The 115,016-nt window shown below is 71.0% G+C and carries 107 protein-coding genes (1 of these 107 running past the window's edge); 39 read left to right on the top strand and 68 right to left on the bottom strand.

The window, feature by feature from the left end; all coding sequences use genetic code 11:
- Window positions 1–462, bottom strand: partial view of a mandelate racemase/muconate lactonizing enzyme family protein gene (locus MMF94_RS16980; protein WP_241037728.1) — the beginning only. The gene continues 696 nt to the left of window position 1, outside the view; the window shows 462 of its 1,158 coding nt (coding positions 1–462); the start codon lies at window positions 460–462; the stop codon falls past the left edge of the window.
- A 232-nt stretch (window positions 463–694) separates the two neighbouring features.
- On the opposite strand from MMF94_RS16980, the gene MMF94_RS16975 reads away from it, so the two are divergent.
- The 8 genes from MMF94_RS16975 to MMF94_RS16940 all read left to right on the top strand — a co-directional run bounded on the left by MMF94_RS16975 (window position 695) and on the right by MMF94_RS16940 (window position 10,218).
- Window positions 695–1,438, top strand: a complete 744-nt coding sequence (locus MMF94_RS16975) for a FadR/GntR family transcriptional regulator (RefSeq protein WP_241037726.1) — start codon at window positions 695–697, stop codon at window positions 1,436–1,438.
- A gap of 78 nt (window positions 1,439–1,516) precedes the next feature.
- The gene (locus MMF94_RS16970) at window positions 1,517–2,701 is read left to right on the top strand and encodes a Gfo/Idh/MocA family protein (RefSeq protein ID WP_241037723.1); all 1,185 of its coding nucleotides are present in this window, start codon (window positions 1,517–1,519) and stop codon (window positions 2,699–2,701) included.
- Between the two features lie 273 nt (window positions 2,702–2,974).
- On the top strand, window positions 2,975–4,396 hold the full coding sequence (locus MMF94_RS16965) for an extracellular solute-binding protein (protein ID WP_241037721.1): 1,422 nt from the start codon (window positions 2,975–2,977) through the stop codon (window positions 4,394–4,396).
- A complete protein-coding gene (locus tag MMF94_RS16960; RefSeq protein WP_241037720.1) occupies window positions 4,393–6,402 on the top strand; it encodes an ABC transporter permease in 2,010 nt (669 codons plus the stop codon). Before MMF94_RS16965 ends, MMF94_RS16960 begins: the two co-directional genes overlap by 4 nt.
- Entirely contained in the window at window positions 6,399–7,187 is a 789-nt protein-coding gene (locus MMF94_RS16955) for an IclR family transcriptional regulator (RefSeq protein ID WP_241037719.1), read from the top strand. The genes MMF94_RS16960 and MMF94_RS16955 overlap by 4 nt, the downstream gene beginning before the upstream one ends.
- A gap of 36 nt (window positions 7,188–7,223) precedes the next feature.
- Complete coding sequence (locus MMF94_RS16950; RefSeq protein ID WP_241037718.1) at window positions 7,224–8,057, top strand: RraA family protein; 834 nt, start codon at window positions 7,224–7,226, stop codon at window positions 8,055–8,057.
- Window position 8,058: 1 nt separating this feature from the next.
- Window positions 8,059–9,348: a mandelate racemase/muconate lactonizing enzyme family protein gene (locus MMF94_RS16945; RefSeq protein WP_241037716.1), complete on the top strand. Its 1,290-nt coding sequence runs from the start codon at window positions 8,059–8,061 to the stop codon at window positions 9,346–9,348.
- 3 nt (window positions 9,349–9,351) lie between these two features.
- Window positions 9,352–10,218: an NAD-dependent epimerase/dehydratase family protein gene (locus MMF94_RS16940; protein ID WP_241037714.1), complete on the top strand. Its 867-nt coding sequence runs from the start codon at window positions 9,352–9,354 to the stop codon at window positions 10,216–10,218.
- 8 nt (window positions 10,219–10,226) lie between these two features.
- On the opposite strand, the gene MMF94_RS16935 is transcribed toward MMF94_RS16940, so the two are convergent.
- From MMF94_RS16935 to MMF94_RS16915, 5 genes are read right to left on the bottom strand one after another with little or no spacing between them, the layout of a single operon-like run.
- Complete coding sequence (locus MMF94_RS16935; RefSeq protein ID WP_241037713.1) at window positions 10,227–11,093, bottom strand: sugar phosphate isomerase/epimerase family protein; 867 nt, start codon at window positions 11,091–11,093, stop codon at window positions 10,227–10,229.
- A gap of 23 nt (window positions 11,094–11,116) precedes the next feature.
- On the bottom strand, window positions 11,117–12,187 hold the full coding sequence (locus tag MMF94_RS16930) for an ABC transporter permease (RefSeq protein ID WP_241037712.1): 1,071 nt from the start codon (window positions 12,185–12,187) through the stop codon (window positions 11,117–11,119).
- Window positions 12,184–13,182, bottom strand: coding sequence for an ABC transporter permease (locus MMF94_RS16925; RefSeq protein WP_241037711.1), 999 nt, complete (start codon window positions 13,180–13,182; stop codon window positions 12,184–12,186). The genes MMF94_RS16930 and MMF94_RS16925 overlap by 4 nt, the downstream gene beginning before the upstream one ends.
- Complete coding sequence (locus MMF94_RS16920; protein ID WP_241037710.1) at window positions 13,179–14,732, bottom strand: sugar ABC transporter ATP-binding protein; 1,554 nt, start codon at window positions 14,730–14,732, stop codon at window positions 13,179–13,181. The genes MMF94_RS16925 and MMF94_RS16920 overlap by 4 nt, the downstream gene beginning before the upstream one ends.
- 4 nt (window positions 14,733–14,736) lie before the next feature.
- Complete coding sequence (locus tag MMF94_RS16915; RefSeq protein WP_241037708.1) at window positions 14,737–15,780, bottom strand: autoinducer 2 ABC transporter substrate-binding protein; 1,044 nt, start codon at window positions 15,778–15,780, stop codon at window positions 14,737–14,739.
- A 336-nt stretch (window positions 15,781–16,116) separates the two neighbouring features.
- On the opposite strand from MMF94_RS16915, the gene MMF94_RS16910 reads away from it, so the two are divergent.
- The 5 genes from MMF94_RS16910 (at window position 16,117) to dhaK (ending at window position 21,380) form a co-directional block, all read left to right on the top strand.
- A complete protein-coding gene (locus tag MMF94_RS16910) occupies window positions 16,117–17,934 on the top strand; it encodes a hybrid sensor histidine kinase/response regulator (RefSeq protein ID WP_241037707.1) in 1,818 nt (605 codons plus the stop codon).
- Between the two features lie 71 nt (window positions 17,935–18,005).
- Window positions 18,006–18,866: a class II fructose-bisphosphate aldolase gene (locus MMF94_RS16905; RefSeq protein ID WP_241037705.1), complete on the top strand. Its 861-nt coding sequence runs from the start codon at window positions 18,006–18,008 to the stop codon at window positions 18,864–18,866.
- A gap of 3 nt (window positions 18,867–18,869) precedes the next feature.
- Window positions 18,870–19,673, top strand: coding sequence for an HAD-IA family hydrolase (locus tag MMF94_RS16900; RefSeq protein WP_241037703.1), 804 nt, complete (start codon window positions 18,870–18,872; stop codon window positions 19,671–19,673).
- 5 nt (window positions 19,674–19,678) lie between these two features.
- Window positions 19,679–20,329: a dihydroxyacetone kinase subunit DhaL gene (gene dhaL, locus MMF94_RS16895; protein ID WP_241037701.1), complete on the top strand. Its 651-nt coding sequence runs from the start codon at window positions 19,679–19,681 to the stop codon at window positions 20,327–20,329.
- A gap of 55 nt (window positions 20,330–20,384) precedes the next feature.
- On the top strand, window positions 20,385–21,380 hold the full coding sequence (gene dhaK, locus MMF94_RS16890; RefSeq protein WP_241037700.1) for a dihydroxyacetone kinase subunit DhaK: 996 nt from the start codon (window positions 20,385–20,387) through the stop codon (window positions 21,378–21,380).
- A gap of 160 nt (window positions 21,381–21,540) precedes the next feature.
- On the opposite strand, the gene MMF94_RS16885 is transcribed toward dhaK, so the two are convergent.
- The 6 genes from MMF94_RS16885 to MMF94_RS16860 form a co-directional block, all read right to left on the bottom strand.
- A complete protein-coding gene (locus tag MMF94_RS16885; protein ID WP_241037699.1) occupies window positions 21,541–22,116 on the bottom strand; it encodes a hypothetical protein in 576 nt (191 codons plus the stop codon).
- A 40-nt stretch (window positions 22,117–22,156) separates the two neighbouring features.
- Window positions 22,157–22,606, bottom strand: a complete 450-nt coding sequence (locus MMF94_RS16880) for a hypothetical protein (RefSeq protein ID WP_241037698.1) — start codon at window positions 22,604–22,606, stop codon at window positions 22,157–22,159.
- A 128-nt stretch (window positions 22,607–22,734) separates the two neighbouring features.
- Complete coding sequence (locus tag MMF94_RS16875; protein WP_241037697.1) at window positions 22,735–23,397, bottom strand: hypothetical protein; 663 nt, start codon at window positions 23,395–23,397, stop codon at window positions 22,735–22,737.
- A 212-nt stretch (window positions 23,398–23,609) separates the two neighbouring features.
- Entirely contained in the window at window positions 23,610–24,458 is an 849-nt protein-coding gene (locus MMF94_RS16870) for an aminoglycoside phosphotransferase family protein (protein WP_241037696.1), read from the bottom strand.
- 27 nt (window positions 24,459–24,485) lie between these two features.
- Entirely contained in the window at window positions 24,486–25,079 is a 594-nt protein-coding gene (nadD, locus tag MMF94_RS16865; protein WP_241037695.1) for a nicotinate-nucleotide adenylyltransferase, read from the bottom strand.
- A gap of 102 nt (window positions 25,080–25,181) precedes the next feature.
- Complete coding sequence (locus MMF94_RS16860; protein ID WP_241037694.1) at window positions 25,182–25,793, bottom strand: TetR/AcrR family transcriptional regulator; 612 nt, start codon at window positions 25,791–25,793, stop codon at window positions 25,182–25,184.
- A 113-nt stretch (window positions 25,794–25,906) separates the two neighbouring features.
- On the opposite strand from MMF94_RS16860, the gene MMF94_RS16855 reads away from it, so the two are divergent.
- The 5 genes from MMF94_RS16855 to add are packed head-to-tail and all read left to right on the top strand — an operon-like array spanning window position 25,907 to window position 30,405.
- Window positions 25,907–26,734, top strand: coding sequence for an ABC transporter ATP-binding protein (locus MMF94_RS16855; RefSeq protein WP_241037693.1), 828 nt, complete (start codon window positions 25,907–25,909; stop codon window positions 26,732–26,734).
- A complete protein-coding gene (locus MMF94_RS16850; RefSeq protein ID WP_241037691.1) occupies window positions 26,731–27,513 on the top strand; it encodes an ABC transporter permease in 783 nt (260 codons plus the stop codon). Before MMF94_RS16855 ends, MMF94_RS16850 begins: the two co-directional genes overlap by 4 nt.
- 7 nt (window positions 27,514–27,520) lie before the next feature.
- Window positions 27,521–28,312 carry an ABC transporter permease gene (locus MMF94_RS16845; RefSeq protein ID WP_241037689.1) on the top strand — a complete coding sequence of 264 codons (792 nt, stop codon included), beginning with the start codon at window positions 27,521–27,523 and terminating at the stop codon, window positions 28,310–28,312.
- 39 nt (window positions 28,313–28,351) lie between these two features.
- Entirely contained in the window at window positions 28,352–29,419 is a 1,068-nt protein-coding gene (locus MMF94_RS16840) for an ABC transporter substrate-binding protein (protein WP_241037687.1), read from the top strand.
- 2 nt (window positions 29,420–29,421) lie between these two features.
- Entirely contained in the window at window positions 29,422–30,405 is a 984-nt protein-coding gene (gene add, locus MMF94_RS16835; RefSeq protein WP_241037686.1) for an adenosine deaminase, read from the top strand.
- Between the two features lie 78 nt (window positions 30,406–30,483).
- Here add and MMF94_RS16830 read toward each other — a convergent pair whose 3' ends face one another.
- The 4 genes from MMF94_RS16830 to MMF94_RS16815 form a co-directional block, all read right to left on the bottom strand.
- Window positions 30,484–31,341, bottom strand: a complete 858-nt coding sequence (locus MMF94_RS16830; protein ID WP_241037685.1) for a phytanoyl-CoA dioxygenase family protein — start codon at window positions 31,339–31,341, stop codon at window positions 30,484–30,486.
- 83 nt (window positions 31,342–31,424) lie between these two features.
- Window positions 31,425–32,003 (bottom strand): TetR/AcrR family transcriptional regulator, encoded by a 579-nt coding sequence (locus tag MMF94_RS16825; RefSeq protein WP_241037684.1) that lies wholly within the window; start codon window positions 32,001–32,003, stop codon window positions 31,425–31,427.
- Window positions 32,004–32,129: 126 nt separating this feature from the next.
- The gene (locus MMF94_RS16820) at window positions 32,130–32,492 is read right to left on the bottom strand and encodes an SPW repeat protein (RefSeq protein ID WP_241037683.1); all 363 of its coding nucleotides are present in this window, start codon (window positions 32,490–32,492) and stop codon (window positions 32,130–32,132) included.
- 112 nt (window positions 32,493–32,604) lie between these two features.
- On the bottom strand, window positions 32,605–33,228 hold the full coding sequence (locus MMF94_RS16815) for an alpha-ketoglutarate-dependent dioxygenase AlkB (RefSeq protein ID WP_379660471.1): 624 nt from the start codon (window positions 33,226–33,228) through the stop codon (window positions 32,605–32,607).
- 134 nt (window positions 33,229–33,362) lie between these two features.
- On the opposite strand from MMF94_RS16815, the gene MMF94_RS16810 reads away from it, so the two are divergent.
- Entirely contained in the window at window positions 33,363–33,749 is a 387-nt protein-coding gene (locus MMF94_RS16810; protein ID WP_241037681.1) for a VOC family protein, read from the top strand.
- A gap of 340 nt (window positions 33,750–34,089) precedes the next feature.
- Here MMF94_RS16810 and MMF94_RS16805 read toward each other — a convergent pair whose 3' ends face one another.
- Genes MMF94_RS16805 through MMF94_RS16790 form a run of 4 tightly spaced genes read right to left on the bottom strand, consistent with a single transcriptional unit; the run spans window position 34,090 to window position 38,530 of the window.
- Window positions 34,090–35,856, bottom strand: coding sequence for an aminotransferase class V-fold PLP-dependent enzyme (locus MMF94_RS16805; protein ID WP_241037680.1), 1,767 nt, complete (start codon window positions 35,854–35,856; stop codon window positions 34,090–34,092).
- Window positions 35,853–36,635, bottom strand: a complete 783-nt coding sequence (locus MMF94_RS16800) for an amino acid ABC transporter ATP-binding protein (RefSeq protein ID WP_241037679.1) — start codon at window positions 36,633–36,635, stop codon at window positions 35,853–35,855. Before MMF94_RS16800 ends, MMF94_RS16805 begins: the two co-directional genes overlap by 4 nt.
- Window positions 36,628–37,569 carry an amino acid ABC transporter permease gene (locus MMF94_RS16795; RefSeq protein WP_241037678.1) on the bottom strand — a complete coding sequence of 314 codons (942 nt, stop codon included), beginning with the start codon at window positions 37,567–37,569 and terminating at the stop codon, window positions 36,628–36,630. Before MMF94_RS16795 ends, MMF94_RS16800 begins: the two co-directional genes overlap by 8 nt.
- The gene (locus MMF94_RS16790; RefSeq protein WP_241037878.1) at window positions 37,556–38,530 is read right to left on the bottom strand and encodes an ABC transporter substrate-binding protein; all 975 of its coding nucleotides are present in this window, start codon (window positions 38,528–38,530) and stop codon (window positions 37,556–37,558) included. Before MMF94_RS16790 ends, MMF94_RS16795 begins: the two co-directional genes overlap by 14 nt.
- 142 nt (window positions 38,531–38,672) lie before the next feature.
- Here MMF94_RS16790 and MMF94_RS16785 point away from each other — a divergent pair, with 142 nt between their 5' ends.
- The gene (locus MMF94_RS16785; RefSeq protein WP_241037677.1) at window positions 38,673–39,440 is read left to right on the top strand and encodes a maleylpyruvate isomerase family mycothiol-dependent enzyme; all 768 of its coding nucleotides are present in this window, start codon (window positions 38,673–38,675) and stop codon (window positions 39,438–39,440) included.
- A gap of 9 nt (window positions 39,441–39,449) precedes the next feature.
- Here the strand turns inward: MMF94_RS16785 and MMF94_RS16780 are convergent, their stop codons facing one another.
- The 3 genes from MMF94_RS16780 to MMF94_RS16770 all read right to left on the bottom strand — a co-directional run bounded on the left by MMF94_RS16780 (window position 39,450) and on the right by MMF94_RS16770 (window position 43,521).
- Entirely contained in the window at window positions 39,450–41,006 is a 1,557-nt protein-coding gene (locus tag MMF94_RS16780) for a M28 family metallopeptidase (protein WP_241037676.1), read from the bottom strand.
- 127 nt (window positions 41,007–41,133) lie between these two features.
- Entirely contained in the window at window positions 41,134–42,558 is a 1,425-nt protein-coding gene (locus MMF94_RS16775; RefSeq protein WP_379660470.1) for a vWA domain-containing protein, read from the bottom strand.
- A gap of 78 nt (window positions 42,559–42,636) precedes the next feature.
- Window positions 42,637–43,521, bottom strand: coding sequence for an AAA family ATPase (locus MMF94_RS16770; protein ID WP_379660462.1), 885 nt, complete (start codon window positions 43,519–43,521; stop codon window positions 42,637–42,639).
- 152 nt (window positions 43,522–43,673) lie between these two features.
- Between MMF94_RS16770 and MMF94_RS16765 the strand changes: the two genes are divergently transcribed.
- Window positions 43,674–44,681, top strand: a complete 1,008-nt coding sequence (locus MMF94_RS16765; protein ID WP_241037673.1) for an RNA polymerase subunit sigma-70 — start codon at window positions 43,674–43,676, stop codon at window positions 44,679–44,681.
- A 235-nt stretch (window positions 44,682–44,916) separates the two neighbouring features.
- Here MMF94_RS16765 and MMF94_RS16760 read toward each other — a convergent pair whose 3' ends face one another.
- Entirely contained in the window at window positions 44,917–45,483 is a 567-nt protein-coding gene (locus MMF94_RS16760; protein ID WP_241037672.1) for a dihydrofolate reductase family protein, read from the bottom strand.
- A gap of 334 nt (window positions 45,484–45,817) precedes the next feature.
- Between MMF94_RS16760 and MMF94_RS16755 the strand changes: the two genes are divergently transcribed.
- The gene (locus tag MMF94_RS16755; RefSeq protein ID WP_241037877.1) at window positions 45,818–47,896 is read left to right on the top strand and encodes a RecQ family ATP-dependent DNA helicase; all 2,079 of its coding nucleotides are present in this window, start codon (window positions 45,818–45,820) and stop codon (window positions 47,894–47,896) included.
- Between the two features lie 44 nt (window positions 47,897–47,940).
- On the opposite strand, the gene MMF94_RS16750 is transcribed toward MMF94_RS16755, so the two are convergent.
- From MMF94_RS16750 to MMF94_RS16705, 10 genes are all read right to left on the bottom strand, one after another.
- The gene (locus tag MMF94_RS16750) at window positions 47,941–49,188 is read right to left on the bottom strand and encodes a methyltransferase domain-containing protein (protein ID WP_241037670.1); all 1,248 of its coding nucleotides are present in this window, start codon (window positions 49,186–49,188) and stop codon (window positions 47,941–47,943) included.
- A 927-nt stretch (window positions 49,189–50,115) separates the two neighbouring features.
- Entirely contained in the window at window positions 50,116–51,240 is a 1,125-nt protein-coding gene (proB, locus tag MMF94_RS16745) for a glutamate 5-kinase (RefSeq protein ID WP_241037669.1), read from the bottom strand.
- Window positions 51,237–52,799 carry a GTPase ObgE gene (gene obgE, locus MMF94_RS16740; protein ID WP_241037668.1) on the bottom strand — a complete coding sequence of 521 codons (1,563 nt, stop codon included), beginning with the start codon at window positions 52,797–52,799 and terminating at the stop codon, window positions 51,237–51,239. The genes proB and obgE overlap by 4 nt, the downstream gene beginning before the upstream one ends.
- Before the next feature lie 83 nt (window positions 52,800–52,882).
- Complete coding sequence (rpmA, locus tag MMF94_RS16735; protein ID WP_241037667.1) at window positions 52,883–53,140, bottom strand: 50S ribosomal protein L27; 258 nt, start codon at window positions 53,138–53,140, stop codon at window positions 52,883–52,885.
- Window positions 53,141–53,152: 12 nt separating this feature from the next.
- Entirely contained in the window at window positions 53,153–53,461 is a 309-nt protein-coding gene (rplU, locus tag MMF94_RS16730) for a 50S ribosomal protein L21 (protein WP_241037666.1), read from the bottom strand.
- 129 nt (window positions 53,462–53,590) lie between these two features.
- Window positions 53,591–56,776: a translation initiation factor IF-2 N-terminal domain-containing protein gene (locus tag MMF94_RS16725; protein WP_241037665.1), complete on the bottom strand. Its 3,186-nt coding sequence runs from the start codon at window positions 56,774–56,776 to the stop codon at window positions 53,591–53,593.
- A gap of 166 nt (window positions 56,777–56,942) precedes the next feature.
- Entirely contained in the window at window positions 56,943–57,740 is a 798-nt protein-coding gene (locus MMF94_RS16720; RefSeq protein WP_241037664.1) for a TIGR03936 family radical SAM-associated protein, read from the bottom strand.
- A gap of 83 nt (window positions 57,741–57,823) precedes the next feature.
- Window positions 57,824–58,705, bottom strand: coding sequence for an AraC family transcriptional regulator (locus MMF94_RS16715; RefSeq protein WP_241037663.1), 882 nt, complete (start codon window positions 58,703–58,705; stop codon window positions 57,824–57,826).
- Between the two features lie 39 nt (window positions 58,706–58,744).
- Window positions 58,745–59,263 (bottom strand): GNAT family N-acetyltransferase, encoded by a 519-nt coding sequence (locus MMF94_RS16710; RefSeq protein ID WP_241037662.1) that lies wholly within the window; start codon window positions 59,261–59,263, stop codon window positions 58,745–58,747.
- On the bottom strand, window positions 59,256–61,208 hold the full coding sequence (locus MMF94_RS16705; protein WP_379660459.1) for a TIGR03960 family B12-binding radical SAM protein: 1,953 nt from the start codon (window positions 61,206–61,208) through the stop codon (window positions 59,256–59,258). Before MMF94_RS16705 ends, MMF94_RS16710 begins: the two co-directional genes overlap by 8 nt.
- A gap of 141 nt (window positions 61,209–61,349) precedes the next feature.
- Between MMF94_RS16705 and MMF94_RS16700 the strand changes: the two genes are divergently transcribed.
- Complete coding sequence (locus MMF94_RS16700) at window positions 61,350–63,620, top strand: hypothetical protein (protein ID WP_241037660.1); 2,271 nt, start codon at window positions 61,350–61,352, stop codon at window positions 63,618–63,620.
- Between the two features lie 18 nt (window positions 63,621–63,638).
- Here the strand turns inward: MMF94_RS16700 and MMF94_RS16695 are convergent, their stop codons facing one another.
- From MMF94_RS16695 to MMF94_RS16680, 4 genes are all read right to left on the bottom strand, one after another.
- Complete coding sequence (locus MMF94_RS16695) at window positions 63,639–64,430, bottom strand: hypothetical protein (protein ID WP_241037659.1); 792 nt, start codon at window positions 64,428–64,430, stop codon at window positions 63,639–63,641.
- Between the two features lie 81 nt (window positions 64,431–64,511).
- Entirely contained in the window at window positions 64,512–65,342 is an 831-nt protein-coding gene (locus tag MMF94_RS16690) for an ABC transporter permease (RefSeq protein ID WP_241037658.1), read from the bottom strand.
- Complete coding sequence (locus tag MMF94_RS16685) at window positions 65,339–66,184, bottom strand: ABC transporter permease (protein ID WP_241037657.1); 846 nt, start codon at window positions 66,182–66,184, stop codon at window positions 65,339–65,341. The genes MMF94_RS16690 and MMF94_RS16685 overlap by 4 nt, the downstream gene beginning before the upstream one ends.
- Entirely contained in the window at window positions 66,184–67,107 is a 924-nt protein-coding gene (locus MMF94_RS16680; RefSeq protein ID WP_241037656.1) for an ABC transporter ATP-binding protein, read from the bottom strand. Before MMF94_RS16680 ends, MMF94_RS16685 begins: the two co-directional genes overlap by 1 nt.
- Window positions 67,108–67,196: 89 nt before the next feature.
- Between MMF94_RS16680 and MMF94_RS16675 the strand changes: the two genes are divergently transcribed.
- Window positions 67,197–67,775, top strand: a complete 579-nt coding sequence (locus tag MMF94_RS16675) for a TetR/AcrR family transcriptional regulator (protein WP_241037655.1) — start codon at window positions 67,197–67,199, stop codon at window positions 67,773–67,775.
- Window positions 67,772–68,614: an MBL fold metallo-hydrolase gene (locus MMF94_RS16670; RefSeq protein ID WP_241037653.1), complete on the top strand. Its 843-nt coding sequence runs from the start codon at window positions 67,772–67,774 to the stop codon at window positions 68,612–68,614. Before MMF94_RS16675 ends, MMF94_RS16670 begins: the two co-directional genes overlap by 4 nt.
- Window positions 68,615–68,626: 12 nt before the next feature.
- Here the strand turns inward: MMF94_RS16670 and ndk are convergent, their stop codons facing one another.
- The 9 genes from ndk to MMF94_RS16625 all read right to left on the bottom strand — a co-directional run bounded on the left by ndk (window position 68,627) and on the right by MMF94_RS16625 (window position 79,605).
- Window positions 68,627–69,037, bottom strand: coding sequence for a nucleoside-diphosphate kinase (gene ndk / locus MMF94_RS16665; protein ID WP_241037651.1), 411 nt, complete (start codon window positions 69,035–69,037; stop codon window positions 68,627–68,629).
- Window positions 69,038–69,074: 37 nt separating this feature from the next.
- Window positions 69,075–69,506, bottom strand: coding sequence for a DUF4233 domain-containing protein (locus tag MMF94_RS16660; RefSeq protein WP_241037650.1), 432 nt, complete (start codon window positions 69,504–69,506; stop codon window positions 69,075–69,077).
- Window positions 69,503–70,990, bottom strand: a complete 1,488-nt coding sequence (locus MMF94_RS16655) for a bifunctional folylpolyglutamate synthase/dihydrofolate synthase (RefSeq protein ID WP_241037649.1) — start codon at window positions 70,988–70,990, stop codon at window positions 69,503–69,505. The genes MMF94_RS16660 and MMF94_RS16655 overlap by 4 nt, the downstream gene beginning before the upstream one ends.
- Entirely contained in the window at window positions 70,987–73,623 is a 2,637-nt protein-coding gene (locus tag MMF94_RS16650) for a valine--tRNA ligase (protein ID WP_241037648.1), read from the bottom strand. Before MMF94_RS16650 ends, MMF94_RS16655 begins: the two co-directional genes overlap by 4 nt.
- Window positions 73,620–74,399: a hypothetical protein gene (locus MMF94_RS16645; RefSeq protein WP_241037647.1), complete on the bottom strand. Its 780-nt coding sequence runs from the start codon at window positions 74,397–74,399 to the stop codon at window positions 73,620–73,622. The genes MMF94_RS16650 and MMF94_RS16645 overlap by 4 nt, the downstream gene beginning before the upstream one ends.
- Before the next feature lie 74 nt (window positions 74,400–74,473).
- Entirely contained in the window at window positions 74,474–76,021 is a 1,548-nt protein-coding gene (locus tag MMF94_RS16640) for an alkaline phosphatase D family protein (protein WP_241037645.1), read from the bottom strand.
- An 86-nt stretch (window positions 76,022–76,107) separates the two neighbouring features.
- Complete coding sequence (locus MMF94_RS16635; protein WP_241037644.1) at window positions 76,108–77,307, bottom strand: Cmx/CmrA family chloramphenicol efflux MFS transporter; 1,200 nt, start codon at window positions 77,305–77,307, stop codon at window positions 76,108–76,110.
- A 98-nt stretch (window positions 77,308–77,405) separates the two neighbouring features.
- A complete protein-coding gene (locus tag MMF94_RS16630) occupies window positions 77,406–78,860 on the bottom strand; it encodes an aldehyde dehydrogenase family protein (protein WP_241037643.1) in 1,455 nt (484 codons plus the stop codon).
- Complete coding sequence (locus tag MMF94_RS16625; protein WP_241037641.1) at window positions 78,850–79,605, bottom strand: SDR family NAD(P)-dependent oxidoreductase; 756 nt, start codon at window positions 79,603–79,605, stop codon at window positions 78,850–78,852. Before MMF94_RS16625 ends, MMF94_RS16630 begins: the two co-directional genes overlap by 11 nt.
- Before the next feature lie 236 nt (window positions 79,606–79,841).
- Between MMF94_RS16625 and MMF94_RS16620 the strand changes: the two genes are divergently transcribed.
- Window positions 79,842–80,408 (top strand): Lrp/AsnC family transcriptional regulator, encoded by a 567-nt coding sequence (locus MMF94_RS16620; RefSeq protein ID WP_241037640.1) that lies wholly within the window; start codon window positions 79,842–79,844, stop codon window positions 80,406–80,408.
- Between the two features lie 71 nt (window positions 80,409–80,479).
- The gene (locus MMF94_RS16615; RefSeq protein ID WP_241037638.1) at window positions 80,480–80,914 is read left to right on the top strand and encodes a PPOX class F420-dependent oxidoreductase; all 435 of its coding nucleotides are present in this window, start codon (window positions 80,480–80,482) and stop codon (window positions 80,912–80,914) included.
- Window positions 80,915–80,939: 25 nt separating this feature from the next.
- Here MMF94_RS16615 and MMF94_RS16610 read toward each other — a convergent pair whose 3' ends face one another.
- The 8 genes from MMF94_RS16610 to MMF94_RS16575 form a co-directional block, all read right to left on the bottom strand.
- Complete coding sequence (locus MMF94_RS16610) at window positions 80,940–81,233, bottom strand: DUF6457 domain-containing protein (RefSeq protein WP_241037637.1); 294 nt, start codon at window positions 81,231–81,233, stop codon at window positions 80,940–80,942.
- Window positions 81,234–81,279: 46 nt separating this feature from the next.
- Entirely contained in the window at window positions 81,280–81,450 is a 171-nt protein-coding gene (locus MMF94_RS16605; RefSeq protein ID WP_241037887.1) for an MFS transporter small subunit, read from the bottom strand.
- A complete protein-coding gene (locus MMF94_RS16600; protein ID WP_241037635.1) occupies window positions 81,447–82,826 on the bottom strand; it encodes an OFA family MFS transporter in 1,380 nt (459 codons plus the stop codon). The genes MMF94_RS16605 and MMF94_RS16600 overlap by 4 nt, the downstream gene beginning before the upstream one ends.
- Before the next feature lie 198 nt (window positions 82,827–83,024).
- Window positions 83,025–84,305 carry an ATP-dependent Clp protease ATP-binding subunit ClpX gene (gene clpX / locus MMF94_RS16595; protein WP_241037876.1) on the bottom strand — a complete coding sequence of 427 codons (1,281 nt, stop codon included), beginning with the start codon at window positions 84,303–84,305 and terminating at the stop codon, window positions 83,025–83,027.
- Window positions 84,306–84,499: 194 nt separating this feature from the next.
- Window positions 84,500–85,150, bottom strand: a complete 651-nt coding sequence (locus tag MMF94_RS16590) for an ATP-dependent Clp protease proteolytic subunit (RefSeq protein WP_379659380.1) — start codon at window positions 85,148–85,150, stop codon at window positions 84,500–84,502.
- Complete coding sequence (locus MMF94_RS16585) at window positions 85,147–85,755, bottom strand: ATP-dependent Clp protease proteolytic subunit (protein WP_241037873.1); 609 nt, start codon at window positions 85,753–85,755, stop codon at window positions 85,147–85,149. The genes MMF94_RS16590 and MMF94_RS16585 overlap by 4 nt, the downstream gene beginning before the upstream one ends.
- Before the next feature lie 176 nt (window positions 85,756–85,931).
- A complete protein-coding gene (gene tig / locus MMF94_RS16580; protein ID WP_241037632.1) occupies window positions 85,932–87,422 on the bottom strand; it encodes a trigger factor in 1,491 nt (496 codons plus the stop codon).
- A gap of 190 nt (window positions 87,423–87,612) precedes the next feature.
- Window positions 87,613–87,930, bottom strand: a complete 318-nt coding sequence (locus tag MMF94_RS16575; protein WP_241037630.1) for a hypothetical protein — start codon at window positions 87,928–87,930, stop codon at window positions 87,613–87,615.
- Between the two features lie 29 nt (window positions 87,931–87,959).
- On the opposite strand from MMF94_RS16575, the gene MMF94_RS16570 reads away from it, so the two are divergent.
- Genes MMF94_RS16570 through MMF94_RS16560 form a run of 3 tightly spaced genes read left to right on the top strand, consistent with a single transcriptional unit; the run spans window position 87,960 to window position 89,520 of the window.
- Window positions 87,960–88,568, top strand: a complete 609-nt coding sequence (locus tag MMF94_RS16570; RefSeq protein WP_241037629.1) for an RNA polymerase sigma factor — start codon at window positions 87,960–87,962, stop codon at window positions 88,566–88,568.
- Window positions 88,565–89,161 carry an Asp23/Gls24 family envelope stress response protein gene (locus MMF94_RS16565; protein WP_241037872.1) on the top strand — a complete coding sequence of 199 codons (597 nt, stop codon included), beginning with the start codon at window positions 88,565–88,567 and terminating at the stop codon, window positions 89,159–89,161. Before MMF94_RS16570 ends, MMF94_RS16565 begins: the two co-directional genes overlap by 4 nt.
- Window positions 89,158–89,520, top strand: coding sequence for an Asp23/Gls24 family envelope stress response protein (locus MMF94_RS16560; protein WP_241037627.1), 363 nt, complete (start codon window positions 89,158–89,160; stop codon window positions 89,518–89,520). The genes MMF94_RS16565 and MMF94_RS16560 overlap by 4 nt, the downstream gene beginning before the upstream one ends.
- Before the next feature lie 13 nt (window positions 89,521–89,533).
- Here the strand turns inward: MMF94_RS16560 and MMF94_RS16555 are convergent, their stop codons facing one another.
- Window positions 89,534–90,280, bottom strand: a complete 747-nt coding sequence (locus MMF94_RS16555; protein ID WP_241037626.1) for a (2Fe-2S)-binding protein — start codon at window positions 90,278–90,280, stop codon at window positions 89,534–89,536.
- A gap of 417 nt (window positions 90,281–90,697) precedes the next feature.
- On the opposite strand from MMF94_RS16555, the gene gltB reads away from it, so the two are divergent.
- Together gltB and MMF94_RS16545 are read left to right on the top strand one after the other, a co-directional pair.
- Window positions 90,698–95,263 carry a glutamate synthase large subunit gene (gene gltB / locus MMF94_RS16550; protein WP_241037625.1) on the top strand — a complete coding sequence of 1,522 codons (4,566 nt, stop codon included), beginning with the start codon at window positions 90,698–90,700 and terminating at the stop codon, window positions 95,261–95,263.
- Entirely contained in the window at window positions 95,256–96,710 is a 1,455-nt protein-coding gene (locus MMF94_RS16545; RefSeq protein WP_241037623.1) for a glutamate synthase subunit beta, read from the top strand. The genes gltB and MMF94_RS16545 overlap by 8 nt, the downstream gene beginning before the upstream one ends.
- Before the next feature lie 83 nt (window positions 96,711–96,793).
- Here MMF94_RS16545 and MMF94_RS16540 read toward each other — a convergent pair whose 3' ends face one another.
- Window positions 96,794–97,246: a hypothetical protein gene (locus MMF94_RS16540; protein WP_241037621.1), complete on the bottom strand. Its 453-nt coding sequence runs from the start codon at window positions 97,244–97,246 to the stop codon at window positions 96,794–96,796.
- 227 nt (window positions 97,247–97,473) lie between these two features.
- Window positions 97,474–98,520: a cation diffusion facilitator family transporter gene (locus MMF94_RS16535; protein ID WP_241037619.1), complete on the bottom strand. Its 1,047-nt coding sequence runs from the start codon at window positions 98,518–98,520 to the stop codon at window positions 97,474–97,476.
- 247 nt (window positions 98,521–98,767) lie between these two features.
- On the opposite strand from MMF94_RS16535, the gene MMF94_RS16530 reads away from it, so the two are divergent.
- Window positions 98,768–99,334, top strand: coding sequence for a peroxiredoxin (locus MMF94_RS16530; RefSeq protein WP_241037617.1), 567 nt, complete (start codon window positions 98,768–98,770; stop codon window positions 99,332–99,334).
- Window positions 99,335–99,344: 10 nt separating this feature from the next.
- Here MMF94_RS16530 and MMF94_RS16525 read toward each other — a convergent pair whose 3' ends face one another.
- Complete coding sequence (locus tag MMF94_RS16525; protein ID WP_241037615.1) at window positions 99,345–100,172, bottom strand: LLM class flavin-dependent oxidoreductase; 828 nt, start codon at window positions 100,170–100,172, stop codon at window positions 99,345–99,347.
- Window positions 100,173–100,251: 79 nt separating this feature from the next.
- Between MMF94_RS16525 and MMF94_RS16520 the strand changes: the two genes are divergently transcribed.
- From MMF94_RS16520 to MMF94_RS16500, 5 genes are all read left to right on the top strand, one after another.
- Window positions 100,252–100,728 carry a MarR family winged helix-turn-helix transcriptional regulator gene (locus MMF94_RS16520; RefSeq protein ID WP_241037613.1) on the top strand — a complete coding sequence of 159 codons (477 nt, stop codon included), beginning with the start codon at window positions 100,252–100,254 and terminating at the stop codon, window positions 100,726–100,728.
- 115 nt (window positions 100,729–100,843) lie between these two features.
- Window positions 100,844–101,605, top strand: a complete 762-nt coding sequence (locus tag MMF94_RS16515; RefSeq protein ID WP_241037611.1) for a 3-hydroxybutyrate dehydrogenase — start codon at window positions 100,844–100,846, stop codon at window positions 101,603–101,605.
- A 64-nt stretch (window positions 101,606–101,669) separates the two neighbouring features.
- Entirely contained in the window at window positions 101,670–102,968 is a 1,299-nt protein-coding gene (locus MMF94_RS16510; RefSeq protein ID WP_338104229.1) for an MFS transporter, read from the top strand.
- A gap of 32 nt (window positions 102,969–103,000) precedes the next feature.
- The gene (locus tag MMF94_RS16505) at window positions 103,001–104,836 is read left to right on the top strand and encodes a helix-turn-helix domain-containing protein (RefSeq protein WP_241037609.1); all 1,836 of its coding nucleotides are present in this window, start codon (window positions 103,001–103,003) and stop codon (window positions 104,834–104,836) included.
- A 56-nt stretch (window positions 104,837–104,892) separates the two neighbouring features.
- Window positions 104,893–106,050, top strand: coding sequence for an MFS transporter (locus tag MMF94_RS16500; protein ID WP_241037607.1), 1,158 nt, complete (start codon window positions 104,893–104,895; stop codon window positions 106,048–106,050).
- A 49-nt stretch (window positions 106,051–106,099) separates the two neighbouring features.
- On the opposite strand, the gene MMF94_RS16495 is transcribed toward MMF94_RS16500, so the two are convergent.
- The 8 genes from MMF94_RS16495 to MMF94_RS16460 form a co-directional block, all read right to left on the bottom strand.
- Window positions 106,100–107,194 (bottom strand): branched-chain amino acid ABC transporter permease, encoded by a 1,095-nt coding sequence (locus MMF94_RS16495; protein WP_241037605.1) that lies wholly within the window; start codon window positions 107,192–107,194, stop codon window positions 106,100–106,102.
- Window positions 107,191–108,081, bottom strand: coding sequence for a branched-chain amino acid ABC transporter permease (locus tag MMF94_RS16490; RefSeq protein WP_241037603.1), 891 nt, complete (start codon window positions 108,079–108,081; stop codon window positions 107,191–107,193). Before MMF94_RS16490 ends, MMF94_RS16495 begins: the two co-directional genes overlap by 4 nt.
- A gap of 70 nt (window positions 108,082–108,151) precedes the next feature.
- Window positions 108,152–108,907 (bottom strand): ABC transporter ATP-binding protein, encoded by a 756-nt coding sequence (locus tag MMF94_RS16485; protein WP_241037601.1) that lies wholly within the window; start codon window positions 108,905–108,907, stop codon window positions 108,152–108,154.
- Window positions 108,904–109,668 carry an ABC transporter ATP-binding protein gene (locus tag MMF94_RS16480; RefSeq protein WP_241037599.1) on the bottom strand — a complete coding sequence of 255 codons (765 nt, stop codon included), beginning with the start codon at window positions 109,666–109,668 and terminating at the stop codon, window positions 108,904–108,906. Before MMF94_RS16480 ends, MMF94_RS16485 begins: the two co-directional genes overlap by 4 nt.
- Before the next feature lie 5 nt (window positions 109,669–109,673).
- Window positions 109,674–110,885 (bottom strand): substrate-binding domain-containing protein, encoded by a 1,212-nt coding sequence (locus MMF94_RS16475; protein WP_241037598.1) that lies wholly within the window; start codon window positions 110,883–110,885, stop codon window positions 109,674–109,676.
- A 324-nt stretch (window positions 110,886–111,209) separates the two neighbouring features.
- Window positions 111,210–111,650, bottom strand: a complete 441-nt coding sequence (locus MMF94_RS16470) for a nitroreductase family deazaflavin-dependent oxidoreductase (RefSeq protein ID WP_241037595.1) — start codon at window positions 111,648–111,650, stop codon at window positions 111,210–111,212.
- Window positions 111,651–111,756: 106 nt separating this feature from the next.
- Complete coding sequence (locus MMF94_RS16465; protein WP_241037594.1) at window positions 111,757–112,014, bottom strand: hypothetical protein; 258 nt, start codon at window positions 112,012–112,014, stop codon at window positions 111,757–111,759.
- 20 nt (window positions 112,015–112,034) lie between these two features.
- Complete coding sequence (locus MMF94_RS16460; protein WP_241037592.1) at window positions 112,035–112,682, bottom strand: DedA family protein; 648 nt, start codon at window positions 112,680–112,682, stop codon at window positions 112,035–112,037.
- 252 nt (window positions 112,683–112,934) lie between these two features.
- Between MMF94_RS16460 and MMF94_RS16455 the strand changes: the two genes are divergently transcribed.
- A complete protein-coding gene (locus tag MMF94_RS16455; protein ID WP_241037590.1) occupies window positions 112,935–113,825 on the top strand; it encodes a chymotrypsin family serine protease in 891 nt (296 codons plus the stop codon).
- 19 nt (window positions 113,826–113,844) lie between these two features.
- Here the strand turns inward: MMF94_RS16455 and MMF94_RS16450 are convergent, their stop codons facing one another.
- A complete protein-coding gene (locus MMF94_RS16450; RefSeq protein WP_241037589.1) occupies window positions 113,845–114,648 on the bottom strand; it encodes an NAD(P)H-binding protein in 804 nt (267 codons plus the stop codon).
- Window positions 114,649–115,016 lie beyond the last annotated feature (368 nt).

The raw sequence follows: 115,016 nt of genomic DNA, 5'->3' as shown, positions 1-115,016 counted from the left end.
GAACTTGATCGCGGTGAAGCCTTCCTCGACCATCCGCTGGGCCCGGTCGACGCAGCCGGACACCGAACCGTCGGGGTCGTCGCCGTCGCCGCAGTCGGCGTAGAGCCGGATCCGGTCACGGAACTTGCCGCCCAACAGCCGGTACACGGGCTGGCCCGCGGCCTTGCCCGCGATGTCCCAGAGCGCCAGCTCGATGCCGCTCAGGGCGATCACGAACACGCCTGCCTGCGGACCGGCGAAGACCTTCCTGCGCCGGAGCTTCTCCCAGCACCGCTCGACGTTGCGCGGGTCCTCTCCGATCAGCAGGCCCTTCAGAAAGTTGATCATTCCGACGACGCCTCCGGCACCGGCGTCGGGATTGGCCTCGCCGAAACCGCTGATGCCCTCGTCGGTGTCGATCCGCACCAGCGTCGCCTCGCCGTGATAGCGGACGACGGCCGTCGTGACGTTGACGATCCTCATGTGTCTCCTTCCGGCCCACTGGCCCGGTGACGGGATTCCTGCAGGTCAGGCGATCAGCTGGCCGTCGGACACGGTGATCTCGATGCCGACGGCGCGCTGCGCGCGATCGGATGCCAGGAAGCCCACACCGTGGCGACGTCGAAACGTTCGCTCTCGGACCGCTTTGCGCAGCGACCAGTCGTGGTCTTCGAATTCGGACGGAGGATCGGAACTTGTCCTATAAGCTGCTGACATGGCTAGGAGACAAGAGCTCGCGGACGTTGTCAAGGTCCGCACGCTCCCGGTGCAGGTGGCCGCCCACCTGACGCGCCGGATCGTCAACGGGGAGTTCGAGGAGGAGCGCGCCCCGTCGGAGCTCGACATCTCGCAGGAGTTCGGGGTCTCCCGCGTGGTCGCGCGCGAGACGCTCAAGATCCTCGCGTCGCTCGACATCGTGGAGATCGCGCAGGGCCGTCGCGTCGTCGTCCGGCCGCAAGCCGAGTGGGATTACCTGAATCCGCTCCTGGCCGAGTGGCTGCCGGAGGAGCACGTCGTCGAGCTGCTGCAGGAGCTGCATCAGATGCGCCTGCTGCTCGAACCCGAGCTTGCCGCGATGGCTGCGGTGAACATCAGCGAGGAGGCACTCGCCGGGCTCCGGGAGGAGCTCGACCGGATGGCGAGCCTCGAAGACGAGCCGGACGACTACCTCGAGGTCGACCACGAGTTCCACATGGCGATCTGTCGCGCGGCCGACAACCGGATCCTCGACCGGATCATGTACTCGGCCCGCTGGCTCGGCACCGCGAGCCGCCGGGTGACGAACGAGGTGCCCGGCGGCCTGCACCGCGCCACCGATGCCCACAGCCGGATCTTCGCGGCGCTCATGGCGAGGGATCCGGACGCCGCACGCGAGGCGATGCGATCACACCTGCAACGGAACATCCCGATCCTCGCGGAGAAGGAGCAGAAGACGAAGGCCCGGACGGCGAAGCGGTAGGAGACGACGACTCGACCGCAAGGCCGCGGCGAGTCCCCTTTCGATGCCCCGGCGTCGGGGCGGAGGGACGGGTGCGAGTTGGGAGCGAGCGAGGCAGGGCCGATCCGGCTCGGGCTGATCGGCACCGGGCTGGCCGTCGAGAAGCTGCACTGGCCGGCGCTGCGCCGGCTCCCCGACCGATTCGTCGTCACGGCGTTCGCGGACCGGTCGGCCGCTCAGGGCGAGCGCTTCTCGTCCTACAGCGGCGTCGACATGGCCGGCTTCACTCCCGATCACCACCGGCTGCTCGCCCGTGACGACGTGGACGCGGTGCTGATCTCGGTGCCGATCCCCTCCCTGTACGAGGTGGCGGAACACTCGCTCGCCGCCGGCAAGGACGTTCTCTGCGAGAAGCCGACCGGCACCGACGAGGAGCAGGCGCAGGCGTTCCTGGCACTGGAGGACCGGCATCCGGACCGCACGATCCTGATCGGGGAGAACTACTTCTACCGCGACGACATCCGCCACGCGCGTGCCCTGCTGGACGACGGCGCGATCGGCAAGCTACACCTGATGGCCTGGCGCCGCGCCGGGCATCTCGTGCCCCGGGAAGGCTCGTTCACCAGCACGCCCTGGCGGCACCGGCCGCAGTATCGGGGCGGTGTGTACCTGGATGCGGGTGTGCACGACATCGCCCAGATCCGGATGCTCTGCGGTGAGATCACCCGGGTCCACGCCGCCGTCCAGTGGGTCAACAGCACGATCGACTCGCCATCGGACCTGACGTTGAACCTGGCCTTCGCGGGCGGCGCCATCGGCAACTACACGTCGACGTACTCGGAGATCGCCGTTCCCGAGGAGCCGAACGACATGCGGCTCTACGGGACGGAGGGCGTGCTCGTTTTGTCCGGCCCGGAGGCGGAGCGGCGGGTGACGCTGAGCCGTCCGGACGGGACGTCGCAGACCGACGTGTTCCGCGGGATCGACAACGGCTACTACGCGGAGCTCTGCAATTTCTCCGATGCCGTGCGGCACGGCGAGCCGGTGGTGGGCACCGTCGGGCAGAGCGTCGCGAACATGCTGGTGGTCCTGCGGGCGCTGGATTCGGCCGAGCAGCACGCGGTCATGCCGCTCGACGAGCTGCGCGGGACCGGAGGGGTCCCGCTGTGGCGTCCGCGCAGCGCATCGGGGCTGTTCGACGGCCTGCCCGGTGATCGCTCACGAAACACGGACATTTCGGCCGGTATCGATCACCCGCTGATCTCCACCGTTGACAGTCCCTGATCACCCTCCTACTGTGATCCGCGTCGCATTACGCGATACGTCGTTCCGCTACATGAAACCCAATATGGCACAGCGCTCTCTCCGGCAAGGGGGCCGGAGATCGCTGCGCTCCGCGCCGGCCCGGTGTCCGTTTCTCGGGGAAAGCGCGGTGGGCCCTGCATGCGGGCCCGTTCCTGGCACGCCCGGGGAGGTGCAGCGCCTCCCGGCCCCCGTCGGTTGCACCGTCGCCCCGTCGGCACGCGTCCCCTTCGGCAGGACGCGGGAGGAGTGGTCATGGCCCAGCGTTCGGAATGGTCCCGGAGGAAGTTCCTCGGAACGAGCGCACTGGGAATCCTGAGTCTCACCGCATGCGGCGGCCAGCCCGCTGCCCCGCAGGTGCAGGTCCAGGTCCCGCAGGAGGTGATCGACGCGGCGGCCCAGTTCCGCGGCGGCTCGATGGGATCGCTCTCCCAGAAGCTCTACTCCGAGGCCGCCAACGCGGCCTTCGACCGGTCGCTCCAGGCGTTCGCGCAGGCCACCGGCACCACGATCCAGAACGACCTGGTGCAGGGCGACTCCGGCGACATGGTCGCCAAGATGGACGCCGAGGTGAAGGCGGGCAACGCCCGTGACCTGGCGTTCATGAGCGACTCCCGGTTCGTCGGCCAGCTCCAGAACCTCGGCGACCTCACCGACCTCACCGACGTGGTGGAGGAGATGCGCGGGCTCTACGGCGAGCCGGCCACCGAGGCGACGAACTACTGCGTTTTCGACGGGCGCTGGTACGCAATCCCGTACCACTTCATCGCGTCCGGGATGTACCTGCGCAAGGACTGGTACCAGGAGAAGGGAATCGAGCTCAAGCCCACGTACTCGTGGGAGGAGCTGCGGGACAACGCGCTGGAGGTGTCCGATCCGGCGAAGCGGCGCTTCGGGTGGGGCCTCACGGTGAACCGCTCCGGCGACGCCAACGGGTTCATCGAGAACGTCATCAACACCTACGGCGGGGCGATCGCGGACAACACCGGGCAGAAGGTGGTGTTCAACTCGCCGGAGACCGTCGAGGCCGTCTCGTTCATGGGCGACATCTACACGAACCCGAAGTACGAACCGATGCGCCCGCCCGGGATCGAGAGCTGGACCGATTCCAGCAACAACGAGAACTGGCTCGCCGGCATCCTCGGGCTGACCCTCAACCAGTACAGCGTCTACGCCGACTCGAAGACCAAGGGCAACCCGGTCTACGCGAACACCCATCCGTTCAACGGCGCCTTCGGCCCGGCGATCGACAAGCCGCTCGCGTACGGCCAGTCGAACTCCTTCGTCGTGTTCAAGGGGGCGAAGAACCCCGACCTCGCCAAGCAGGTGGCGAAGTACATGGTCAGCGGTTCCGCCCTGCTCGGCGTCGCGAAGGAGGCGCCCTGCCTGGTGAACCCGTCATGGGACAAGGTGTGGGACTCCGACCCGTACTACACCAGCGGTGACCCGGCTTTCGGCGCGATCCGCGAGCAGACCCGGGCGCCGCTCCCGCTGACCACATCGACCGGCTACTCGTTCCCGCAGCCCCCGAGCCCCGGTCAGCAGGCAGTGGTCGCGGCCTACCTGCTGACCGACATGATGCAGGCGGTCATCCAGGGCACCCGCCCGGCCGACGCGGTGGCGACGGCCCACGAGCGCATGGTCCAGATCTTCGAGCAGCAGGGCTATCGGCAGTGACCGTCCTGCGCCCGCGGCCCGCACCCGTCCGCCCGGCGTCTCGTACGTCGTCCTCGCTCACCAGCACGCAGCGGGTGCTCGGGCGCGACTGGCGGCTGGCCGCAGTGTTCATCGGACCAACCCTGATCCTCATCGCCGGGCTGATCCTGTTCCCGATCGTCAGCTCGATCTTCACCAGCACCACCGAGCGGCACGGCGCCGAGTCCGTCTTCGTCGGCCTGGACAACTACACCGCCCTGGTCGACGACCCGGTGTTCCACAAGGGCGTGCTCAACTCGTTCGTGTTCACGGCGTACGCCGAGATCTTCAAGGTCACCCTCGGCCTCATCGCGGCGCTGATGCTGCACCACATGCGCCGCGGCAAGGCCATCGTCGCCGGGGTGATCCTGCTGCCGTGGGTGGTCCCGACGGTCGTCACGGCCTTCACGTGGCGGTCGCTGTTCGACCCGATCTTCGGCAGCGTCAACGTCCTGCTCACCGACTCCGGCATCGGCCCGGTGCTCGCGGCGATCGGGCTCGTCGACAGCTGGCCCGCGGGGTGGCTGTCCGATCCGGAGCTCGCGATGCCCGCGGTGATCCTGGTGAACGTCTGGAAGGGCATCCCGTTCTTCGCGGTGACCTTCCTCGCCGGGCTCAAGGCGATCGACAGCGGCCTCCACGAGGCGGCGATGGTGGACGGGGCGACGCCGTGGCAGCGGTTCGTGCACGTGACGTTGCCGGGACTGCGCCACGTCATGATCGTGACGGTCTTGCTGTCGTCCATCTGGACGTTCAACAACTTCGATCTCATCTGGCTCATGACCCAGGGCGGACCCGGCGATGCCACCGCCCCGTACGTGATGGTGGCCTACTCCAAGGCCATCCAGCAGTTGCAGCTGGGCGCCGGTGCCGCCGTGACCCTGGTGATGGTGCCGATCGTCGGCATCCTGGTGCTGATCCTCGTGCGGATGATGCGCCGCAGTGACCTGCCCGGCACCGGTGACCTCGGGCGCAGCCGGCTCAGCCCGGCCCAGCGCAGGGCGATGCCGTGGGTGATCGTCGCCGTCGCCACCGTGGTGCTCGCCTGGGTCTCCCCGCACATCATCTGGAAGGCCGCGCTCGTGCTCGGCGTGTGCGTGCTGCTCGCCGCCGCCGTCGGACGGATCGTCTCCACGCTCGCCGCCCGCGGTAACCGGGCAGCATCCCGGCTGGTCAACGGCGTCGGCTCGGGTGTCGCGCTCGTCGCACTGCTGGCGTTCGTGCTCGCCCCGCTCTACTGGATGACGGTCACGGCGTTCAAGTCCGACGACCAGATCGTCATGCGCACCAACGATCTGTGGCCCACTCCGTGGAGCACCGAGCAGTTCACCAACCTGTTCACGGGCCGGGAGTTCGGCACCTGGTACATCAACACGATCCTGGTGTCGGTGGCCTCCACAGTGATCGCGCTGGTCTGCGCCGCGCTCGCGGGCTACGCGCTGGCGCGGCTGAAGTTCCGGGGGTCAGAGAGCTTCACGGTGACGATCCTGCTCACCTACGTGATGCCGGGCGCGCTGCTGTTCATCCCCCTCTACCAGCTGATGAGCGGCATCCAGCTGAACGACTCGCTCTGGGCGCTGGTGATCACGTATCCGACGTTCACGCTGCCGTTCGCGACGTGGCTGCTCGTCGGCTACTTCAAGTCGATCCCGGCCGATCTGGAGGAGGCTGCGCTCGTCGACGGCTGCACGCGATTCGGGGCGTTCGTGCGGATCGTGCTGCCGCTGGCGAAGCCCGGGCTGCTGGCCGTCGCGCTGTTCACGCTCACCAACGCGTGGAACGAGTTCCTCTTCGCGTTCGTGTTCATCACGCGCAACGACTACATGACACTGCCGGTCGGGATGCAGTCGATGATCTTCGGCGACGTCGTGCCGCAGGGCCAGCTCGCCGCGGCATCGCTGCTGATCAGCATCCCGGTGGTGCTCATGTACGCCTTCGGGCAGCGGTTCCTCACCGAGGGTCTGACCGCGGGCGCGGTCAAGGGATGAGTTCTGGGCTGGACGAGGCGGCGACGCCGCGACGGGGGCGGTCCAGCCCGGCGGGAACCTCGGTGGAGAAGGCGATGCGGATCCTCGAGGCGCTCGCCGTCGAGGACGGGCCGCACCGGCTGATGGACGTGGCGGAGCGGGCGGGTGTCCCCCGCTCCACCGCGTACCGCGTGCTCGCCACGCTCGGCGCGGAGGGCTTCGCCCAGAACTGCGGTGACGGGCGCTACGGGATCGGCACCCGACTCGGCGGGCTCGGGGCACGGATCGTCCGGATGCTGTCGGCAGGGGTCGGGCCGACGCTGCAGGAGCTGCAGCGGGGCGCGGGCGGCAACACCGTCCACCTGGCTGTCCGGGTCGGCGACCACGCCGTCTACCTGCACAAGGTCGACAGCGACAAGCCCTACGAGATGCGTTCGCGAGTGGGCAACCAACTGCGCCTGCACTGCACGGCGATCGGGAAGGCGATCCTCGCCCACCTCCCGCGGCCCGAGGTGGAGGCGATCGTCATGTCGGCCGGGATGGAGTCCCGCACCCCGTCCACGATCACCGACGTGGCCGCGCTGCACGCGGAGCTCGCCCTCGTGCGCGAGCGCGGTTACGCCATGGACGACGAGGAGAACGAGCCGACGGTGCGGTGCATCGGTGCCGTCGTGCTCGACCGCGCCGGCAGGCCGCGCGGCGGTGTCAGCGTCTCCACGGTCACCTTCGTGGTGGAGCGCGCAGAGCTGCTCGGCTACGTCCCGCTGCTGCAGGCCACCGCCCGGCGGGTGGCCGGCCTGATCTGACCCGTACGACCCGACGAGAGAGAAGGCGAAGAGGACGTGCGCATCCAACCCGGCAAGGACGACCTCGAAGAGCTCACGGCGGCCTGGACAGGTGAGCGCTTCGGCTCCGGCCGGCCCCGAGTGCCCGACGAGGTGCTGGACAGCCTGCGCCTCGCCACCACCGAGGAGGCGTGGGGGTTCCTGTTCAAGGCCGGATACGTGCGGCAGTTCGCGGGCGAGTGGCGCGAGACCCACCCCGGCACCGTGATCGTCGGACGGGCCGTCACGGCGCAGTTCCTGCCGCACCGACCCGACCTCGACGCGGTGGTGGTGGAGGCCGGGAGACGGGAAGGGCATCTGGAGGGCGACCGGCAGAACTCCTGGGTGATCGAGACGCTGGAGAGCGGCGACATCATGGTCGTCGACATCTTCGGCAAGATCGTCGAGGGCACCGTGGTGGGCGACAACCTCGGCACCGCCGTGGCCACCCGCACCGGCGTCGGCGCCGTGATCGATGGAGGCATCCGCGACCTGCAGGGGCTGCAGCAGCTCGAGGGCGGGGTCAACATCTTCCACCGGGCCGTCGACCCCACGCCGATCCGCGGTGTCACGCTCGCCGGGATCAACATCCCGATCCGCATCGGGGGCATCACCGTGCTGCCGGGGGACGTCGTGCTCGGCACGCCTACGGGCGTGGCGGTGATCCCCGCGCACCTCGCGGCGGACGTGGCCGCGGCGAGCGAGGACACCCGCGTGCGGGACGTGTTCGGCAAGCAGCGCCTGTCGGAACGGCGCTGGACGAGCGCGCAGATCGACGTCGCCACGTGGAGCGAGGAGATCGAGGCGGACTTCCAGCAGTGGCGCGCGGCTCGCGCCGGAGAGGAGCGCTGAGGTGACCACCACGAGCAGCGACGCGTCCGTCGTCACCGAGGAGCACGTCAGCACGGCCTCGCGGCCGAGCGCGTTGCGCATCACCGACCTGCGGGTGGCCAACCTGCACGAAGTGCCGTTCCGGTCGTCGATCATCAGGATCGACACGAACCAGGGCCTCGTGGGCTACGGCGAGGTGCGCGACCAGGCGAGCGCCACCTACGCACTGATGCTCAAGAGCCGCCTCGTCGGCGAGAACCCGTGCAACGTCGACAAGATCTTCCGCAAGATCAAACAGTTCGGCTTCCACGCTCGGCAGGGCGGCGGCGTGTCCGGCGTCGAGATGGCTCTGATGGACCTCGCGGGCAAGGCCTACGGTGTGCCCGCGTACGCGCTGGTCGGAGGGCAGTTCCGGGACTCGATCCGCTGCTACGCCGACACCCCGTCGGTGCCCGACCCGCACGAGATGGGGCAGCGGCTGCTGGAGCGCAAGCAGCGCGGGTTCACGATGCTCAAGATGGACCTCGGCGTGAACCTGCTCTGGGACGTTCCGGGCACGGTGATCGCGCCACCGGAGGCCCGCGAGACCACCACGGTGATGCACCCCTTCTCCGGTATCCAGGTCACGGCCAAGGGCGTGGAGCACCTGGCGAGCTACGTGGAGACCGTGCGCGGGATCATCGGGTACGACGTCGCGCTCGCCACCGACCACTTCGGACATATCGCGCTCGACTCCTGCATCCGGATCGGACGCGCGCTGGAGCCGTTCACGCTGGCGTGGATCGAGGACCTGATCCCCTGGCAGTTCACCGACCAGTGGCGCCAGCTCACCGAGGCCGTCGCGGTGCCGACGTGTACCGGCGAGGACATCTACCTCACCGAGGGGTTCAAGCCGCTGCTCGACGCGGGCGCGGTGCGGGTGATCCACCCGGACCCCGCCACGTCCGGCGGCATCACCGAGACCAAGAGGCTCGGCGACTACGCGCAGGAACGCGGTGTCGCGATGGCCCTGCACCTTGCGGCGTCGCCGATCGCGACGATGGCGTGCGTGCACCTCGCGGCGGCCACGGAGAACTTCCTCGCGCTGGAGCACCACGCCGCCGACGTGCCGTTCTGGAGCGATCTCGTCACCGATCTGCCCCGCCCGCTCATCCAGGACGGCCACATCGCCGTGCCGGACACGCCCGGGCTCGGGTTCGGCGACATCAACGAGGAGCTGTTCATGGCGCAGCTCGACCCGCGCGACCCCGTGTTCTTCGCCGAGTCGGCGCAGTGGGACGGCGAGTCGAGCCACGACCGGCTCTGGAGCTGAGCGGTGCGGATAGCGGTCACCGGCGCGGCGGGCAGGCTCGGTCGCTATGTCGTCGCCCGGGCGCTCAAGGCAGGCCACGGCGTGCTCGCCGTGGATCTGCCTGCCGCGGTCCCGGCGACGACCACCGACGTCGAGTGGCGAGCGGCGGACCTCACCGAGCTCGACGAGGTGCGGGCCGCGCTCTCCGGCACGGACGCCGTGGTCCACCTGGGCGCGCTCACCAGCCCCCGCTACCCGGAGCCCGAGGTGTACCGGACGAACGTCGGTGGCACGTACAACGTGCTGGTGGCGGCCGAGGAACACGGGTTGCGCGCCGTCTGCGTGGCGTCGAGCGTCAACGCGATCGGCGGGATCTACAGCGCCGATCCGCGTTATGACTACTTCCCCGTCGACGAGGAGCACCCTTCGTACTGCGAGGACTCCTACAGCCTCTCGAAATGGCTGGTCGAGCAGCAGATGGCGGCGTTCGCGCGACGACGGCCGCACGTGCCGTTCTCCGCGTTGCGGCTGCACGCACTGCGCGAGGACATCACGGCCGCGCGGGCGGCGGGCGACAACGACGACCAGCACGAACGGCTCCACCTGTGGGGCTGGACGTCGTTCGACTCGGCGGCCGCGGCCTGCCTGCTGGCCCTGCACCGCCCGGCACCCGGCCACGGCGTCTACAACATCGTCGGGACGCGCACCGCCAGCACCACGGCGTCCGAGGAGCTGGCCCGGCGCTGGTACCCGCAGGTGCCGCTGCGTGCCCCGCTCCCGGGCGACGCGGGCTTCTACTCCACCGCGAAGGCACTCGCGGAGCTCGGATGGGACGCCCGCGACGAGCACCCCGCGGTGTCGGCCGGTGAGCAGTCACCGCCCTCGGACTGAGGTGGTCGCTACCTCGTTCGCTCCGCTGCCGCAAGGCCGTCGGCGATGAACCGGCGGGCGTGCACCGCCAGGTCCATCCCGTCGGACCACATGTTGCGCCAGACCGCGAGACGGTCCGAGAGATCGGCGGAGACCACCGCCCGGGAGAACGACTCGAACGTGACCGGCCCGGCGTAGCCCGCCGCCGCGAGCGCGGCGAAGAACGCCGGGAAGTCGATCGTGCCGGTGCCGAGATACCCGCGGTGCGACTCGCCGATGTGGACATATCCGAGCCGGTCCCCCGCCTCCACGACCGGAGCGGTGAAGTCCCGCTCCTCGATATTGGCGTGGTAGACGTCCAGGTGCACCACGACGTTGGGCTCGCCGACGTCGGTGATCACGGCGAGGGCATCGGCCACCGTGTTGATCGCGTTCGACTCGTACCGGTTCACCGGCTCCAGCCCGACCGTCACACCGTGGTCGGCCGCGGCGCGGGCGAGACGGCGCAGGCCCGCGATCATGTTGTCGCGGCCGCGGGGGTCGAGCGGATGGCCGTACTTGGCCAGCGCCGAGTAGACGGCGCCACCGAGGTAGTCGCCTCCGACGCCGGTCACCACGGCCAGCGCGTCCGCGAGCTTCGCCTCGCCGCGGGCCACCACCTCCGGGTCGGGCGAGGAGATGTCGGCGTCGAGGTCGAGCCCCAGCGAGCACACGGCACGCAGACCGTGGTCGGCGAGCACCGACTTCGTGTGGCTCGGATCGATGGTGGCCGGGTCGAGCGCCGGGATCTCGATCAGGTCGTACCCGGCCTCCCTGGTGTTGCGCACGGCGTGCTCGCACTCGGCGTGGGACCACCCACCGGCCCAGACGAGCGCGTGGATGCCGAGCGGGTTCATGGGACCTCCGGGGCGTGCGACGTTCACGAGAGCCGGCCGTACCGGCGCAGGGCCAGCGTGTTGAGCAGGGCGGACAGCACGAGCACGAGCCCCAGCGCGAGCAGCTGGTAGCGGCTGCCGTCCGAGCCCTCGAAGGCGAGCAGCATCCCGGCGTTGAGCCACGTGACGAGCAGCGCCGCCACGAGAACGCCGCCGATACGCCCGATCCCGCCCTGGATGGCGACGCCGCCGAGCACGGCGATCGTGATCGCGGGAAGCGCCATCCCGTTGCCGACGGTGCCCGCGTCCGGCCGTGCCGAGGCGAACTGCGCCACCGTCACCAGCGCGACCACGCCCGAGAGCAGGCCGGAGACGACGTACGCGGTGAACCGGGTGCGCGTCACGGGCTGCGCCGCGTACCCGGCGGCGACGTCGTTGGTGCCCACGGCGTAGAGCGACCGGCCGTAGGTCGATCGGGCGAGCACCACCCACGCCAGCACGACGCACGGCAGCAGGATCGTGAACACGTGCAACGGGACGGGCGGGAGCAGCGGCAGCTCCACGTTCCGGGTGAGGTCGTGCAGCGCCACGATCGGCGGCGTGGAGATCGGGGCGTTCGCGTTGGCGACGAGGGCGAGCGAGCTGTAGGCGTAGTAGGTGGCCAGGGTCGCGATGAGGGCCGGGAACCGCAGGTAGGCCACGAGCGTGCCGTTGACCGCGCCGAGCAGGGCCCCCACGACGAGGCAGCCGACGATCGACGGCAGCAGCGGCCAACCCCACTCGCCGACCATCAACCCGAACACCATCCCGGCGAGCGACACGATCGCGCCGACGGAGAGGTCGATGCCACCCCGGCCGGAGACGATCACGAAGAGCTCGGCGAGCGCAAGCAGGGCGAACGGCACCATCGACTCGAGCGCATTGCCGAGGTAACGCAGGTCGTAGGGCGCGACGAGGTAGCCACCGCTACCCAGCAGCCGGAACCACACGACCACCACGACGAGCAGCACCGCGAGCAGCACGACCCGCTCGGTGAGCGCCACCCGCAGCACCCGCTGCGCGATGCTCTCGCCGTGTCCGACGGCCGGCGCCGGTGGGGTGCGGGTGTCGGTCATGTGGCACTCCTGCGCCGCTCGCGCAGCAGGTCGACACCGACCGCCACGAGGATGAACAGCCCGATGAAGAGCTGGGTCAGCTCGGTCGGCCAGGTCAGCAGCGTGACGGCGCTGGTGACGGTGCCGACGAGCAGCGCGCCCAGCAGCGTCCCGAGAACGGTGCCGCGCCCGCCGATGATGCTGGTGCCGCCGATGACCACAGCGGCGATGACCCGCAGTTCCAGGCCGGTGCCGACGTTCTGCTGCACGAGCCCGCCGCTGCCGATGAGCACGCAGGCCGCCAGGCCCACGCACGCACCGGTGAGGACGTAGGCGCTGATCTGCCGCCTCCGCACACGCACGCCGGCCAGCCGCGCGGCGAACGCGTCACCGCCCACCGCGTAGAGATGGCGTCCGGTGGCCCAGAACCGCATGTAGCACCACATCCCGGCGGCCAGCACGACCGTGAGCCACCACGCCGCGGGCACCCCGAGCAGCCGTCCCTCGGCACCGCCCCCGATCGGGCCGAACGTGCCGGGCACCCCCGCGACCTGCTCGTTCCCGAAGATCTGCAGGGCGACGAACCGGTAGATGTTCAGCGTGCCGAACGTGACGATGATCGGGTGGATCCCGCCGTAGGCCACGAGCAGCCCGTTGACGGCCCCCAGCGCCAGCCCGGTGACGACGGCGACCGCAAGCGCCGGCAGGAACGGCAGCCCCGCATCCCTGACGAGCAGGGCGATCACGACCATCACCACCGCGGCCTGGCTGCCCACGGAGACGTCGATGCCGGCCGTGACGATCACCGCGGTCATGCCGATGCCGATCAGCGCGATCGGCGCGACCGTGAAGAGGATGTTCTGCACGTTGCCCGCGGTGAGGAACGTCTCGGTGGTCAGCGCGAGAACGAGCCACAGCAGCCCGGTCACGCCGAGGAGCGCGAGCTCCTGCCCCTCGATGGCGCGCACGCGCGGCCGCCTGCGGGCGACCGGCACAGCCGTGGTTGTGGCCGTCACGTGTGTGCCTCCTCGTCGGCACCCAGCGGGGCCGCGGCCTCGCCGTTGTCGCCCGCCGCGGCCGCCAGCACCTCGGCCTGGCTCGCGCCGCGCCCGAACTCGCGCACCACCCGGCCCCGCCGCACGACGAGGACGCGGTTGGCGAGTTCCAGCACCTCCGGCAGGTCCGTCGAGATGACGAGAACCGCGCTGCCCCCGTCGGCGAGCTCCAGCACCAGCCGGTGGATCTCCTCCTTCGCCCCCACGTCCACGCCCTGGGTCGGCTCCTCGAGCACGAGCACGCGGGGCGCGCGGACGAGCTGGCGCGCGAGCACGACCTTCTGCTGGTTGCCACCGGACAGCGCCGCGACGGCCGTGGTGATGCCGGGGGCCTTGATCGCGATGCGGGACAGGAAGCCCTGGGCGAGGCTGCGCTCGCGGGCGCGGTCGAACCAGAACCCGAACCGGGCGAGGTAGCGCAGGTGGGCGCTGGAGATGTTGAAGGCGATCGACTTGTCGGCGAACACGCCCTGCTGCTTGCGGTTGCCCGGGAGCATCGCGACGCCCGCAGCCGCCGCGTCCCGCGGGTTGTGCACCCGCACGGGACGGCCGTCGACCCGCACCGTGCCGCTGTCGGCGGGCGTGATGCCGTAGAGCGCCCTCGCGATCGCGTCGGTGCCCGAGCCGACCAGTCCGTAGAGCGCCACCACCTCGGCCGGCCGCACCTGCAGGTCCAGCGCCTCGAACGCGCCTGCCAGGCCGAGGCCTGCGACGTCCAGAACCGGCTCACCGGCGGGTGCCGGCCGGTCCGCGGTGGTCGCACCCAACTCGTGCCCGACCATCAGCTCCGCGACCTGGCGGACGGACAGCTCCGCCGTGGGCCGCGTGGCCACCAGCTCGCCGTCGCGCAGCACGGTGACGCGGTCGCTGATGTGCGCCAGCTCGTCGAGCCGGTGGCTGATGTAGACGATCCCGACGCCCGCCGCGCGCAGGCTGCGGACCACGCCGAAGAGCACCTCGATCTCGCGGTCGGTGAGGATCGCCGAGGGCTCGTCCAGGATGAGCACCTTCGCGGAGTGGGCGAAAGCCTTGGCGATCGAGACGAGCTGTTGCTCGGCCACCGGCAGGTCGGCGACCCGGACGTCGCCGATTCCCGGGTCCAGCCCGATCTGTGCCAGCAGCTCGGCGACCCGTGTGCGCTGAGCGGCCCAGTCGATCCGCCCGCCCGTGCGCAGCTCGCGGCCGAGGAACACGTTCTCGGCGACGGTGAGCTCGCCGAACAGGTGCGGCTCCTGGTAGACGGTGGCGATCCCCGCCTCCATCGCCGCTTGCGTGCTGCCGCCGGCGAGCGGCTCGCCGCCGACCTCGACGGTGCCCTCGTCGGCCACCTCGGCGCCGGACACGATCTTGATCAGGGTGGATTTGCCCGCGCCGTTCTCGCCGACGAGAGCGTGCACCTCACCCGCCCGGACCTCGAAGTCCACTCCGCGCAGAGCCCGCACCCCGCCGTAGTGCTTCCGGACGTCCTGCAACCGGAGCAGGATGGGCTGCTCGGCCAACGGCTCGGCCATCGGGTCAGTAGTTGTACTGGTCGACGTTGTCCTTGGTGATCTGCAACGGGTTGCCCAGCAGGAGCGACTTGTCGCTCTCGGTCCACTGCACCGCGGTCAGCGAGTCGTTGACCTTGTTGGTGGCCTGGAACGGCGTGCCCGACGCGAGCTGCTTGCCCGCCCACGCGGTGAGGTAGCCGAGCTGCTCGACGTCCCACAGGATCGCCGCGGAGGACGAGCCGTTCTCGAGGTACTGCTTCATCGACTGCGGCGTGCCGAGACCGACCGTGAAGACCTGCCCGACCTTGCCCGCCTCCGTCACGGCCTTGGCGACGCCCGGTGCGGACGCCGTGCACTCCCCGACGAGACCGGTGAGGTCCGGGTGGGCGTTCATCAGGTCCTTCGCCATCGCCACCGACTGCGCCTCGTCCTCACCCGCGTAGACGACGTCGACGATCTGCGCGCCGGGGTACTTCTCCGCGGTCACCCTGCGCTGCACCTCGATCCACGAGTTGAGGTTCGCGGCGGTCTGGCCGCAGGAGACGATCGCGTACTTGCCGGAGCCGCCCATCGCCGTCATCAGCGAGTCGGTGAGCGCGGTGCCGACGCCCTCCGCGGTGGCCTGGTTGACGAACGCCTCACGCACGGAGCCCGGGGCGTCGGTGTCACTGGTCATCACGTGGATGCCGGCGTCCTTGGCCTCCTGCAGCACCGGAGCCATCGAGTCCGGGTCGTTCGGTGCGACCACCAGGACGTCCACGCGCTGCTGGATCAGCGAGTTCACGATGTCGGTCTGCGCGCCCGGATCGGCGGTGGTGCCGCCGCGGTAGATCCACTCGATGCCGAGGTCCTCGGCCGCCTGCCGGCCACCGGTGTTCATCGCCTCGAAGTACGGGATGCCCTGCAGCTTGGGCACGAACGCCACGGTGACCCGGTCCTCGCCGCCTCCCCCGCCCGCCGCGGCGTCCGGGTTCTTCTGGGTGCATCCGGCGAGAGCAACGATCCCCGCCAGTGCCACGGCCAGGGCTGTCGCCAGTGAGCGCCTACCGCCCGTGATCGTTCGCATCATCGCTCCCGCTCCCTCTCCACGGCCGCCGGAGCGGACCGCGGTTCGTGTCGCTCGGACGGCCCGCCGCATGCGCTTGGACGAGGCCGGCTGGGCAGGCGAGGTTGTGCCATCGAACGTGCATCCGCGCTGCCCGCCACTGGACCCCCTAGGAAGGGTGACCCCGATCACCCCGCGCCGGACACTAGGAAACCTGCCCGCACCCGTCAACGAGACGGAACGCGCCGAGGCACACCTCGGACCGTTCGGCGGGCGCCGTTCGCGGGAAGTCGGCAGGCGTCATCGCAGCTACCATCCGAACATGCGCGCCTCACGCCACTGCGTGCCCTGGCCTCCGGGGTGAGCAGCGAGGAGACCCTGGCCGCCACCTTCGGACGACACGCCCGGGTCAGTCCGCACGACCAGGTCGACGCTCTCACCGGAGCCGTCGAAGACCTCGCGGGCCAGTTCAGCTTGCAGCCGCTGCTGCAGCGCATCCTGCGGCGTGCAGTCGTACTCCTCGGCGGCGACGCCGGCTCCATCTCCACCGTCGACGAGCGGGCCGGGACCTACCGCAAGGAGGTCGATCTCGGCGTCGGCTGCCAGGAGGGCAAGGTCTTCCCGCTGGAGGAGGGCGCCACCGGCGCGGTCGTCGCCAACCGGGCGCCGGTGGTGTTCGACAGCTACTCCCAGGTCAGCGGGGGCCACGTCGCCCCGCCCGATCGAGCCCGGCTGCACGCGACCGTCGCGGTGCCCATCGAGTGGGGCGGCCGGATCATCGGGGCCTGCGTCGTGTTCAGCACCGACCCGCAGGTCCGGTTCCGCGACGAGGACATCGGCCTGCTGGGTCTGTTCGCCACCCACGCCGCCATCGCCATCGTGAACGCGAGGCTGCACGCCGAAGCCGCTGAACGGGCCCGGCGACTGGCCGTGAGCGCCGAGCGGGAGCGGGTCGTGCGTGATGTCCACGACACCGTGGCCCGCGCCCTCGGGTCGATCCTCCTGCACCTCGACGCCTCCGAGGAGCCGGGCTCGGAGCACATCTCCGCCGCACGGGAGGCGGCCCGCGCCGCGCTCGCCGAGACCAGGCGCACCGTCCTCGGCCTGGGGCCGGCTCTTCTCGAGTTGCACTCGCTGGAGGACGCCATCGCCGTCGAGCTCGCATGGGCCCGCTCGACCACGAGCATCCGCACCGACCTCGTCGTCACCGGCGAGCCGCCTGCGTTGCGACCCGAGATCGGCCAGCAAGCACTGCGCCTGGTCCAAGAGGCGCTCACCAACGTCATCACGCACGCCAGGGCGGCGTCCGTGCGGGTCGGCATGATGTACGGCGCCGAGGACGTCGTGGTCGTCGTCGAGGACGACGGCGTCGGGTTCGACTCCGCGGTCCTCACCGATCGCCGTCGGTCCGGCCTCGGGCTGCACGGGATCGTCGCACGGGCGCATCGGCTCGGCGCCGAGCTGGAGATCGAGTCGACGCCGGGGTGGGGCACGCGGATCCGGGCGCGGATCCCCTACGAGCCACGCGACACGGGTAGCGCGGCACGCGCGGACGTGCCGTGGCGAGTGCTCGTCGCCGACGCGCGGCCCGTCGTACGGGCGGGCCTCGTGCGGCTGCTGGGCCAGGCGGAGCCCGACATCCTCGTCGTGGGTGAGATCAGCGACGCCCGTGACGTGGTCGACGCGGTGCGGGTGCTCGACCCGCACGTCGTGCTGCTCGACCTGCGCATGCCGGTTCTCGACGGCGCCCGGCTGACCTCCTACATACGGGCCGCGGTACCGGGCGTCTCGATGCTCGTGATGACCGACGACCTCTCCGACGAACTGCTGCGCGACGCCGTGCACGCCGGGGCCAGCGGCTGCGTCGGGACCGACCTGGACGGCGCCGCGCTCGCCCGCGCCGTACTGGCTGCGGCCCGCCGGGACGCGCTGCTCACCGAGAGCGTGATCGGCGCCGTCCGGGGGCGCGACCGCGTCGGCAACGACCGGCTCACCAGCCGGGAGCGCGAGGTCCGCACGCTGGTGGAGCTCGGAATGCGCGACAAGCAGATCGCCGACCGGCTCGGGATCTCGGCGAAGACCGTCGAGAAGCATGTGGGAGCGCTGCTGCGCAAGACCGGGGCGCCCAACCGGACGGCCCTCGCCCGCTGGACGGACCTGTCCGAAGCTCCGAGGTAGGGGATTTCCCCCAGGCGAAGATGGGGAGAACCACGCCTGGAAATGCAATACCACCTGGCTAGCATCGAACCGTGCCTGTCGTGTCGCTCGACGACATCCTCTCCGACGCCTTCGACAAACGGTACGGCGTGCCGGCGATCAACGTGTTCAATGATCTGACTCTCGAGGCGGTTCTTGCGGCGGCCGTCGAGAAAGCGTCGCCGTTGATCGTGCAGACGTCGGTGAAGACCGTGAAGTCGATCGGCATCGACGTGCTGTATTCCATGTGGACGTCCATGACCGCGGGCATCGAGGTCCCGGTCACGCTGCACCTCGACCACTGCCCGGAGCGCGAGGTCATCACCACGTGCCTCGACCGTGGCTGGAACTCGGTGCTGTTCGATGCCTCTCACCTGCCGGTCGAGGAGAACACCCGGCAGACCATCGAGGTCGTCGCGGAGGCGCGCAGGCACGGCGCGCACGTCGAAGGGGAGATCGAGTCGATCACCGGTGTTGAGGACGGGATCGGCTCCGACACCGAGGCGAGGAGGCAGGATCTGCAGGTCGCCCTCGACTTCCTCGATGCCACCCAGGTCGATGTCTTCGCACCTTCGATCGGCAATGCGCACGGCACGTACAAAGCAGCGCCGACACTCGATTTCCAGCGCGTGTCCGACATCGTCGCCGCCCATCCGATCCCCATCGCGCTGCACGGTGGAAGCGGCCTTTCCGACGAGCAGTTCCGCGATCTCATCGACCGCGGTTGCGCGAAGGTGAACATCTCCACCGCGCTCAAGGAGACCTTCATGAAGTCGAGTCTCGCGTTCCTACAGGAGACGGCGGCCAAGGACAAATGGGACCCGCCGTCGCTGTTCCGGTCGGTGCGTCAGCAGGCCGTCGACATGACCGGGTCGCTGATGGATCTGTTCGGCAGCGCCGGCCGAGTCGGCTGACCGGTGCCCGCCCTCGTCTTCGACTGCGACGGTGTCCTCGCCGACACCGAGCGCTACGGCCACCTACCTGCGTTCAATGCGATGTTCGAGGAGTTCGACCTGCCGGTCCGTTGGAGCGAGGCCGAGTACGGCCAGAAGCTCCTGGTCGGCGGCGGCAAGGAACGAATGGCGACGATGCTGACGCCTGAGTTCATCAGCTCGGCAGGGCTCCCCTCCGACCCTGCCGAGCTGGCCGACCACGTGGCGCGCTGGCATCGCCGCAAGACCGAGATCTACACCGGGATCATCGCGAGCGGGACGATCCCGCCGCGGCCGGGGGTGCGGCGCATCTCTGAGGAGGCCGCCGACGCCGGCTGGTCGCTCGCCGTCGCGTCCACCTCCGCCGAGGCATCGGTGCGCAGCGTGCTCGAGCGCGTGATGGGCGACGCGCTGGCGCCTCGGTTCTCGGTCTTCGCAGGCGACGTCGTCGCACAGAAGAAGCCCGCGCCGGACATCTACCTGCTCGCCGTGTCGGAGATCGGGACCCCACCCGGCTCCGTCGTGGTCGTGGAGGACAGCCGCAACGGGCTGCTCTCGGCGCTCGGTGCCGGGCTCTCCTGCGTGGTCACCCCGAGCAGCTACACCGGTGACGAGGACTTCACCGGCGCCACGCTCGTGGTGTCGTCGCTGGGCGATCCGCAGGAGACCACGCGGGTGCTCGACGACCCGCTGGCGCTCGACCCCACTCCCTTCGTCCGCCTCGACCATCTCCGGACGCTCCTCACCAAGGCTGCGCCGCACCCGGCCCGACCGTCCAGCAGGGAGTGAGCATCATGTCGCCGTCCTCAGCGAGTCTCGAGTTCATCGTCCGCACGATCGCGCAGACCGCCGTCGACAACGAGCGTGAGTTCGGTGAGCTCGACGCCGTCGTGGGCGACGGCGACTTCGGCTACTCCCTCGCTCGCGGGTTCGAGATCGTGCTGGCCGAGTGGGACACCTACGACCGCGGCGAGCCATCGGTCTTCCTCCAGAAGATCGCCCTGACGATCTCCAAGCGGGTGGGCGGCACGTCCGGCCCGCTGTGGGGCACGGCGTTCCTCCGTGCTGCCGCGGCGGTCAAGGGAAAGACGGAGCTGACCGGCCAGGACGCCGTCGCGATGCTCCGGGGAGCCGCTGAGGGGATCAAGAAGAGGGGCAACTCCGACGTCGGCGACAAGACGTTGCTGGACGCGCTGGTACCGATGACGGACGCGATCGCCGTGCAGCTCGCGGCCGACCCGTCGACCCCGGCCCCCGAGGTCGCGAAGGTCGCCGCGGGCGCCGCTCGGGCCGCCGCCGACGCGACGACATCGATGCAGGCGATGCGCGGCCGTGCGAGCTACACGGGTGAGCGCAGCATCGGGTCACCCGACGCGGGTGCTGTCGCCGTCGCGGTGATGGCCGAACGTGTCGCGCAGACCTGGGCCGGATCGGTGAGCTCCTGAGCAGCCCGACGACGGGACGGCGAGTCCCTCGCCGACGAGACCGATGGAGAACCGGATGAAGAAGTTCGTCAACGACCCGAAGAACTACGTTCCGGAGATGCTGGAGGGCCTCGCACTGGCCAATCCGGACACGCTCCGTTACGTCCCGGACTACAACCTGATCATGCGGACGGACGCCCCGCGTGAGGACAAGGTCTCGATCATCCAGGGGTCCGGATCCGGTCACGAGCCCGCCCACGTCATGACGGTCGGCGCGGGCATGCTCGACGCCGCGTGTCCGGGTGACGTGTTCGCCGCTCCGCCCACCGACTACGTCTACGAGACGATCAAGCTGCTCGCCTCGCCCAAGGGCGTGCTGCTGCTGGTGAACAACTACACCGGCGACCGGATGGCCTTCGACATGGCCCAGGAGCTCGCCGAGGCCGAGGACATCACCGTCCGCACGCTGTTCATCGACGACGACGTCTCGGTCCAGGACTCGACCTACACCGTCGGCCGCCGGGGTGTGGCGGGCAACTTCTTCGTGATGAAGGCCGTCGGGGCGGCGGCCGAGCGCGGTGCCGACCTCGACGAGATCTGCCGTATCGGCGAGAAGGTCAACAGCGTCACGCGCACGATGGGCATGGCCCTCACCGCGTGCACGCCGCCCGCGAAGGGATCACCGCTGTTCGACCTGCCTGCCGACGAGATCGAGATGGGTGTCGGCATCCACGGCGAGCCCGGGCGCCGGCGGGTGAAGCTGATGCCGGCAGACGCGATCGTCGACGAGCTGCTCGACGCCGTGGTGAGCGACCTGCCGTTCGAGTCCGGCGACCGGGTCGCCCTGATGGTCAACGGCCTCGGCGGCACCCCGATCAGTGAGCTGTACATCGTCTACCGGCGGGCGCACAACCAGCTCACCGACCGCGGTATCACGGTGGGCCGCAACTACGTCGGCGAGTACTGCACGTCGCTGGACATGGCGGGCGTGTCGATCACGCTCGTCCGCCTCGACGACGAGATCGAGTCCCTGCTCGGCGACCCGGCGGAGATCGCAATCCGGGTGTTCTGAACGACGCCGGCCTCGTCGAATATCGTGAAAGCGAAGATCGTCACGTGATCACGATTCACGTGCTGCGCAGTCGGATCTACCCGCACATGCCCGGGCGCTGCTCGCCCAGAACGACACCACGATCGTCATCCAGGCCGACGGGGCGTCGCCTCGCACCAGATCACGGTGGCCATCCGTCGCCCCGGCGGGCGGGCGGGAGTGCTGAGGGCGGGGCCGGACCGTGGCGCGGGGCGGGCGCCGGCGTGCCCGTGCCGACCCGGTGGATCACGGCGGTGTCAGCCAGGGCGAGCGCGGGAGCCCATTCGACAGGTACTCCTTGTGCGGGAGGCGGACCCCCGAGACCTGACGACGGGATCCAGGGTCCCGTCGTCAGGCAGGCATCGGGGAGCTCACGCAGGCGCCTGCGCATCCGTCTGACGATCCTCGACGACCCGGTGACGACGACTGCGAGAGCCAGCCGCCCGCCGAACGGGTCGGGGACGCAGCGGACCAGATGGTGACGGTGGCGGTCCTCGGAGAGGATCAGCTCGCGCACCGGGTGGCCGGCGACGGCGAGCAGCGCCCGCACGACGTCCGCGTGCCCGGCACCGAGCGCCTCCGCATCACCGAGGCCCCCGCGAACCCACGCGTCCAGCACCATCCCGCTGTCGACATCGAGGACGACGGCCATGTCGAGCCCACCGGCCGTGACGAGCGGGCCGATGACGGCAGGAAGACCGTCGTCCCGGATGTTCACCGGGCGCCGGTGGCGCACCACGACCTGTCGCCGACCTCGATCAGCGGTGACCCGCGTTGGCCTGGAAGTACGCGGAGCCGTCCTGCTGGCTCGGCACCGGCCGTCCGGGCGTCGGGTTGGTCATGTAGAACTGCTGCTCGATCATCCGCAGGTCACGACGGGCCATGGCCAGGTTGGCCTGCGCCCGGTTCAGCACCAGGTAGAAGAACAGCTTCTCGTCGGAGTTGCCGCGGATCGGCCGGATGAGGTGGTACTGCGTGTCGAGGCTGATCAGGATGTCCTCGATCGACTCCCGCAGGCCCAGCTTCTGCATGACGTCGAGCTTCGTGCGCACGACATCGCTGTTGCCGGGCGCGGCGACGTCGAGGTCGAACTCGGGGCTTCCGCCGCGGGAGCCGAGGGTCATCCCGCTGTCGTAGTCGACGATCGCGACGGCGAAGGCGCCCTTGATGTTGGCAGCCAAGTCCAGTGTGTAGTCGATACTGCTCATTGCCAGAGCCTCCAGGGCAGGCCGTCACACGGTCGGGGAGATGTGGGACAGCCTTTTCTCATCGGGGTACGGAAGACCGTAACGTACAGGTTGCAGGGCACCATTCGGTGGGGTTGTAACAACGTTTTTCAGGGCGATTCGACATCGTCGCCCCATGCGCGCAGAGCCGTCAACAGCCGGCTCATCGTCGCGACATCATTTGCCCATTGTCGACCGAGGATCGGGTCTGCCGACCACCGCTGCTGAGACGGCGGAGCAAAGCCCGGAATTGCTCGCGGGCCGGCCCTGCGGGGCAGCGGAACCGCGACGGCCGCAGGTGTCGTCGGTGCGACGGCCGACGGCCGGACGGGCGGGGCCGACGCGGGCGGCATGGCGGAAGCAGCATGTGAAATCGCAGGTGGGAGCCCCTGAAACGACTCAGGCGGCGGCCTGGGAGGCGCCACTGTGACGGCCCGATCCTCGAACCGGACGGCGGCCAGTTCCCGCCGGGCCGACGCCAGGTTGGCCCGCGCCCTGTCCACGCAGAGATAAACCAGCAACGAGCGCGAAACACCGAGCGGACGAACGAGGTGATAAAGGTAGCCCGAGGTCAGGATGACGTCTTCCAAACCCCCGTCCACTGCCGCCTCGAGAACGGTTGTCGCCTCTGTTCCCCAGCGCAGCACAACGGCCGGGTCGACCGCCGCCACGCCGGACTCGATCAGTATCTGACCGTTTTCCCGTTCGGCCACACAGGAGTATCTCGAGCCCGGCAGATCGAGCAGGCCGAGGACCATGTCGCGAATCGTCACCAGCAGAAATCCTTCCGCTCCGAGGAGTTTGCCCTATCCCTCGGGTTGAATGATCTTCAACCCTTTCGGCCGACGTGATCGGACTGTTCGGACGTCCGAGGAATGGGCCGGTTGGCGTACGTCTGAGGCCGTGAGTCACCGTCCAACCGCGATGAGCAGCGAGAAGGAAGCGGCGAGGTGTCCGGCCGTCAACGAGTGGGCGGAACTGCCTCTCAGCCGTCCGCGAGCACCTCGGCGATCATCCGGTGACCCTGCTGCTCGAAGCGCTCGTCGCCCACTTGGTAGGCCCACACCGCGGTACCGATCGCCTCTCGAACCCCGTTGCGACGCCACGCAGCCGCTTCACGCGGATCGCTGCCGTACCCGTCCAGAAACGCCGACTCGAGCGCCGGATCCGCCCGGAACTGCTGGACCGCGAGCCGGGCGAAGTCCGCGAAAGCGGGACGCAGGCCGGCCCGTCCGAAGTCGATGACGCTCACCACGCCCTCGTGCACGAGCCAGTTTCGAGGCTGCCAGTCACCGTGCGTCGGCACGAGAGTCACCGGCGGCGTCGGCCACGATTCCACCAGCTCACGGAGTCGCGCCACCACGTCCGGAGCGATGCGGTGTGGCATGCCGAGCGACGCGAGCGACTTCACCTTCTCCCTGGCCTCGAACTCCTCGTCCTCGATGGCGACCTGTTCGTGCGACCGTGCCAGCAACTCGCCGGCTTGCCGGTAGATGTCCGGACGAAACTCGTGCTCGCTGCCTTCCACCAGCTCGCCCGGCAGGTAACGCGTCACGAGCAGCTTGGCCTCGCCGTCCGCGTGCACGAGTTGCGGTGCCCGCCCCCGTGACGTCCACGGGCCGAGCCAGTTGCGGTGCGCCCGCACTTCACGCGCCAGGTGATGGTCCTTCGCGTCGCCTGCCTTGGCGACGTAACGGGCGCCGCGATGGACCAGTTCCAGCACGGTGGTGCCGACGAGCCCCCAGCTGTGGTCCTGCACGATCTCGGCCCCAGGCAGCCAGTCGTGCAGGAGCTCCCGTTGGCGTTCAGTGAGCTGATCGCCACCCGGATCCACGAGGGGATGGTAGGGCTACGGCGCTGGTCACTCGTCCTTTTCGCGGTAGAGGCCGCGCTTCGAGATGTACTGCACCACCCCGTCCGGCACCAGGTACCAGACCGGATGGCCCTCGGCGACGCGGCGCCGGCAGTCGGTGGACGAGATGGCCAACGCCGGTACCTCGACGAGCGTGACCGAGCCGTCCGGCAGGTGGTGGCCGTCCAGCTCGTAACCCGGGCGGGTGACCCCGACGAAGTGCGCCAGGCTGAACAGCTCGTCCAGCTTCTGCCAGGACAGGATCTGCGCCAGCGCGTCGGCGCCGGTGATGAAGTAGAGGTCGGCGCCTGGCCGTTGCTCATGCAGGTCCCGGAGCGTGTCCGAGGTGTAGGTGAGCCCTCCGCGGTCGATGTCGACGCGGCTGACCGTGAACCGGGGGTTGGACGCCGTGGCCACCACTGTCATCAGGTAGCGGTCCTCGGCGGCGCTCACCTCGCGCTCCGACTTCTGCCATGGCTGACCGGTGGGCACGAAGACCACCTCGTCGAGACCGAAGCGGTCGGCGACCTCACTGGCCGCAACGAGGTGTCCGTGATGGATGGGATCGAACGTCCCGCCCATCACCCCGATCTTGGGACTCATCAAAGGAACAGTAGTGCGCGAGCCGGTGGTCAGGGGCGATCCAGCATCCGTAACGTGCTGTGAACCACACGGTTCCCCGCACGTCAGAGCGCTGCCATGTCCTCAGCTCGCCGGGTGGGCAGCCTGCTCCTCGATCGCGGCCCGGCAGCGCTGCGCGAACGCCGTGGCGGTCACGGCGTAGCTCGCCGCCACGGCGTCGGCGTCGCCCGTGGAGATGAGGTCGAACTGCAGGCCGCGCCACAGCGCGACGATCTCGCGGGCCATCCGACCGGCGACGACAGCCGGCACGCCCTCGACTCGCAACGCACCCGCCACCTGGTTGGTCCAGTCGTGGCCGACCCTGGCGAGGAAGTCGTCGAAGCGACCGGGGTTGTGGGCCGCCTGGCCGAAGATCTCGAAGAAGAGCCGCAGGAACGGGAGGTTCTCCGGCGCGGCGATCCCGCGCCAACACGCCAGCAGCCTCTCGACAAGCGGCGTGCCGGGATCGTCGAGGGCGGTCATCGCCGCTGTGAAGGCCGGGAACCGCCGGGACGCCTCCAGCAGCGTCTCCCCGATCAGCTTTTCCTTGGAGCCGAAGTAGTAGAGAAGCATCCGGTTGTTCGTGCCGATCGCCGCACCGAGGCTGCGGAGCGTCATGTCGGCTATGCCCTGCTCGAGCACGTGATCGGCGGCCAGCCGGAGCAGCCGGTCCCGCTCCGAACCCGGGTTCGCCATGGCGCGACACGCTACCGTTGAGCCACTGCCGTGACCTCTGGGCGCCGTCGCCGCGACACGGCAGCGACTGTCGCTTCCCAGCGTGTGTGACGCGCGATTCACCGGAGCCCGAGATGCGAGCAGCACATGGCGCCACCCCTGTGCCCACCGAGAGCTCCACCGGCGCGGCCATCTCCTTGCACGGGATCGTGAAGGATTTCCCACTCCGGCGCGGCAAGGCGGTGCGTGCGCTGGATCGTCTCGACCTGGAGATCGCCCGCGCGGAGTTCGTGGCGGTCCTGGGTCCGTCCGGCTGTGGGAAGTCCACCCTCCTACGGCTGGCCGCCGGTCTCGAGACTCCCACCGAGGGTGTGGTGCTCGTCGAGGGCCGCAGCCCGTCCGAGCTGATCGCGGCCCACCGGCTCGGCGTGGCCTTTCAAGAGCACGCGCTGCTGCCGTGGGCCACTGCGCGCAACAACGTGGCCCTCCCGTTCCGAGTGGCCGGTCGCGCGGTCGACCGCGAACGTGTCGACGCGCTGCTCGAACTGGTGGGCCTGGCGGGCTTCGAGGACGCCCGTCCCCGCCAGCTCTCGGGCGGGATGCGGCAGCGCGTCGCGATCGCCCGCGCGCTCGCCCTGGAACCCGACGTGCTCCTGCTCGACGAACCGTTCGGCGCGCTGGATGCGGTCACCCGGCGGCGGATGAACCTCGAGCTGGCGCGGATCTGGATGGAGCAGCGGATCACCACATTGCTGGTCACCCACGACGTCGACGAGGCCGTGCTGCTGGCCGACCGGGTCGTCGTCATGACGGGCCGGCCGGGGCGGGTGCGGCACGTGCAGCAGGTCGAGATCCCGCACCCGCGTGGCAGCGAGGTCACCCGCGACCCGGAGTTCCATGCCCTCGTCGACCTGCTCACCGGGCTGCTCGACGACGCCGAGCCCGCCGCGGCGACCACATGAGCCGCAGCGAAGAACCCGGGGCAGCCGGCACTGGCGCGCTCCGCCGGAGCCCGTGGCTCGCCGCCTGCGGTGTCGTCGCATTGCTCGTGCTCGTCGAGGTCGTCGGCCGGTTCAGGCTGGCAGGGGCCGGCTGGCCGGCGCTCACCGCCGTCGTCGGGTACGTCGCCGAGCCTGGCGCGCAGCAGCTGCTGGGACGCGCGCTCGTCGCCACCGGCACCGCCGCGCTGGCCGGGTTCCTGCTCGGCAGCGTCGTCGCTCTGCTGGTCGCAGTGCTCAGCGTGCTGGTGCCCGCCGCCGGTCCGGGCTTCGACCGGCTCGCCGCCGTCGTGAACGCGGTGCCGCTCATCGCCCTGGGTCCATTGCTGATCACCACTGCCGGGCGGGAGGCCACCCCCACCCTGGTCGCCGCGCTGGCGGCCGGCTTCGCTCTCTTCGTGGCCGCCACGTCGGCGCTCGGGGCGGCGAGCGACACCCAGCGCGACGTGTTCGCCGTGCTCGGCGCGGGCCGGGTCGCCACCCTGCTGCGGCTGCAGCTACCGGCCGGGCTCCCGCTGATCATCGACGGCCTCACCGTCGCCGCGCCGGCCGCGGTGCTCGGTGCCGTCGTCGGGGAGTGGTTCGGCGCGCCCCGCGGGCTCGGCGTGCTGCTGGTCAGCTCCATGCAGAACGTCCGGATCGACCAGCTCTGGGCCGCAGCCCTCACGGCGGCCGTCATGTCCCTGCTCGCGTACGTGCTGCTGGTGGCCCTGCGCGCCACGGTGACCCGGAGATTCCGGTGAGCGAGCGATGAGTACCGAATTGCCGCGCGGCTCCGCGCCGGCGCGGCTGATCGCGCGCCCCCTCGGCCGGCTCGTCTCCCGCTACTGGACCGTGGCCGCGTTCGTCGTCGCGTGGCAGCTGTGGTCCTGGCTGAGCGGCGTCAACCAGATCGTCGTGCCCCCACCGGCGCTGGTGTTCACCGACGTCGCCGGCAACGTCGGCGCCTACCTGCCCGACCTGGGCTGGACGCTCGCGATGTCGGCGGGCGGTCTCGTCGCGGGGATGGCGTTGGGCACGGGGATGGCCGTCGCGGTGTGGGCGTCCCGGATCCTCTCCGGGCTGGTGACGCCCCTCGCGCTGGTCATGCGGTCGGTTCCGGTGGTCGCGATGATCCCGGTGTTCGCCGCGGTGCTCGGCTACGGCTGGGTGACAGTCCTGGTGATCACGTCGGTCGCCTCGTTCTTCCCGGCCTTCGTGTTCGTCGGCTCCCGGCTACGCGCCGCGCCGCGGGCCGCGTCCGACCTGATGGCGGTGCTCGGCGCGTCCCGCTCCACGGTGCTTCGCCTGCTGCTGCTCCCGCACGCCGCGCCCGGGCTGCTGGTGGCCTTCCGGCTCACCGCGCCCACGGCCGTGCTCGCCGCGATGCTCGCCGAATACCTGATGGGTGGACACGGCCTGGGCACGCTGTTCGCGCAGTCGGTGAGCTTCTACCAGGTCGATCGCGCCTGGGGCACCGCGCTCGTCGCCACCGTCGTGTCGGTCGCCTGCTTCGTTGGCGCACGCGGCGTCGAGCGCTGGGGCATCACCCGGTTCACCTGAGCCTTCCTGCACGGCTACCGACCCACTCCGAGGAGACCCATGTCCAGCGTCCCCACCCTCTGGTCCCGCCGCCGGCTGTTGCGCACCGCGAGCATCTCCGGCCTGGGCCTCGCCGCGCTCGCCGCCTGTGGCACCGGCGGCGATACCCCCGGCGGGGACGGTGCACGCGCCCCCGTCCGCGTAGCGCTCGGCTGGATCACCAACGTGGAGTTCGCCGGCTTCTGGATCGCCGACGACCGCGGCTACTACAAACAGGAGGGCCTCGACGTCGAGTTCCTCCCCGGCGGCCCGAACGCACCCGATCCGACCCAGACCCTCGCCGGGCACGGCGCCGAGATCGCGATCCCCGTGGGGCTGCAGGCTTTCCTGTCGGCGGTCAATGCGGGCAACGACTTCGTCACCTACGGCACGACGTACGAGAACACGCCCGCGGGACTGCTGTCGTTGGCGCGCCGCCCCGTGCGCACCGCAAAGGACATCGTCGGCACTCGGGTGCTCGGCCAGCAGGGCCTGCAGCCCTACATCGATGCCGCGATGCGGCTGGCAGGCGTGCCTGTCGAGTACCAGTTCATCCCCGTCGGCTACGAACCCAGCCCGCTCGTCGACGGCCAGGGCGACGTCTACACCTGCTTCGCCACCAACCAGCCCATCATCCTCGAGCAGCAGGGCATGGTGCAGAACCGCGATTTCTTCGTCACCACCTACCAGCAGCTCGGGCTCGATCAGTACTCCAGCATCGTGTGCAGCCAGCGCTCCTGGCTGCAGGCCAACCGCCCGACCGTCGAGAAGTTCATGCGCGCCACCATCCGCGGCTGGCAGGACAACGCCGCCGACCCCTCCGTCGCCGCCCACCTCGCGGTGGAGAAGTACGGCGCCGACCTCGGCCTCGACCTCGCCCAGCAGACCCGGGAGAACCAGCTGCAGATCCTCTACACCCAGAACGAGCTCACGGCCTCGCACGGGCTGTTCCGGATCGACCCTGCGCGCCTGGCCGGCCCTATGTACAGGGCATACACGGCTGCCGGAGTGACCCCATTGCCCGACGTGGCAAAGATCGTCGATACGACCGTGCTCGACAACGTCTTCCAGGGAAAGGCCACCGTCTGATGGTGCGGGATCTCGCGCAGCTGCCGAAAGCCCACCTGCACCTCCACCTCGAAGGAGCGATGCGGCCCTCGACGCTGGCCGACCTGGCCACCGCCGCAGGCGTGGCCGTCCCACCCGTGCGGGGCTACACGTCGTTCGGCGAGTTCGGGTTGCAGTACCGGGCCGCGTCGGCGCTGATCGTCACGGAGGATGACCTTCGACGTGTGGTGCGCGAGGTCGTCGACGACGCCGCCGACGACGGGGCGGTGTGGGTCGAGCCGCATTTCTACCCGCCCCGGTACGTGGGCGCGCTCGGCACCGCCGACGAAGTGCTGGAGATCGTCCTCGACGAGGGGCGGCGCGCCGCCGACCGCCGCGGGATCGGGTGCGGCTGGATCGTCTCGGCGTTGCGCGACTTCGATCCCGAGCAGGCGGTGGAGCTGGCGAAGCTGGCCGCCCGCTACGCAGACGCCGGCGTGGTGTCGTTCGGGTTGGCGGCCGATGAGGCGCTGTTCCCGCCGGAGCCGTTCGCGGAGGCGTTCGGGATCGCCCGCGACGCCGGTCTGATCTCCGCTCCGCATGCCGGCGAGCTCGCCGGGCCTGCCAGCGTCTACGGCGCGCTCGACGCGCTGGGCGCCCGGCGGATCTGCCACGGTGTCCGCGCGATCGAGGACCCCGCGCTGGTGGAGCGGCTCGCCACCGAGGAGGTCGTGCTCGACGTCTGCCCGACGTCCAACGTGATGCTCGCCGTGGTGCCGTCCTTCGAGGAGCACCCGCTGGTCCGGCTGCTCGACGCGGGCGTTCGCTGCACGCTGAACGGAGACGACCCGCTGCTCTTCGGCCCCGGCCTGCGCGGGGAGTACGAACTGGCCCGCACGACGATGGGCCTGTCCGACGAGCGGCTGGCGCAGCTCGCGCGCTCGTCGCTGGTGGGTTCGGGCGCGCCGCCGGAGTTCGTCGACGACGGGGTGGAGCGCATCGAGGAATGGCTGACGAGCGCACCGTGACAACGGCCTGCGCCGCCGTGGGGTAGTCCTGCTCGTGTCCGGCATGAGCAGGGCCTCCACTCCAGGAGCAGGCCGGGCTCAGCGAGCGGCGTTCTTGACGAATCCGGTCTCCCGGTCCATCAGGCTCCGGTCACCGCCGTGCCAGCCACCGCGGACGTGGCGACGCATCGTGTCGTCGTCGGTGGCACGCGCCGCGGAATGCCACAGGTACGCGTCGTGGAGGATCACGTCGCCCCGCTCTGCGTACACCGGGATCTCCCCGCGGACCTTCTCGAAGCCGAGCGGCATGGGCGCCGGCGCCGGGGTGTCGGTGTAGCCCCGGGCGGCGGGCGTGCCATCGGGCACGGCGACGTTGTTGATGTTCTCGAACGGCGAGGCGGTGGCCCAGAGATGGCTGCCGGGCACCACGCGGAGAAAGCCGTTCGCGGGGCTGGTGCCGTCGATGTGGAACGTGAACGCCGTGCCGGGCCAGATGTCGAGGTGCGGGATGGCCTGCCAGTCGGCGTGCCAGCCGATCCGGGTGTATCCGGACTCCCGCCCCGGCCGTGCGTCCTGGTAGACGACGCCGTCGCGGCTGGGCCAGAAGCCGGGGCCGAGGATCCGCGTCACCAGATCGACGAGCGCCGGGGTGGCGAGCGCCGTGCCGATCGCCGGGACGAGCTCCTCGACGTGATCCACGTAGTTCACGAACCGTTCGGCCTTGCGCTCGTCGTCGAGGTACCGCCGCGAGCCGTACCGCGCGTCCAGCTCACCCGCGAGCACTCCGCTCTGGGCGGCCACACACTCCGCCTCCATGGCGTCGATCAGGTCAGCGCCGACCAGGTCGCGCAGCACCACGAAGCCCCACCGGTCGTAGAAGGTCTTCGCGGCCTCGGGGCCGTCGTCGGGGGTGAACACACCGAGGTCGGTGAAGGCGGTCAGGTCGAGAGCGGTCACGTCGACTCCTCTGGTTGAACCAAGCGGTTCAAGTGTGAGCCGTGTCGACGCGATACGAAGTAACGTTCCGGTGAATCCAGCGCCTACGCCGTGGACACCGCGCCTGCGCCCGCCGCCAGCGCGTCGGCCAGGAACCGCAGTTCCCGACGCATGGTCGCGCGCCCGTCCTCGGCATGCCGGGCTACCGAATGCCGGTAGCTGACGGCCGAGGCCAGCAGGTGCGCGGCACTGTCCACATCGGCCGCGACGCAGTCGTCCGGCCGGGCCGCCGCGATGACGGCGCGAACCTGTTCGACGAGCAGGTTGAAGCGCGTGCGGAGCGCGTCGAGAACGGCGGGGTGGGTGTCCGCCTCCCGCCAGAGCAGGTGCGAGAGCACGGCCGACGAGGCCTGCGTGCGGTCGAGCGCGTCGACGAGCCGGTGCAGGCTCGACGCAACGTCCCCGGGCACCACCACGTGCGCGGGATCGAGACGGTCCTCGGGTAGCCGCTCCACGAGCGCCGTCAGCAGGTCGGGCTTGCGCTTGAAGTAGTAGTGCACCAAACCCTTCGGTACACCGGCCCGCTCGGCGATCTGCGAGGTCGGCGTGGCGTCGAACCCGCGGTCGGCGAACAACTCCTCCGCGGCGGCCAGGATCCGGTCGCGCGCGCCCCGCTCGTTCATCTCCCTCTCACCACCACTACATCCTGACGTGCGGCACGGCCGCGACCAACCGGGCCGCGGCCGTGCTGTCGATCGGTTCTGCCAGTGGTTCAGCACTGCGATTCAGTGCCGATCTCAGTGCCGATCTCAGTGCTGCCCGGCGAGCCCCCGGTGCTCCGCGTTCGCCGCCGGAAGGGCGGCGATACCCACCGCGACCGTCAGCACGCCCGCGACCCAGGACGTCCAGGACGACCCGGTGAGGGCGGTGTAGGCCAGCACCCAGGGCGAGATGAACAGCAACACACCGAGCACCGCGTGCACGTACTCGCTGGCCACCGACCCCGGCCGCCCGAGCGACCAGAGCGCCGTGGCTGCAATCAGCACACCGAAGATGATGAGCGTCCACAACGCGGTGGCGTCGGTGCTCACCACGATGGGCGACAGAGCCGTCAGCACACCGATCACCAGCGCTGCCCAGTCCTGCCACCGGTGCCATGACCTCGCGGTCATCGCGATCACTTCCCTCGTGAGGAGTTGATATCCAATAGAACGAGCATGCTCCTTGACTGACCGACCGGTCAAGCCGCCTCCGCGATCCGGGCTGCGATCTACGCCATAGGCGTCAGCGCTGGTAGGCGTGCCGAAACTGGATGCTGGCGCGCGGCCCGACCGAACGGGTCTTGGGCACGCAGTGCTGCCACGTGCGCTGACAGGACCCACCCATCACGAGGAGGTCGCCCGGCCCTGGCAGATAGCCCACCGAGGCACCGCCGCCGGTGGGACGCAGCCGGAACGGCCGTACCGCACCGAGCGAGACCAGCGCGACGATCGCCTCCGGGAGATCGCGGGCCACGCGGTCGCCGTGCCACGCGACGCTGTCGGAACCGTCGCGGTACAGGTTGGCGCCCACCTGCGTGAACTCCACGCCGTAGCGATCACTCAGCACCCGGGCCATCTCCCGCAGCTCGGCGGGCGGCGCGGGACCGTCGTCGAGACGCCAGCGGTGGGTGAGCCGCGGCTCGGGCAACACCCGGTCGTACATCCACACATCCCGGCCCGCCCACGGAGTGGCGGAGAGGATGCGGGCGAACAGATCATCGGCACCACGGCACCAGCCGGGCCCGTGGTCGACCCACGCCCCGTCACCCAGCTCACGGCGCTGCACACCACCGAAGCCCGCGTCGAGTTCGACACCGTCGGCGGCGGCACCGAACAGCGACGGCTGCCAGGCCAGATCGAGGTGCAACACCCCGGCGACGCTACACGGAATCGAACATCAGTTCGATGCTGATCACACCGCGCGCAGCTCACCTCGCCGCCGAGCACTGCGATTAGCGTGTGGCCTTCCGCCGACCCGTTTCGTGACCGGGAGGTCCTGACATGGCCAGCAAGTTCACCGAGCTCGCGATCGACTGTGCCGACCCTCACGGTCTCGCCCGGTTCTGGTGCTCGGTGCTCGACTACGAGGTGCAGGACGAAGACGACGGCCTTGTCACGATCGGCTCCCCCCTGGCGCCTGAAGGCAGGAACCACCTCGGCCCCGTGCCACCGACGTTGACGTTCGCGCAGGTGCCTGAGGGCAAGACCGTCAAGAACCGGCTCCACCTCGACCTCAACCCGACCGACAGGGAGCAGGACGACGAGGTCCGCCGCCTGCTCGACCTCGGTGCTCGACACGCCGACGTCGGCCAGGGCGACGAGAGCTGGGTCGTACTCGCCGACCCGGAGGGGAACGAGTTCTGCCTGCTGGCAGGCCGCCATCCTTGATCCGGTCGCCCACCCCGGACGATCGCCCTCCCGGCCTTGACACGTCGCGGACCTGCCCATTCGTGCTCCGCTGAGTCGACGGCCCCCCCGCCCGAGGCGACCGGCCCCAGGGCGTGCGGGCGCAACGCGTTGTTCAACACTTGGGGCCTCACAGCAGCACATGACCCGTTTGTCGGTCCCAAACCGATGATCATGCTGATCAGCCTGGAGGGCGATTGCTGGATCGATATCGCCCGCCTCTGGCACATGGCGGATCCATGATCAACACTTCGGGCCCCGGGACGGCACATAACCCGGCTTCCGACCCCGAACCGATGATCATGAACAGTCTGCCGAGCCGCTATCGGCGGATCTCGTTGAGGTAGTTGTAGATCGTGTACCTGGTGACTGCCAGCTCGGCAGCGAGCCGGTCCACGGAGTCCTTGATCAGGAAGTAGCCTGCCTCGTCCAGCTCCTGCACCACGGCAGCCTTGTGGCTCTTCTTCATCAGGTCCACCGGCACCCCGGTGCGGTCGATCGCATGGTCCACCAGGAACCGTTGCAGGCTGTCGACGTCCGGCAGGAAGGTCTCGCGCTGCTCCACCTCGCCGCGAGCGCCGGTCGTGGCGGCCGGACGTTCGCTGTTGATGCACAGGCAGCCGATCGCCACCCCCGCCTCGTCCCGCAGAAAGATCGTGGACGAGCGGATGGGACGGCCGTTCGGCCCGTGGGTCTCGTAGTCGGTGAGGTCGTGCGTGGTGCCGCGGCGCACCAGCCCGAGCAGCAGGTCGGTCATCGGGCCGCCTGTGGCGCGGCCGGTGACGTCGCCCGCCGTCGCGATGATCGAGTCGGGTAGCCGCGACAGGTCGTGCAGCACCACCTCGTTGCCCGGACCAAGCATCGTGGCCAGGCCCGACACCGCAGGGATCAGCGCGGTGAGCACGCCGTGTGACGCCTCGCCGGACGACCCGACCGTGGGCCGTGACGACGAGGAAAGGGGAGCCCGTTCCAGCCGCGACAGCGTCGACCGGACATGCTCCGCGACCGACGCCGGGGTGGAGGCGTGGGGCGATAGTCGGACGTGCTCGGTACGCACCGTCGCGGCGATCCCCTCGGCGGCCAGCGCTGCGCCGACCCGCTCAGCGGGCTGCCCCGGCAGCTCGAAGGCCAGGATGCCCCCACGCCTGCCGGTGGCCGACACGATCCGTGCCCCCAGCGACAGCAGTGCCTCCTCCAGCTCCCCGACACGCTCCTGGATGCGGCCCTCCACCGCAGCGATGCCGGCGTCCTCGACGAGCTCGAGCGCGGCGGCGAAGGCACCCGAGGTGACCGGGCTGAGGTTGCTGATCGACCAGGCAGCCGCGGTGTCGGCAGGCGGGTGGATCTCGTCGTCGAAGAGCCCTGGGTCACGGGCGCCGGTCCAACCGGAGAGCACCGGCTGCATCCGTTCGAACGCGCGGTCCGACAGGACCACGAAGCCCGTGCCCCAGCCCGCTCGCAACCACTTCTGACCGCCGACCACGAGGACGTCGGCAGCGTCCCACGGCGCGTCGACCGCCCCGAACCCCTGGATTCCGTCCACCACCAGGAGCCGATCGCCCACCACCTCGCGGAGTGCGGCGAGATCCGCCCGATAGCCGGTGCGGAAGTCGACCGCGCTGACCGAGACCACGGCGGTGTCGCCGGTCAGGGCCCCGGCGACCGCGTCGGCCGTGACGTGCCCGTCGGGCGGGGACAACCAGCGAACCCTGCTGCGGCCCACTGCCTCCGCGCGGGCCCACGGGTAGGTGTTGGCCGGGAACTCCGCAGCCGCAACGAGCACCTCGCCACCCGGCGCGTTGAACGCCGCCTGGAAGAGGCCCGTGCTGGTGTTCGGCACGAGCACGACGTGGTCGGTGTCGCTGCCGCACAGCCGCGCGATGGCCGCCTTCGCGCGCACCTCCTGCCGCATCAGCTCGTCGACCGTGGCGGGACCGGCCTTCGTCGACAGCTCCAGCAGCTGCGCGGTGGTGTCCAGCACCACATGCGACGGTGGACCGAACCGCGCGAAGTCGAGATACCCGGCCGGTTCGTCGAACTGGGCGAGGTAGCGAGGCGAGAGCCGGGCCTCGCGAACGTCGCCGCTCACAGGACCCTGGCCAGGAACTGGCGGGTGCGCTCGTGACGCGGCGCGCCCAGCACCTGATCCGGCGGCCCGGTCTCCACCACCGCACCGTCGACCATGAACACCACCTCGTCGGCGGCCTCCTTGGCGAAACCCATCTCGTGGGTCACGACCACCATCGTCATGTTCTCGGCTGCCAACGCCCGCATCACCTCGAGCACCTCACCCACCAACTCGGGGTCCAGCGCCGAGGTCGGCTCGTCGAAGAGCATCAGCTTGGGCTTCATCGCGAGCGCGCGGGCGATGGCCACCCGCTGTTGCTGCCCGCCGGAGAGCTGCCCGGGGTACGCGTCCGCCCGATGGGCGAGCCCCACCCGGTCGAGCAGTTCGAGCGCATCCCGGCGAGCGGCAGCGGCAGCCACACCGAGCACCTTGACGGGACCCTCCACCACGTTCTCCAGGACGGTGCGGTGGGCGAACAGGTTGAACCGCTGGAACACCATGCCGATGTGGCGGCGCTGGCGGGCCACCTCGCGTTCGGGCAGCTCGTAGAGCTTCCCGTTGCGCAGCCGGAAGCCGATGGGCTCCCCGTCCACCCAGACCTGGCCACCGTCGATCGTCTCGAGGTGGTTGATGCACCGCAGGAACGTGCTCTTGCCTGCGCCGGAGGGACCGAGCAGACACACCACCTTCCCCCTCGACACGGTCAGGTCGACGCCGTGTAGCACCTCCGTGTCGCCGAACCGCTTGCGCACGCCGACGGCACGCAGCACGGGCGCCTGGTCGTGGATCGCGTCAGACATCCCGGCTCCTCACCGTGGGGGCGGTGCGGAGCGCGCGGGCCGCACGCGACCAGGCACCGCCGGCCGAACCCACGCGGTCGGCCGCGCCGAACGACCGCTCCAGATAGTGCTGGCCGATTCCGGCGATCGTGACCACGACCATGTACCAGATCGCGGCGGCGAGGAGCGTCTCCATCACCAGCAGGTTGTTGGACGAGATGTTGTTGGCGGCGTGGATCAGCTCGGTGACGCCGATGACGGAGGCGATCGAGGTGCCCTTGAGCATGTTGATGAAGTCGTTGCCCGTGGGCGGGATGATCACCCGCATCGCCTGGGGCAGCACCACCCGGCGCAGCGTCAGCAGCGGGCCCATCCCGATCGACTTCGCCGCCTCGGTCTGACCGCCGTCCACGCTGTTCAGCCCGGCCCGGACGATCTCGGCCATGTAGGCGCTCTCGTTCAGCGCCAGCCCGAGCAGCGCCGCCACGAACGCGGTGACCAGCACGTTGGTCTGCTCGTGCAGCAGGTAGCCGCCGAACGGCAGCGGGATCGAGATGTAGGTGAAGACCAGCGCCAGGTTGTACCAGATCAGGATCTGGAGCAGCACCGGAAGACCGCGGAACAGCCAGATGTAGGCCGCCGCGAACCACCGCGCGACGGGGTTGACCGAGCGGCGCATCAGGGCGATCACGACCCCGATCACGATCGCCGACCCCTGTGCGATCACGGCGAGAAGCACCGTGTTCAGCAGGCCGACCAGCACCACCCGGTACCAGAGGAACTTGGGAACGGAACCGTAGTCGATCTGTGCCTGCGCCAGTGCGACCCCGAGCAGGGCGAGCAGGGCGAGGACGACGGCGCCGCTGATCCAGCGGCCCCAGTGGCGGAGCCGGACGATCGGCAACTCCTCGCCCACGGCGAGCGAGCGCCCCTGCTCCACGTCAGCTTCCGGCATTGGTGCCCGCCTGCTGGACGGCCCCCTGCTGGACGCCCCATGCGTCGAGGATCTTGCCGTAGGTGCCGTCCGTGATCAGCGACTGCAGAGCCCCGCGCACCGCCTCGGTGAGCTGCGTGTTGGTCTTGTTGATGCCGATCCCGTACGGGCCTCCGTTGATCGGCTCGCCGGGAACGACCTCGAAGAAGTTGCCGTCGCCCGCCGTTCGCGAGATGTAGACCGCGCTGGGCAGGTCGTTCAGGATGGCCGCGACCCGGCCGGTGCGCAGCTGGTTCTGGTTCTGCGTGTCGCTGTCGGTGGCAGTGATCGTGATCGCCGCCTGACCGGACTGCACGCACTTCGCGCTCTGCTCGGTGGCGAACTCCTGGTGGCTCGTGCCCTGCACGAGCGCCACCGCCTTCCCGCACAAGGTGTCGGGGCCCGTGATGCCGTCCGGGTTGCCCTTGCGGACCATGATCGTGATGCCGGACGTGAAGTAGTCGACAAAGTCGATCTGCTTCTGACGCTCGGCGGTGTCGTTCATCGCGGCCATCGTGAGATCCACCCGGCTGGACTGGAGGCTCGTGATGAGCGAGCCGAACGCCATGTCCTGGTACTTCACCGTGACGCCGAGCTTCGCCGCGATCGCCTTCGCCAGGTCGACCTCGTAGCCGACGGGCGTGGTGCCGTCAGCCGCGTAGAAGTTGTTCGGCGCCGACTGGAGGTTCGAGCCGAGGGACAGGACGCCCGCCTGCGCGATCGGCGGCGGCAGCATGGCGGCGAGTTGCGGATCCTTCTGGACTCCGGACACCACCGCGGAGACGTCCGGGATCGCGCCTCCACCACCGGGGGCCTGCGGCGCGGCGGCTTCTCCGCCGTCCCCGCCGCCACCGCACCCGGCGAGCACCACGGCCAGGAGCCCCGCGAGCGCGGCGGTGCACCAACTGCCCGATCGGGACCGGCCCGTCGGATTCTGCGGCAGGACAGGCACGGATACCTCCAGGAGCGGGGAGCGGCAGGATGGGCGCAGACGCTACAACTCCGTGTTGAAGTGGTCAACAGACAGTTGAAACGGTCGAAGCGAGGTCCGGTTCCTGTCGGTCGCTCCCGCTAGCGTCCCCATCGTGATTGATCACCGCAGCTCATACGGGCTTGTCACCCACTTCGATCCGTTCCAGCGCATCGAGGCCGACACCCTCGCCCTCGCCGACGCGGCCGAGGGCCATCTCACGTCACCCGTGCCGAGCTGCCCGGAGTGGTCGGTGGCCGACCTGGTGTGGCACCTGCTCGAGGTGCAGCAGTTCTGGGGCACCGTCGTGGCCGAGCGCGTGCAGGATCCGGCCACGGTCCCCGAGGCCGCGCGGCCCGAGGAGGAGCGGCTGGTGCCCGAGCTACGCGCCGGCGCCTCTCGGCTGGTGAAGTCGCTCCGGGGGGCGGCGCCCGACGAGCCCGTCTACACCTGGGCCGCCAGGAGCGACGCCGGCTTCGTGGTGCGCCACCAGGTCCAGGAGGCCGCCGTCCACCGCTGGGACGCCGAGCAGGCCGTCGGACGCCCACAGGCTCTCGACGCCGCGGCCGCCACCGATGCCGTCGAGGAGTTCCTCGAGGTCAGCACCCCGTTCCGCACGAAGGAAGCCGCTCCGGTCGGGGGCACGCTGGAGCTCTCGGCCGTCGACACCGGCATCCGATGGGCCGTCGGCGAGGACGAGCACGGCGCCACTCGGTGGCAACGGCTGGCCGACCGCACCGATCAGCGGCCGGATGCGCTGATCCAGGCATCCGCGTCCGACCTGCTGCTCTACCTCTACCGCCGCCGCCCCGCAGGCGAGCTGCCGGTCACGGGCGACATCGCGGTGGCCGAGCGCTTCGCCCTGCGTACCGGCACCGACTGAGCGCCACCGTCAGGAGCGGAGGCCCTCATGGTCGTGCGCGAGCCCGCCGCCACCCGCGGGAGGTGCGGCCGGCCCGGACGGTGCCGCCGGCGCCGGGCCCGTGATCAGCGTCGGATCGGATGCGAGCGTGAGGGTCGCGAAGGCGATCCCGTCGGCGTTCTCGTCGAGCGCCGTGTCACTGATGTTGGTGATCGTGTCGCAGGCCTGGTGGTAGCAGGGGTCGAAGGGAGCTCCCGCCGTGCCGCCGTACACCGACGCCTGCTCCGGGGTCTTCACGCCCTCCGCGCCGGTGAACAGCCCGCCCGCGGGGATCCCGGCCGCGATGAACGGCCCGTAATCGGAGCGGCCGTCGAAGTCGGTGCCCTGGTAGGCCAGGCCACGGTCGGCGTAGAACTTCTCGAACACGTCCTCGATGGCAGCCGAGCCCTCGGGCCCGGGGCCCGCGCCGGCGGCGTCGGAGTTGTCGCCGTCGTAGACGAACCGCACGAAGTTGGGCGAGCCGACCATGTCGAAGTTCAGGTAGCCCGCGATCCGGGAGCGCTCGTCCTGCGGCAGCGTCTGCACGTAGTGCTGCGAGCCGAGCAGCCCGAGCTCCTCCGCACCCCACCAGGCGAATCGCACCGTTGCATCCGTCTTCACCCCGGCGATCTGCCGCGCCACCTCGAGGATCGCCGCGCTTCCGCTGCCGTTGTCGTTGATGCCGGGGCCCTCGGGCACCGAGTCGAGGTGGGCCCCCACCATCACCACGTTGTCGCCACCGTTCGGCGTCTCGGCGAAGACGTTGGTGGTTGTGCGGTTCTCGCTCACGGCGTCCACCTGCAGCTGCACGGTGGCGTTCTGCAGCGCCTCGCCGATGGCGAAGGTGGTGCCCACCACCGGGATGCCGATCGGCGCGCCGAGCGTGCCTTGCAGCAGCTCGGTGCGATCCGGCGCGTCGCCCTCGTTGAAGATCACCGCACCCACGGCGCCTGCGGCCTCGGCGTTGCGCGCCTTCACTCTGAACTCGCAGGTGCCGCGCTGCAGCAGTGCGATGCCCCCGTCGGGGAAGCCGGCGAAGTCCTCGGCCTCGCACCCACTGGTGGAGCCGCCGGTCGAGGGCAGCCGAAGGTCGACCGGCACGGCCGTGCCGGTCACGTCACCGCTGCCCGAGAACGTCGTCGCGACGAAGTCGGTGCCCGCCGTATAGGTCACGGAGGTGGGCTCGGTCTGCGCCAAGGCCTGGCTGTTCAGTTGGAAGAACGCGAACTCGAAGTCCTGGGTAGTCACGTCGAGCCCGGCGTCGCGGGCCTGCTCGGCCACGTACTCCGCCGACGCCGTGTAGCCCGGGGTGCCCGAGGCGCGCGTGCCGTCGTTGGCGTCGGCGATCGCCTGGAACTCCTCCAGGTGCGCGCGCACGCCCTCCACGGAGACGCACTCCATGATCTGGTCCACCGTGCCGCACTTTTGCGCCCCCGCAGCGTCGGCAGAGGCCGCCGCGGCAGGAGTGGCGCCCAGCAGCGACGCGGCGAGGGCAACGGCTGCCACGGCAACCACTCGTGATCGACGGGACACCGAAGCTGCGGTCATGAGGCACTCCACCGTTGTCAACGATGACCCTTTTGCGTGGATCACTCTGACGGAGCAGAATGCCGAGTTCCGTCACGCAGGGTCAAGTACTGGACTCGCTCGGTACGCGTGTGCTAGCGACTCGAGGTCAGACCGGAAGCAACCCCTCCACCACGTCGGCGAGCTGCCCTGCCGTGCGGCACTCGTGCATCGGTAGTACCTCGCCATAGCGGAGGGCGGCGGAGTCACCGGTACCCCACTGCCTGCGCGGCTCCGGGTTGAGCCAGTGGGCGTGCCGCGCCTGCCCGACGAGCCGGCGCAGCACCATGAGGTTCGGGTCGCGGTAGTTCGTGCGTGCGTCACCCAGCACCAGTAAGGAGGTCTTCGGCGTCACCACGTCGCCCCAGTTCTCCGCGAACGTGCCGAAGGAACCGCCGTAGTCGCTGTGGCCGTCGAAGGCCACGAGGTCGGCCTCCCGCAACACCCGCTGCATCACCCCGGAGAGCCCCATCCCCGGGTCGAAGAGGTGCGTCACCTCGTCGGCACGTTCGACGAACGCGAACACCCGCACCTTGCTGAACTGCTCGCGCAGGGCCTGCACCAGCAGCAGCGTGAAATGGCTGAACCCGGCCACCGAGCCGGAGACGTCACAGAGCACCACCAGCTCCGGGCGCCCGGGGCGTCGCTTGCGGTACGCCGGGCGCATCGGCACGCCGCCGGTGGACATCGACCGGCGCAGCGTCCGGCGCATGTCCAGCGTGCCGCGCTTGGCGTGCTTTCGGCGCACCGCCAACCGGGACGCGAGGCGGCGGGCCAGCGGATGCACGGTGCGGCGAAGCAAAGCGAGCTGCTCAGCGTGTGCGGACAGGAACTCGACCTGCTCGGCCTGCTTGGGCACGGCCGTCTTGGCCACGTGGTCGCGTCCGCGCTGCTCGGCGGTGCGCCGGCGCACCTCGTCGGTGACCATCTTGCGGAACGCCGCAATGCGATCACGGATCTCGCGGCGGCGCACCTCGTCGCTGAATGAATCCTCGTCGGCGCCGCTTGCCTTGAGGTCGCTGAGGATCCGGGCCAGCAGCGTCTCGGGCGAGAGCACCCGCAGCGCCTGGTAGGCCGACCAGCTGGGTTGCCCGCCGGCCCCCCGCACGCCCGTGCCGGAGGCGCCCGAGTGCCCGAGCGCGTCCACCACCGCGCGGGCGAGCTCGGCGAGGGCTTCGGTGTCGCCGTCGCGCAGCAGGTCGGCCAGGATGTCGCGGAGCGCGTCGACGTCCACGGGCCCGTCGGGCACGTCGTCCACGCGGGGCACCTCGACCTCCGCGGAACCGGAGCCCAGGGCCGCCGGGAAGTACAGCTCGAAGAGGGTGTCGAACACCTGCCGCTGACCCGATCGGCGCAGCAGGGCTGCAGCGAGTCCCTCGCGAACGTGCTCGCGATGGATCAGGTCGAGCGCACCGAGCACGCGCGCGGCGTCCACCGTCTCCCCCGGCCCGACCGACACTCCATGACGCCGCAGGGCCGCCACGAAGTCGACGAGATGTCCGGGCAGGCCGTGCTCCGACCTCTGGCCGGCCACTGTGGTCACCGTCTCATCATGAGCCATCGCCGGGCTGCTGGGCCAGCTTCTCGCCGACCCGTGGCCCGACGCGCCGGGTCAGTTCAGGCGTAGCTCGGCAGCCGCTTTCACCGCGTCGGACTGGTGCTTGAGCACCACACCGAGGGTGGCGCGCACGGTCTCGTCGTCCAGCGTGTCGAGCCCGAGCGCCAGCAGGGTGCGGCCCCAGTCGATCGTCTCGGCCACCGATGGCGCCTTGCGCAGCTCGAGTCCGCGCAGCACGCGGACGGTGCGCACGAGGGCGTCCACCAGCGACTCGGCCAGCTCCGGCACGCGGCTCTGCACGATGCGCCGTTCCAGGTCCGCGTCCGGGAAGTCCAGGTGCAGGAAGAGACAGCGACGCTTGAGCGCCTCGGAGAGCTCGCGCGTGGAGTTCGACGTGAGCAGCGCGAACGGACGGCGGGACGCGGTGACGGTGCCCATCTCCGGGACGGTGACCTGGTAGTCCGAGAGCACCTCGAGCAGCAGGCCCTCCACCTCGACGTCCGCTTTGTCCATCTCGTCGACGAGCAGCACCGTCGGCTCGGTGCGGCGGATCGCGGTGAGCAGCGGGCGCGCGAGCAGGAACTCCTCCGAGAACACGTCGTCGCGCGTGTCGTCCCAGGACTCGCGACCCTGACCCGCGGTGATCCGCAGCAGCTGCTTGGCGTGGTTCCACTCGTAGAGTGCGCGGGCCTCGTCGATGCCCTCGTAGCACTGCAGCCGCACCAGTCCCGAGCCTGTCGACTCCGCGACGGCCTTGGCCAGCTCGGTCTTGCCGACCCCGGCCGGTCCCTCGACGAGCAGCGGCTTTCCCAGCCGATCGGCCAGGTAGACGGTGGTGGCCACGGCGGTGGAGGCCAGGTAACCGACGCCGGCCAGCCGCTCGGCCACGTCCGCGACCGAGCCGAACAACGGGGACTGGGGAGCACTCACCCGTCCCATCCTGCCTCGCGACAGCCCGTGAACGAAGTGGTGGCCCGAACCGGACAGGAAGGCACACTGCTCATGGCCGCGGCTGCGGCTTCACCGATCAGAAATCCTCCGCCATGTCGTCAGTTCTGGTAGCCCTCGCACCGGTGAAAGGATTGATGACCATGACCGACGCCAGACCGCTGGGCGCCGATGAGGCCACGTTCATCGCGGCGGCCCGCTCAGGCGACGCGGCGCGGTTCGCACTCATCACGGAGCGCCACCGGCGTGAGCTGCATGTGCACTGCTACCGGATGCTCGCGAACTACGAGGACGCCCAGGACGTGACGCAGGAGACGTTCCTACGAGCGTGGAACAAGCGGGAGTCGTTCAAGGGCCACGCCGCGCTGCGGACCTGGCTGTACCGGATCGCGACGAACGCCTGCCTCGACTTCCTGGAGAAGCGCAACGACCGGACACCCGTACCGTCCGGGCTGTCGGACTCCGGCTCCGAGATGCTGTACCTGCAGCCCTACCCCGACCGGATGCTCCCCGAGGATCCGCAGGAATCGGTGGTGGCGCGGGAGACGATCGAGCTGGCGTTCATCGTTGCCGTCCAGCACCTGCCGCCGCGGCAGCGGGCGGTGTTCATCCTGCGCGACGTCCTCGGCTGGCCGGCGTCGAAGGCCGCCGACGTCCTCGAGATGACCGTCGCATCGGTGACCAGCGCACTGCAGCGGGCGCGCGTGACGATGCGCGAGCAGCTGCCCGACCGCCGCCTCGACTGGCGGAGCCCTGCCACTCACGAGCTGTCGGATGACGAGCGCAGCGTGGTGAAGTCCTACATCGACGCCCATGAGCGCAACGACCTCGACGGGTTGATGTCCCTGCTGCGCGACGACCTGCGCTTCGCGATGCTGCCCGATCCGGGCACCGTGATCACGGGGGCCAAGGAGGCGGTGGACGGCTGGGTCTCCGGTGGGCTCTTCCAGCCCGGCTACGACGACTGGCGCTGTATCACCACGACGGTCAACTGCATGCCTGCCGCCGCACTGTACCGCCGCACCCCCGACGACCCGGAGTACCGGCTGTTGAACATCGCGGTCCTGCACATCGCCGACGGGAAGATCGCCGAGCTCACCGGATTCGACGCCACCGACAAACCATGGCTGGGGCTGCCTCCGACACTGTGATCACGAAAGTCCCGCTCGTCGACGAGTCCAGCGCACGGGCTGGACTCGTCGAAATCACCCGTGGAACGACCCGGCCGGCAGAACCCAGCGCCGTTCTCATCTTCGGCGAGTCGGTCAACACCTCACTCGGAACGCGACGAAGGGGCCGGGAAAGTTGCCTCGAAGCCGAGGGCCACGGTGAGCACGTGAGGAAGGATTTCGACCTGGCCTCACGAGCCGAGCGTCTGGCCCGTGCTCATCGCCCCGTCTCGTATCGGGTGAGCACCACGCCGCCGGGAAACGTCCGCGTCTCCACCAGGTTCAGGTTCGCCCAGCTGTCCAGCGCCGTGAAGAACGGCGTGCCGCCGCCCACCAGGACCGGGTGGGTGACCAGAGCGTACTCGTCGATCAGCCCGGCCCGCATGGCAGCACCGGCGAGCGTCGCGCCGCCGATACTCATCGGGCCGCCGTCCTCGGCCTTGAGCCGGGTGATCTCGGCGACCGCGGCGCTGGTGACCAGGCGGGTGTTCCAGTCGACCTTGTCGATCGTCGAGGAGAACACCACCTTCGGCGTGTCCCGCCAGTTCCGCGCGAACTCGATCTCCGCCGGGGAGGCGTCGGGCTGCTGGTCGCCGGTCGGCCAGTAGGAGCTCATCGTCTCCCACAGCTTGCGCCCGTACAGCGACAGGTCGTTCGCCCGCTCCTGGTCGAGCCACCACTGGAACAGCTCGTCGTTCCGCGGGCCGCTCCAGCCGATGTCGTCGCCGGGCGCGGCGATGTAGCCGTCCAGGGTCACGTTCATGCCGAAGATCAATTTCCGCATTGTGTCAACCTCCCGTGAGTCGATCTCACACGTACAGACGGGCGCGGCGCGGAAACCTAATCTGTGCTCGATCTGCGTCCGCAGGTGGTCCTCGCGCCGGCGCCACGTTCGAGGCCGGCAAGATCGTCGAACGACCCCAAGCCGAAGCCGCTGAAAGATCTCCATCCACAGGTCTCGACTACTGCTCTCGGCATGGGTGCTCGAGACGATCCGCAGGCTCGCGGACGCAGGCATCACACCGGTTGTCCACAGCCGGACTCCCCTGCTCGCTCGGCTGTCGGTGTGCTCGTCCACCATGGGTTGCGTGACGACAGGTACCTCCACGCACGAAGATCTGACACAGCAAGATCTCCGGCAGCGCGCCGAGGCCGTGCTCGCCACCCTGGCCGGTCCATCGGCCCGCTTGCGCGACGACCAGTGGACGGCGATCCACGCGCTCGTCGCAGATCGACGGCGGGCGCTGGTGGTGCAGCGCACGGGGTGGGGCAAGTCGGCGGTGTACTTCGTCGCCACGGCGCTGCTGCGGGCCGCGGGCGCCGGCCCCACCGTCATCGTCTCGCCGCTGCTGGCGCTCATGCGCAACCAGATCGACGCCGCCGCGCGCGCAGGCATCCACGCCGCCACGGTCAACTCGGCCAACACCGCCGACTGGGAGCGCACCTATGCCTCGGTCGACGCCGGCGAGGTCGACGTCCTCCTGGTGAGCCCCGAGCGGCTCAACAACCCGGATTTCCGTGATCGCGTGCTGCCCCGGCTCACCGCGAGCGCCGGGATGCTCGTGGTCGACGAGGCCCACTGCGTGTCCGACTGGGGCCACGACTTCCGTCCCGACTACCGGCGGCTGCGCGCGCTCATCGCCGACCTGCCCGCCGGCATCCCGGTGCTCGCCACCACCGCCACGGCCAACGACCGGGTGGTCGTCGACGTCACCGAGCAGTTGGGGCTGGCCTCTGGGGAGCCACTGGTGCTGCGCGGCACGCTCGACCGCGAGAGCCTGCGGCTGTCCGTCGTGCGGCTGCCCACGCCCGCGCAGCGGCTGGGCTGGCTCGCTGCGCAGCTCGACGCCCTGCCCGGCGCGGGCATCATCTACACGCTCACGATCGCGGCCGCCGAGGAGGTGGCGGAGTTCCTGCGCGAGCGCGGCTACCCGGTGGCGTCGTACACGGGCAAGACCGAGCCCGAGGAGCGGCTCGCAGCCGAGGGCGATCTCCTCGCCAACCGCGTGAAGGCTCTCGTCGCCACCAGCGCGCTGGGCATGGGCTTCGACAAACCCGATCTCGGGTTCGTCGTCCACCTCGGCGCTCCTGCGTCGCCGGTGGCCTACTACCAGCAGATCGGTCGCGCAGGCCGTGCCGTCGAACGTGCCGAGGTGGTGCTGCTGCCCGGCCAGGAGGATCGCGACATCTGGTCCTACTTCGCCTCGCTCGCGTTCCCGCCGGAGCCGGTGGTTCGCCAGACACTGCGGGTTCTCGGGCCCGAGTCGCTCTCCACGGCCGCGATCGAGACGCGCGTCGACCTCTCGCGCACCCGCCTGGAGATGCTGCTCAAGGTGCTCGACAGCGACGGCGCGGCGCAGCGCGTCAAGGGCGGATGGGTCGCCACCGGGCAGGAGTGGGTCTACGACGAGGAGCGCCATCGGCGCATCGCCGAGGCCCGCCGCGCCGAGCAGCAGGCGATGCTCGACTACATCGACACCACCGACTGCCGGCTGGTGTTCCTCCGCCGCCAGCTCGACGATCCCCACGCTCAGCCGTGCGGGCGCTGCGACAACTGCGCAGGCCCGATGTGGAGCACCGACGTCGACACGAGCGCCGCCACCGCGGCGGAGGAACGGCTCGCCCGTCCCGGTGTCGAGGTCGCGCCGCGCAAGCAGTGGCCGAGCGGGATGGCCGAGCTCGGGGTGCCGGTGTCCGGCCGGATCTCCGCGGGAGAGCTCGCCGATACCGGGCGCGTCATCGGGCGGCTGTCCGACATCGGATGGGGCACCCGGCTGCGTGAGCTGGTCACGGGCCAGGACGCGCCGGTTCCCAAGGACGTGCTGGACGCGTGCGTCCGGGTGCTGGCCGGATGGGGATGGGCCGAGCGCCCCGTGGGCGTGGTCGGCATCGGCTCGCGCACCCGGCCCCACCAGCTCGACCACCTGGCCCGTCGAATCGCCGAGATCGGCCGGCTCCCGCTGCTGGGCAGCGTCGTCCCCGCGGGGCCGCGGCCTGGGGAGCACTCCAACAGCGCTCAGCGGCTGGCCGCGGTCTGGCCGGCGTTCGAGCCACCGGCGTTCGCCGTCCCCGACGGGCCCGTCCTGCTCGTCGACGACGTGATCGACAGCGGCTGGACGGCCACGGTGGCCGCCAGGATGCTGCGCCGAGCCGGGGCGTCCGCCGTGTTGCCGTTCGCGCTGGCGCAAGCCGGCTGAGCCCGAGCCACCGGTTCCGCAGCGGCGGTCCTGGAGGAGCCCGCTCAGCTCGGCACGGGCACGGGTAGGTCCACGAGCAGGCTGCAGTGCACCTTGCGCACCACGCCCACGCCGGGCGGCGGGTCCTCGTAGGCCGCCCCGGCGGGCACGGCGACGATCCGCCACTCCGCCGCGCCCGGCCGCCCCGCGGCGAGCCACCGGTCGAGCGCCGCGAGCAACCGCCCGGCGAGGGTCGGCCCGCCCCTGCCGAACTCCCGCACGGCCACGGCCCCTGGCCCGCGACCGTCCGGTCGCCCTGGTCCGGCCACCACCATCGCGAGACCGGGCGGCTGCGTGTCAGCCATGGAGGCGAGCGCGATGGTGCCGGAACCCGGACCGAGGGGCAGCAAGCCGTCGGGCAGGCCGGTCTCCGGCTCGGCGGCCAGCAGCCGGCACGCGCCCGGCTCGGTCAGGGCCAGCCAGAGTCCGAACCCGTCCCACACGTCCGCGGCGCCGAGCGCCACGGGCACGGTGAGCAGCGCACCCGGTTCGGCGAGCGCCGCGGACACGCCGGCTGCCTCCGCCCGGGGTCCGTCCTCCGGCACCTGCAACATGAGGCCGACGCCGTCGAGCCGGGTCGCGACGTCCGTGCTCGCCCCCACGCCACGAAGCCGGATGAAGGCGCAGCTGCGCACGGAATGGCTGCGCAGCACGCCGTCGGGCCCGAGGTCGAGGGCCGTGGACAGCTGGCTCCCCCGCACGGCGATCGGCAGCAGCAGCCGCCCGCCCGGCACGAGCTGGGCCACCCACTCGGGCCGGATGTCGCCGCTGCCGACCGTCAGCACAATCCGGTCGTAGGGCGCCCCGGGCGGATAGCCGAGCGCACCGTCCGCAGCCACCAACTCCACGCCGTCCACCCCAGCGCTCGCGAGGTGGAAAGCGGCGCGCTCGATGAGATCCTCGTCGATGTCGACAGCTGTGACCGTTCCGCTCGGGCCGAGGATCCGCGCCATCAGAGCGGCGTTGTAGCCGGTGCCCGCCCCGATCTCCAAGACGCGCTGCCCGGGCCGCAGGTCGAGCTGCTCGAGCATGATCGCCATCATGGACGGCTGGGATGCCGAGCTCGTGGCCACACCGTCGGCGAACTGGACCGCGACCGCTTCGTCGGCGTAGGCCTCGTCGAGGGAGAGCCCGGGTAGGAACAGGTGGCGTGGCACGCTCCGGAACGCGTCCTCGACTGCGGGCGAGCGGATACGGCCGGCGTCACAGAGGACGTCGACCATGCTGGCGCGAGCGCGGTCAGCGGCAGCCACCGCCCGATCCTCGTCCGGGCGCCGGGGTGGCGACAACCCGGGTCAGCCGACTCGCAGGCGAAGCGTGGGCAACGCTGAGCCGGAGACTGGCGTGCGGGCGGACAACGCGTGTGAATGGCGGACGATTCGCAGTTCGGAGTGAGCCGCTCGCGGGGAACCGGCGACTCGCGCAAAACAAGGCCGGCGGCCCTGAGTGGCTCGTGCGAGCCGGCAGCGACTTACGCCCGGAAACCGACGACCGCCGTGACGAGCGAGCGGACGCGCGTCCGGAGAACGGGCCTCTCGCAGGTAGCGGGCGATTCACCTCAGGAACGGGCGACTTACGCAAACCATAGGCAGCTCACACGCGGAACGGGGCGACTCACGCCGGAGCGACAGGCAACTCGCGAGAACGGGCGGACAAACGCGCGCGAGTCGGCCGGTTCCTGCGCGCGAGTCGCACTCGCGCCCGAAGAAGGGGCGTTCCGCAGGAACGGCGGCGGGAACGCGGCGACTCGCACGCGGAGGCGGGCGGCTCGCGCTCTGGAACAGGCAACTCGCGCGACGTGCTCTGGGCGAGAGGCAACCCGCACTCTAGGGGGCGGCGCCTCGAACGCGAAACGGGCGACTCGCGCCCGAGCAACAGGCGAACCGCAGAAGCAAGGCGATCCACGCTCGGCCCGTGGGGGCGGCCCGCGCTCAGCGAACGCGACGACTCACACGGGGAAGGCAGGCGACTCGCGCTCTGGAAACAGGCGACCCGCGCGAAGCGTGGGGAGCGCTCTGGAAGAGCCCACGGCCGCGACGACGGACACGGCCGTGCTCGCGGGCGACTCGCACGCGAATAGCGGCGACTCGCCCCCGAAGAACGGGCAACTCGCGGGGAAGGGGGCCACCCGCGCTCTGGAAGCCGGGCCCCGGGAACTGGCGAACGCGGGGCGTCGGGGGTCAGGGGGTGGTCAGGGGGACCAGGTCGTCGGCGTGAACGACCTCGCGGCGCTGCTCGGGGGCCAGGTCGCGAGAGCGGCGGCCGATGAGCGCGGGCAGTTCCGTGGCGTCGAACCCCGCCACACCGCGCGCGACGACCTGTCCGTGCGGCCCCACGAGGTCCACCACGTCACCTGCGACGAAGTCGCCGGAGATCCCGTGGATGCCGGCGGCGAGCAGGGAGCGGCGGCGGCCGATCACCGCGGCCACTGCGCCGGCGTCGAGGTCGAGGGATCCGCGCACGTCCGCCGCGTGGCGCAGCCAGAAGCGCCGGGCCGACATCCGCCGCCCGGACGGCCGGAACGCCGTGCCCACCTTGGGGCCCGTCTCCGAGGCGTCCAGGGCGGAGGTGACGTCCTCGGCCGCCGCGAGCAGCACGGGGATACCCGCGGCAGCGGTCATCGCCGCCGCCGTGATCTTGGTGGCCATCCCGCCGCGCCCGAGGCTCCCCTCGCCAGGGCGCGCGACCCGCACCGATGCGAGATCCGTCGGCGCATCCACCTCGCTGAGCAGCCGCGATCCGGGCAGCCGCGGGTCGCCGTCGTACAGACCGTCGACATCCGAGAGCAGCACGAGCCCGTCGGCTCCGATCAGGTGGGCGACGAGCGCGGCCAGCCGGTCGTTGTCGCCGACGCGGATCTCGTCGGTGGCCACTGTGTCGTTCTCGTTCACCACCGGGAGCACGCCCAGGCCGAGCAGCCGCTCCAGCGTGCGCTGGGCGTTGCGGTAGTGGGCGCGGCGGATCATGTCGTCGGCGGTGAGCAGCACCTGCCCGATCGCCTGCCCGTGCCGCCCGAACGACGCCGCGTAGGCCTGCGCGAGCAACAGCTGCCCGACGGACGCCGCGGCTTGCTGGGTGGCGAGGTCCCGGGGACGGCGAGCCAGCCCGAGCGGGGCGAGGCCTGCCGCGATCGCCCCCGACGACACGAGCACCACCTGGCTGCCCGCGCTGCGGCGGGCGATGAGCGCGTCGACGAGTGCCTCGAGCCGCAGCGGGTCGAGCCCGCCGTCCAGGCTGGTCAGCGACGACGACCCGACCTTGACGACGATCCGGCGCGCCGCTGCGAGCTGTCGCCGGGCAGTCACGGCCTGGTCCGGGGCCGATCCCCGGAGTCCGCAGGCTCGTCCCACACGGCGTCGTCCCAGGTGCCACCCGCATCCGGGTCGGTCAACCGTTCGGCCGGCCCGTCCGGCTCCTCCATGAACAGCTCTGCATCGGTGCGTGGTCTGCGCCGCTCGATGCGGGCTGCCTTGCGCTCGGCGGCGCTGACACGCGAGTCGCGGTCCAGCCGCCGGTCGGTGCCGCGGCCGGACATCAGCACGGCGACACCGGCGGGCGTGCTCGGCTCCCAGTCGAACGTGACGTCGCCGATGGTCACCGGGCAGCCCGGCTTCGCGCCGGCCTTGGCGAGGGCCTCCTCCACGCCGAGCCGCGCGAGGCGGTCGCCCAGGTATCCGACGGCCTCGTCGTTGTCGAACGACGTCTGCCGGATCCACCGCTCGGGGCGGGAGCCGCGAACGATGAAACCGCCGGGAAGCTCGGAGTCCTCCTCGATCGTGAACCCGGCGTCGTCCACCGCCTGTGGTCGCAGCACGATGCGGGTGGGTTCGGCCACCGGCTGGGCGGCGCGGTAGGCCCGCACCTGCTCGGCCATGGCGAACGTCAGTTCCCGTAGCCCGGCGCGGCTCGCCGTGGAGATCGGGAAGACCGGCCAGCCGTAGCGCTCGGTGAGCTCGGCCGTGACGAGCTCGGCCATCTCCTGCGCGTCGGGGACGTCGATCTTGTTCAGCGCGATCAGCCGGGGCCGCTCGGACAGCTCGCCGCCCAGCGCCGGGGTGTAGCGGGCGAGTTCGTCCTCCAGCGCCTGGACGTCGGACACCGGGTCACGGCCGGGCTCGAACGTGGCGCAGTCGACGACGTGCACGAGCACCGAACAGCGCTCGATGTGGCGCAGGAAGTCCAGGCCCAGACCGCGGCCCTCGGACGCCCCGGGGATGAGACCCGGGACGTCGGCGACGGTGTAGACCTCCTCGCCTGCGGTGACGACCCCGAGCTGCGGCACGAGCGTGGTGAACGGGTAGTCGGCGATCTTCGGCCGCGCCGCGGACAGGGCTGCGACCAGCGACGACTTGCCCGCGGACGGGAACCCGACGAGGCCGACATCGGCCATCGACCGCAGTTCGAGCGTGAGGTCACGGCTCTCTCCCGGCTCACCGAGGAGCGCGAATCCGGGGGCCTTGCGGGCCTGTGAGGCGAGCGCGGCGTTGCCCAGCCCGCCACGCCCACCCTCCGCCGCGACGAAACGGGTGCCGGCGCCGACGAGGTCGGCGATGATCTCGCCGTTGTCGTCGAAGACGACAGTGCCGTCGGGCACCCGTAGCTCCATGTCCTCGGCGTTGGCGCCGGCGCGGAAGCCACCCTGGCCCTGCTTACCGTTGCGGGCCATCGCGTGCGGGCGGTGGTGGAAGTCGAGGAGGGTATGGACCCCGGGGTCGACGACGAGAACGATCGAGCCGCCCTGCCCGCCGTTGCCGCCGTCAGGGCCGCCGAGCGGCTTGAACTTCTCGCGGTGCACCGAGGCGCAGCCGTTGCCGCCCGCCCCCGCGGTGGCGTGCAGCACCACCCGGTCCACGAACTTCGACATCGACCTCTCCTCACACACGACGACGGCGGGCCACCCACCGAGGGCGGCCCGCCGTCTCTAGAAGAACTGGGGTGGTGCCGGCCTCAGGCCGACGCCGGCACGATGTTGACGACCTTGCGGCCGCGGGTGTAGCCGAACTCGACCGCACCCTCGACGAGCGCGAAGAGCGTGTCGTCTCCGCCCCGTCCGACGCCGGTGCCCGGGTGGAACTTGGTGCCGCGCTGGCGGACGATGATCTCGCCCGCGCCGACGACCTGACCGCCGAAGCGCTTCACGCCGAGGCGCTGTGCGTTGGAATCGCGCCCGTTGCGTGAGCTGGACGCACCCTTCTTGTGTGCCATGGCTGCGTCTCCTTACTTCGCGATGCCGGTGACCTGGACCTTCGTCAGCGGCTGACGGTGCCCCTGACGCTTGTGGTACCCGGTCTTGTTCTTGAACTTGTGGATCCGGATCTTCGGGCCCTTGGTGTGCTCGACGACCGTGGCGGTGACCGACGCGGCGGCCAGTGCGGCCGCGTCGGTGGTGACGTCGTCGCCATCCACCAGGAGCACGGCCGGGAGGCTGACCTCCGCACCGGGCTCACCGTCGATCTTCTCGACGGTGACCACGTCGTCGACGGCCACCTTGTACTGCTTGCCGCCGGTCTTGACGATCGCGTACATCGACGCACTGCTCCTAGCTCGTGGGACGAGAGACAGAACCGGAACCTCTGTGGCTCTGCAAGTGCCGCGGCAGCCGACGGACGGAGCGCGACGCAGGTACCCCAGGGTACGGAAGGGCTACGGGGTGGTTCAAACCGGGTCTCCCCCGCTCTCCCCGCCTGCCGGCGGACCGGCCGGGCGGGAGGCCGCACGGCGGGTGCGCCGCGGCCTGGTGAGGGTGGGCTCCGGCTGCGGCGGCGCGGAGACCGACGCGACCGGCTGGCTCGCCGCTGCCGTCGGCACCGTGACCACGGCAGCCACCGGCGCATCGCCTGCGACCGCGCTGGGCGCTCCCGCCGTGCGCGTGACCCGGCCCCGTCGGCGGGGCCGCGGCTCCGCCACGGGCTCGGGAGCAGCAGGAACGGTGTCGCCGGCGTCAGCCGATTCGGCCGCGGGCGATTCGACGGCAGGCGATCCAGCGGCGGGCGACTCGGCCGGGGCCGGCGCGGTCCGCTCGGCGAGCGAGCGCTCGACGACGACCTCCTCGACGGCATCGGCGGCGACGTCGGCGACGTCTACGGGTCGCGCCTGCGGCGACGTCTCGACCACTCCACGCCGGACGATCCGGCGCCCGGTGCGACGACCGGTGGGGGCGGAAGCCTCGACGGCCGGCGGCTCCACGGCCGGAGCATCGACGACCGGCGCGTCGGCGACCTCGGCGGCGTCCACCACCGTGTCGTCGGCCGCGACAGGTGCATCGACGACGGCCGGAGCATCGGCCACGGACAGGTCCTCCGTCACCGGCACCGGAGCGCCGACGTCGATCGAGGCCTCGGAGATGTCCGGCTTCTGGTCGGTCTCGTCGGCAGGCACAGCGACAGGAGCGGAGACGGGCTCGGTGTCGACGCGGGCGCCGTTGTACTGCCCGTGGCCGTTGCGTTCCTCGCCCTCGCCACGGCGACCACGGCGCTGCCGGCGGCTGGACACGTCCCGGTCGGCACGCTCCGAGCGATCCCGGCCGGAGTCGCCCCTGTCACCCAGCGGATCGGTGTTGACGATCACCCCGCGGCCGCGGCAGTGCTCGCAGGGAGTGGAGAAGTGCTCGAGGAGCCCTCCGCCGACGCGCTTGCGCGTCATCTGCACGAGGCCGAGCGAGGTGACCTCGGCGACCTGGTGGCGCGTGCGGTCGCGGGCCAGGCACTCGGTGAGCCTGCGCAGCACCAGGTCGCGGTTGGCCTCGAGCACCATGTCGATGAAGTCGATGACGATGATGCCGCCGATGTCACGCAGCCGCAGCTGGCGGACGACCTCCTCGGCCGCCTCCAGGTTGTTGCGGGTGACGGTCTCCTCGAGGTTGCCGCCGGAGCCGGTGAACTTGCCGGTGTTGACGTCGATGACCGTCATCGCCTCGGTGCGGTCGATCACCAGCGTGCCACCGGACGGCAGCCAGACCTTGCGGTCCAGCGCCTTGAGCAGCTGCTCGTCGATGCGGTACTCGGCGAAGACGTCGGACGGACCGACGTGGCGGTGGAGCCGGTCGGCCAGCTCCGAAGCCACGTGCCCGACGTAGTTCTGCAGGGTGTCCCAGGCGTCGTCGCCCTCGACGATGAGGCGCGAGAAGTCCTCGTTGAACTGGTCACGGACGACCTTGAGGAGCAGGTCGGGCTCCTCGTAGAGCAGCACGGGGGCCTTGGGCTTGCTGGGGCCGGTCTGCTCGGCCTTGGTGCGGATGACGTCCCACTGCGCCTGCAGCCTGCGGACGTCACGCTCCAGCGCCTCGTGGCTCACACCCTCCGACGCCGTGCGGATGATCACCCCGGCGTCGTTCGGGACGATCTCCTTGAGCATGTCCTTGAGCCGCTTGCGCTCGACGTCGGGCAGCTTGCGGCTGATCCCTGCGGCACCGCCGGACGGGACGTAGACGAGGAAGCGGCCCGCCAGGCTGATCTGGGTGGTGAGCCGGGCGCCCTTGTGCCCGATGGGGTCCTTCGTGACCTGCACGAGCACGCTGTCGCCGCTGGAGAGCGCCTGCTCGATGCGGCGCGCCTTGCCGCCGAGACCGGCGGCGTCCCAGTCGACCTCGCCGGCGTACAGCACGGCGTTGCGACCGCGGCCGATGTCGACGAACGCGGCCTCCATGCTCGGCAGCACGTTCTGGACGCGGCCGAGGTAGATGTTGCCGACCATCGACGGCCCGGTGCCGCCGTGGTCGGTGACGAAGTGCTCGACGAGGACGTCGTCCTCGAGCACCGCGATCTCGACGCGGTCGCCGTGCTCCCGTACGACCATCGCCCGGTCGACAGACTCGCGGCGGGCCAGGAACTCGGCCTCGGACAGGATCGGGACCCGGCGGCGGCCGGCGTCGCGGCCGTCACGACGGCGCTGGCGCTTGGCCTCCAGCCGGGTGGATCCGCGCACGCTCTGCACGCCGTCGCCATCGCTGTCGTCGGAGCGCTCGCGCGGCTGGCGCACCCGGACGACGGTGTTCGGCGTGTCGGCCTCGTCGGCCTGGTCGTTCTCATCGCCCGATCCACGCCTGCGCCGACGCCTGCGGCGGCGGCGCGAGCCGCCGGTCTCGTCGTCTCCGTCGCGGTCGCCGTCGTCGTCGCGGTCGGCATCCGACTCCGCGCCGGAGCCCTCGGCTTCGGTGGTGTCGGTGTCTCCGGTGTCGGCCCGGGCGGCCTCCGCCGAGTCGTCGCTGTCGTCGGACTCGTCGGAGCTGTTCTCGTCCTCGAACCCGTCGCCACCGCGTCCACGGCCACGCCCGCGGCGCCCACGGCGCCTGCGGCGGCGGGTGCCGTCGCCGTCCTCGTCGGAGTCGTCGCTCGCCTCGGGAGCGACGGGTTCGGCAGCCGGTTCGGGGGCGCTGACCGGCTCGGGGGCGGGAGCCGGCGGGCCAGGTTCGTCGGCAGCGGCCTCGGGCTCGCCCCCGCGGCGGCGGGTGCGGGTGGGCCGGGTGGGCGGCTGGAACAGCGGTGTGGGGGGCGCGAAGACCGGCGTGAGCGGCGCCGCGGGCTCCTCGGCGGCGGGCTCCTCCTCGACGGTGCCCGCGGCGGGCTCAGCGGGGCCGCTCGCGGGCTCGGCCTGACCGGCCGAGAACTCGGGGACACCTGGGAGCAGGGCGGTGACCACCTGCTCGGCAGACTTACGGTCGATGCTCGACTGCGCGCTACGCGCCTCGACGCCCAGATCGGCCAGGGCGGCGAGCACCTCGCGGCTCGTGCGGCCGAGCACCTTCGCCAGCGCGTGCACCCGCATCCGTTCGGGCAGTTCGTCCAGGCCGGGTACGGTGACGGGCCCGCCGGCGCTACCGGCAGGCAAATCGTTATTCGACATTCAGCTCCTCCGCCCCCGGGCGCCTCCTGGGAGGCGGCCACGCGGGGACACGTGCAGTTCTTTCTCTCCGCGCGGTGCGCGACGAGCAATCCTTGGTCTCGCTCCCGCCCCGGGGGGCGGCTGTGTACCCGACGACGCGCCGTGACCGGCGAGCCGACCCGCCCTTTCAGGCGCGGGTGGTGACCCGGTCGGAACCGAGTGGGTCGGCCAAGTCGCCTCGATGGTCGAGCAGTCCCTGAGCCATCCGAGTCGCCTTCGCGGGCACCGGCGGCCTGAGGCCTGCGACAACGTCGAGTGCACCCAACACGTCATCGGGTCGAACGGCGGGTGTCGTCTGCCGTACGACCACTGCCATTATCGCACAGGATGGTGACTGATCGGGCGACGTCGAACCTGAGAGACCCGAGGAGACGCCGTCGGCCGCGTCCACGACGTCGGCGCGCACCAGCGCAGCGCGCACGTCGATCTGCCGCCGCCCGGACGGCGTGACCCGCTCGACGACGACCGACGACTCGGCCAGCAGCGCCGTGAGCGCGGCCCGAAGGGTGTCGGGTGCGACACCGGAGAGCTCGATCAGCCAGCGGCTGCCGTCGATGCGCTCGGCCAGCGCAGCGCCGTCGGCCACAACGGCCTCGAGCACGTCGAGGCCGTCGGGCAGGGCCGCGTCGAGCGCGCCGATGAGCGCCGCGGGATCGACGGGTTCGGTCAGGCCGATCTCCAGGTACTCCGCCTCACTGGCCGAGCCGGTGGGCGCAGCCCCGATCCAGGACAGCCGCGGGTGCGGGCTGAAGCCGTGGGAGTGCGCCACCGGCACGCCGGCGCGGCGCACGGCACGCTCGAAGCTGCGTGCCACGTCGCGGTGGGAGAGGAAGCGCAGGCGGCCGCGCTTCGCGAATCGCACCCGTACGCGCTGAACGGTGGGCGGAGCTGGGTTCGCCGCCTCTCCGGGGCGCACGCGGGCCATGCGCAGAGCCTACGAGCATCCGCCGGGCGCTCGCGTCGTGGGCGCCCGGCCCGCTGACATCGGGGCGTCCCGCCCGTTGCGGACTATGCCCGCCATTGCCGCCGATAGGCCGACGGTGATGTGCCCACGGTGCGGGTGAAAACCGTCGACAGATGGGCCGGACTGCTGAAACCGCACAGGTAGGCGATCTCACCGACGGGCAGCGAGCCGTTCTCCAGGTGATGCCGCGCGATCTCCACGCGCAGTTCGGTGAGATGGCGATGCGGAGTTCGTCCGGTCGCCGCTTTGAACACGCGCAGGAAATGGAACGTACTCAGCCCTGCCTCGCGGGCCATCTCGGCGAGGGTGAGGTTCTGGTGCAGGTTGTCCCGCATGAAGTCCAGCACCCGCCGGACGCGCACGTCCTCGTGCCGTGGAGCAGGCGAGAGGAAACGACCGGTGTGGTGCACGAGGATGTGCACCGCGAGAAACTCGGCCGCCGACTCCGCATACAAATCGGGCGCGCCGGCCGCGGCGGCGTTCGCGAGCGCGAGCATCATCTGCATCAGTACGGGGTCCGTCAGGGCGAGCGAGTCGGCCCTGGGCGCCTCATGCGGGCACACCTCGTCCGCCACCCGGTGCAGGACGCTGCCCGGCAGATAGATGTGGAGCCTGCTGATCGGCTCCGGCGACGTGCTCCGCCAGCGCAGCCGCGTGAGCCGGTTCGGCGCGGTCAACCCGATCGACCCAGGGGCGTACCGGGCGTTGCGCCAGCGACCGTCCGCCCCGGACTCGATGGCCATTCGACCCGACGTCACCAGGACGAGCTGCTGGTCATCGCTCGGGGGCACCTCCACCTGCTCGACCACCGGGTCGTCGTCGAAGCGGCGCACGAGCAAGGACCGCCAGCCCGCCTGCTCCCAACTGCAGAACATGCGCCGGGCGTGCGCGCTCTCATCGAGCTCCAGCGCGTCGAACTCGGCCACCCCGGTCCCCCTTCCCGTGCCGCGGGCGAGATCGGATGCTCAGGCAGGTGGTGCCGGAAGGGTCGACGGGTCGAGCATGAGCAGTTGCTCGCCCGCCGGCACGAAACCCGCCCGCCGGTAGAACGGTGCGCTGCCGGCCGTGGGGGCCAGCAGCAGCCGCCGGTACCGGCGGTCCCGGGCGTGCTCCAGCGCGGCAGCCAGCAGCGCCGCCGGCACACCGCGGTCGGCGAAGGCCGACAGCACGAAGGCGTTGCCGACGTGCCCGATGCGCCCGCCCCGCGCGCCGGGCCGGGGCATGTGCACGATCTCGACGACGTTGATCGAGCCGATGGCCGTGAAGCCGCTGCGCGGCGATCCGACCTCGGCCAGCCAGAACGTCCGCCGCGGCAGCTCCACGCGCCACCACTGTTCGAAGGCGGCCTCGAACCCCGGGTCGTCGATCGGCTCGCCCGTGCGTTCCTCCAGCCACGCGCGGCGCAGGCCGGCCAACGCGAGCACATCGCGCTCGTCGGCGACTCGAATGGCGACCTGCGGACCGGACCCGGGACGCTCAGCCACTCGCGCCCGAGGCTCTTGCCACCGGATTCACGACAGCCAGCGGGATGAGCTTCGTGCCGCTCGGGCCGACCTGGATGTCCGTGCCGGTGGAGGGGCAGACACCGCAGTCGAAGCACGGCGTCCACCGGCAGTCGTCCTGCTCACGGCCCGACAGGGCGTCCTGCCAGTCGTCCCAGAGCCAGTCGCGCTCCAGGCCCGAGTCGAGGTGGTCCCACGGGAGCACCTCCTCGCGGCCGCGCTCACGCGTGGTGAACCAGTCGAGCGAGACGCCGAGCGGCTCCAGCTCCGCAGCCGACGCCCCGACCCACCGCTCGTAGGAGAAGTGCTCGCTCCAGCCGTCGAACCGGCCGCCGTCGCGCCACACCCGTTCGATCACCCGGCCCACTCGGCGGTCACCACGTGCGAGCAGGCCTTCGATCAGCGAGGGCTGCCCGTCGTGGTAGCGCATCCCGACGTTGCGGCCGAGCTTGCGGTTGCTGTTGACGGCCGCGCGCAGCTTGCGCAGCCGGTCGTCGACCACGTCGGGGTGCGCCTGCGCGGCCCACTGGAACGGGGTGTGCGGCTTGGGCACGAACCCGCCGATCGAGATGGTGCACCGCACGTCGTTGCGTCCGGACGCCTCCCGGCCGGCGCGGATCACGTTGTGGGCCATGTCGGCGATCTGCAGGACGTCCTCGTCCTCCTCGGTGGGCAGGCCACACATGAAGTAGAGCTTCACCTGCCGCCAGCCCTGTGCGAACGCCTCCGAGACGGTGCGGATCAGGTCCTCCTCCGACACCATCTTGTTGATCACGCGGCGGATCCGCTCGGAACCGCCCTCCGGTGCGAAGGTGAGCCCGGAGCGGCGCCCGTTGCGGGAGATCTCGTTGGCGAGGTCGATGTTGAACGCGTCGACGCGGGTGGAGGGCAGCGAGAGCGACGTGTTCGTGCCCTCGTACCGGTCGGCCAGGCCCTTCGTGATCTCCGCGATCTCGGAGTGGTCGGCGCTCGACAGCGACAGCAGCCCGACCTCGTCGAAGCCGCTGGCACGCACGGCGGAGTCGACCATCTCGCCGATACCGGCCAGGGACCGCTCGCGCACCGGCCGGGTGATCATGCCCGCCTGGCAGAACCGGCAGCCGCGCGTGCAGCCACGGAAGATCTCCACGCTGGCGCGCTCGTGCACCGTCTCGGCCAGCGGTACCAGCGGCTTCTTCGGGTACGGCCACGAGTCGAGGTCGGTGGTGGTGCGCTTGGTGACGGTGCGCGGCACGCGCTCCCCGTTCGGGGTGACCGCGGCGATCGCGCCGTCGTCGCCGTAGGCCACGGTGTAGAGCGACGGGACGTAGCAGCCGTCAGTGGCCGCCAGTCGCAGCAGCAGCTCAGGCCGGCCACCGGGCCTGCCCTCGGCCTTCCACTGCTTGACGACGTCGGTGATCTCCCCGACCACCTCCTCGCCGTCGCCGATCGCGGCCACGTCGATGAAGTCGGCGATCGGCTCCGGGTTGAACGCCGCGTGGCCACCGGCAACCACGACCAGATCGTCGATGCCGCGATCGGCCGCGTGCAACGGGATGCCGGCGAGATCCAGCGACGTGAGCAGGTTGGTGTAGCCGAGCTCGGTGGAGAAGCTCACGCCGAGCAGGTCGAACGCCCCGAGCGGCCGGTGGCCGTCCACCGTGAACGCGGGCACGCCGTGCTCGCGCATCAGCGCCTCGAGGTCGGGCCACACGGAGTAGCAGCGCTCGGCGAGCGCGTCGTCCCGTTCGTTGAGCAGCTCGTAGAGGATCATGACACCCTGGTTGGGCAGGCCCACCTCGTAGGCGTCGGGGTACATGAGCGCCCATCGGACGGCAGCCGACTCCCAGTCCTTGAGCTGCGCGTTCAGCTCGCCGCCGACGTACTGCACCGGCTTGGACACCCTCGGAAGCAGCGGTTCCAGCTCGGCGAACACGGTGGGGGCCATCATGTCACCACTGGTGGGAGTAGGTCGCCGGTCACGCTGATCCAGGGTAGCCCCACCGGCGAAGCGCCCGTCGACCGCGCGGCACCCATTCCGGTCGCCGGGTGGGTACGGTGACCGCCCGGACGAACGAGGGGGGCGCCGATGACCATCGGACGCACGCCACCCGCCCTGCTCACAGCCGCCGCGCTGGTGGCCGTCCCCGCGGTGACGTTGCCGCTGCCGTGGTGGACCGCGCCCCGCCGGCCCGTGGTGCTCACCGGCACCGGGCCCGCTGTGCCGGGAGAGGCCGCGCGCTGGTCTGGCTGGGAGGTCATCGGCACCGCAGGGGCCGCCCTGCTGGTGGCGCTCGTCGTGGCGGCCGCGATCGTCGTGCTGCTGTACGCCCGTCGCGGCGGGCGCTGGGCCATCGCGGCGCGGGTGCTCGTGGCGGTGACGGGAGCGGCGTTCGTCGCGGCCGGGGTGTCGGTGCTGGCCGGGTGGGGTTCGGGCGCGGCCCTCGGTGCCGTGATCGCGCTGATCGCCGGTACCGGCGCCGTGCTGCTCGCCGCCGGCCGGACCCCACGCTTGCTCCTCGGCGCGCTCCTGGCGGTCGTGCTCATCGCGGTTGCCGTTCCGGTGCTGCCCGGTGGACCGGGATCCGGCTCCGACACGCGCCGTGCCGGACCGTTCGTGCGCATCGGCGAACTGGACGCTTCGCAACTGCGCACCGGCACCGCCGGGCTCCCCGCGTCCCCCGAACCCCGCATCGTGGCCCTCGACGGCGGGGTCGGCATCGCGAGCAGGGCCGGGCTCGCCGGTGTCGACCCCCGTGGACGCGCCGAGGTGCTCGCCCTGACCCCCGACGCCCCACCCTCGACGCCCGGCCCGTCGATCCTCGGAGTGGACGAGGGCCGCGTCGCGCGCTGGTCGGGTGCGCAAGAGGTGACCGTCACCGGGCTCGACGCGACGGACCCCGTCGCCGTCACCGTGCACGGGGTGAGCGCCGCGAGCGTGGTCGGCCCGGACGGCGCGATGTGGTTGCGCTCCACGGGCGACCCGCCTGGCACCGCACGCGTGCTCGACCTCGCCGAACGAAACGGCACGCAGTCGGCCGCGGGCACCTTCCTCCCGGTGGTGTTCATCCTCGGGCCGGTCGACAGCGTGCCCGTCGACGTCGCCGCGGTGCTTCCGCTGCGTGATGGTGCCGTGCGTTTCGTCCCGCAGGCGGGCGGGGTTCGCCTGGAACGGATCTCCAGCGGACCCGCCGCCCGCGCGGAGGTGGACGTGCTGGCAGGCGGGCTCGACCCGTCGTGCGGCCTCACGGCGTCCGGCCCGGCGACCTTCCTCCCCCGCCAGAGCCCGCTCGCCGTCGACGACGCGGGCGGGATCTGGTTCGTCGCCGGAGACGGAGCCACGGCCCGGCTGGTCCGGCTGGATCCCTCCGGGGCGCTGCGCGCGGTGCCGTCCCCGCTCCCTGGCCCGGTCAGCTCGATTGCGGTGGCCCCGTCCGGAGACGTCGTGCTGGCCTCCCTCGACCCCGACGGACCTGCGCTGTGGCGGCTCTTGGAACCGGGCTCCGCGCTCGGCGACCTCCCGGCACCTCCGGCGGGCTGCACTCCGAGCCCCGCCGCTGTTGCCCGGCCCGTCACGTTGGTGCCGGTGGCGAGGGCGGGACGCGACTCGCTCGGCGTCCCCCTCGGTGTCGACGGGCGGTGGGCGGCCGGGGCGCCGGGCGGCGAGGTGGCCGTCGTCGCCGCGGACGGAACCCGCACGCCCGTCGGCACACGCTCGGACGGCGTGAGAGGCCAGGTGTGGCCCGACGGATCCGGCGGCGTGTGGTGGCTCGAGTCGGCCCCCGGCGGCACGCCCCGGACGCTCGTGCACGCCACGGCGGCGGGCGAGCAACGTTTCGCGCCCGTCGCGGATCCGGCGCCCACCGGGGGTGCCGACACGTTCCTCCTCACCGACCTCGGTGGCCGCCCGCCGCTGCTCGCCACGCCCGTGGGCGCCTTCCGGATCGACGGCGGCGCGCCCGTGAGCACGGTCGAGGGCCGGATCGACGGCGGTGTGGTCCGCAGCGACGGCCGCGGCTGGGTACTCGCCGACGGCCGGCTGCTCGTCCTCGATGGCGACCGGGTTCTCGGACCGGTGATCGACGCGGGCGAGCGCCGCGCCGACACCACCCCGGTGGCCGTGCAGTTGGCACGGGGAGTCGCGCCTGCGGCGCTGGCGCTGCCCCGCGCCACCGTCGGGCTCGACGGGTCGGGGCGGCCGCTCGTGGTCTCCGACGACGTGGTGGTCGCCGTCGGCGCCGACGGGGCCGTCACCGTGGTGGCCCAGGATCGGCGGCTGGCCGGCCTCGGACTCTTCGCCGCCGAGGGCGGGCTGATGGCCTACGACACCGGAGATGTGCTCCGGGTGGACCTCCCCTGACCCAGCGCCCGGACGGGGTCAGCCCCAGGCGGCGCGCATCGGGTTGCCCGCAGTGGTGAGCCTGCGGGTGGTGGAAGCGATGATCACGACGATCGCGATCGCGCCGGCCACCACCACCGCGGCGGGCGGGTCGTTGAGCGCGATGCCGGCCGCTGCCCACACCGCGGCGACCGAGTAGCCGATGACGGCCGTGCCGGCGAGCACCACCCACGACGCGATCACCGACACCGCCAGCAGCACGACGACCGCTGCGATCGCCGCCAGCGCGCCGGAGGCGGGCAGGCCCATCCACGCGCCAGTGGCCGCGGTGGCGAGCGCGATGGCGAACGACACCCATCCCGTGTAGAGCGCGACCGTGCCGCGCAGGACAACACGTTCGAGGACGCTCTCGGCAGGCTGCCGGCTGAGCCGGCCGAACACGACCGCCAACGCGACCAGCAGCATCACGATCAGCAGCTCGGCCAGCGGCACCCAGCCCGAGCCGAACGCCAGCACCCAGCCGATGTTGACCACCGCGGAGAACGCGAGCCACCAGCCGATCTCGCGGTGGAGCTGCCGGCCCCACTGCCCCGGCAACGCCTGGTACACGGCATAGCCGAGGAACCCGACGTAGATGGGCCCCCAGATGGCGAACGCCCAATCGGCGGCCAGCAACGGCGTGGCGTACTCGCGAGCCACCGCACCGATGGACTCGTGCGTGGCCCCGGTTTCCGTGAGCACGGAAACGACGATCTGGAGCACCGCGAACACCGCCACCAGGATGCTGCGGACGAGGTCGGCGAGCACTGGTCGCCGGGACGTCACCGTCATGGGCGCCATTGTCTGCCTGCCCGCAGGCGTCGGGCCAGCCGAGTTCGCTCGACGGAACCGGAGACGGGGACGAGCGGGGTGCTAACGCAGCAACAGGGCGTCGAGCCTGCGTGACGCGACGGTGACACCGAGCGCGATCATCACGAGGAAGTACGTCAGGTGTCCGAGCATCCCGAGGTGCACCGCGCCGGTGGTGAGCCCCCGCATCAGCTCCACCGCATGGAAGAGCGGCAGGCACTCCACCACGATCTGCAGCCACCGCGGATACACCGAGAGCGGGTAGAAGGTGGTGGAGAACAGAAACATCGGCAGGATCACGAGCGTGACCAGGTCGAAGTCCTGCCACGACCGCATGTAGGACGTGGCCGCCATGCCGATGGCGGCGAAGGCGAACGCCACCACCAGCGCGGCCGGCAGCGCGAGCAGCGCCCAGGGAGAGACGAGGAGCCCGAAGCCCGCCATCACCGTGAGGAACCCGAGCGCGTAGAGCCCGCCGCGGATGAGCGCCCAGCCGATCTCTCCGAGCGCGATGTCGACCGTGCCGAGTGGGGTGGCCAGCATCGCGTCGTAGAGTTTGGCGTGCTTGAGCTTGAAGAAGACGTTGAAGGTGGCGTCGAACACGGCGCCGTTCATCGCCGAGGCCGCAAGCAACCCCGGGGCGATGAACGCCGCATAGCTGATGGGGCTGCCGTCGGGCCCGGGCAGCGTGCCGACCAGCGATCCGAGCCCCTGCCCCATCGCGACGAGATAGAACACCGGCTCGAAGAACCCCGAGACGAAAGCGAGCCACGCCCGCCGGGACGCCGTGGCCGAGCGCAGCAGCAACGCGTGGGAGCGCCCCGCGTAGCTTCCGGCCGGGAGCAGGCGCAACAACCCACCGGCGGCCGGCGGGGCGGGAACCTGGGCGGTCACCTGGTGAGCCTCCTGGTGAAGAACCGGGTGGCGAGCGCGATCCCGAGCACGAGGAGCGCACCGAGGTAGGCCAGGTGGCCCAGCGCGGCGAGCGGCTGCCACCGGTCGAGGGCCGCCGCGCGGGCGAGCTCGGTGCCGTGCCAGAGCGGTGAGACGAACGCGACGGGCTGCACCCACTCCGGCAGACGGTCGACCGGGAAGAACGTGCCCGAGAACAACGTCATCGGGATGACGACGAAGCGGAACAGGGCGTTGAACGCGGCACCCTCGTTCTCGACGGTGGCGGAGAACGCGGTGACGAGCGAGGCCATCGCGGCCCCGGTGAGCACGGCTGCCAGCAGCGATACCACGATGCCCACGCTCGCGACGCCACCGAACAGGGCGATCACGACGACGTAGACGGCACCGGAGCCAGCCGTCTTGAGCGCGACCCAGACGAGGTGCCCGAGCGCCACCTGGGCCGGGGAGATCGGGCTCGCGGTCATCGCGTGGTAGACGCGCTGCCACTTGAACCCCGACAGCACCGGGTAGGTGGACTCGAACGCCGCGCTCTGCACCGCCGAGACGGCCAGCAGCGCGGGCGCGAGCCACACCAGGTAGTCGACGCCGCCGGTGGCCGCCTGCGCGCTGCCCGTGCCGGCCACGAGCGAGCCGAAGCCCACCCCGAAGGCCAGCAGGAACAGCAGCGGCTGCAGCACCGACGACACGGCGGTGGCCCGCCAGTTGCGCCGGTACCAGGTCCAGAGGTGCTCGACGACGCGCAGCACGCCGCCGCCCCACCGGCCCGGCGCCCGCCCGGTGGACCGCGTGACGACCGGGGCGCTCCCGGTGCCGGCGGTCATCAGTCCACCAGCGTGCGGCCGGTGAGGCGGAGGAAGACGTCCTCCAGCGTGGAGCGCCGGGCCAGAGCCGACAACGGCACGAAACCGGCACGCGCGACCTCGGCGTGGGTGTGCTCGCCGTCGGCGGAGTAGAGCAGCAGGCGGTCGGGCAGCTCCTCCACCCGCTCGGCGAACGGCGCGAGGGCGGCGGGATCGGGGCGCTGCCCGACGTCGAACCGCAGCTCCAGCACCTCCCGGGTGGAGTACCGCCCGATCAGCTCGGCAGGCGACCCCTCCGCCACGATCACGCCGCCGTCCATCACCACGAGCCGATCGCACAGCTGCTCGGCCTCGTCCATGTAGTGGGTGGTGATGATCTGGGTGACGCCCTCGCGCTTGAGCCGGTAGAGCCGCTCCCACAGCAGGTGGCGCGCCTGCGGGTCGAGACCCGTGGTGGGCTCGTCGAGCAGCAGCAGCTCGGGGTCGTTGACCAGGGCACGCGCGATGGTGAGCCGGCGCTTCATCCCGCCGGAGAGCGGCTCCACCTCGTGCTCGGCCCGTTCGGTGAGCTGTGCGAACTCGAGCAGCTCACTGGCCTTGGCCCGCACATGGGCGCGAGACAGGCCGAAGTAGCGGCCGTAGATCTGCAGGTTCTGCCGGACCGTCAGCTCGGTGTCGAGGTTGTCGAGCTGGGGGACGACGCCGATGCGGGCCCGGATGCGTGGGCCGTCGACGTCGGGATCCATGCCCAGGACCTGCAGCGATCCGTCGGTGCGGGGTGAGACGCACGCGATCATCCGCATCGTGGACGACTTGCCGGCGCCGTTGGGGCCCAGGAAGCCGAACACCTCGCCGCGGGCGACGTCGATGTCGACGCCCCGGACCGCCTCGAAATCACCGAAACGCTTGCGCAGCCCGCGCGCCTGGACCAGCCCGTCTGCCACGTCCCGCACGGTAATGGACCTCCCCGACAGAAATCGCGCGATATCGGGCGGCCTGGACGCCTAGTAGACCGGTCTCTATAGTCGCCGTCGTGAACGAACGACCGTCGACGCGGGAACGGGTGATCCGCACCGCCGCGGGTCTGTTCCGGGCGCAGGGCTACCACGCCACGGGGCTGAACCAAGTGCTCAGCGAGGGCAACCTGCCGAAGGGCTCCCTGTACTTCCACTTCCCCGGCGGGAAGGAACAGCTGGCCGTGGAGTCGGTGCGGCTGGCGGGCGACGAGCTCTGCTCGGCACTCGCCGCGACGCTGGCGAGCACGCCCGATCCGGTGCAGGCGCTGGAGCGAGCGGTCGGTCTGCTCGGCGAACACCTCGCCGCCACCGACTTCCGCGAGGGCTGCCCGGTCGCGACCGTCGCCCTGGACACGGCAGGGCACAGCGAGCCGATCCGTACGGCGTGCGCGGACGTCTACGACTCGTGGCAGTCGCTCGTTGCGAACCATCTCGACTCGGCGGGCGTCGAGGACCCCGAGGAGGTCGCCACGCTGGTGATCGCCGCGATCGAGGGCGCCCTCCTGCTCGCGCGCACCCGCCGCGACCTCGCCCCCCTGCACGCCGTCGGCGCCCGCCTGCGGATCCTCCTGAACGACGGACGGAGCTCGACATGAGGGTCCATCACCTCAACTGCGCCACCATGCGGCCCTTCGGCGGAAGGCTGGTGAGCGGCACCGGGCCCGTCCTCGCCACCGCCGAGCTGGTCTGCCACTGCCTGCTGATCGAGACGGACAACGGCCTCGTCCTCGTCGACAGCGGCCTCGGCACGGGCGACGTCACCGACCCGGACGCCACCCTCACCCGGGGGTGGCGCCGCCTGGCCCGACCCGTGCTCGACATCGCCGAGACCGCGCTGCACCAGGTGGAGGGGCTGGGCTTCCACGCGTCCGACGTGCGCCACGTCGTGCTCACCCATCTCGACCTCGACCACGGCGGCGGGCTGCGCGACTTCCCCGACGCTCAGGTGCACGTGTTGCGCACGGAGCTGGAGGCCGCGCTGAGCGCGCGCAGCGGCAGCGAGCGCACGCGCTACCCGAGCGGCCAGTGGGCGCACGGGCCGAAGTGGGCGCCGCACGACCCGCAGGGCGAGGAGTGGTTCGGCTTCCACGCCGTGCGCGACATCCCCGGGCTGCCGCCGGAGATCCTGCTGGTGCCCTTGATCGGCCACACGGTCGGGCACACGGGCGTGGCGGTGCGCGAGGACGACCGCTGGCTGCTGCACGCGGGCGATGCCTATTTCTTCCACGCCGAGATCCGCACGGACGCACCCTGGTGCACGCCGGGCCTGCGACTGATGCAGGGCCGGGTGGAGACCGCCCGCGGGCTGCGGCTCGCCAACCAGGAAAGGCTGCGCGAGCTCGTGCGCGCGCACGGCGACGAGGTCACCGTGTTCAACGCGCACGACCCGGTTCAGCTGCGGGCCGCCCGACAGCCGGCGGCCCGCGTCAGCTGAGCCGGGCGGAGGTCAGAGGTTCGGGAACCAGAGCTTGATCTCCCGCGCCGCGCTCTCCTCCGAGTCGGAGCCGTGGACGAGGTTGTACTGCGTCTCCAGTCCGAAGTCGCCGCGGATGGTGCCGGGGGTGGCCTTGGCCACCGGGTCGGTGCCGCCTGCCAGCTGCCGGAAAGCCGCGATCGCCCGCGGGCCCTCGACGACGGCCGCGAGCACGGGTCCCGAGGTGATGAACTCGAGCAGGTCGCCGAAGAAGGGCTTGCCGTCGTGCTCGGCGTAGTGCTGCTCGGCGAGCTCGCGCTCGACCGTGCGCAGCTCGAGCGCGACGATGTCGAGGCCCTTGCGCTCGATGCGCGCGAGCACCTCGCCGATCAGCTTGCGCTCGACGCCGTCGGGCTTGACGAGGACCAGGGTGCGTTCAGTCACGTCGCCCAGCGTATCGACGGGCCGCGGAGCGGCCGCGTCAGGGATCCCGGGGCTGCTGGCTGGGCAGTTCCCCGCGGGCCATCTTCCCCGCGAGGTCGCGGCGCAGCATCAGGAGCACGACCCAGACGAGGACGAACACCCCGCCCATCACGCCCAGCGCCGGGACCAGCAGCCCGCAGGCCACCATCACCACCTGCAGGACGAGCGCCAGCCGCAGTCCCCACGGCCGCCGCTGCAACCCCGCGGCGACGATCATCACGACCGCCAGCGCCCCGATCACCCCGACCGCGAGCGGGGTGGCGCCCTCACCGAACTTCGGCAGCACGAGCAGCGCCAGCGCCACCACGATCGCTTCGAGCGTGAGGGTGGCGGCGAAGACCCCGCGCAGCCCCTTCATGGGGTCGGGCCCGTGCACAGGTGCGGGCCCGGTGACGGGGTCGGCCCCGTTGCCGGGGCCGGGCGAGCTCATACGGGTTCCTTCCCGAACATGGCCCTCACCTCACCGGCCGTGACCACCGAGCCGGTCACCACCACACCGACCCCGGACTCGCCGCCCTCCTCGGCCAGCTCCCCCGCCTGCTCGACGGCCTCGGCCAGCACCGGCTCGACACTCACGCGGTCGGAACCGAACACCTCGGCGGCGATCGCGCCCAGCTCGTCGGGATCCATGGCCCGCGGCGAGGAGTTGGCGGTGACGACCACCTCGTGCAGCACCGGTTCCAGCTCGTCCAGGATGCCGCGCACGTCCTTGTCCCGCATCACACCGAGCACGCCGACGAGCCGCGCGAACCGGAAGTCGGTGGTGAGCGCGGCAGCGAGCGAGCGAGCGCCCGCCGGGTTGTGCGCCGCGTCGATGAGCACGGTGGGCCCACCCTCGCCTGCCGCGACCCGCTCCAGTCGGCCCGGCGACGCGACGCCGGCGAACGCCGCGCGCACCACGTCGGGATCCAGCGGCTGCCGCGGCCCGGCACCGACGAGGGCCTCGGCCGCGGCGAGCGCGAGCGCGGCGTTGCTCGCCTGGTGCTCGCCGTGCAGCGGCAGGAAGATGTCGTCGTAGGTGCCGGAGAGACCCTGCAGGGTGAGCCGCTGGCCGCCCACCGCGATCTCCCGCTCCCGCACCCCGAACTCGGCACCCTCCCTGGCCACCTGGGCGTCCACCTCGACGCAGCGCTCCAGCAGCACCTCGGCCACGTTCTTGTCCTGCGCGGCCAGCACCGCCACCGCGCCCGGCTTGATGATCCCGGCCTTCTCCCGGGCGATGCCGAGAATGTCGTCGCCGAGGAACTCCATGTGGTCGAGCCCGATCGGGGTGACCACCGCGACGTTGCCGTCGGCGACGTTCGTGGCGTCCCACGTGCCACCCAGCCCGACCTCCAGGATCGCGGCCTCGACCGGGGCGTCGGCGAAGGCGGCGAAGGCCATCCCCGTGAGCACCTCGAACTTCGAGAGCGTGCCGAGCTTCGCGTCGACCATCTCGACGAACGGCAGGACGTCCCGGTAGAGCGTGACGTAGCGCTCCGGGGAGATCGGCCGGTTGTCGATGTTGATCCGCTCGGTGGCGCGCTGCAGGTGCGGGCTCGTGTAGCGGCCGGTGCGCAGCCCGATCTCGGTGAGCAGGGCGTCGATCATCCGGGACGTGGACGTCTTGCCGTTCGTGCCGGTGATGTGCACGACCGGGTAGCCGCGCTGCGGGTCGCCGAGCACGTCGACGAGCGCTGCGATCCTCTCCAGCGACGGCTCGATCACCGTCTCCGGCGCGCGCCGGTCGAGCGCGGCGTCGGCGGCCAGGAACTCCGCGAACCCGATCACCGACGACTGCGCAGGCACGACGTCGGGGCTCTCCCCGCCGCGGATGGCGTCGAGAACGTGCGAGACGACGGCGTCTTCGGCCGCCTCCTCCGGAGAGCGGACCTCGCCCTCGCCCTCCGGCAGTTCCTCCCGGTCCCTCGTCATGACGCGGGCAGAGCCTCCAGCCTTGCCTCGATCCGGTCGATGTCGGCGGCCGCCGCGGCGCGCCGGGACCGGATGCCCTCGACGACGTCGGCGGGCGCCTTCTCGACGAACTTGGGGTTGCCGAGCTTCTTGTCCGCCTGGTCGAGCTCCTTGCGGGCCGCGGCCAGGTCGCGGGTGAGCCGAGCACGCTCGGCGGCCACGTCGATGGCGCCGGACGTGTCGATCTCGACCTGGACCGTGCCGCTCCCGAGCCCGACCTCGAACGCGGCCGTGGGGGTGAAGTCCGAGCCCGCGTCGTCCAGCCGGACCAGCGCCGCGACGGCACCGCGGTGGCCGGCGAGCCCCGCCTCGTCCAGCCCCACGATGCGGGCGGCGACGCGACGGCTGTCGGGCACGCGCTGCTCGGTGCGGAAGCGGCGGACCTCGGTGACGAGCTTCTGCAGGTCGGCGATCCGGGACGCGGCGAGGGCGTCGGGAGCGACACCTGCGTCGACCGGCCACTGCGCGACGACGACGGACTCCCCGTCGGTGAGCCCCTGCCACAGCGCCTCGGTGATGAACGGGATGACCGGGTGGAGCAGCCGTAGCAGCGCGTCGAAGACGTGCCCGAGCACCGCCCTGGTGCCGTCGGCGGTGGCGTCGTCGCGGAGCTGGACCTTCGCCAGCTCGACGTACCAGTCGCAGAGCTCGTCCCACGTGAAGTGGTAGAGCCCTTCGACCGCCTTGGCGAACTGGAAGTCCTCCAGGAGCGCGTCGGTCTGCTCGCGGACCTCACGCAGCCTGCCGAGGATCCAGCGGTCGGCGTCGGTGGGGGCGGTGGGCAGCGGCAGCGCCGGTGACGCGCCGTTGGCCAGCGCGAACCTGGTGGCGTTCCAGAGCTTCGTGTCGAAGTTGCGGGAGGCCTGGACGGCGTCCTCACCGATCGGGACGTCGGTGCCCGGGTTGGCCCCACGCGCCAGCGCGAAACGCAGGGCGTCGGTGCCGTAGCGGTCCATCCACTCCAGCGGGTCGACGGTGTTGCCGGACGACTTCGACATCTTCTTGCCGAACTGGTCGCGGACCATGCCGTGCAGCGCGATGGTGTGGAACGGGATCGCTTTGTCCGGACCCTGGTCCTGCATCGCGTAGAGGCCGAACATCATCATCCTGGCGACCCAGAAGAACAGGATGTCGTAGCCCGTGACCAGCACCGACGTGGGATAGAACTTCTCGAGGTCGGGGGTCTTGTCCGGCCAGCCCAGCGTGGAGAACGGCCACAAGGCCGAGGAGAACCACGTGTCGAGGACGTCCTCGTCCTGCGTCCAGCCGGCCGGCGGCTCCTCGTCCGCGCCGACGCAGACCATCTCGCCGTCGGGGCCGTACCAGACCGGGATGCGATGGCCCCACCACAGCTGCCGGCTGATGGTCCAGTCGTGCATGTTGTCGACCCAGCTGAACCAGCGGGGTTCGAGCTCCTTCGGGTGGACGGCGACACGGCCGTCGCGCACGGCGTCGCCCGCGGCCTTCGCCAGCGGCCCGACCTTGACGAACCACTGCAGCGACAGCCGCGGCTCGATCGGCTCCTTCGAGCCCCGTGACGAGTGCCCGACGCTGTGGACGTACGGGCGCTTCTCCGCGACGATCCGCCCCTGCGCGGCCAGGGCCTCGCGCACGGCGACGCGCGCCTCGAAGCGGTCCATGCCGTCGAACTCGGTGCCGGTGTCGGCGATCCGCCCGGACTCGTCCATGATCGAGGGCATCGGCAGGTTGTGGCGCCGCCCGATCTCGAAGTCGTTGGGGTCGTGGGCCGGGGTGACCTTGACCGCGCCCGTGCCGAAGCTCGGGTCGACGTGCTCGTCGGCGACGACCGGGATCATGCGCCCCACCAGCGGGAGCTCGATCTCCCGGCCGACCAGGTGCTTGTAGCGCTCGTCGTCGGGGTGGACCGCGACGGCGGTGTCGCCCAGCATCGTCTCCACGCGGGTGGTGGCGACGACGACCGCGTCGGCACCGTCGCCGTAACGGATGGAGACGAGCTCTCCCTCGACCTCGCGGTGCTCGACCTCGACGTCGGAGAGCACGCTGCGCAGCTCCGGCGACCAGTTGACCATCCGCTCGGCGCGGTAGATGAGGCCGTCGTCGTAGAGCCGCTTGAAGATGGTGACGACGGCACGGCTCAGGCCCTCGTCCATGGTGAAGCGCTCGCGGCTCCAGTCGACGCTGTCGCCGAGACGCCGCATCTGGCTGAGGATGGCGCCGCCGTACTCGGCCTTCCACTGCCAGGTGCGCTCGACGAAGGCCTCGCGGCCCATCTCGCGCCTGCTCGTGCCCTCCGCGGCGAGCGCGCGCTCGACCAGCGCGTGGACCGCGATCGAGGCGTGGTCCATGCCGGGGAGCCACAGCGTCTCGTAGCCCTGCATGCGGCGGCGGCGCACCAGGATGTCGATGAGGGTGTGCTCGAACGCGTGGCCGATGTGCAGGCTGCCGGTGACGTTCGGCGGCGGGATGACGTTGGAGAACGACGGCTTGTCGCTCGACGCGTCGGCGGTGAAGTAACCGGCCTCGACCCACCGCTCGTACATACCGGCCTCTACCTCGCCCGGATTCCACTGGGCGGGCAGGTCGGCAGTGCGGGAGGGAAGCGTGTCGGTCACCGCTCAAGTCTACGAGCCGCGGTCGACCCGGTTCCCCGCGCACCCGTGCCCGCAGGCGGGAGCAGCAGGGCGTGCAGACGGTGGAAACCCAGCACGGGGGCGAGCCTGCGCTGCCGCACGAGCCGCAGGTCCAGCGCCCGTACCCGACCGAGGGACGGCTCGTAGACCCGCCACGAGTCGGGGCCCTGCACGCCCAGGGCCATGACGTAGTGCCGTGGGACGACCGACCCGACGAGCATCGGCACGGGACGGCCGGCCGCGAGGGCGGCGCTCGCCTCGTCGAGGGCCGAAGCGAGGTCGACGGCCGACGTGTCGTCCACCAGGCGCACCCGGTACGGCCCCGCGCCGGGGACGTTGCGCCGCAACCACCGCACCATTGCCCACGGGGTGGTCCCGAGCGCGCGGGGCCAGAAGCGGTTGGTCTCACGGTGCACCTGGCGCTGACGCTCGTCGTAACGGGTGCCGAAGCCGGTGGCGACCCCCGTGGTCACGCCCACGGATCCGGTGACGGCACCCAGCACCCGCTCCCCGTCGAGGCGCTGCGTCTCCCCGGGGTCGGCCCACGCGGCCAGCGCGACGAGCACCGCGCTGCCACACGCCGTGCGGTCCACCTGGTCGAGCCGGACGCCGCCGCGGCGCTGCTCCCCGACCTGCTCGGAGAGCAGCGGCCTGCGACCACCGGCCAACGGAAGCACCTGCGCGACACGGCCCGGCTTGCGCATGCCGCGTCCTACGAGCGACTGGATCCGCCGCGCCACTCCGCACACCGTCCGCATGTCCGCGATCCTCCCTGCGGGTGGCGGATCGCGCACTCCCTCGTTGTCCCGACCTCTACGTCAGGACCGGGACGTCACTTCGTGCGCGTCAGCGCCTTGGACCACAGCCCCGCACCGTCCTGCGCACGCAGCGTCACCCGCAGCTCCTCGCCGCCCGGTGCGACCTCGACCTCACCGAAGTGCTGGAAGCCCTCCATCGGCGAGGCGTTCGCGGCCGGGGGCGCCCGCACGTACGCCACCTCGGGGCCGAACGTCGAGTCCATCGCGTTGGGTCCGAACGCGCCGGCGTTCAGCGGGCCGGAGACGAACTCCCAGAACTCGTCGAACTCCGTGAAGGCCGCGCGGGCAGGCGAGTAGTTGATGGCCGCGGTGTAGTGCACGTCGGCGGTCAGCCAGACGACGTCGCGCACCTCGCGCTTCTTCAGCTCGGTCAGCACCCAGGCGATCTCGGCCTCGCGGCCGCTCGGCGGGCCCGCAACGCCGTTGGCGACGGCCTCCCACGCGGTGCCGTCGGGCACCTGGATGCCGATCGGCATGTCCGACGCGACGATCTTCCACGTCGCCTTCGACGACTCGAGCGCGTCGACCAGCCACTTCGCCTGCTTCTCGCCGAGGATCCGCTCCATCGGCTTCGTGTTGGCGTCGTTGGCGTCACGGTAGGTCCGCATGTCGATCACGAAGACCTCGACGTGGGGTCCGTAGGGCAGCCGCCGGTAGACCCGCCCGTCCACCGCCCGGCGCGGGTCCAGCGGCACCCACTCGTGGAACGCCTGGAACGCCCGCTTCGCGAGCACGTCGACGCGCTTCTCGGTGTACTGGGCGTCCGTGATCACCTCGCCGGGGTACCAGTTGTTGAGGACCTCGTGGTCGTCCCACTGGTTGATCTGGGGCACGGCCGCGGCGAACGCGCGCACGTTCTCGTCGAGCTGGTTGTAGGCGTGCTGCCCGCGGAACTCGGCGAGGGTCTCGGCGACCTTGGACTTCTCGGGGGTCACGATGTTGCGCCACGTCCGGCCGTCGGGCAGCTTGACGGACTCCGTGACCGGGTTGTCGGCGTAGATCGTGTCGCCGCTGTGGATGAAGAAGTCCGGGTGGCGGTCGGCCATCGCCGCGTAGATCCGCATCCCGCCGATGTCCGGGTTGATCCCCCAGCCCTGCCCGGCCACGTCACCCGACCACAGGAAGCGGACGCCGTCGCGCTTGCCGGGCAGCGTGCGGAACGAGCCGCTCACGGGCTCGCTCACGCTGCGGCCGTCGAGGTCCTCCGCAGTGACGCGGTAGTGCACCGTCCGTCCCTCGCCGGGCACGCGCAGCTTGCCGGTGAAGTCCGTGTCCGGCGTGAGAACGGGTCCGCGGATCGTGCGGGAGCGACGGAAGTCGGCGTCGGCCGACACCTCGACGACCATGCGCGACGGCCGGTCGGCACGGGCCCAGACCAGCCCGGACCCCTCCAGCACGTCCCCGGACTGGACACCGTGGGTGAGCACGGGGCGGTCGGGGCGGGCAAGGGCCGGAGCGGCGAACGCGGGGGCGGAGGTACCCAGCGGGACGGCCGCCGCGAGCCCGCCGATCGCGGCGGTGCGGAGCAGGGTGCGCCGGTCGACGGCGTGGTGGGAGCGCATGGTGGCATGTAATCCGATCGGGTGAACCGGACGCCGGATCGTGAAGGGGACGCGCAGGTGAACTCTGATCTACCGGCGGCGCCGCTTCACTCCGCGTGCAGCGATCCCCGCCGGTCGAGCCGCCATGACACGAGCGCCACCACGATCGCCCCTGCCGCCAGCAGCACGCCCAGGTAGGCCGGCGCGGTGAAGCCCCACCCCGCCCCGATCGCCAGCCCGCCGAGCGCCGGCCCCAGCGAGTTGCCGACGTTGAACGCCGAGGTGTTGGTGGCGCTCGCCAGCGTGGGAGCGGCGCCCGCCAGCGCGAACACCCTCGCGTTCAGCGGGGCACCGGCGATGAACGCGATGGCACCCAGCAGCACGACCAGCCCGGCGACGACCACCGGCTCCCGTGCGAACACCCCGACCAGCCCGAGCAACACCCCGGCGCTCGCGAGCCCGCCGAACAGGGTGGGCCACGGGTACGGATCGGCGAGCCGGCCACCGACCACCACGCCCACGAGGCTCCCGAGCCCGAACCCGAGCAGCACGGCGGGCACCCACCGCTCCTCGATTCCCGCGACCTCGGTGAGCAACGGCGCGACGTAGCTGAACGCGCCGATCATGGCGGACTGGTAGAGCGCGGTGGTGCCCAGCGCGAGCCACAACCGACCGTGCCGGAACGCCGCGAGCTCGGCGGCCACCCGCGGCGCAGCCCCGTGCGCCGTGCCGGGCGGGACGCTCAGCACCACGCCGAGCGCACTCACGGCGGCCAGCGCGCCGACCGCCCAGAACGCCGAACGCCAGCCGAACTGCTGGCCCACGAGAGTGCCCAGCGGCACCCCGGCGACGTTCGCGACGGTGAGCCCGCCGAGAAGCACGGCCAGCGACCTGGCCCGCAGCTGCGGCACCACCGCCGACACCGTGACGACGGCCGCGACAGCCCAGAACGCCCCGGTCGCCACCGCCGTGACCACCCGGGCGGCGAGCAGGACCCCGTACTGCGGCGCGAGAGCGCTGACCACGTGCCCGACGACGAACACACCGAGGGCGGCCAGCAGCGTGGTGCGCCGGGGTAGTCGCAGCGTCAGCACGGCCATCGCGGGAGCGCCGACGATCATCCCGACCGCGAACGCCGAGATCAGGTAGCCCGCCTCGGGGATCCCGACCCGGAGGTCGGACGCCAGCTGCGGCAACAGCCCGGCGATCATGAACTCGCTGGTGCCGAGCGCGAAGATGCTCAGCGCCAGCACCGGGACGACTCGCGGGATGCGAGCAGGCTGCAACGGCGCAGCGACAGCGGACACGTTCCCCCCTGGATGCCGGTCCTCGTGCTGGTGACAACCCGTTGGCGCCGTCCACCGATTCCGGCAACACGCGTGCCGGATTGCCGTGGTGGGCGGGGTCAGCGCGGTGGTGCGGACTGGCTGACCAGCCGCAGCTGCGTGAACGACAGCACTCCCTCGGCCCCGCCCTCGTAGCCGTAGCCGCTCGCGTCGAGCCCGCCGAGCGGAGCGTCCGGCAGCGACGGCGCCATCTGGTTGATGCCGATGTTGCTCGCCGCCAGCCGCTCCACCGCGATCTCGCGCCGGGTGAGTGAGTCGGTGAAGACGTAGGCAGCGAAGGCGTACTCCGGGGCATTGGCCAGTTCGATGGCCTCGTCGACGTCGTCGAACGGGACGAGCGCCGCGATCGGCCCGAACGGCTCTTCGGACATGATGTCCGCGTCGTGCGGCACGTCCGCCAGCACCGTGGGCTCGAAGAAGAAGCCGTCCCGCTCGGGTTGCCGGCCTCCGCACAGCAGCCGGGCGCCGCGCCCGACCGCGTCCTGCGTCAGCCGGAGCATGGCATCCACCCGGCCCTGGTGAACCAGCGAACCCATCGTGGTCTCCGGGTCCGAGCCGTGGCCCAGGCGCAGGGATCGCGCGTGGTCGGTCAGCCGGGAGGCGAACGCGTCGTACAGGCTGCGATGCACCAGGTAGCGGCTCGGCGCGACACAGGACTGGCCGGCGGAGCCGAACTTCGCCGGGCTCGTGACGGCGACGACGCTGTGCACGTCGGCGTCCTCGCACACGAGGACAGGCGCGTGGCCGCCGAGCTCGAACACGCCCCGGATGAGCCGCGGGGCCGCGAGGGCGGCCAGCCGTTTTCCGACTGCGGTGGAGCCGGTGAAGGTCACCGCCTTGACCACGGGCGAGCCCAGGAGCTGGGCGGACACCGTGGGCGGGTCGCCGAAGACGAGGTTCACCACACCGTCCGGCAGCCCGGCGTCCACGAGCGCCTGGACGATCGCCGCGGCCGTGCCAGGGGCGCTCTCGGCCGCCTTCAGCACGACTGTGCAGCCGGCGGCGAGCGTGCCGCCGAGCTTGCGCGCGCCGAGAACCGCGGGGAAGTTCCAGGCGGTGAACGCGGCGACCACGCCGAGCGGGGTCGGGACGGAGTAGCGCCTGCTGCCCGCGACCGCCCCGCCGATCACCCGGCCCTCGACCCGGGCGGCCTGCTCGCCGTTCCACTCGAGGGTGTCGATCGCCCGCTGGATCTCGCCGCGGGCCTCGGCGCGGGTCTTCCCGGCCTCCAGCATCAGGGTGGTGGCGATCTCCGCCGCGCGCGAACCGAGCAGCGCGGCGGCCTTCTTCAGGATCGCGCCACGCTGCGCCGGCACCATGGTGCTCCACGCACGGAACGCGGCCGACGCGGCGTCGAGCGCATCCGCGACATCGCGCTCGTCCGCCTGCTCCACGGTGCCGATCGTCCGGCCGTTGCCGGGATCCGTCACCGGGATCCGGCCCGCCGCGCCGTCGCGCCACCGGCCCCCGACGAACAGGCGCGTCGCGACCTGGGCCGTGGAGTCAGCGGACATAGCTCGCCCCGTTGACGTCGATGGTTGTGCCGGTGGCATGCGTGGCCAGGCCCGAGGAGAGGAACGCGATCACGTTGGCGACGTCCTGCGGCTGGGCCACCTTGCCGAGTCCGGTGTCGCGCGCCGCGACCTCGACGCCGACCTCCTCCGCGAACACCTTGTTCAACGCGGTGTCGACGTACCCCGGGGCGAGGGCGAACGCGGTGACGCCTTCGCGGCCGTACTGGCGGGCGATGGTGCGGGTCATCGCGACGACGCCTGCCTTCGCCGCGGCGTAGTGCCAGTAGTCCGGGTCCTCACCACGGAAGGCGGCACGGCTCGCCAGGTTGACGATGATGCCGCCGCCCTCCTGGGTCCGGTAGGTGGCGACGGCCGCACGGCACAGAACCGCAGGTGCGAGCAGGTTGACAGCCAGCGACCGGTTCCAGACGCCCATCCATTCGGCGAGGCTCTCGTCCAGCGGTGCCGGCGGGTAGATGCCGGCGTTGTTGACCAGCACGTCGATCCGCCCGTGCACCCGCAGGGCCTCCTGCCACAGCGCATCGGCGGCTGCGGAGTCGCTCAGATCGGCCCCGAGCCGGTGGGCCCGCTCGCCGATCTCCTCCTCCAGGGCGAGGGTGGCCTCCACGCTGACGTCGTGCAGCACGACCGAGGCGCCTGCCGCGACAACGGTGCGAGCGGTCGCGGAACCGATACCGCCGCCCGCCCCGGTGATCAGGACGACTCGTCCGGAGAGATCGATCAACGGTTTCCTCCCTCGACGGCCCCGATGGGGCCTGGTGGCTGGGGGTGACTGCGACCCGAAGTCCGCGTGTAAGCCTAACGACGCTGCCGCAGGCTCTCAATCGAAATGCTGTCCGCAACGGCCTTGCATTCGACAGGATCTGAGGGGAAACTTCTGTCAATCGGCAAAGTAGCGTGGCTCACTTGCCGCGACTACGAGGTGAGGGCACAGCAGTCGGCGAGGTGGGTGTGGGTCGGTTGGACGCATCATTGGCCGGGCTAGCGAAGGTCGCGGCGCAGCCCAGGGCCGCCGTGCCCCTGGACGACATCGATCTCGCGTTGCTGCGTCACCTCGCGGAGCACGCCCGCATCTCCCAGCGCCGGCTGGCGGCGCGGCTGGGAATCTCGGCGCCCACGGTGAGCGAACGGATGAGCAGGCTGGAACGCAGCGGCGTCATCCGCGGCTACGGCGCACAGATCGACTGGGACGCCGTCGGTTACGGGGTCAGCGTGTACCTGTCGGTCACCGCCGCGGCGGGGTACGACACCGCCGAGATCATGCGCAGCCTGTGGGAGATCGCCGAGGTCGAGGACGTCATGATCGTCACCGGCAGCCTCGACATGCTCGCCAAACTGCGGGTGCGCGACCACGGCCACCTGCGGACGCTGCTCATGGAGCGGATCTGGCAGATCCCCGGAATGCAACGCACGGAGACCCTCATCGGGATGGCCGAGATGCCGCCGAAGAACTTCGCCGCCGGCCTCCTCGACCACATCGACCGGGCCGCCGCCCCGCAGGGCACCGTGGACGAGACCACCGGTTAGGACTCCTGCGCGGGTACGGTCCCCGCGCGGCTGGACAGCGGATGGCCGTCGGCGTGAATACAGTGCGACGCATGACCCGGATTGACCCTGAGGTCCGCGCCTTCCTCTCCGAAGGCACCCGCACCGGCAGGCTCGGCTTCGTCGCTGCCAACGGCCGAGCGCTCGTGGCGCCCGTGTGGTTCCTGGTAGAAGGCCCCGACGAGGCACCCGAACTGGTGTTCAACACCGGGAAGAACACCGCGAAGGGACGCGCCGTGGCCCGCGACCCCAGGCTGACGCTCTGCGTCGACCTGCCGGAGCCGCCGTATGCGTACGTGCAGGTCCAAGGCGAGGCGGCGGTCTCGGAGGACCCCGACGAGCTCCTCCGCACCGCCACCGCCATCGCGGCCCGGTACGTGGGTGAGGAGCGCGCCGCGGACTTCGGGAAGCGCAACGCCGGGCCCGGCGAGCTCGTGGTGCGCCTGCGGCCGACGAAGGTGATCGCGGAGTTCGACATCATCGGCTGACCGAGCCGGTGGGGCCGGCCCGGGATCAGGCCTGCTTCGTTGCCCCGCTCTCGCTGTCCCACCCGTCGGCGAGGCGGCTGATCTTCTGCGCGTAGTCGCGGGCGGCGACCGCAGGGTCGGCGGCCCGCCCGGCCGCCAGCCCGATCAGGAACGCCGTGACCGGCGCGCCCGGGCGGCTGACGCCGTGGGCGACATCCGAGGTCAGGTCGAGGACCATGTCGACGGTGGTGGCGCTGTCCACCGCGCCTTCCAGCCCCAGTTCCTGGGACACGGCGTCGACCCACTCGGACAGGGCTTTCGCATCACTGCTCGGGCTCACGACGGGGACCCTATGGCATCGGCTCCCGGCGCGCCCGCCGCCACGATCAGCCGAACAGCGCCGGGATCTTGATCACGAGCTGGTACAGCCCGTAGCCGAGGGGAATCAGCACCCACAGCCACGCGACCACCGCGATCACCCACTGCAGCGGGCTCCACGCGTCGCTCGGCTTGCCGACCGCCTGCCCCGCAGCGCTCATCTCTCCGGCCGTGCTCATGCCTGCGCTCCCGCCTTCGACGCCGACTCCAGGGTCGGCTCGTGGAACTTCTCGTTCACGGGCCTGATCAGCTCGTTGCAGATGAACCCGATCACCAGCAGCCCGATCATGATCATGAACGCGGTGGTGTACCGACCGGGCCCCTGCACGCCCGCCCCGATCTGGGCGTCCGCGATCGCGTTCACGATGAGCGGACCCAGCACGCCCGCCGTGGACCACGCGGTGAGCAGCCGCCCGTGGATCGCACCCACCTGGTAGGTGCCGAACAGGTCGCGCAGATACGCCGGCACCGTGGCGAAGCCCGCGCCGTAGAACGACAGGATGAGAATCGCGCAGATCAGGAACACGACCCTGTTGGAGTTCGTCATCAGCGTGACCGTGAGATACAGCAGCGCGCCCACGCCCAGGTAGATCCGGTACATGTTCTTGCGGCCCAGGTAGTCCGACAGCGATGACCACAGGATGCGGCCCAGCGAGTTGGCCAGCGACAGGATGGACACGAACCCGACCGCTGCGGCCGCGATGGTGGCGGCGGGCCCGGCGTCGCCGAAGAAGTCGACGAAGATCGGGTTGGCGCGTTCGAGGATGCCGATACCCGCCGTGACGTTGAAGCAGAGCACCACCCACAGCAGCCAGAACTGCGGCGTCTTGATCGCATTACGCGCAGAGACGTTTGCGCGGGTGATGAGTGTGCCCTGCCGCGCCTGGGACGAGTCCCATCCGATGGGCTTCCAGTCATCGGCCGGCACCCGGATCAGCAGCCAACCGACCGACATGAACACCGCGTAGATCAAGCCCATCGTCAGGAACGTCAGCGCGATTCCGTGGACGTCGGGGTCGGAGCCGGATCCGCCGAACGCGCTCAGCAGCTGGCTGCTGAGCGGCGAGGCGATGAGAGCGCCACCACCGAAACCCATGATGGCGATACCGGTGGCGAGACCGGGGCGGTCGGGAAACCATTTGATCAAGGTGGACACCGGCGAGATGTAGCCGATACCGAGTCCGATGCCGCCCACGAATCCGTAGCCGACCACCACGAGCCAGTACTGCGAGAAGTACAGGCCCAGAGCCGAGATCAGGAATCCGGCGACGAAGCATGCCGACGACACGACCATCGCCCAGCGCGGGCCGTTGGCGTCGACCTTCGTGCCGAAGAGGGCCGCCGACACTCCGAGCATGATGATGCCGAGCGTGAACGGCAGCGCGCTCTCGACGCCGGAGATGCCGAGCCCGTTCTCCAGCGGCGGCTTGAACACGCTCCAGGCGTAGGCCTGCCCGATGGCCAGGTGGATCGACAGCGCCGCGGGCGGAACGAGCCACCGACTCCACGTCGGTGGAGCCACGATTCGCTCCCGTTGCAGGAACCCAGCTGGCATGACCGTCCCCTTGCCTTCGCCCACGTGCCTTTGATCTCGGCACACGTTCGCGTGAACCTAGGAGGATCTTGTTGCCAAAGCAACTCGTGTGAGCGGGGAGCTGACGCGTTTAACAGGACAAATCGGACACAAGATCGGACATATAGAACGAAACCCGGCCCCACGTGCGGGGCCGGGTTCCGTTTCGTGACCTGAGTGTTAGGCGGAGCGTTCGCGACGCTCGCGACGCGGGGGCACCCGCGGCACGATCGTGGGGTTCACGTTCTCCCGCACCGTCTGTTCGGTGACCACGACCTTCGCCACGTCGTCGCGGCTCGGGATGTCGTACATCACCGGCAGAAGCACCTCTTCCATGATCGCCCGCAGGCCGCGAGCACCGGTGCCGCGCAGGATGGCCTGATCGGCCACCGCCTCGAGCGCGTCGGCGGTGAACTCCAGTTCCACGCCATCCATCTCGAACAGCTTGTGGTACTGCTTCACCAGCGCGTTACGAGGCTCGGTGAGGATCTTGACCAGGGCTTCCTTGTCCAGCGAGGTGACCGAGGCGACCACCGGCAGGCGGCCGATGAACTCGGGGATCAGGCCGAACTTGATGAGGTCCTCCGGCATGGTGTCGCCGAAGCTCTCAGCGGACTCCAGGTCGCTCTTCGAGCGGATCTCCGCGCCGAAGCCCAGGCCGCGCCTACCCACCCGGTCGCCGATGATCTTCTCGAGACCCGCGAAGGCACCCGCCACGATGAACAGCACGTTCGTCGTGTCGATCTGGATGAACTCCTGATGCGGATGCTTGCGGCCGCCCTGCGGCGGGACGCTCGCGGTGGTGCCCTCGAGAATCTTCAGCAGCGCCTGCTGAACGCCCTCGCCGGAGACGTCGCGCGTAATCGACGGGTTCTCCGACTTGCGGGCGATCTTGTCGACCTCATCGATGTAGATGATGCCGGTCTCGGCTCGCTTGACGTCGTAGTCAGCCGCCTGGATGAGCTTCAGGAGGATGTTCTCGACGTCCTCGCCCACGTACCCGGCCTCGGTGAGCGCCGTGGCGTCGGCGATCGCGAACGGCACGTTGAGCAGCTTCGCGAGCGTCTGTGCGAGATACGTCTTGCCACAGCCTGTGGGGCCGAGCATGAGGATGTTGGACTTCGAGAGCTCGACGCCATCGCCGTCGGCCCCGCGCCCCTTGTCGCCCGCCTGGATGCGCTTGTAGTGGTTGTATACCGCTACTGAGAGCGTGCGCTTCGTCTGGCTCTGCCCGACGACGTACTGGTCGAGGAAGTCATGGATCTCAGCAGGCTTGGGGAGCTCGTCGAGCTTCACCTCGCCGGCCTCCGCCAGCTCTTCCTCGATGATCTCGTTGCAGAGATCGATGCACTCGTCGCAGATGTAGACGCCAGGACCGGCGATCAGTTTCTTGACCTGTTTCTGGCTCTTCCCACAGAACGAGCACTTGAGCAGGTCACCGCCGTCGCCGATGCGTGCCATGAGTGCAGACCCCAAATCCCATCTAGCGCTACCCCGTCCGGCGGGCCCGGTAGGAGTGTCCTCGTGACGGTACCCGCCGAACACGTCTCCGCGGGAGCATCAGGGCACCCTGATTCGGGGACGGGTCGGCGGACGGTAGGCGCCGGGGGTCGAAGAACGGCCTCCGGCGCACCACCCTGGCTCGGCTGTCCGTGTCAGACAGCCGACAGCTTGCGGCTCTGAATGATCTCGTCGACGATCCCGTACTCCTTGGCCTCCTCGGCCGTGAGGATCCGGTCCCGCTCGATGTCCTCGTGCACCTGCTCGGGAGTGCGGCCGGCGTGCTTGGCCAGCGTGGTCTCGAGCAGCCGGCGCATGCGGGTGATCTCCGCGGCCTGAATTTCCAGGTCCGACACCTGGCCGTAGAAACCCTCGGTGGCCGGCTGGTGGATCAGGATGCGCGCGTTCTGCACCGCGAGCCGCCGCCCCGGAGTGCCGGCGGCGAGCAGCACGGCCGCGGCCGAAGCCGCCTGGCCCAGGCAGACCGTCTGAATGTCGGGCCGGATGAACTGCATCGTGTCGTAGATGGCCATCAACGACGTGAACGAGCCACCCGGCGAGTTGATGTACATGCTGATCTCGCGGTCGGGGTCGGCCGACTCCAGGCACAGCAACTGCGCCATCACGTCGTTGGCAGACGCGTCGTCGATCTGCACGCCGAGGAAGATGATGCGCTCCTCGAACAGCTTGTTGTACGGGTTCGACTCCTTGACCCCGTAGCTGGTGCGCTCGACGAACGACGGCAGCACGTACCGCGACTGCGCCGGTGACGGGGCGCCGCCACCCGGCATCTCGAACCTGGTCACCTGGAGCTCCCGTTCTGGCTGGCTGCGTCCGGCAGCTCGCCGGCGCGCGAGATCACGTGGTCGACGAATCCGTACTCCAGCGCCTCGTGCGCGGAGAACCACCGGTCGCGGTCGAAGTCGGCGGTGATCTTCTCGACCGTCTGGCCGGTGTGGCCGGCGATGAGCTCCGCCATCTCACGCTTGTGGCGGCGGAACAGCTCGGCCTGGATGGCGATGTCGGACTCCGTACCTCCGACACCTGCCGACGGCTGGTGCATGAGGATCTGGCAGTGCGGCAGCGCGTAGCGCTTGCCCCGCGTGCCGGCCGACAGCAGGAACTGCCCCATCGAGGCGGCCAGCCCCATCGCGTAGGTGGCCACGTCGCACTCGATGAACTCCATCGTGTCGAAGATGGCCATACCCGCGGTGACCGAGCCACCCGGCGAGTTGATGTACAGCGAGATGTCCGCCGTGGGGTCCTCGGCCGACAGCAGCAGCATCTGCGCGGCGATCCGGTTGGCGATGTCGTCGTCGACCTGCTGGCCGAGCACGATGATCCGCTGCTGCAGGAGCCGCTCGTAGACCGAGTCGGACAACGTCATCGACGTGGGCGTGCCCCGTCGCATCTCCGCTCCGAACGTGCGGTCCGCGCTACGCGGGCCGGTGTCCTGTGGGCTCACTTCACCCTGCCTTCTGCTGGTCAGCTCGCGTGTTTGGTCGGGTTCGACCCTACGCGGACGGGCGGGTGGCCCGCCGCGTACGGCCACGTTGTTCGCTGTGGGCGTGGCGGATCTGGCCCCGGTCAGGAGCCGGAGGGCGCCTTGTCCCCGGAAGCGCCCTTTGCGGCCGTGTCCGCAGCGGGCTCCTCGGCAGCAGGAGTCTCGTCGGCCGGCCCCTCCGCAGCGGGGCTCTCGGTGGTGTCCTCGACCGCGGCGTTCTCGTCGGCGGACACCTCGGGCGCCTGGTCGTCGTCGTCACCGAGCACGTCGGAGAGGTCGACGGCCTGCCCGGACGCGTCGGTGACAGTGGCAGCCCGGACGGCCTGGATCAGCGCCTTGCTCCGGCGGACGTCGGAGTAGATCGCACCGAGCTGGCCGGCCTCCTGGATGCGCTGCACGAACTCCTCGGGCGCCATCTGGTACTGCTGGGCCTGGTACACGATGCGCTCGGTGAGCTCCTGGTCGTTGACCGAGACCTCCTCGACATCGGCCAGCGCGTCGAGCACGAGACGGGTGCGGACGGACTTCTCCGCCTCCTCACGGGCCTCGGTGTCGAACTCCTCGCGGTTCTTGCCCTGCGACTCGAGGAACTGCGCGAAGCGCTCCTCGTCGTGGTCGAAGGCGTGGACGGCGTCGTGCACGCGGGACTCGACCTCCGCGGCGACCACGGACTCCGGCAGCGGCACCTCGGTGGCGTCCACCAGCGCGTCGAGCACCTTGTCGCGGGCCTGGGTGACCTGCTCCATCCGCCGCACCCGGCCGAGCCGCTCCCGTAGGTCGGCGGTGAGCTCGTCGAGCGTGTCGAACTCGCTGGCGAGCTGGGCGAACTCGTCGTCGGCGTCGGGGAGCTGGCGCTCCTTGACCCCGGTGACCTTGACGGTGACCTCGGCGTCCTTGTCGGCGTACTCGCCTGCGACCAGCTTCGAGGTGAAGGTGGCCGACTCATCGGCCGACAGGCCCTCGATCGCCTCGTCGATCCCGTCGATGAGGCCGCCCTGGCCCACCTGGTAGGAGAACCCGGTGGTGGTGGCCTCCTCGACGGGCTCGCCGTCGACGGTGGCCGACAGGTCGATGAGGACGAAGTCGTCCTTCGCCGCCGGGCGCTCCACGCCGGTGAGCGTGCCGAAGCGGGCCCGCAGGTTCTGCAGCTGCTCGTCGACGTCGGCGTCGCTGACCTCGACGTCGTCGACGGACACGGTGATCGAGTCGAGGTCGGGCAGCGTGATCTCCGGCCGGACGTCGACCTCGGCGGTGAACGCCAGCTTGTCGCCGTCGGCGATCTCGGTGACCTCGATGTCCGGGCGGCCGATCGGCGTGACCTGCTCGGCGCCGGTGACGGCCTCGCTGTACTTGGCGGGGACGGCGCCGTTCACGACCTCTTCGAGCACCACTCCACGGCCCAGGCGGGCCTCGATGATGCGGGCCGGCACCTTGCCGGGGCGGAAACCGGGCACCCGGACCTGCTGAGCGATCTTCTTGTAGGCGCGGTCGAAGTCCGGCTTGAGCTCGTCGAACGGCACCTCGACGTTGATCCGGACCCGCGTCGGGCTCAGCCGCTCGACGGTGCTCTTCACGGTGGGGTACTCCTCGGTGCTGGGCAGTGTCGGGACACACGACGCGGACGGTGCGGGCCGCAGGCGAGGTGGGTCCTCAGGCGTACCCGGTCGCGGCGCCGGAGGGACGCGCGGCCGGTCGTTCCCGCGAGTCTAGGCGAGACGGAGTGACGTACCGCGCCGGGCCACCGCAGGCTCACCGCCGCGACGGTCAGGAGCCGGTCGATGGGGCGGTCACGACGTCGGAGAACGTGATTTCCACGGCGACGGGGCCCAGCAACCCGCGGACGACGGCCCCCAGTTCCTCGGCCAGCCGGGGCAGTGACGTCGCCGGCGTCGCCGGAACGCCGAGCCGCGCGACGACGGCCAGCTCGACGGGTTCACCCCCGGCGCCGATCCGTACGCCGACCACCCGCTCGCCGACGAAGTAGGACGCGACCGTGCCGAACGGGCCGCCGTCGAGGCTCTCGACCCCGGGATGGGCGAGCACGGCGGCGGCGAGTTCGGCCGCGCGGCCGGGGACGGACATCGCAGCAGGGTACGGCTACCGTGTCCGTGGTGGCAGCGACCCGGGGGTGGGCGGAGCCGCCGCCCCCGCCCGACGCGTCCGCCGCGCGCCCGGACCAGCGGCCGGCCGAGCTCGACGAGCAGACGCTCGTGGTGCGCGCCCAGGAGGGCGACGCACGGTCGTTCGAGGTGCTCGCCCGGCGCCACCAGGCCGCCCTCTACCGGGTCGCGGTGCGGGTGCTCGGCGACCGCGGTGAGGCCGAGGACGCCTTGCAGGAGGCGCTGCTCGACGCGTGGCGGCGGATCGGGGCGTTCCGTGCCGAGTCGGCGTTCTCCACGTGGATGTACCGGGTGGTCACGAACCGGTGCATGGCGATGCTGCGCAACAGGCGCCCGGTGCCCGTCGACCGCATGGACGACGCGGCCGCCGTCGCCGACTCGCCGGAGCGCACTGCCGAGCTCGACGCCGGCATGGTCGCGCTCGGGCAGGCCGTGGCGGGCCTGCGCGACGAACTGAGGGTCTGCTGGGTGCTGCGCGAGCTGGAGGGGCTGGGGTACACCGACATCGCGCACATCACCGGGGCGAGCGAGGATGCGGTTCGCGGCCGGATCCATCGCGCGCGGGTGCAGCTGGCGGAGGTGATGCGACCGTGGCGATGAACGCGGGCTCGCCTGCGGAGGGTCCCGACGGGCCCGACCCGCGGCTGGCGTGCGGGCGCGACGCTGCTCTGGTGTGGGACCGCGCGGCGGCCGGGACAGCGCCCGACGCGCACGAGCGCGACTGCCCGCACTGCGACGCGGCCTTCGCCGACGCGCGGGGCCTGGACGCTGTGGTGCACCGCATGGCGTCGCAGGAGCTGGAGCCGCCTCCTTCCATGATGGATCGTGTGATGGCCGCCGTCCTCACCGAGCTGCGCCCTCATGACGTGCTGACCCTGTCCTCCCCGCATGGACCGGCGCGGCTGAGCCGGCCGGCGGCAGCGGCCGTGCTGCGTCACGTCGTCGACCGGATGGACGGGCTGCGGGCGCGCAGCTGCCGGATCGAGCAGCCCGCCGGGGCCGACGCGGCGGGCGGGGCTCCGCACGCCGCCGACGTCGCCATCACCGTGACGGCCCGCTTCGGGGTGGACCTGGCGTCGGTCACGGCGCGGGTGCGCCAGATGGTGATCGCGGCAGGTGAGCAGGCGCTCGGGGTTCCCGTGCGGCGGGTGGACATCGACGTCGTGGACCTGTTCGGGGAGGGCACGACATGACCGAACCCGACCCACCGGTACGCCTGCACGTCGGCGACGCCGTCGTCGCGCGGGTGGCGGCCCACCGGGCCCGGCTGGTGCCCGGCGTCGTCACGCTGCGCCCGGACCTGGCCCAGGCACTCATCGGGATCGCAGGCACCGTGCTCGGGCAGGACCGCTCCCGGCCCCCGGCGCAGGGCGTGAGCGCCACGGTCCACGGCCGGTCCGCCGAAGTGTCGATCACCATCGTGACGCGGCTCGGGCACAACTGCCGCGACCTCGCCGTGGCGGTGCAGCGCGAGGTGGCCGCCGAGGTGGCCGCCTACACCGGGCTGGACGTCGTGGTGCGGGTGACGGTGGCCGAGGTTCTGCTCGACTGAGCCTGCCGGGTCGTCACACGCGTTGTTCCCTGGCCTGCAACACGCAGTCGCCGCACAAGCCTCCGCCCGGCACGCGGTAGTACAGACAGCAGCTGCGCCGCCGGAACGACCAGAGGCGGTCGGGATCCACAGGCGGGAGCAGATCTCCGGTGCCCGCGAACCGTCCGGCGGCGAGGAGCCGCTGCGCCACCGCTGCGGCGCGATCGACCGCCTCGGGGCGCTGTGCCACCACGAGCCGCTTCGCGCTCGCCACCGCCGAGGCGGCGTTTCCCCACAGCACCCGCTCGGCCACCGTCACCTGAGCCCGCACGGCGGTGACGAGCGGTCCGAGATGCTCGTCGAGCAGCGCTGTGGCGAGCGCAACGGCCGCCGAGGTGACGTCCGGCACGGGAACCGCGTCGGGCTCGGGACACCACAGCGGCCACGGCCCGCTCTCCGTCGCGCGCCAGTGCAGGGCCCGCGGAGTCAGCTGCGGCAGCACCCCGTGCAGGACTGCGGCGGCGAACGGTGCCGACACCACGAGCGCGGCGATGCCTTGGAACGCGATGGAGGCGGCGACCCTGTCGTCCACGTCCTGCCCGTCCGGACCGCCGAGGACACCGCGCACGTGCGCGATCCGGTCGCGCAGCGGGGCAGGATCGGTCCGGAGGTCGAGCATCGGGCGCCAGCCGGCGTCGGGGACCCCGGCGGAACCGGTGGTGACCGCGAAGAACGGACCGAGCCGGGAGACGTCGGCCAGGACCGCCCGAGCATTCATCATCGTCCGGCCCCTCATCGCCCGGCGCCTCATCTCAGCGTGCTGGGGCGACCACCGCTCGTTAACGAACCGTACACAATACCTGCTACCTGGCCGAAACGAAGCACGTCGCGTTGGTCATCGTGGTCACTACTGCTCTTACTGGCGAATAGCGGTATTGACATGCGACATTATGTCCGGCGATCCCGCACCCGCTGACGTGTGCGCTCGCACGCGCGCGCAAGAGCCGGCCAACGCCTCACGATGGCGTACGGCCGTCAGGTCGGCTCCGGGGGACAACCGGGGTCACCGCACTGCGCCGCAATCCGGTCCCCGCCACAACAGGCGTAGGACCGAACCGGTCCGTTACTTTGACGTTCCTACACCACGTCGTCCCGATGCGAAGTGTCGGGGTGCGCACCGAGACGACAGGAGGCACTCATGGCTGAGAACCCAGCGGGTACCTCGAAGGGGCTCTACGCCCCCGAGTTCGAGCACGACGCCTGTGGCGTCGCCATGGTCGCAGACCTCGCCGGTCGCCGCGACCACGCCATCGTCCGAAAAGCACTCACCGCGCTGCTGCGGATGGAGCATCGCGGTGCCCGAGGCGCCGAAGTGAACACCGGAGACGGCGCGGGCATTCTCCTCCAGGTACCGGATGAGTTCCTCCGTGCCGTCGTCGACTTCGAGCTCCCCCCGGCGGGCGCCTATGCAGTGGGCACTGCCTTCCTGCCGGCGAACGCCGAGAAGGCCGATGCCGCAGTCCTGGAGATCGAGCGCCTGGCCGCCGAGGAGAACCTGCGGGTTCTCGGCTGGCGCGACCTGCCCGTCAAACCCGATGCGGCCGATATCGGCCCCAGCGCCCGCGCCGCCATGCCGAGTTTCCGTCAGCTGTTCGTCGCCGGCGTCGAGGACCTCCCGGATGCTCCCACCGGGATCGCGCTGGAACGGCGCTCCTTCTGCCTGCGCAAGCGGGTCTCGCACGAGACGGGCACCTACTTCCCCAGCCTGTCGCCGCGCACCATCGTCTACAAGGGCATGCTCACCGAGCCGCAGGTCGAGGCGTTCTACCCGGACCTGTCCGACGAGCGTGTCACGAGCGCTCTGGCGGTCGTCCACTCACGGTTCTCCACCAACACGTTCCCCGCTTGGCCGCTGGCGCACCCGTACCGGTACGTGGCGCACAACGGCGAGATCAACACGCTGCGTGGCAACCGCAACTGGATGGCCGCGCGCGAGGCGCTGCTGAAATCCGACCTCATCCCGGGCGACCTCGAGCGCCTCTCCCCGATCGTCACTCCGGACGCGAGCGACTCGGCCACGTTCGACGAGGTGCTGGAACTGCTGCACCTCGGCGGGCGCAGCCTGCCGCACGCGGTGCTGATGATGATCCCGGAGGCATGGGAGAACCACGAGGAGATGGACCCGGCCCGCCGGGCCTTCTACGAGTTCCACTCCACGCTCATGGAGCCGTGGGACGGGCCTGCGCTCGTCGTGTTCACCGACGGCACGCAGATCGGTGCGGTGCTCGACCGCAACGGGCTGCGGCCTGCCCGCTACTGGGTCAACGAGGACGGCACGGTCGTGCTCGCCTCCGAGGTCGGGGTGCTCGACGTCGAGCCGTCCGCCGTGGTGCGCAAGGGCCGGCTGGAGCCCGGTCGCATGTTCCTCGTCGACACCGAAGCGGGCCGCATCGTCGACGACGCCGAGATCAAGGGCGCGCTGTCGGCCGAGCACCCCTACGCCGACTGGCTGCACGCCGGGGTGATCCCGCTCGAGGAGCTCCCCCCGCGCGAGCGTGAGGTGCCCACCCACGCGGCCCTGACCCACCGCCAGCTGGCCTTCGGCTACACCGAGGAGGAGCTCAACATCCTCCTCAAGCCGATGGCGAGCGCGGGCGCCGAGCCGATCGGCTCGATGGGCAACGACGCTCCGCTCGCCCCGTTCTCGGAGCGGTCGCGGCAGCTGTACGACTACTTCACTCAGCTGTTCGCGCAGGTCACGAACCCGCCGTTGGACGCGATCCGCGAAGAGCTCGTCACCTCGCTGCGGTCGCTGCTCGGGCCGGAGCAGAACCTCCTCGAGGCGAGCCCGGCCAGCTGCCGCACCGTGGTGCTGCCGTTCCCGGTGCTCGGCAACGACGACCTCGCCAAGATCATCCACATCAACGACGACGGTGAGTTCCCTGGCTTCGCGTCGTACACGGTGCGGGGTCTGTTCCGCGCCGCGGACGGCGGGAAGGGGCTGCGCACACGGCTCGACGAGATCAGGGCCGAGGTGTCCGAGGCCATTGCGGGCGGCGCCCGGCTCATCGTGCTGTCGAGCCGAGGGGTCGACGCGGAGCACGCACCGATCCCGTCGCTGCTGCTCACGGGCGCGGTCCACCACCACCTCGTCCGGGAGCGCACCCGCACGATGGTGGGCCTGATCGTCGAGTCCGGCGACGCCCGCGAGGTCCACCACATCGCGCTGCTGCTCGGCTACGGCGCGGCGGCGGTCAACCCCTACCTGGCGATGGCCACTGCCGAGGATCTCGCCGAGCGCGGCGACATCCCCGGCGTCGACGGCCCGACCGCCGCGAAGAACCTGGTCAAGGCGCTGGGCAAGGGCGTGCGCAAGACCATGTCGAAGATGGGCGTCTCCACCGTGGCGTCCTACACCGGCGCGCAGATCTTCGAGGCCGTCGGGTTGGGCGAGGAGGTCATCGACGCCTGTTTCCGCGGCACCACGTCGCGGCTGGGCGGGGTCGGCTTCGATGTGCTGGCCCATGAGGTCCTCCAGCACCATCGCCGCGCCTTTCCCGCCGACGGGGTGCGCCGGCAGCACAAGTCGCTGGAGACCGGCGGCGAGTACCAGTGGCGCCGCGAAGGCGAGCTGCACCTGTTCAACCCGCAGACGGTGTTCAAGCTGCAGCACTCCACGCGGTCGGGCCGCTACGAGATCTTCAAGGACTACACCCGCCAGGTCGACGACCAGGCGGCCAGGCTCATGACCCTGCGCGGGCTCTTCCGGTTCAAGGAGGGGCTGCGTCCGCCGGTGCCGATCGACGAGGTCGAGCCGGTGGAGGAGATCGTCAAGCGGTTCGGCACGGGCGCCATCTCCTACGGATCGATCTCGCAGGAGATGCACGAGACGCTCGCGATCGCGATGAACCGCCTCGGCGGCCGCTCGAACACCGGGGAGGGCGGCGAGAACCCCGAGCGGTACACCCCTGATGCCAACGGCGACAGCAGGCGCAGCGCCGTGAAGCAGGTGGCATCCGGCCGCTTCGGCGTGACCAGCGAGTACCTGGTCAATGCCGACGACATCCAGATCAAGATCTCGCAGGGCGCCAAGCCTGGCGAGGGCGGTCAGCTGCCCGGCGGCAAGGTCTACCCGTGGATCGCGGAGACGCGGTACTCCACGCCCGGCGTCGGGCTGATCTCACCGCCTCCGCACCACGACATCTACTCGATCGAGGACATCAAGCAGCTCATCCACGACCTGAAGAACGCCAACCCGCGGGCCCGCATCCACGTGAAGCTGGTCAGCCAGGTCGGCGTCGGCACGGTCGCGGCGGGCGTGGCCAAGGCCTACTCCGACGTCGTGCTCATCTCCGGGCACGACGGCGGCACCGGGGCCTCGCCGCTGTCCTCGATCAAGCATGCGGGCGGCCCCTGGGAGCTCGGCCTCGCCGAGACCCAGCAGACGCTGCTGGCCAACGGGCTGCGCGACCGGATCGTGGTGCAGACCGACGGGCAGCTCAAGACCGGCCGCGACGTCGTCATCGCCGCGCTTCTCGGTGCCGAGGAGTACGGCTTCGCCACCGCGCCGCTGGTGGTGTCGGGCTGCATCATGATGCGCGTCTGTCACCTCGACACCTGTCCGGTCGGCGTCGCCACGCAGAACCCTGAGCTGCGCAAACGCTTCGACGGGCGCCCGGAGTACGTGGTCAACTTCATGCGCTTCATCGCGCAGGAGGTGCGTGAGCACCTGGCTTCGCTGGGCTTCCGGTCGGTCGCCGAGGCCGTCGGGCACGCGGAGGTGCTCGACACCGACGAGGCCGTGCGGCACTGGAAGACCGAGGGTCTCGACCTGTCGCCGGTGTTCTACACGCCGGAGCTGCCTGCCGACGCCTCCCGTCACCGCACGCAGGGCCAGGACCACGGTCTCGACAAGGCGCTGGACAACACGCTGATCCAGCTGTGCGAGGGCGCACTGACGCTGGGCGACAAGGTCCACCTGGACCTGCCGGTGCGCAACGTCAACCGCACCGTCGGCACGATGCTCGGCTACGAGCTCACCCGGCGGTGGGGTGGCGAGGGCCTGCCCGACAACACGATCGACGTCACGCTCAACGGTTCGGCCGGTCAGAGCTTCGGCGCGTTCGTCCCGAAGGGCATCACCCTGCGCCTGGTCGGCGACACCAACGACTACTTCGGCAAGGGGCTCTCGGGCGGGCGGCTCACGCTGCGGCCCGACCCCGCGGCGCCGTTCGCCGCCGAGGAGAACATCATCGCAGGCAACGTCATCGGCTACGGGGCGACGTCCGGTGAGATGTTCATCCGCGGTGTCGTCGGCGAGCGGTTCTGCGTGCGCAACTCGGGCGCGCTGGCCGTCGTCGAGGGCGTGGGCGACCACGGCTGCGAGTACATGACCGGCGGCCACGTCGTCGTGCTGGGCAGGATCGGACGCAACTTCGCCGCAGGCATGTCCGGCGGGGTCGCCTACGTACTCGACCTGGCTGCACGCGACAACCTCCTGGCCAACCGCGTCAACCCGGAGATGGTCGACCTCGACCCGCTCGGCGACGACGACCGTGCGTTCCTGCGCACCGCCGTCGAGCGCCACCACGCCGAGACCGGCTCGGCCGTGGCCCGGGCGCTGCTCACCGACTGGGACATCGCTGTCGAGCGCTTCGGCAAGGTCATGCCGAAGGACTACAAGCGGGTGCTGCAGGCCCGCGAGGCGGCCGAGCGCGACGGTCGCGACGTGAACGAAGCAATCATGGAGGCCGCACATGGCTGACCCGAAGGGCTTCCTCAAGGTCCCCCGGGAGACCCCGCACCGCCGGCCGGTGGACCTGCGGCTCATGGACTGGCGAGAGGTCTACGAGGAGTTCCCCGACGTTCACCTGGAGCGGCAGGCCAGCCGCTGCATGGACTGCGGCATCCCGTTCTGTCACCAGGGCTGTCCGCTGGGCAACCTCATCCCGGAGTGGAACAACCTCGTCTACCGCAGTGACTGGCGTGAGGCCGTCGAGCGGCTGCACGCCACGAACAACTTCCCCGAGTTCACGGGCACGTTGTGCCCGGCGCCGTGTGAGACCGCCTGCGTGCTGGCGATCAACAGCGACGCGGTCACGATCAAGCAGATCGAGCTGCAGATCATCGACCACGCCTGGCGCGAGGGGTGGGTGACCCCGCAGGTTCCCGAGACGCGGACCGGACGGCGGGTGGCCGTCGTCGGTTCCGGGCCGGCGGGGCTGGCCGCCGCACAACAGCTCTCCCGCGTCGGGCACGACGTCGTGGTCTTCGAGCGGGCCGACCGCATCGGTGGGCTGCTGCGCTACGGGATCCCCGAGTTCAAGATGGAGAAGCACCGGCTCGACCGGCGGCTCGACCAGATGCGCGCGGAGGGCACCGAGTTCCGCGCGTCGGTCGACGTCGGCGTGGACGTCACGGTGGAGGAGCTCCGGTCGGAGTTCGACGCGGTGGTGCTCGCCGGTGGAGCCACGGCATGGCGTGACATCCCGGTGCCGGGACGCGAGGTCGAGGGCGTCTACCAGGCGATGGAGTTCCTGCCGTGGGCCAACCACGTGCAGCAGGGCGACATCGACGCCCCGCCGATCACCGCGGCGGGCAAGAACGTCGTGATCATCGGCGGTGGCGACACCGGCGCCGACTGCCTCGGCACGTCCCACCGCCAGGGCGCGCTGTCGGTCACGCAGCTGGAGATCCTGCCCACACCTCCGGAGCGCCGCACCGACTCCATGCCGTGGCCGACCTATCCGATGGTCTACCGCGTCTCCTCGGCCCACGAGGAGGGCGGTGATCGGCTGTACTCGGTGAACACCACCGAGTTCCTCGCCGACGACGAGGGCAGGCTCAGGGCGCTGTGCCTGGTCGAGGTCAGCCGCGACGAGACCGGGCGGTTCGTCCCGATCCCGGGCACCGAGCGGGAGCTGCCGTGCGAGCTCGTGCTGCTGGCCATGGGCTTCGTCGGGCCGGAGAAGGGCAAGCTGCTCTCCGACCTGGGGGTCGAGCTCGACGAGCGCGGCAATGTCGCGCGCGACAGCGACTTCATGACCAGCGTGGAGGGCGTCTTCTCGGCGGGTGACATGGGCCGCGGCCAGTCGCTCATCGTGTGGGCGATCGCGGAGGGCCGGGCCGCTGCGGCCGGGGTCGACGCGTACCTCACCGACCGGAACGTCCTCCCCCGCCCGATCGCGCCGACCGACCGTCCGATCGCCTGACCCACCAACGAACGAACGGCACTCTTGCCCGAACTTATCGGGCGGGAGTGCCGTTCGTCCGTTTCCGGACGCGGATGCGCCGCTCAGCGGCGCCGGAAATACCGCGTCGCGCTTGGGCGGAACAGCAGCGTCAGCGCCACGGCCACCGCCGCGATGTGCAGCGTCCGTAGTGCGGTGATCACCAGGCTCGGGCCGTCGGCCGTGGCGAGGAACGCCGCAGGTGACCCGCCGGCCAGCAGCCAGTCCACCGGTTCGACGACCAGCGAGAGCGTGCCTACCCCGCCGAGTAGCACGGCTACCGTCCAGCGGACGGCGTTGCGGCCCGTGTGCAGCGACAGGACGAGCACGACCAAGGCCGTGTAGATCGCGAAACGGACCGCGAGTTCGGTAGGCGTGGGTGGTCCCGGAAGCAGGAGCCAGACCAGCGCCTCGGCGGCTCCCATGGCGATGGCGGCGAGCCAGATCACGACCGAGAGCCGGACCGCACGAGGAACGGCGGTGGCATCGTGGCTGGTTGATGCGGGTGCAGCGGTCACGGTGGCCTCCTGGCGTTTGACGTGGTGCCAAGTGTTCGCCGCCACACAGGAAGAATCCGGCCGGTGCACCCCCCGACCCGAATGGGGGCCAGCCCCCATTCCGAGCCGCACCGCGACGGTGCCGAGACAGACCCCTCAGGTAAACGAGAAGACGACGAATCCTGAAACTGTTTCAGCGATTCCTGGACCATTCACGGCGCCGCCGCCGGACCGGCCCACCCGCACCCTCAGTCCGCGGCATTCAGCCCGTCCCGCAAGCGCTGCGCTCCCGCCCCGCCGTAACGGTCGAGCACCCGCCTGCGCATCGTCGGGTCGGCCCGTGGCACGGGCTCGAGGAAGACGTCCTCCAGGTCCGGGAAGCGGGCGTGCAGGTCGGCGTCGATCTCCACGCACGCCCGCTCCAGCGACGCCACGTCCAGCCGGTCGTCGAAGTCCAGCCGCGCGCAGAGCAGCACCTGGTCGGTGCCCACGGTCATCGTGAGCAGGTCGACGACCTGGTCGACCTCGGGCCGGGCGGCGAGCGCGTCACGCATCGCGTAGAGGGTGCGCTGGTTCGCCTGGCGCCCGATGAGGAGCCCCGCGTTCGTCCGTCCCAGGATGTAGGCCACGCCGGTGAGCAGCAAGCCGATGAGCACGGAGGCCAGCCCGTCCCAGAATCCCGAGCCGGTAACCTGGTGCAGCCCCACGCCGCCGAAGGCGAGCAGGAGGCCGATGAGCGCCGCGGTGTCCTCGAAGAACACGCTCTTCACCGTCGGGTCGTCAGTGGTGCGCAGCCACGTACGGAACGAGACCCCCTCGCTCGCGGACTCGTTGCGTACCTGGCGCGCCGCTTGCAACCACGAGATGCCCTCGAGCACGAACGACCCGCCGAGCACGGCGTAGGCCACCCACGCCAGGGTCTGCTCGGCGTCGCTGCCGAGCATCGCCCGGATACCCTCGATGAACGCGAACACGGCACCGGAGACGAAGATGCACACGGCGGCGATCAGCGCCCAGAAGAACCGGGCCTTCCCGTAGCCGAAGGGGTGGCGCCGGTCCGGGCGCCGGGTCGACTGGCGTAGCGCCGTGAGTAGGAGTAGCTCGGTGCTGGTGTCGGCGACGCTGTGCGCCGCCTCGGCGAGCATCGCCGCCGACCCGGTGAGCAGCCCTGCCACGAACTTCAGCACCGCGATCAGGGCGTTGACAGCCGTGGCGACCAGGACGGTGAGGGTGCTCTCGCCCCCGCCCTCCCGCGGATTCGCCTCGGGGGTTCCCTGCGCCTTCTCCTCCTGCACGGGCCGAGGCTAAGCGCCTGCACGGACCGGTGCCCACCGCCCGTGCCACCTGGATCGGACCGGTCGACCCGGCGCGTGCGGGGGGTAGCCGCGGCGCTGCCCTGCGCCACGGAACCACATCCGCACGAGCGTCTTCGGCCTGCCCGAGACGCACCCCTGTACCGGCGGGCGAGGATTACCGTCGGGGTGAGAGCCCGGCAGAGCCGTCGCCGGGCTCGTCGAACGTCCCGAGCGCTCAGGAGTACCCGTGACCGACCCGCAGACCCTCCCGGACGATCTGCCGCGACCCGTCGACGACGGAGCCGCCGACCATCTGCCCGGCACCCCGATGCCGGCCGTCGTGCTGCCCACCACCGGCGGCGAGACGCTCGATCTGGCCAGGCTCGGCGCCGGTCGCACGGTTGTCTACATCTATCCGATGACCGGCAGGCCGGGCGCCGACCTGCCGACCGGGTGGGACGAGATCCCGGGGGCCCGCGGCTGCACGCCCGAGTCGTGCGGGTTCCGCGACCACTACCAGGACCTCCGGGCTGCGGGCGCCCAGGCTGTCTACGGCCTCTCCAGCCAGGACGCCGACTACCAGCGCGAGGCCGTCGACCGGCTCCGGCTGCCGTTCGCGATGATCTCCGACGAGAACCTCCGGGTGGCCGACGCTCTGGGCCTGCCGACGTTCGAGGCCGACGGGATGACGCTCTACAAGCGCATCACGCTGATCGTGCGCGACGGAACGATCGAGCACGTCTTCTATCCGGTGTTCCCGCCAGGGGAGCACGCGGAGCAGGTGCTCGCCCGGCTTCGGGCAGCCGGCAGCTGACAGCAGCCCCTCACGTGCCGGCGAGTTGCTCCACCACGGGCGCAAGCTGCTCGAGGAAGGCGCTGTTGACGCTGATGTAGGACACGCCGAACGTGTCGCGCCGGCGCCGCAGCTCGTCGGCCATCTCCGCGGTGCTGCCCCGGAGCATCACGAGTGAGTCGTGCGCGATCAAGGTGGCGGCGTCCAATCCGATGAACCCCTGGATCCACGGCGGCACCTCGGTGCCCACGACGAACAGGTTCATCGCGCGCTCGATGTCGTCCGCCCGTGCACCAGCCGCCTCGTTCAGTGTGCGCACCATGCCCGCCATCTCGTCCCGGGTCGCCAGTGGCGCAGCGGCGAGCGTGACGATGTCGGCCTTCTCCGCGGCGAGCGCGATCGCCTTGGGGCCGCCCGCGGCGACCAGCACCGGAGTGTGCCGCTCCGGGCCGTCGAGCTCGCGCAGGTGGTCGATGCTCTCGCCCACCTGCCGGAGCCGCTGCGCGGCCGTGCCGAACGGGAGGCCGATGCGCTCCGCGAACTCCCGCACGGCCGGGCGTCCGGTGCCGATGCCGAACTCGAAGCGACCGCCGCTCAGGACCGCGAGCGAGTGCCCTTCCCATGCAGCACCCAGCGGCGGACGCAGCGGGCTCGCCAGCACGAACGTGCCGACGCGGAGGGTCTTGGTTGCGTGTGCCGCAACGGCCAGCGAGGAGAACGGCGCGAGCAGCTGCAGGCCGTCGGGCATCAGGAGGGACGAGTAGCCGAGCTCCTCGACCCGGCGGGCGGTGGCGATCCACTCGTCGGGGGTGCCGGTCGGCGTCGCCACGGCTCCGAACCGAAACGTTCTGTCACTCATCTCGTCCCCTCCCCAGCATCGTTGGCGACGTGAATCGTTCTGCTACGTAAACGATTTGTCAACTGGTACGGTCTTCGGCGTGGTTGCGTCCGCCCCCCGTCTCGAGGACCCGCCAGGGGCCGCGTTCCTGCTCGCAGCGCTCGGCGCGCACGCCGCAGCCCGTTTCACCGAGCGGATCGCGGCACTGGATCTGACACCCGCACAGACAGGCCTGCTCCGGGCGATCGCCGCCGATCCCGGGCAGAGCCAGCAGACCATGGCGCAACTGCTGGGCACGCCGCCGAGCCGGCTGGTCGGGCTGGTCGACTCGGTCGCCGACCGCGGGCTGGTCGAGCGCCGCCGCAACCCGGGCGACCGGCGGTTGCACGCCCTGTACCTCACCGAGGACGGGGAGGCACTCATGGAGCGGATCAGCACCGTCGGCCGGGAGCACGACGAGGCGATACTGCGAAGCCTGGACGCCGGAGATCAGGCGCGACTGCGCGCCCTGCTCCTCCGTGTGGCAGAGGACCAGGGCCTCACCCCGGGCGTGCACCCCGGCTTTCGGCACCTCTGAGAAGCGCCCTCGGCGATCGAGCGACGGGTATGTGGGCGTCCGACACATCCACCCGCCCATCCCTGGTGTCCCGGCACCGCGTAAATCCGCCGCCGCCGCCGTAGCGTTTTCGGGCATGACCTCATCCACACCGCTGCTGGCCGGGCGCACCGCGCTGGTCACCGGTGCGGCGTCGGGAATCGGCGCCGCGATCGTGCGACGGCTGGCGGACGACGGTGCCTCGGTGCTCGCGGTCGACCGTGACGAGGCGGGCCTCAAGGCGCTCGCCGACACCGTGCCCCAGGTCGAGCCACTGCCCTGCGACCTCGGCGACCTCGCCGCGGTCGACGCTCTACCCGCCGCCGTCGACATACTGGTCAACAACGCCGGCCTGCAGCACGTCGCGCCCGTTCACGAGTTCGACCCCGAGCGGTTCTCGCTGATCCTGCGGGTGATGCTGGAGGCTCCGTTCCGGCTCGCCCGGCGCACGCTGCCTCACATGTACGACCGCGGCTGGGGCCGGGTCATCAACATCTCCAGCGTGCACGGCCTGCGCGCGAGCCCCTTCAAGGCCGCCTACATCAGCGCGAAGCACGGCCTGGAAGGGCTGTCGAAGGTGATCGCGCTGGAGGGCGCGGCGCACGGCGTCACCAGCAACTGCATCAACCCCGCCTACGTCCGCACGCCGCTCGTGGAGCTGCAGATCGCGGACCAGGCGCGCACGCACGGCATCGACGAGGACGCCGTGATCGAACAGGTGATGCTCGGCCCGGTGGCGGTGAAACGGCTCGTCGAACCCGACGAGGTGGCCGAACTCGCCGCCGTGCTCTACGGACCGGCGTCACCGTCCATCTCCGGATCGTCGCTGACCATGGACGGCGGCTGGACAGCTCACTAACAGAGGAAACGGGGTAGACAACGTGGTCGACCAGCAACAATCCTCATCCAACATCATCAAGGTGGTGGCGGCCAGCATGGCCGGCACCACCGTCGAGTGGTACGACTTCTTCCTCTACGGGGTGGCAGCGGCCGTCGTCTTCCCGGCGGTCTTCTTCCCGTCGAGCGACCCGGCCGCCGGCACGCTGCTCGCACTGGGCACGTTCGCCATCGGGTTCATCGCGCGGCCGGTCGGCGGTCTGGTGTTCGGCCACTTCGGCGACAAGATCGGCCGCAAGACGCTGCTCGTGGTCAGCCTGCTGATGATGGGCGTCGCGACCTTCGCGATCGGCCTGCTCCCTGGCTACGCCACGATCGGGGTGGCGGCACCCCTGCTCCTGGTGATTCTGCGCCTCGTGCAGGGCTTCGCGCTCGGCGGTGAGTGGGGCGGAGCGGTACTCATCGTCTCCGAGCACGGCGACCCGGCGCGGCGCGGCTACTGGGCGAGCTGGCCGCAGGCCGGCGTCCCGTTCGGCCAGCTCCTCGCCAACGGTCTGCTGTTCCTGCTCTCGGCGCTCCAACCCGCCGACGACTTCCTCTCGTGGGGCTGGCGAATCCCGTTCCTGCTCTCCGCGGCGCTGGTGCTGATCGGCCTCTACGTGCGGCTGTCCGTGGAGGAGTCGCCCGTGTTCAAGGAGGCGCAGGCCCGCGCGGCCGCCGCAGCCGCGGCCGGCGAGAAGGAGACGATGCCGATCATCGAGGTGTTCCGCCGCTACCCGCGGGAGGTGTTCACCGCGATGGGCGCCCGGTTCGCCGAGAACGTCTCCTACTACATCTTCACCATCGTCATCACGACGTACGCGACGCAACGGCTCGGGCTCTCGAGCTCGTTCGTGCTCGGGGCCGTGCTGATCGGCGCGGCCGTGCACCTGGTGACGATCCCGCTGTGGGGCGCGCTGTCCGACCGAATCGGACGCAAGCCGGTGTACCTGATCGGGGCCACGGGCGTCGGCGTCTGGGCGTTCGCATTCATCGCGCTCATCGACACCGAGAACTTCTGGCTCACCACGCTCGCCGTCGTCGGAGGACTCGTCTTCCACGGCGCCATGTACGGCCCGCAGGCCGCGTTCCTGTCCGAGCTGTTCGGCACGAAGGTGCGCTACTCGGGCGTCTCCATCGGATACCAGCTCGCGTCCGTGGTGGCGGGCGGGCTCGCGCCGGTGATCGCGGTGGCCCTCTACACCGAGTTCGACAGCGGCTACGCGGTCGCGGTGTACGTGGCACTCAGCGCGTTGGTGACGATCCTCGCGGTCGCCACCTACGGCGAGACCCGCACCCGTGACCTCGCGGCGGACCCCGCGCTCTCCCGTAGCGCGGGCCACTGAACACCGAGCGCGGCGGTGGCATGATCACCGCCGTGTCCCGCACCGCCCTGGAGCTGCTGCGCCTGCTCGCGCAGGACGCTCCGGCGGAGCGGATCGACGAGCAGGCGCGCGTGCTCGCGGAGGCCGACCCGCAGAGCGGGGCGGTCGCCCGCGAGCTCGCGTTGCGGGTGCGCAGCGGCATCGATGCCCACCGCAGGCGCGAGGCGGAGCTGTCGGCCCTCGTCGACATCGCGCGGGACCTGGCATCGCGGCCCGATCCCGGCGGGGTGCTCGACGCGATCGTGCGGCGGGCCCGCAGCCTGCTCGGCACGGATGTCGCCTACCTGACGCTGGCCGACGCCGAGCACGGCGACACGTTCATGCGGGCGACCGCAGGGTCGGTGTCGGCACGGTTCCAGGCGCTGCGACTGCCGCAGGGCGCCGGGCTCGGGGGCCTGGTGGCGCAGACGCGACGGCCGTACTGGACGGCGGACTATCCCGGCGACGACCGCTACGCGCACACCACGGAGATCGACGCCGCCGTCGACGAGGAGGGCCTGGTCGCGATCTGCGGCACTCCCCTCGTGGTCGACGGCGAGTTCGTCGGCGTGCTCTTCGCCGCCAACCGCACCCGCCGGCCGTTCACCCGCGGCGAGGTGGCGCTGCTCGGCTCGCTGTCCGCGCTGGCCGCCGTCTCGCTGGTGCAGTCGCGCCGTGCCGCCGAGACCGCCCAGGCGCTCGCCGCGCTGTCGAGCGCGCACGCCGGGATCGAGCAGGCCGCGGCGGCGCACGACCGGTTCGCCGGAGTCGTGCTGTCCGGGGGCGGGGTCGACGACATCGCCGCCGCCCTGGGCGAGATCCTCGGATGCTGGGTCGCGGTGCTCGACGTCGACGACCAGCGGATCGCGTCGTACGGTCCCGCGCCCGACGCGAGCCCCGACCACGACCCGTTGGCCACAGCCGAGGCGGTGCGCCGCTCGGCCGCGTCGGGAAGGCTCGCTGAGGCCGACGGGTTGTCGGCGGCGGTGGTGAGCGCTGCGGGGCAGCGGCTGGGCACCCTCGTGCTCGGTGGCTGCCCGCCGCTGGACAGCGGGCAGGGCCGCACGGTCGAGCGGGCGGCGATGGTGACAGCGCTCGTGCTGCTCTTCCGGCTCCGCGCAGCCGAGTCCGACCAGCGGGTACGCACCGACCTGCTCTCCGACCTGCTCGCCCGGCCCGACGGCACGGTCGACACCACCCTCGTCGAGCGCGGCAGGCTGCTCGGCCTGCGCTTGCACACCCCGCACATCCTGGCGGTGTGCCGGGGCGCGCGCCTGGGCATGCACCTGGCCGCGGCCACCGCCGGGGACGGCCGCGGGCTGGCCGGGGACCACCACGGGGAGGTCGTGGCCGTCGTGCCGGGGCAGGACCCCTCGGCCGTCGCCGCCGTGCTGGCGCGCCGGCTCGGAGCCGACGACGCGAAGCTCACGGTGGGTGCGACGGGCCCGGTCGTGCCCGCGGCGGGTCTGCACGACACCCACGCCGAGGCCCGCCGTGTCACCGACGCGCTCGCGGCGATCGGGATGCGGGCCGGATCGGCGCGCGACCTCGGGTTCGCGGGGCTGGTGACGAGCGCGCCTGCGGATGTGGACCGCTACCTGGACCGGGTGCTCGGCGCGGTCGCGAAGTACGACGACAGACGCGGCAGCGACCTGCTCGGCACGCTGGAGGCGTTTTTCGCGGTGGGCAGCAGCCCGCGGCGCGCGGCGGGCCTGCTGCACGTCCACGTCAACACGGTGGCCCAGCGGCTGGAGCGGGTGGCCTCGCTGCTCGGGGAGGACTGGCAGTGCCCGGACCGGGCGCTGGAGATCCAGTTGGCGCTGCGGCTGCGCAAGCTCCGCGGAAGCTGACCGCGCCGTCCACAAGATCAACACGCTTTGGTTCGCTCCCGATCATGAACCAGTGCGTGTCTGGCTCGTCAGGGGTCCTCCGGCGCGCACGTGTCGGTGTCTCGGTGGTCTTCGCCGTCTGTGGCGCCGCGTTCGCCACCTGGACGGCGCGGGTGCCTGCGGTGCAGGAGAACCTGGGGCTCGGGGCCGGCGAGCTCGCCGTCGGCCTGTTCGGTCTGGCTGCCAGTTCGGTCGCCGCGCTGATGGCGGCCGGGCCGCTGATCACCGCGATCGGCAGCCGGAAGGGTGCGATCGCCGGAGCAGTGATCCTCTGTGCCGGTCTCCCGCTCGTCGCGTTCGCGCCGAACCTCGCCGTTCTCGTTCCGGCACTCGTCGTGCTCGGAGCGGGCAACAGCCTGATCGACGTCTCCATGAACGCGCACGCGGCCCGCGTCGAGCAGGCGTACGGGCGGCCGATCTTCGCCGGGTTCCACGCGTTCTGGAGCGTCGGCGGGCTCGCGGGATCGGGCGTCGCCGGCCTCTCGGCCGCCCTGCAGATCCCCATCGGCGTGCACTTTCCCGCTGCGGCCGCCGTCCTGATCCTGATCGCGCTATGGGCGACAACCCGGTGTTTCCTCGGTGGACCCGATCAGGGGCAAGGCCAGTCGGCCTTCGCGCTGCCGGGCAAGGCCGTGATCCCGATGGGGGCGATCGCGTTCGCGGGGTTTCTCGCCGAAGGCACGGTCAACGACTGGGGCGCGGTCTTCCTGACGAGCGTCAGCGGCGCGTCCGAAGCCGTTGGGTCGCTGGGCTACGTCGCCTTCTCCATCGCGATGATCGCGGTCCGGCTGACGGTCGACCGGTTGACCGGCCGGATCGGCGTCGTGACCTCCATGCGGGTCGCGGCGGTGGTCACCGTGGCGGGATTTGCGCTGGTCGCGGCCATTCCCGTGCCGACGTTCGGCATTCTCGGGTTCGTCGTGATCGGGCTCGGCGTCGCAGCGATCGTTCCTCTCGCCTGGAGCAGCGCGGCCCGGCGGCAGCCGGAGAACCCGGGACAGGCGATCGCCGCCGTAGCGACGTGTGGCTACATCGGTTTCCTCATCGGCCCGGTTCTCGTCGGCCCGCTCGCCGAGACGATCGGGTACCGATCGGCCCTCGCCTGTGTCGGCTTACTCATCATCACGGTCTACTTCCTGGCGCCGACGGTGCGCATCACCGATAGATCGCAGTGAGATCGGGGTTTCGGCCCTCCCGAGGGCCGAAAGCCCGATCTCGTGGCGATCATCGTCGCCGCACCAGACCGACCAGGCCGCCGGGGGCGAAGAACACCACCGCGATGAAGAGCGCGCCGAGCACGAACGTCGGCTCCGAGAGCGGCACGCGCAGCACGGCCGGCAGCCCGGCCACCGTGTCGGAACCGGCGAGTTCCAGCAGCCGGTTGTCGAGGTAGGTGTAAAGCACCCCGCCGACCACCGCGCCCCACCTGCTGCCTGCGCCGCCCAGCACCACCATCACGAGGAGTCCGAGCGTCAGCTCGCTGGTGGTGAGCGAGGGGGTGGCGCCGCCCACGACCAGCAGGTGGGCCACCCCGCCGAGCGTGCCGAGCAGCCCTCCCACCAGCACGGCGAGCAGCTGCGACCGGTACACCGACAGGCCCAGCACCGCGACGCGCTCGGGGTTCTCCCGAACGGCCGCCCAGACGTGGCCGGCGCGCGAACGGACCAGCCATGCGACCACGGCCCAGCAGATCGCGAGGTACGCGAGCGCCAGCCAGTACCGGTACGGCGCGTTGACCACGCCGACCAGCAGGTCCGGCAGCCCGTCGCGGTTGAGTGGCAGGCCCTCCTCGCCGCCGGTGAGGCCGCCCGGGTTGCGCAGCACGAGGATCGACCCGGCCTGCGCGAACGCCAGGGTCACCATCGCGAACGCGATTCCGGTGACTCGCAGCGCGATCGCGCCGACCACCAGCGGCAGCACCACGCCCACCACCACCGCGATCCCGACGGCCGCGCCCACCCCGACGCCGGGACGGGCCAGCGCCAGCGCTGCCGTGTATGAGCCGGCGGCGACGAACAGGGCGTGCCCGAACGACAGCAGCCCCGTACGTCCGAAGAGCAGGTCGTAGGACAGCGCGACGCCCCCGAAGACCAAGCAGAGCGCCAGCAGCTGCATCGACCCCGGGCTGTTCACCAGCCCCGGCAGCACGCCGGGCAGCGGCACCGAGACGTACGGCAGGGCGGCGAGCACCACGAGGACGGCCACGGGCGCCACGGCGGAGCGCCACCCGGTCCGGCGCCGCGGGGCCTCGCCTGCCGTCGCCCGCTGCCGAACCTGCTCCACGAGGCCCGTCGCGCCTGCGCTCGCACGATCACTCACGCTGCTGCCCTCCCCGTCAGACCGCCGGGGCGCACGAGCAGCACCAGCGCGAGCAGCAGCACGACCGACAGGTCGCCCACCCCCGAAGCCGTGTAGTAGTTGGCGAGCTGCTGCACCAGCCCGACGACGACGGCGGCCACCGCAGACCCGGTCAGCGAGCCGAGGCCGCCGATCACGACGACGATGAACGCGAAGATCAGCAACGACGTGCCTTGACCGGGCGAGACGCTGCCCAGGTACACCGACCCGAGCACGCCGCCGAGCGCCGCGACCGCGCCGCCGATGGCGAAGACCAGCGTGAACGTGCGACGCACGTCGATGCCCAGCGCCTCGACCATGGCCCTGTTCTCCACCCCGGCCCTGATGATCAACCCGATCCGCGTGAACCGGAGCAGCGCCAGCAGGCCGAGCAGCACGGCGATCGCCGCGACGAGCAGCACGAAGCGGTCGTTCGGGATCGCGGCGCCACCGATCGTCGTGACGCCCGACGCGATCGCGGGCCGCGGGAACGGCAGCGGGTCCGCGCCCCAGATGCCACGCAGCAGCGCCACGCCCACCAGCCCGAGCCCGACGGTGACCAGCACCTGCTCGATGTGGCGGCGGTAGAGCGGGCGGATCAGCAGCAGCTCCACCCCTGCTCCCACCACGGCTCCGACCGCCACGCCGAACACGGTGGCCAGCACGAAGCCCCAGCCGCTCCCGCTCGCCCCGGGCAGTCCACCCGAGGCGGCCCACCAGGCGGCGTAGGCACCGGCAGCGAGGAACGCACCGTGGGCGAAGTTCAGCACGCCCATCAGCCCGTAGATCAGGCTCAGACCCGAGGCGACGAGGAAGTACAGCGCCCCGAGCCCGAGGCCCGTGGCCAGCAGCAACACGAACGTGCTCAACGCATGCCCTCGCTGCGCTCGGTCGGCGCTTCGCACAGGCGCAGTGACACTGATTCGCTCGCACGCTCGCTCACGACCGCGCCCCCACCCCGAGCAGCTCACGCGTGCGCGTGGCGTCGGCAAGCAGCTCGTCGGCCCGTCCCGTGTGCACGACACGGCCGGCGTCGAGCACCACGACGTCCCCGGCGAGCCGGCGCACCACCGGCAGGTTCTGCTCCACCAACAGCACCGGTGTCACCTGCGCCACCCGTTCCAATGCGGCCGCCACTTCGGTGACGAGCCGCGGGGCGAGGCCCTTCGTCGGCTCGTCGATCAGCAGGAGCCTGCTCGGCGGGAGCAACGCCCGCGCGAGCGCCACCATCTGCTGCTGCCCGCCGGACAAGGTCCCGGCGCGCTGCCGGCTGCGCTCGGACAGCTCCGGGAACAGCTCGTGCACCAGCGCCGCGCGTTCCGGTTCGGGGTCGGGGCAGGCCAGCCGCAGGTTCTCGGCCACGGTGAGCGTCGCGAACACCTCTCGGTCCTCGGGTACGTAGCCGACGCCCTGGCGCACCACCCACGGCGTGCGCCCTCGGCCGATCTCGTCGCCCGCGAGCCGGATCGAACCGGTGCGCGGGACGAGCCCGACGACCGCACGCAGGGTGGTCGTCTTCCCGACGCCGTTGCGTCCGAGCAGCGCAGTCACCCCGGACGGCGCGACCGACAGCGAGACTCCCTGCAGGATGTGCGAGCCACCGATGCGCACGTGGACGTCGTCCAGCGCGAGCACCGGCCCGGGTAGCTCAGCTGCCGATTCGCCCCCGCGAGCGGGTCGCTGCGCAGTGCTCACAGCTCCTCCCCCAAGTACGCCTGCTGCACGGTCGCGTCGGCCGTGACCTCGGCGGGCGAGCCCACGGCGAGCAGGCTCCCGTGGTGCAGCACCGCCACCCGGTCGGCCAGCCCGAGCACGACGTCCATGTGGTGCTCGACCATCCCCACGCTGACCCCGCCTGCACGCAGCCCGCCGATCAGCTCCACCAGGGGTGGCACGTCCTCCACCGACACCCCGGCCATCGGCTCGTCGAGCAGCAGCACCGACGGCTTCCGAGCGAGCGCGATGGCGATCTCCAGCTTGCGTTTGTCGCCGTGGGAGAGCTCGCCGGCGGTCGCCCCGGCCCGGTGGGTCATCCGGACCTGTTCGAGCAGCGCGTCGGACTCGGCGAGCTCGGCACGTCCCTGTGCGCCACGCAGCACGGAAAGCGGGCCCGCGCGGCGGCTCTGCACGGCCAGCCGGACGTTCTCCCGGGCCGTCAGCCCACCGAAGAGGCTGGAGGTCTGGAACGTCCGGCCCAGCCCGTGGCGGGCGCGGGCGGCAGCGGACGCGCGGGTCACGTCCCGGCCGCCCAGCTCGACGGTGCCGCTCGTCGGGCGCCGCACGCCCGAGAGCAGGTGCAGCAGGGTGGACTTGCCCGCACCGTTCGGGCCGATGATCGCGAGCAGCTCGCCGTCGCGGACGTCGAGATCAACGTCCGTGAGGATCACTGCACCGCCCACGACCCATCCGAGGCCGCGGGCGGCGAGCACCGGTGCTGCCGTCACGGTGGCGCTCACCGAACTCACTTCGCGGGCACGACGGGCGGCGCCACCGCGTCCGCGGGGAGCGTGTCGACGAGCTGCGGGGCGAAGCCACCGTCCGCCGTGGGCGTGAGCCGGGCGGTGAACATCGGCTGCAGCACCGCGTGGTCTGCCGAGCGGATCGTCGACTCGCCCTTCGGGCCGAGGAACGTCCAGCCCTCGAGCGACTTGGCCATCACCGCCGGGTCGTCGCCGCCCTCCTGCAGGGCGTGCACGACCATCTGAGCCGCCACGAAGCCGTCGTTGGTGAACAGGTCGACTTCCTGACCCTGCTTGGCCAGACCTGCCTCCAGCGCCTTATACGCCTCGTTGTCGGTGGCGCCGGGGAAGAAGTGCGAGAGGAAGTGGATCTTGTCGGCGGCCGGCCCGAAGATCGGGTAGGTGGCCTTGATGTCGAGCCCGGTCACCACGGTCGACGCCTCGAAGGCGCCCTGCTGCTGCAGCGACTGCCACATCTGCGTGGCGTTGGCGCCCGCCCAGGCCACGAAGAGCAGGTCGGGTGCGGCATCCACGGCCTGCCGGGCGAACGGCGTGAGGTCGGTGGCACCGGCGGGCACCAGCACGGGGGTGACCTGCGCGCCCTTCGCCCCGAGCACTGCGGTCACGGCCTGGGCGTTGGCCTGGCCGAACGCGCTGTCCTGGGCGAAGACGATCACGGATCGCCCCGCCGGGTCTCCGACGATCGTGCCCGCCGTCAGCACGTCCTGGTAGGTCTGCCGGCCCGAGCGGAACGTGTACTCGTTTGCCCCGGTGACGGCGTCGGTCGCGGCGGGACCGGAGATGAACAACACCTGGTTCTCGTCGGCCAGCGGCGCCACCTGCAGCGCCACCCCCGATGCCGTCGAGCCCGCGATCACCTTGTAGCCCTGGCCGATGAGATCGGTGGCGGCGGCGACGGCCTTGGCGGGGTCACCCGCGTCGTCGGCCTCGGTGACCTCGACCTTGCGCCCGTTGACCTGCCCCGTGCCACCGGTCGCGTAGTCCAGACCTGCCGTGAACCCGGCCGCGTACTGCTTGCCGTAGGTGGCGAGGGGGCCGGTGGTGGAGTGCACCAACCCGACCCGGAACGGCGCCGTGGCGCTGTCGCCGCCGGAGTCCTGACCGCCGGATCCGGGTGCGCCGCAGGCAGTGAGGACCACGGCCAGGACGGCGATGAGCAAGGCCGCTGGGGAACGGCCGGAACGCTGGAGCATGACTCCTCCTCGAGCACACGCGGGGCTGCGAGGACGCTACGAAGCACGGGGTCCGTCGGCCATGGGTGGAAACGCCACAGCGACGGCGCGCGCAATGTGGCGCGCGCACTCCCCGCGTCGACGCGCCCACTCACCGTCGCCAGATCGCCGTCGGCCGCTCAGGGCCTCCCACCGGGCGTCAAGCCGATCACAGGCCGTATTCCCCCACTCGACGGAGAGTGCAGAACGACCGAAACCCGACGAATGTTCGTGCGTTGAGAGGAGTGACCGGGGCCGGCGGACAATGGGGAGCCTCCGCCGGCACCGGTTGACCTTCCCCGACACTCAGCTCAGCCTGAACACCGGATATCCCGGCGCGATGGACCGCAGCTTCTCGTCGCTCGCCGAGGCGTCGACCCCGTCGAAGAACACTCCGACCTCGAACTTCCAGCGACGCAGGTACTCCCGCAGGATTTCGGGCTTGACGTCGTCGGGCAGCTCCTCGGCGGTGAAGACCTCGACCTTCCGCCCGACTCGCAGCTCGCCACCCCCGGCGGCGCGCATGTTGCGCACCCACTGGGTGTGTCCGCGCGGGGCGACCAGGTAGCGCTCTCCGTTGTACGTGAGCAGGTTGACCGGGACGGTCCGCCACTCACCGCTCTTGCGGCCGCGCACGGCCAGCACGCGGGATCCGTAGATGCTGACGCCGATGCGCGTGAGCCCGGTGACGATGGCGTTGAAGATCTCGGTACCGCGGCTGGCACGGATGTAGCGGGCGTCCGTCATCGAAACTCTCCTCGTCCAATTCGAGAGCGGTGCTCTCGATCGGGAGAAGTGAATCACTCCGACCCAACTCCGTCAAGAGCAGTGCTCTCAGTTGGGTCTGCCGCTCTCAGTTCTCGACGAACAGCAGCTCGAACGCGTCGTCACCGATCCAGACGCGAAGCCCCTCGCCGTCATCGGTGATGTAGCCGTCCTCTTCCTCACCGAGCTCCCGGGAAGCGCCCAGGGCAAGGGCGGAGAACTCGACGCGGCCCCCACCGACGGCCCGGGGCCGGTACTCGGAGGCGAGGAGCGCCGTGCGACTCTCGGCGGCGAGCCAGCGCGCGTTGTCCTCGCCGACCTCGGCCATCCAACGCTGTGTGCCCACGCGCCGAAGTATGGCGTCGATCAACGCGGCGCCACCAGCTCCAATGCAGGTCCGACGCCGGACGGCGCGGCCGCAGCGGCCCGCATCGCCCTCACGCGCTGCACCAGTGCGAACACCCCGGCCGTCAGCACGGCCATCACCACACCCGCGAGCAGGCTGAGCAGCGGACTGCCTCCTGTGATCGGCCCGAGGAGCAGCCCGATCAGCAGCATGTAGACGCTCCAGGCGGCCGAACTGGCAACCGAGCCCAGCAGGAAGCGGGGAACGTCCAGCCCGAAGCGGCCGGCCGCCGCAGTGCTCAGCAGGCGCCCGCCCGGCATGAACCGCGCCCCCACCAGCACCACCGCGGGACGCTGCAGCAGGCGACGGCGCACCCACGAGGAGAGCCCGCCCTCCACCTCGACGGCGCGGGCCAGCACCCGGTGCGAGGAGCGGCCCAGGCCGAACACCAGGAGGTCACCCGCGACCGAACCGACCAGCGCGACCACGAACAGGGCAACCACGGCCAGCACGTCGTGACGCCCGAACGCCAGGGCGGCCGCGGTCATCAGGAGGGTCTCGCTGGGAAGCACCGGGAACGGGCCGTCGATCGCGATGAGGATCACGAGCACGGGCAGCAGCCACGAGCTGTAGAGGACCGCATCGCAGACGGCCACGACTTCCAGCACGACAGGCAGGTCCTCTCGGTTGCGGTCGCTCCCGGGTGAAATGCTCAGACGGTGGGAGCACACCCAGCCTGACAGATCCCGGGCCTGCCGCCGCTGGTGGCACCCGGATGCGCCGGTAGGGGGTTAACCCCACCGCCCTGACTAGTCCACTGCTCCGTCAGCAAACCACCCCCTCGCGACCGCTCCGGAGCGCTCTACGGCACATAGAGTCGGTCCACCGGAGCCAACACGAGCGCTCACGAGGAGGTCCCCGTGCACCGTCGACGCAGCGTTTTTCGCGCCGTCGCCGCCATGGTCGCTGCCGCGGTGCTGGGCCTAGCCTGGCCAACGGTCGCGGTGGCAGCCGCACCCAGCGCGCCCGCAGTGGACAAGGCCGCCGTGCACCAGGCTGCGCTGACCGGGCCTGCAGCGGCCCAGGCCGCCGGCACCATCACGCCTGGCGTGCTGATGCTCAGCCCGATCGACGAGAACAGCGCGAACGCCTGCACTGCGGCGTTCGTGTTCAGCGGCGGCGGGAAGACATACCTCGGGTATGCCGCCCACTGCGCGGGCGCGGGTACAGCGATGGGCCTGAGCGGGTGCCGGGAGCGGTCGCTACCGATGGGCACCACCGTGCTCATCGAGGACAAGAACGGCACCCGCAGCAACGGGCGGCTGGCCTACAGCTCGTGGGCGACGATGCAGCAACGGGGTGAGAGCGACCAGTCGCTCTGCCTTCTCAACGACTTCGCGCTCGTGCAGGTCGACCCCAGTGCCGTCGGTTCGGTCGACCCCACCGTGCCCATCCTGGGCGGCCCTTCCGCCCTCGACAGCAACGGCATGACGCCCGGGGAGCCGGTGTTCAGCTACCAGCCCAACAACGGCGGCACCGTCGTGAAGGAGGGCGATGTCGTCAGCGAAGGCACCGGCGGGCGCTCCCACCGCGTTCTGACCAACCCTCCGGGCCGTCCCGGCGACTCCGGCAGCGGCTACCTCGACGGCAACGGCAGAGCTTTCGGCGTGCTCAGCGTGCAGTTCCTCGACGGCTCGGGCGCCAACGGCGTGACCGACCTGGCCATGGCACTGTCGTACGCCAACCGCTACGGCGGTATCGGACGGGTGGCGCTCGTCCCCGGCCGGAAGCCGTTTGCTCCTCCCGGCTGACCTCGCACCACTCACCCGCTCAGCGGAAGGCGCCCACGTTGGCCGCCGCCCACTGGGCGAACGTGGTGCCAGGCAGGCCGGTGAGCTGCGTGAACGTGGGCACTGCCGGCTGCGGGTGCCGGGCCAGCTCGGCCACTCCGTCCACGTACCAGCGCGCGAACTCCCCCATGGCAGGCGTCAGCTGCGCCACCGCCTCCTCATGGGGGAGTTCGACGTACGGGATCTCGCGGCCGAGCGCCTGCCCGATCTGCGCCACCATCTCGGCCCGGCTGATCGACTCCGGACCCGTCAGCTCGTAGGCCTTACCGGCGTGGCCCTCCTCGAGGAGGACGGTGGCGGCGACCGCGGCGATGTCGTCGAGGTCGATGGGCGCCACGGCTGCGTCGGGGTAGCCGTCGCGGACGGTGCCGGTGGTGCGGATCTGTTCGGCCCACATCAGGTAGTTGTCCATGAACTCGCCGGGCTCGAGGTGCGTCCACGCGACGCCCGACTCCTCCACGGCCACCTCGATGCTCGCCCACCACGTCGCCTTCCCGCCGGCCAGGTCGACGATCCGGGAGACGCCGGCCTCCGCGGCGAGCGAGACGACCTCCCGCACGGTGGCGTCCAGCGGCGCGAGGTACATCCGGTCGACTCCGGCGAGGGCAGCAGGCAGTGTCTCGACCCTCCCCAGGTACCCCTCGACGACCTCGACCTCAGGCGGCAGCGCTGCCTTCACCGGGTTGTTCGTCAGTGCCCGGACCTCGGTCGCGCCCGCCCGTAGCAGGTGGTCCACGAGTCGCCTGCCGATGTTTCCGGTCGCCCCCGTCACCAAGATCGTCACGTTCGTCCCCTTCGTCCGATCCGACCGGGCGACAGTATCGCGTACAACGTACGAAGTTCCAGTGCCGATCGGCAGCTCGCGGGCCATCCCGCCGCGAACGGACACCGCGGATGATCTACATATCCACCGGATACGACGATTCTCGATAAAGTTGGCATATCCCGACGAATGCCCTGCCGACAGGTCCGGCCAACCCTTAAGGTCTTGAAAGAAGTTTCCGAAGGGAGCGTTCTGAAAGTGCCCGGGAGTCGCCCGAACAGACCACTCGGTCGAGTCGGACTACTGGTGACCATCGGCGTGGGAAATGCGTTCGAATGGTATGACTGGAACGTCTACGCCACGTTCTCGGTGTTCTTCGCATCCCAGTT

The organism is Pseudonocardia alaniniphila (genome assembly GCF_022524485.1).
GTDB classification, from domain to species: Bacteria; Actinomycetota; Actinomycetes; order Mycobacteriales; family Pseudonocardiaceae; genus Pseudonocardia; species Pseudonocardia alaniniphila.
Note: the sequence above shows the minus strand (reverse complement) of the source record. Positions and strands in the feature narration are given on the sequence as shown.

What these genes read in the sequence shown, in the direction of transcription:
- MMF94_RS16975 (WP_241037726.1), top strand. Translation starts at nt 695, where the DNA reads ATGGCTAGGAGACAAGAGCTCGCGGACGTTGTCAAGGTCCGCACGCTC.
- MMF94_RS16965 (WP_241037721.1), top strand. Translation starts at nt 2,975, where the DNA reads ATGGCCCAGCGTTCGGAATGGTCCCGGAGGAAGTTCCTCGGAACGAGC.
- MMF94_RS16955 (WP_241037719.1), top strand. Translation starts at nt 6,399, where the DNA reads ATGAGTTCTGGGCTGGACGAGGCGGCGACGCCGCGACGGGGGCGGTCC.
- MMF94_RS16935 (WP_241037713.1), bottom strand. Translation starts at nt 11,093, where the DNA reads ATGAACCCGCTCGGCATCCACGCGCTCGTCTGGGCCGGTGGGTGGTCC.
- MMF94_RS16930 (WP_241037712.1), bottom strand. Translation starts at nt 12,187, where the DNA reads ATGACCGACACCCGCACCCCACCGGCGCCGGCCGTCGGACACGGCGAG.
- MMF94_RS16920 (WP_241037710.1), bottom strand. Translation starts at nt 14,732, where the DNA reads ATGGCCGAGCCGTTGGCCGAGCAGCCCATCCTGCTCCGGTTGCAGGAC.
- MMF94_RS16915 (WP_241037708.1), bottom strand. Translation starts at nt 15,780, where the DNA reads ATGATGCGAACGATCACGGGCGGTAGGCGCTCACTGGCGACAGCCCTG.
- dhaL (WP_241037701.1), top strand. Translation starts at nt 19,679, where the DNA reads ATGTCGCCGTCCTCAGCGAGTCTCGAGTTCATCGTCCGCACGATCGCG.
- dhaK (WP_241037700.1), top strand. Translation starts at nt 20,385, where the DNA reads ATGAAGAAGTTCGTCAACGACCCGAAGAACTACGTTCCGGAGATGCTG.
- MMF94_RS16880 (WP_241037698.1), bottom strand. Translation starts at nt 22,606, where the DNA reads ATGAGCAGTATCGACTACACACTGGACTTGGCTGCCAACATCAAGGGC.
- nadD (WP_241037695.1), bottom strand. Translation starts at nt 25,079, where the DNA reads ATGAGTCCCAAGATCGGGGTGATGGGCGGGACGTTCGATCCCATCCAT.
- MMF94_RS16860 (WP_241037694.1), bottom strand. Translation starts at nt 25,793, where the DNA reads ATGGCGAACCCGGGTTCGGAGCGGGACCGGCTGCTCCGGCTGGCCGCC.
- MMF94_RS16855 (WP_241037693.1), top strand. Translation starts at nt 25,907, where the DNA reads ATGCGAGCAGCACATGGCGCCACCCCTGTGCCCACCGAGAGCTCCACC.
- MMF94_RS16850 (WP_241037691.1), top strand. Translation starts at nt 26,731, where the DNA reads ATGAGCCGCAGCGAAGAACCCGGGGCAGCCGGCACTGGCGCGCTCCGC.
- MMF94_RS16845 (WP_241037689.1), top strand. Translation starts at nt 27,521, where the DNA reads ATGAGTACCGAATTGCCGCGCGGCTCCGCGCCGGCGCGGCTGATCGCG.
- MMF94_RS16840 (WP_241037687.1), top strand. Translation starts at nt 28,352, where the DNA reads ATGTCCAGCGTCCCCACCCTCTGGTCCCGCCGCCGGCTGTTGCGCACC.
- MMF94_RS16825 (WP_241037684.1), bottom strand. Translation starts at nt 32,003, where the DNA reads ATGAACGAGCGGGGCGCGCGCGACCGGATCCTGGCCGCCGCGGAGGAG.
- MMF94_RS16820 (WP_241037683.1), bottom strand. Translation starts at nt 32,492, where the DNA reads ATGACCGCGAGGTCATGGCACCGGTGGCAGGACTGGGCAGCGCTGGTG.
- MMF94_RS16810 (WP_241037681.1), top strand. Translation starts at nt 33,363, where the DNA reads ATGGCCAGCAAGTTCACCGAGCTCGCGATCGACTGTGCCGACCCTCAC.
- MMF94_RS16800 (WP_241037679.1), bottom strand. Translation starts at nt 36,635, where the DNA reads ATGTCTGACGCGATCCACGACCAGGCGCCCGTGCTGCGTGCCGTCGGC.
- MMF94_RS16795 (WP_241037678.1), bottom strand. Translation starts at nt 37,569, where the DNA reads ATGCCGGAAGCTGACGTGGAGCAGGGGCGCTCGCTCGCCGTGGGCGAG.
- MMF94_RS16780 (WP_241037676.1), bottom strand. Translation starts at nt 41,006, where the DNA reads ATGACCGCAGCTTCGGTGTCCCGTCGATCACGAGTGGTTGCCGTGGCA.
- MMF94_RS16770 (WP_379660462.1), bottom strand. Translation starts at nt 43,521, where the DNA reads ATGGGACGGGTGAGTGCTCCCCAGTCCCCGTTGTTCGGCTCGGTCGCG.
- MMF94_RS16765 (WP_241037673.1), top strand. Translation starts at nt 43,674, where the DNA reads ATGACCGACGCCAGACCGCTGGGCGCCGATGAGGCCACGTTCATCGCG.
- MMF94_RS16760 (WP_241037672.1), bottom strand. Translation starts at nt 45,483, where the DNA reads ATGCGGAAATTGATCTTCGGCATGAACGTGACCCTGGACGGCTACATC.
- obgE (WP_241037668.1), bottom strand. Translation starts at nt 52,799, where the DNA reads ATGTCGAAGTTCGTGGACCGGGTGGTGCTGCACGCCACCGCGGGGGCG.
- rpmA (WP_241037667.1), bottom strand. Translation starts at nt 53,140, where the DNA reads ATGGCACACAAGAAGGGTGCGTCCAGCTCACGCAACGGGCGCGATTCC.
- rplU (WP_241037666.1), bottom strand. Translation starts at nt 53,461, where the DNA reads ATGTACGCGATCGTCAAGACCGGCGGCAAGCAGTACAAGGTGGCCGTC.
- MMF94_RS16725 (WP_241037665.1), bottom strand. Translation starts at nt 56,776, where the DNA reads ATGTCGAATAACGATTTGCCTGCCGGTAGCGCCGGCGGGCCCGTCACC.
- MMF94_RS16720 (WP_241037664.1), bottom strand. Translation starts at nt 57,740, where the DNA reads ATGGCCCGCGTGCGCCCCGGAGAGGCGGCGAACCCAGCTCCGCCCACC.
- MMF94_RS16705 (WP_379660459.1), bottom strand. Translation starts at nt 61,208, where the DNA reads ATGGCCCCCACCGTGTTCGCCGAGCTGGAACCGCTGCTTCCGAGGGTG.
- MMF94_RS16700 (WP_241037660.1), top strand. Translation starts at nt 61,350, where the DNA reads ATGACCATCGGACGCACGCCACCCGCCCTGCTCACAGCCGCCGCGCTG.
- MMF94_RS16695 (WP_241037659.1), bottom strand. Translation starts at nt 64,430, where the DNA reads ATGACGGTGACGTCCCGGCGACCAGTGCTCGCCGACCTCGTCCGCAGC.
- MMF94_RS16685 (WP_241037657.1), bottom strand. Translation starts at nt 66,184, where the DNA reads ATGACCGCCGGCACCGGGAGCGCCCCGGTCGTCACGCGGTCCACCGGG.
- MMF94_RS16670 (WP_241037653.1), top strand. Translation starts at nt 67,772, where the DNA reads ATGAGGGTCCATCACCTCAACTGCGCCACCATGCGGCCCTTCGGCGGA.
- MMF94_RS16660 (WP_241037650.1), bottom strand. Translation starts at nt 69,506, where the DNA reads ATGAGCTCGCCCGGCCCCGGCAACGGGGCCGACCCCGTCACCGGGCCC.
- MMF94_RS16655 (WP_241037649.1), bottom strand. Translation starts at nt 70,990, where the DNA reads ATGACGAGGGACCGGGAGGAACTGCCGGAGGGCGAGGGCGAGGTCCGC.
- MMF94_RS16645 (WP_241037647.1), bottom strand. Translation starts at nt 74,399, where the DNA reads ATGCGGACGGTGTGCGGAGTGGCGCGGCGGATCCAGTCGCTCGTAGGA.
- MMF94_RS16640 (WP_241037645.1), bottom strand. Translation starts at nt 76,021, where the DNA reads ATGCGCTCCCACCACGCCGTCGACCGGCGCACCCTGCTCCGCACCGCC.
- MMF94_RS16630 (WP_241037643.1), bottom strand. Translation starts at nt 78,860, where the DNA reads ATGTCCGCTGACTCCACGGCCCAGGTCGCGACGCGCCTGTTCGTCGGG.
- MMF94_RS16615 (WP_241037638.1), top strand. Translation starts at nt 80,480, where the DNA reads ATGACCCGGATTGACCCTGAGGTCCGCGCCTTCCTCTCCGAAGGCACC.
- MMF94_RS16605 (WP_241037887.1), bottom strand. Translation starts at nt 81,450, where the DNA reads ATGAGCACGGCCGGAGAGATGAGCGCTGCGGGGCAGGCGGTCGGCAAG.
- MMF94_RS16600 (WP_241037635.1), bottom strand. Translation starts at nt 82,826, where the DNA reads ATGCCAGCTGGGTTCCTGCAACGGGAGCGAATCGTGGCTCCACCGACG.
- clpX (WP_241037876.1), bottom strand. Translation starts at nt 84,305, where the DNA reads ATGGCACGCATCGGCGACGGCGGTGACCTGCTCAAGTGCTCGTTCTGT.
- MMF94_RS16585 (WP_241037873.1), bottom strand. Translation starts at nt 85,755, where the DNA reads ATGCGACGGGGCACGCCCACGTCGATGACGTTGTCCGACTCGGTCTAC.
- MMF94_RS16575 (WP_241037630.1), bottom strand. Translation starts at nt 87,930, where the DNA reads ATGTCCGTCCCCGGCCGCGCGGCCGAACTCGCCGCCGCCGTGCTCGCC.
- MMF94_RS16565 (WP_241037872.1), top strand. Translation starts at nt 88,565, where the DNA reads ATGAACGCGGGCTCGCCTGCGGAGGGTCCCGACGGGCCCGACCCGCGG.
- MMF94_RS16560 (WP_241037627.1), top strand. Translation starts at nt 89,158, where the DNA reads ATGACCGAACCCGACCCACCGGTACGCCTGCACGTCGGCGACGCCGTC.
- MMF94_RS16555 (WP_241037626.1), bottom strand. Translation starts at nt 90,280, where the DNA reads ATGATGAATGCTCGGGCGGTCCTGGCCGACGTCTCCCGGCTCGGTCCG.
- gltB (WP_241037625.1), top strand. Translation starts at nt 90,698, where the DNA reads ATGGCTGAGAACCCAGCGGGTACCTCGAAGGGGCTCTACGCCCCCGAG.
- MMF94_RS16545 (WP_241037623.1), top strand. Translation starts at nt 95,256, where the DNA reads ATGGCTGACCCGAAGGGCTTCCTCAAGGTCCCCCGGGAGACCCCGCAC.
- MMF94_RS16525 (WP_241037615.1), bottom strand. Translation starts at nt 100,172, where the DNA reads ATGAGTGACAGAACGTTTCGGTTCGGAGCCGTGGCGACGCCGACCGGC.
- MMF94_RS16515 (WP_241037611.1), top strand. Translation starts at nt 100,844, where the DNA reads ATGACCTCATCCACACCGCTGCTGGCCGGGCGCACCGCGCTGGTCACC.
- MMF94_RS16475 (WP_241037598.1), bottom strand. Translation starts at nt 110,885, where the DNA reads ATGCTCCAGCGTTCCGGCCGTTCCCCAGCGGCCTTGCTCATCGCCGTC.
- MMF94_RS16470 (WP_241037595.1), bottom strand. Translation starts at nt 111,650, where the DNA reads ATGACGGACGCCCGCTACATCCGTGCCAGCCGCGGTACCGAGATCTTC.